Raw genomic sequence first — 99083 nt, 5'->3', positions numbered from 1 at the left:
GATGGTAGTGTGGCATTCGCCATGTGAGAGTAGGTCATCGCCAGACACTTAACACCAAAACCCCCTTGCCGGAAACAGCAAGGGGGTTTTGCTTTATGGAGTCGGAGGATAGGGCGCTTTTAGGGCAGGCGTTTTATAAATACTGGGGCACCTATCTATCGTCGTTTCGACTCAATGATGCGGCATATGATGAGCCTCGCGTGCATCGTGGCGGATCGTTTCCTCAATCTGGTGTAGAAGGCGCAGCGTTTCCTTCATGGCTTCGGTATCTGCTCCGGCGTCTTTCGACATTTGTTGCTGCATGGCTTCCAGTTGGGTAATTTGTCGGTGGATGGTGCGCGGATCGACATCGCGCAGAGTAATCGTGGTCATGTCGGACTCCCTGTGAGTCAAGCTGAAGGCTGTCATTATTGATATAGACCACGGAAGGGCAGGTCGCCAGATTACTTTTGCCAATCCTTGAAGTACTGCCGGAACTTGAGCACCTTCGGGGCTACGACGAACTGGCAATAACCCTGTTGCGGGTTACGGGCAAAGTAATGGTGGTGATAGGCCTCGGCAGGATAGAACACCGGATTGGCGGCGACTTCTGTGACAATCGGGGTGGGAAAGGCGTTTGCTTGAGTCAAGGCTTCAATGACGGCCACGGCCTCTTGGTGCTGACTGTCGGATTGGCAGAAGATTACCGAGCGGTACTGTGTGCCGATATCATTACCCTGGCGATTGAGGGTGGTCGGGTCATGGATGGCGAAAAAAACCTCCAGGATTTGCCGGAACGTGATGATGGTTGGGTCGAAGCAAATCTCGACGACTTCGGCATGACCGGTAACGCCGGCACAGACTTGTTCGTAGCTGGGATCGGGCCGATGCCCGCCGCAATAGCCCGGGGTAACCCGATCCACGCCCCTAACCTGTTCATAAACGGCTTCCAGACACCAGAAGCAACCTCCCCCCAGAACGGCGATTTCCATACAACACTCTCGTCAATTGGCGACCTGCGGTCTTAGTGCGTGCGCTCGTAGATGACAAACCGGTAATGAGTATCCGCAGGCTCGTAATAATGCGCCTCGCTGCCGATTTCTCGCCATTGAACAGAATCGATTGGCGGAAAAAAGGCATCGCCCTCCACGGTCTTTTGGACTTCCGTGAGATAAAGGCGGTTGGCGTGCGGCAGGGCCAGCGCATAAATTTGGGCGCCGCCGATCACGAACACATCTGCGTTACCATTGATTTCACTGATTTGTGCGGCTAAGGCCAGTGCGTTCTCCAAGGTGGCGACGACTTTCACGCCTTCGGCTTGATAGCCAGAGCTGCGGCTGATGACAATATTGGTGCGGTTCGGTAATGGCTTGCCGATGGACTCGTAGGTCTTGCGACCCATGATGACCACACCGCCGGTGGTCAGGCGTCGGAAGTACTTGAGATCTTCCGGTAGATACCAGGGCAGTTGGTTGTTGATGCCGATACAGCCGTTTTCAGCGACGGCGGCAATAAGTGCGAGACGGGGCATGAAGATGACCGATGGTTAAGATATTCGTGCATTCTAGTGAGTCGGCGGCCGCCAGTCATCTCCGGCTCTTATCCGGGTTTCCCCATGCCGTAGCAGGAAGAAGTCGTCCTCAGTGAGTCCGGCGGCCTGTCGGGCGCGTGCCAGCGCGCGCGGCGGCTCGTCCAGAGGTTCATCGGACAGTTCAAACGTTCCCCAATGCATGGCTACCGCGCGTCTGGCGCGCAAGCGTGACCTGGCGTCGACGGCTTCGGCCGGGTTGATATGGGCGGGCTTCATCATCCAGCGTGGTTCGTACGCACCAATCGGCAAGGCGGCCAGATCAAAGCCGCCGGTTCTGGCGCCAATGGTGTCCAGGTCGGTCGAGAGCGCAAAGTCCCCGCCGAAAAAGAAGCGCACCTGCGGGCTATGGACGGACCACGCTCCCCACAGGCGGTGGTTACGGTCGAGGATGCCGCGGGCGCACCAGTGCTGCACCGGTAACAGTTGCAGTTCCACGCCCGCCAAGCGTTGGCTGTCCCACCAGTCCAGCCCGTGTAGGTAACGGCTGTCGCCGTGCGTGACATGTCGTGCCAGCCAGTCGTTGATGCCCAGCGGTGCGTAGATTTCCGGCGGCCCGCCTTCCTGTTGATAGAGGCGGCGGATGCTGGGCAGGTCGAGGTGATCGTAGTGGTCATGGGAGATCAGCACGGCGTCGATATGCGGCAGCTTTTCCAGCGGCACGCCGGGCGGCTGATGTCGTTTCGGACCGAGGAAGGAGACCGGAAAGGCTCGATCGGAAAATACCGGGTCGGTGAGGATGTTCAGGCCGGCGGTTTGCACCAGCAAGGTGGCGTGGCCGATCCAGGTGATCGTGGTATCCGTCCTGTTGTGCGCGAGGTAGTCCACATCGGGGGCCTGTGTCGGAATCGGATCGGTCGGCGGCTTGGGCGGGAGACCTTGCCAGACACGTTGCCATTGCCATTTCAGGAAGGCCAGGTCGAGCTGCCGGGGCGGCTGGTGCAGATTGCGGAATCCTTCCGGCGTGTGATGGGGTTTGGCGGGATCGTAATAGGGGTTGTGCGCGGCGCATCCCGCCAGCCCCAGGGTGATCAACAGCATCAGGGGCGGCAGGAGGGCGCGCATCGGGTCAGACCGCGACCGGGGCCTTGATGGCCGGATGCGACTGATAATTTTCCAGTGTGAAGTCTTCGTAGCGGAAGCCGAAGATGTCCTTGACCGCCGGGTTGAGGCGCATGGTCGGCAGCGGCAGCGGTTCGCGGCTGAGTTGGAGCTCGGTCTGTTCCATGTGGTTGCTGTAGAGATGGCAGTCACCGCCGGTCCAGACTAAATCGCCCAGTCCCAGATCGCAAACCTGCGCCAGCATCATCGTCAGCAAGGCGTAGCTGGCAATGTTGAAGGGCACGCCGAGAAAGACGTCGGCGCTGCGCTGGTAGAGCTGGCAGGAGAGCTTGCCGTCGGCGACGTAGAACTGGAAGAAGGCATGGCAGGGGGGGAGGGCCATGTTTTCCACTTCACCGACATTCCAGGCGGAAACGATGATGCGGCGGCTGTCCGGATTGGTCTTCAGTTGCTGCACGACTTGGCTGATCTGGTCGATATGGCGGCCGTCGGCGGTGGGCCAGCTGCGCCACTGGTAGCCGTAGACCGGCCCGAGGTTGCCTTCCGCATCCGCCCATTCATCCCAGATGCTGACGCCGTTTTCCTTGAGGTAGCCGATGTTGGTGGATCCCTGCAGGAACCACAGCAGTTCGTGGATGATCGACTTCAGATGGACTTTCTTGGTAGTGACCAGCGGGAAGCCTTCGGCGAGATTGAAACGCATCTGGTGGCCGAAGACGGAGCGGGTGCCGGTGCCGGTGCGGTCTTCCTTGTAGGTGCCGTGGTCGCGGATATGCCGCATCAGGTCGAGATACTGTTTCATGACGGCTGGCTCGCGGTCGGGGTTTTCGGGAAGCGATAGGCCAGCACCAGCAGCAGGATGCCGACCAGGATCAGCGGGGTGGAGAGCAACTGGCCCATGGTCAGCCAGTTGAAGGCGATATAGCCTTTGTCGGCATCCGGTTCGCGGAAGAATTCGACAAAGAAGCGGGCGCAGCCGTAGCCCAGGGCGAAGATGCCCGCGACGGCTTTCTCGGGGCGCGGCCGGCTGGAGAACCACCAGGTCACGGCGAACAGCAGCAAGCCTTCCAGCGCACCTTCATAGAGTTGCGAGGGGTGACGCGGCAGGTGGTCGACATGGGGGAAGATCATCGCCAGCGGATAGTCCGGGTTGGTGACCGGGCGGCCCCACAGTTCGCCGCCGATAAAGTTGCCCATGCGGCCGAAGAAAATGCCCAGCGGCACCAGCGGCGCCACGAAATCCATGACATTCCAGAAAGTCATCTGGTACCGGCGGGCGTAGATGACCATCGCGGCCATGACTCCGAGGAAGCCGCCATGGAAACTCATGCCGCCTTTCCAGACCTGATAGATCCAGCGCGGGTCTTCCAGGAAATGATCGAAACTGTAGAAGAAGACGTAGCCGAGACGGCCGCCCAGTACGACGCCCATGGCGGCGTAGAAGATCAGGTCGGAAATCTGTTCGGGATTCTGCTGCCACAGCGGCTGGTTGCGGGCGCGGTACTTGCCCAAGGCGTAGGCGGCGGCGAAGGCGCACAGGTACATCAGGCCGTACCAGTGGACTTTCAGCGGGCCGAGGTGCACGGCAACCGGGTCGATTTGGGGATACACTAACATCAGCGGCGTTCTCCGGGACAAGGCCGACATTCTAATCGAAAACCGTTCTTACTCCATGTCGAGGTTCTGTTATGTGTCTGATTGTCTTTGCCTGGCGGCGGGTTCCGGGGCAGCCGCTGGTGCTGCTGGGCAACCGCGACGAATTCTACGCCCGTCCCGCCACTGCCGTCCGTTTCTGGGAAGACGCGCCGCACCTCCTGGCCGGGCGGGATGAACAGGAAGGCGGCACCTGGCTGGGTGTGACGCGCAGCGGCCGCTGGGCGGCATTGACCAATTACCGGGAGCCGGGCGGCATGCAGCCGGGTGAGTTATCGCGCGGCAAGCTGGTGGCGGATTTCCTGAAGGGGGATGACGATCCGCTGGCGTTCCTGACGGCGATTGCCGGTGAGGCCGGGCGCTACAACGGCTTCAACCTGCTGGTCGGAACCCGTGAGGAAGCGGCGGTCTTCAGTAATCGGGGCACAGCCCTCCGCTTGCTGGAGCCGGGGCTGTACGGGCTGAGCAACCACCTGCTGGACAGTCCCTGGCCGAAGACGCAACGCCTGAAGCAGGGGCTGGCCCAGGCGCTCCGGCAACCTTGGCAGGAAGATCCGGCGCAATTGATGACCTGGCTGGAGGACGTGACGCCGCCCGAAGACGACGAGTTGCCGGATACCGGCGTCGGTCTGGTCTGGGAGCGGTTGCTGGGTACGGCCTTCATCCGTTCCCCCATGTACGGGACGCGGGCCTCTTCCTGCCTGCTGCTGGGCGAAACGCGGGCGCGGCTGATGGAGCAGACCTGGGTGCAGGGCGAGCGAGGCGAGTGGGTGGATATCGGATTTGCGTATGAGGATTGAGACCGGAGGCGGGCGTCTTCTGCCCGCGTTCCGGTTGTTCCTGTTTCAGGCGGCCTTGAGCGCCGTGTCGCGGTAGGCCTCGGCTCCCGGAGAGTTGGCGAGGTAGGCCAGCGCTTCCTCGGTGGAGCCTTCGTGCAGCGGGTTGTACCACGGGCTGAAGAACGGCAGTTGCTGCCAGGCCAGCCATAACGGTGAGGGCAGCGCACCGCTGCGCGACACCCGGTGCCATTCCAGCCATACCCACGGTTTCCACACGGCCGGATTGCGGTCGGCGAAGCGCGGATCCTGACGCAGGATATGCGCCGCGCCGTCAACCCAGAGGCCGAAGACCATCGGCGTGGCGATACAGGCCAGATAGTAGCGGGAGAGATAACTGCCGCCGAGGTGGTTGTAAAGGTCGAAGGCCACGCAGCGGTGTTCGACTTCCTCGGCGCCATGCCAGCGAATCAGGTCCAGCAGCACCGGGTCGGCGTTGAGCGTGTCCCAAGTCTTGTTGCGCAGGGCGTAGTTGCCCAGCACGCAGGTCATGTGTTCCACTGCGGCGATGATGCCCAGCCGGAACACCAGCCAGTCCTTCTGCAGGAACTCCGGCGTCTTCAGGCCCAGCGGATTGTCCGCCAGCAGGTCTTCAAACAACCATTCCATGATGCGGGTGTTCCGCTCGGTATTGATGCCGCGTGCGTTCAGGTATTCCTGGATGGCGGAGCCGTGGGCGCGGGCGTGCATGGCCTCCTGGCGGATGAACATCTGCACGTCATCGCGCAGCTTTTCATCGGTGACCATGGGCAGCGCCTTGTTGTACAGGCGGCAGAACCAGAACTCGCCGGCCGGGAGAATCATGTTGATTTCATTAATGAAGTGGCTGGCATAGGGGTGGTTCGGCAGCCAGTCCAGCGGCGTGTTGGTCCAGTCGAAACGGACCTTGCGCGGCGTCAGCCGGTAATTGGTGGAGGAAGCGGCCTTGCGGGCGAGGCCGGTGAGACGGGACAGAAGGCTCATGGCGGATATCTCCGGAGTCAATGCGTGAGGTCAGGCGGGCCAGACGCCGCGGGCTTTCCAGCGGCGGACGTGCGGCACATCGTCGTCCAGCCACCAGGCGTCGTCTTCCGTCACGACCAGTAATTCTTCCCATTTCGCACCCACGCCTTTGAGGCCGAGATGCGGCTCGACGGCCCACAGGCCGGGCGTTGGCGGATGATTGGAGGCCTCGCTGCTGTTCCAGATCGGGCTCCAGCCTTCGCGACTGCCCTGAACGAAGTCCCGCACCAGTTCGCTGACATTGCGCACGCCGAAGCGGGCGATGGCGAGGTGGCTGGGGCGGCTGTCGTCGGGCAGCTTTTCGATGCGGTGCGCCAGCGTTTCAAAGGGGTATGCCTTGTGGCGCGGGTCGTAGCCGTGCTTCGCGCAAAGGGCGTCGACGGCGCGGCTGATCTCGGCCAGCGGCTTGCGCTGTTTGGCCATCGTCAGGATCAGCCGGCGGTATTGCAGCAGGTCGTCCATCAGCCGGTCGAGTTCGGGGCTTTCACCGAGGACGCCGCAGTAACCGATATCGGCGGTGCAGCCGCGCAGGGTAGGCGCGCAATCCAGAATGAACGGCATGTTTTCTTCGAGGCGGCGGAAGCCGGGATAGAACGCCGGGTTGAAGCCTTTCAGCTGCTTGAGGGCGATCAGGCCGCGAAAGGCCGTGCGGTCGCCGAACCAGGCAAAGGGCTGGTGGAAACAATCGTCCGCGCCGTGGTCAAGCAGGTAAGTCTTCATTCGGGCGGCGACCTGACGCTCGGTCATGCCGGGACGCATTTCCCCGGCAATGGTTTCGGCGCAGTCGTAGGCGAGACGCTGCGCTTGGCGGAAGCGGGCGAGCTCTTCCACGGTATGGTGCATGGAGGCGGTCATTTCGCGATGTGTCCTTATAAAATGTAACACTATACGATGTAATAATAATTCGCGTTCCTGTCAATAAAGGCTAGACGGAACGGGGTCGGATTGTCGGCTACCCGACAAACGGCGGTCTGCGGGGCATGATCGGAGGTCTGTCCGGGCGGCTGACTATTGACTGAAATCGTTGGAATGCTATTTTGAACGCTGTTCAAAATGGGTGTGGCCATGACGGCGTTGAAAAGCAAATGGGGAGATCGCGAGGCCCGCCGGGAAGACATTCTGGCCGCGGCGCGCACATGCCTGGCCGAGCAGGGGCTGCAGGCGCTGAATATCCGCGATATCGCGCGGATGGCGCAGCTGAGTCCCGGCACGGTTTACACCTATTTCGCCAGCAAGGAAGAGCTGTACGCCACCCTGTACGCCGAGCGGATGGAGGCCTTGCTGGAGGAGTTGCGTCCGGTATGCGCCGCCGCGCCGGATCTGGAGTCGCTGTTTATCGCCATCGCTGAGCTTTACTTGCCGATGTACCGGTTGTACGGACGTGAGCTGAATGTGTGGTCGCGACAGCGCGTGGCCGGCCGCGAGCCCACGGCGCTGGAGTTAAGGCTGTTGTCCGCGTCACGCAATCTGTTTGCGCCGGTATTCAGCGCCGCCTTGCGGCTGTCGGCGGACGAGCAACTGATTCGGGCGTATCAGGCGCGGCCCGGTGAGGTGATGGCCTTGTGCTGGATATGCCTGACCGGTTTGGCCGAGCATTACAGCGGCGATCGCGGGCAGATGCATGGTCAGACGTATGAAGCGGTGGCCAGGCTGACGATCCGCACGCTGCTTGCCGGACTGAAGAGCCTGACGCCCCCCGAAGACCCCACCAATACGAATCAAGGGTAGACATGAAGCGTTTAATGAAAGAGCGGCTGTTGCAGGGCGCGCAGGCGGGGGAGTACATGCTGATCGCCGGGGTCGGCCTGACCCGCGCGGGCATCCTGGCGCCGGTTCGTCCGGACCGTCTGGCGCGGCTGGCGTGGCGTTCGCTGCATGAAGGAGCGAATTTCGCCACCTTGTTGACCGCCGCCGCCGTCCGCTTCCCTGACCGCATCGTCATTGAAGATGACATGGGCGCCCTGAGCTATGCCGATCTCGACGCCCGTGTACAGGCGATCGCGGCGGCGCTGGCGGCGGACGGCATCGGCGCGGGCGATACCGTGGCGCTGATGTGTCGCAATCATCGCGGTTTTGTCGAAGGCCTGCTGGCGGTGTCGCGGCTGGGAGCGGATGTGGTGCTGCTGAACACCGAGTTCCCCGCGCCACAGCTGCGGCAGGTGCTGGACCGCCATGCATTGTCGCTGGTGATCCATGACGGCGAGTTCAACAGCGTCTTCGTCAAGGCCGGTTATGAAGGTCGCCGGGTGCTGGCGGACTCGCAGGGCGCGCCCGGCAGCCTCTGCAGCCTGGCGGCGCGTCACGAACCCGCGCCCGGTCCCCGCCGGCAGGGACAAATCATCATCCTCACCTCAGGCACCACCGGCGTGCCCAAGGGCGCGCCGCGCAAGACTCCTCCGCTGGCGGCCGTCGGACCGATCGCGACGCTGTTCAATACCCTGCCGTTGCGTTCCGGCGAGCCGGTGCTGATCGGACCGCCGCTGTTCCACGGTTTCGGCCTGGCCTTCCTGGCCGTGGCGCTGTCGCTGGGCTCGACGATGGTGCTGTGTCGCCGCTTCGAGGCCGACAAGGTGGCGCAGTTGCTGGTGATGCACCAGGTGAAAACCTTCGTGGCGGTGCCGGTGATGCTGCAACGCCTGCTGGATATTCCGGCGGTCGGCCGTTTCAGCTGGTCCTTCCGTCATCTCAGCACCGTCATTTCTGCCGGGGCACCGTTGGGGGCGTCGCTGGCGACGCGCTGGATGGACACCCACGGCGAGAACCTGTTCAACCTGTACGGCTCGACCGAAGCCGGAGTCGGCACGCTGGCGACGCCGCAGGACCTGCGCGCCGCGCCCGGCACCGTCGGACGGATGCCGCTGGGCACCGACCTGCGCATTCTCGACAGTGACGGCTGCGCCTTGCCCGCCGGGTTGCCCGGCCACATCTGCGTGCGCAGCGGCATGCTGTTTGAAGGCTATGTGGGCGGGGGCAGCAAGCCGATGCTGAACGGCTACATGAATACCGGCGATATCGGCCATGTCGATGCCGAAGGACGTCTGTTCGTGGAAGGGCGCGAGGACGACATGATCGTGTCTGGCGGTGAAAACGTGTTTCCGCTGGAAGTGGAGGAATGGTTGTCGGCGTACCCCGGCGTGGTGGAGGTGGCCGTGGTCGGCGTCAAGGACGAGGAGTTCGGCCAGCGCCTGAAGGCGTTCGTGGTAGCGGGCGCGGATGCGGATTTCGGGCCGGAAACGCTGAAGGGCTTCTTGCGGGAGCGCATTGCCCGCTACAAGGTGCCGCGCGACATCGTGTTGGTGGCGGAGTTACCGCGCAATGCGACCGGCAAGGTCTTGCGCGGGCAGTTGGCTTCCCGGTAGTCTGGTTGGCCCGGCCAAGCGATTGGTCGGGCAGGGCAGTCAATGACGATCCGGGTCGGGACTGCTAAACCGTTGCTATGCGCCCACGTCGCCTGAAGGAGCCTCCGCATGTCAGCCGCCCCAGACCAATACACCCCGCCTGCCTGGACCCGGCCGCTGGCCTGGTTCACCAATCCCCACGGCCTGAACGATGACCGCCGCCTGCGCGAAGCGGTGCAGGGCAAGACGGTCATGGTTACGGGGGCTTCGTTCGGCATTGGCGAGGCGACGGCGAAGAGACTGGCGTCGATGGGCGCGAAAGTGCTGCTGGTGGCGCGCACCCAGGACAAGCTGGAGGTGGTGGCGCAGGCGATCCGCGCCGCCGGTGGCGAGGCGGTGGTCTATGCCGTCGACCTGAGCAAGCCCCATGACGCCGCCGCTCTGGCCGAGCGGGTGCTGAAGGAACACGGTCATCTGGATATCCTGCTGAACAACGCCGGGCGTTCGATCCGCCGTTCCATCCACGAGTCTTATGACCGTTTCCACGATTTCGAACGGACGATGGCGATCAATTACCTGGGACCGGTACAGCTGGTGTTGGGCTTTATTCCGTCGATGCGCGCCCGCAAGCAGGGCCAGATCATCAATATTTCCACCTGGGGCGTGAAGATTCCGCCGGGCGCGAACTGGGCGGCCTATCAGGCGTCGAAGGCGGCGTTTGACGTGTGGCTGCGCAGCGTCTCCACCGAGATCAAGCCGGACGGCATCGACGTCACCTCGATTTATCCGGCGGTTGTCTATACGCGCATGAGCGCGCCGACCAAGGCCCTGCACCACATGCCGGGCATGTCGGTGGAAGAGGCCGCGCATGTCATCGAGCGCGCCATTGTCGAGCGGCCGGACGATATTTCGCCGCCGTGGCTGTGGGGCATGCAGGTGGCGTCGGTGACGCTGAGCAAGCCGGTGCGCTGGCTGATGCAGAAGACCTACCGGCCCGCCTTCACGAAGCGCTAGGAAACCGCGCCGCAAAGCGCTCCGCCAGCGCCGTGATCGTCAGGCTGGGGTTGACCCCGACATTGGCCGGAATCGCGGCGCCGTCCACCACGTACAACCCCGGATAGCCGAAGACCTCGTGATTGCGGTCGATGACGCCGTCTTCCGGGTGTGCCGCCATCACCGCCCCGCCGAGGATGTGCGCCGTCACCGACAGGTTCCCCACGCTTTCCATCAACGTATTCAAGGGTGTGCCCTGGCTGGCCTCGGCAAAGGCGCGCGCGGCGGCATTGGCTTGCGGCAGGTAGGACGGCGAGCGCCCGCCCTTGCTGATCCGCGACTTCAGGCCATGGCGGAAACCACGCAGGATCGTCCGGCCGTAGCCGAAGGCCAGTTCGTTGTCGGCCTGCTGCATCACCGTCAATACCGAGATGCGCTTGTACCAATTTCCGGCTCGGAAGGAGCGGGTGCTGGCCAGCGGCTGCGCCAGGAAACGCCACAGCGTGCGCAGCGCCCGTCGCAGCGGGTATTCCCCGTCCACCAGCGGCCCCATGTACCACTTCATGAAGCTGTAGCTTTGCGGAAAGCGGTTCTGGGTGATGTGCGTCTGCGCGTCCGCATAGAAATGGCTGGAAATGGTGGCACCGTGCGTGACATCGGTCGCCGGGTCGTCGGCGAGGATGCCGACGATGGCTTCGCTGTTGGTGCGAACGTGTTCGCCCAGCGACGTCGGGAGGTCGGGCAGGGTGCGGTAACGGTCGCGGCTGGCGAACAGCAATTCCTGCGTGCCCAGCGCACCGGCGGCAACGATGACCTTGTCCGCCCGCAGGGGCGGCAACCGCAGCGTGCGGTCCCAGGGATGACGCTGGTGCACCAGATAGCCGCCCCCGGCCAGCGGCTCGATATGCGTGACCTGCCGTTCGGGCTGGATCTGCACGCCGCGTTTTTCCGCCAGATACAGGTAGTTGCGGTCCAGCGAATTCTTCGCGCCGTAGGCGCAGCCGGTGATGCAGCGCCCGCACTGGTTGCAGCCGGTGCGGTCCGGGCCTTCGCCATCAAAGAACGGGTCCGCGACCGCCTTGGCCGGGTCGCCGAAGAAAATGCCCTGCGGCACCGGGCCGAAGCTGTCCGCCGCGCCCATTCGTTCGGCCACACCGCGCAGCCAGTCGTCCTGCACGCCGTGATAGGGATTGACGGCGACGCCCAGCATGTGGCGAGCGGTGGCGTAGTGCGGGGCGAGCTCGGCGCGCCAGTCGGGGCTGAGCGCCGCCCAAGCCGGGTCGCGGTAAAAGGCGTCACGCGGCTCCAGCAGCACGGCGGCGTAGACCAGGCTGCCGCCGCCGACGCCGATACCGCGCACGATGCCCGCATGACGGAAGACATCCTGCGCGAAAAAGCCCTTCAACCCGAGGGCGGGAGCCCAGGCCAGCGCCCTCGGATCGGTTCCGGCCTTGGCCATCGCGGCGTCATCCAGCCTTTGCCCCTGTTCCAGCACCGTGACGTGCCAGCCTTTTTCCGCCAGCCGCAGGGCGCTGACGCTGCCGCCGAATCCGGAACCGATGATGATGACGGTCTTGCCGCTCATGCGTCACGCTCCAGCAGGAAGGGGAAGGCGAAATGGCGAAGCAGCGGCAGGTTGATGACGGTCATGCCGAGCAGGGTGCGCTCGTCCAGCGCCCGCAGTTCATCGGTGACCCAGCGCCAGGGCACGGGGCCGTCCGCGCCGTAGCTGAGCGCGGCGACCTGGCCGCCGTCAATGCTGGACGGGCATTCCCGGCATTGCATGGACAGCGCTTCACCGCTGGTAAGTACGTTGGTGGCGCGGCCCGGGGTCAGGAAGCGCTTGCCCTGCCAGCCGCGCAGGCCCGACAGGGCGACGCCGGGGCGGCCGCCCAGCCGCAGCCACCACGGGCCGATAAAGCGGGCGCGCCAGAAACCGGCGCGCTGGGCGAGGGAAGGCAGGTCGGCCGTGGCGAAACGATGTTTCAGGGTGGCGAGCGAGGCGTGGGTCAGGGCAGGTTCGGACATGGTGTTCTCGGGATCAGTTCAGGGTAAGGCCAAAACGGGCGGCCCAGTGTTCGGCGGTTTGCCAGTCGTCATGGTCGCCCAGCAGGCCCAGCATCAGTCGCAGCATGAGACGCAGGGTTTCCCGCCAGCGTTCGGGGTGGTGTTCCGGCTGCAGCAGGAACTGGTACCCCAGGTATTCCACCCCCTGCAACAAGGTGTCGATCGCCAGCGCTGAAGGCGCGGGGCGTCCGGCATCGCGCAGCAGGGCATGCAACAGCTCGCCGACGATGGCCAACGTCCGCTGCCGGTGCCGCGAAGCCGGAGAGTGCGGGTTGTGCAGTTCGGCAAAGAGCGTCGGCAACAGCGGGGCAATATCCGCGCTTTCGCCCCATTGCCGCCACGCGTGCAGCGCCATGCCCATGCGCAGGAAGGGATCTTCCTCCGCCGGGGAGGCCGACAGCATGGCGTCGATCAGGCGGTCGTTCAGGGATTGCAGCAAAGCATCGGTAATGGCGGGGGCGTCGTCGAAGTATTTGTAGAGGGTGGGGCGGGACAGGCCCGCGGTCGCGGCCACCATATCCAGCGTCAGGCCATGAAATCCGGTACGGGCATAGACCTTGCCGGCACTGTCGAGGATGAGGCGCCGTGTTGCCTGTTGCCGGGCGGGATCAGCGGCGGGGCGGCCGCGCGGCCGTCCCGGTTCGGGTGGATTCATGACGTGCCGCACAAGTGAGGATTGCCAGGAATTTAATTTACACTGACGTAAGTGTAAATGTGATTTCCGGCCTCCTGACAGGCGGTATCAGCGGTGCTGGATCGAGGCCGGGAGAGGCAGGCGGACGGTAACGATCAGCCCGGTTCCCCGGGGCGGCGTTTCCAGAAGGATATCGCCGGCATGCTGGAGAACAATCTCGCGGACAATGGCCAGTCCCAGACCGCTGCCTTCCGAACCGGCCAGCGGCGAGCGGTAGAAACGTTCGAAGGCGCGCGCCTTTTCCGCGTCGGTCAGGCCGGGACCATTATCCTGGATCCGGATCACCGCCCGGTCTTGCTCGATGAAGAGGCTGGTGACGATGCGTCCGCCCTCGGGGGTATAGCGAATGGCGTTGTCGATCAGGTTGGCCAGCATTTCCCCCAGGAAAAAGGAGTTTCCCTGAACCGGTACGGGGCCGCTCGGAATTTCCACCCGAAGCTGCTGCGATTTCCGGAGAGTGGCGGGCGCCAGGGTGGCGAGCACCTCCTCCATCAATGCCCCCAGGTCAACCGGCTGCACCTCCATTTGCCGGTCCGGTCCCGGCTCGGTGCGGCTCAGGTTCAGCAACTGGTTGACCAGCCGTTCAAGCCGGCTGGCTCCCCCGACCAGACCGGTGACGCTGGCTTGCCAGTCCTGCTCGCTGCGGGCGCGTTGGGCCAGCTCCGCCTGCGCCTTGATGACGGTGACCGGCGTCCGCAGTTGGTGCGCCGCGTCGGCAATGAAGCGCTGGCGGATGTCCAGCGCCTGCTTCAGTCGCGCCATCAGGCTGTTGATGGCGCGGATTTCGTCGCGCACTTCCACCGGAATGTTCTCCGCTTCCAGCGGGCTGAGGTCCAGATGGGAGCGGCTGGCCAGCGCTTCGCTGATCTTGCGCAGCGGGATCAGGCTGTGTCCGATCCCCAGCCACAGCAACACGGCGACGCTGAGGACCAGCAGCGCCAGCGGCGCCATCATGAAGGCATAAACGGCGTTCGCCAGCATTTGCCGCTTAAGGGTGGTTTCGGCGACGGCAATGTGCACCATGACATTCTTGCCCGCCAAGGGTTGCGGGAACGACATTCCGGCCATGCGCACCGGCTGGCCGTCCAGCCGGTCGTCCTGGAAACGCATTTCTCCGGCTTTGGCGGGCACGGGCGGCAAGGCGCGGTTTCCGGCCAGCCGGCGGCCCTGGGCGTCGGTAACGCTGAAATAGACCCGGTCAATTTCGTCGTACTCGATGATTTTCTGTGCGGTTCGCGGCAGGTTGATGCTGACCTGTCCCGCGCCGGTGTCCAATTGGGAGGCGAGGGAGCGCACCATGTCGTCGAGCGACCGGTCGTAGACCATGTTGGCGACATAAATGACGGCGTAATACGTTGAGGCGCCCCAGAGGAACGCCAGCGCGGTGACCGGCAGCATGACCCAGAGGAGCAGCCGCTGGCGGACAGACACCCGTTCAGGCAGTTTCAACCGGAACCTCCAGCAGATAGCCGAGGCCATGGATGGTGCGGATGCGGACCCCGCCCGCATCCAGCTTCTTGCGCAGACGGTGAATATAGACTTCGATGGCGTTGGGACCGATTTCCGAGTCCCAGTCGCTCAGGCGGTTCGCCAAACGGCTTTTGATGACGACTTGCCCCAAACGCTGCATCAGCGCCTCCAGGATTTCCATTTCACGGACGGACAGCGGCAGGGGCTCGCCGCCCAGCGTGGCCTGACGATGAGTGGTGTCCAGCGTCAGCGGCCCGGCGCTGAGGAGTGCGGGGTTGTCGCCGGCCCGTCGCAGCAAGGCGCGCACGCGCGCTTCCAGCTCGGGCAGGGCGAACGGTTTGGTCAGGTAGTCGTCCGCGCCCAGATCCAGTCCGCGCACCCGGTGATCTATGTCATCCCGCGCGGTCAGGATCAGCACCGGCGTGCGATTGCCCCGCTGACGCAGCCGTTGCAGCACCTCCAGCCCGTCCATGTACGGCAGCCCCAGGTCCAGGATCGCCAGGTCGTAGGGGTCCGGCAGGTTGAGCGCGTGATCGGCCTGTCGTCCGTCGCGGGCGGTGTCGACGGCATGATGATTCTGCCGCATGGCTTCGACCAGCGTGGCCGCCAGCGCCGGATCGTCTTCCGCGATCAGTATCCGCATCTGAAATTCTCCTGAAAGGACTTTGTAAGCACTGGCCGCCTAGCCTTGCGTCCGCCGGTGACTGCAGGGCCGGAGCCTATCCCTTCGGCCGTTTCCCGCGTAGCCGTCGCCGCTGTTTTTCTTCCGTTGAATCGTCCTGAAGTACACGCATTATGTTCGGTCATTTTACAAAAGTCGCGCCCGGGATTTGCCTGGTTTTCGCCACGCTGGCCCGTGCCGGTGATGCGGGGGATTGCGGCGTCCTGCCGCCCCCGCCCTGGCAAATGACACAATTATTGCCTGTTGTGGCGCGTTGTAACCGGGATGTGGTCGCCGCGCAAGGGATGCTGATGGCGGCCGATGCCGAGGTCCGGGTGTCGTCACAGCGCCCGAATCCGACGCTGACCCTGGGCGTCAGCAATATCAATCCGCAGGCGGGCATTGGTCCGGGCAACCTGTTCGACAAGACGGTGGACACGGCGGTGCGCCTGGACCAGCCGATCGAGCGCGGCGGCAAGGCCGCCCTGCGCCAGGCGACGGCGACGGCCTCCCGGCAGGCTTCGCGGTCTGATCTGGAGATGGTGGTGCGCCAGCAGCAGGCGGAATTCATCAAGGACTGGCACACGGCCGTGGCGGCCGGCGAGCGGCGTGATCTGCTGGCGGAAATGCTGGCGCTGAGCCGCCAGTCGGAAGCGCTTGCGTCGAAGCGCGTGCAGGCCGGGGATTTGCCCGCCAACGACCTGACCCGCATTTCCCTGGAAACCCTGCGCGCCGAGACTGATCTCCATCAGGCCGAAGCCGAGGTGCGCGAATCCGGGCTGGCAGTGCTGCGGTTGCTGGGCGTCAACACGGCATCGGACAGCCTGACACTCAGTCCGGCCTGGCCGGAGACCGTGGCGCCGGTAACGCCGACAGAGACCGTCGCGATTGAAAACCGGCCCGATGTGGCGGCCCTGCGCGCCCGCCTCGAGTCCGCCCGATCGGCGCGCGATCTGGCCCGGGCGCTGACGCGGGAGGATATCTCCGTCGGCCTGCAGGTCGATCATTGGCCGATCTCGGCGGCCAACCAGCAGGGTACGGGCAACAGCCTGAGCCTGTCGGTGTCCCTGCCGTTGGCCATCCGTCACCAGCATCAGGGTGAAATCCAGCGTAGCGAAGCCGATTACCGGCTGGCGCAGGATGCGCTCGACAGTGCGCGCCAGACCGCCCTGAACGATCTGGCCGCCCGGCAGGCGGCTGTCGAGGCGGCCCGCCGTCGTCTGGACATCCTGCAATCCCGGATTATTCCCGCCAGCCGGCAGATTGCCGACCGGGCTGAAACCGCCTACGCCAAAGGCGCCGGTTCGGTGCTGGATTTGCTGGACAGCCGCCGCCAGCTGCGCCAGGTGTCGCTGGAAGGCGTGGCGGCGCGTCTGGACTATGCCCGTGCGCTGGTGGACTGGCGGCTGGCCGCCGGAACCACGCCCGATGCCAGCGAGGTTCCTTCTTCCCTTCCTGTTCCTGCTTCTGTCACGGAGTCCCGGCAATGAAGTCGTTCTTTTTCAAGCCCCTGACGTTTCCGGCCCGCGCCGTGTTCGGGCTGCTGCTGCTGACCGCGATATCCTGGCTGGCGGCGTGCTCCACGTCCACCGGCGACGAATCGGCGGCCAATTTTGATCCCGTCGCCCAGGGCGATACCGTGGTTTTCCCCAACGCCAAGGGCGATGTCGTCGGTATCGCCAGCCTGCAAATCCAGCCAAGCCGCCGTCAGGTCCAGTCTTTCCCGGGGCGTCTGGCTTGGGATGAGGACCGTACCGTGCGGGTGTTCCCCTCGGTGAATGGCCGGGTATTGAGCGTGATCGGAGATGTCGGCCAGCAGGTGACGGCCGGTCAGGCGCTGGCCGTCGTCAGTGCAGGTGATTTCGGCACCATCCAGGCGGACGCCCGCAAAGCGGAGGCGGATAGTCGCCTGGCAGCCCAGACCCTCTCGCGCCAGCGTGAACTGCTGGCCGATGGGATTGTCGCCCGTCGCGATGTCGAGCAGGCCGAGGCGGACGCCGCGCGGGCGGATGCCGAGAATCAGCGCGCGCGGATGCGTCTGGCCCAATACGGCGTCCCGGCGGGAGCGGTGGACCAGAAATACCGGTTGGCCAGCCCGCTGGCCGGTCGCATCGTGGAACGCAACATCAATCCCGGCATGGAAGTGCGCAGCGACGCCGCCGGTCAGCCGCTGTTCGTGATTTCCTCGCCGGATCAGCTGTGGCTGCAACTGGATGTGAATGAGGCGGATATCGCCCGTTTCACCCCGGGCTCCGATCTGACCGTCCGCGCCCAGTCGGTGCCGGGCGGCGCTTTTCCGGCGAAGGTCACGCATGTGGCCGATTTTATCGACCCGGTGACCCGGACCGTCAAAGTGCGGGCGTCGGTGCCGAATCCGCAGCGGCAATTGCGCGCCGAGATGTTTGTCACCGCCGAGCTGACCGGTCCGGCGGTGTCCGGACTGTATGTTCCCACCCGCGCAGTCTTCCTCAATGACAGCCGTTATTTCCTGTTCATCGACAAGGGGCGTAACCGTTTTGAACGCCGTGAAGTCACGGTTGGTCAGGATACGGGCGGCACCTTGCCGGTGCTGTCGGGCATCCAGGCGGGCGAACGGGTCGTCACCGACGGCTCGCTCTACCTGCAGCAAATCGTCCAGAACGCGGCCAATCAGCAAGCCGCCGACGCCAAGCACTGACCGGAGCCCCCATTCATGATCCGACGCCTGATTTCCTTTGCGCTGCACCAGAAGCTGTTCGTCTGGCTGGGGCTGGCGCTATTTGTGGCGGGCGGCCTGTCGGCTTTTGTCCGCCTGCCGGTGGAGGCCTTCCCGGACGTTTCCGACATGCAGGTGAACATTATCGGCCTGTATCCCGGCCACGCCGCCGAAGAAGTCGAGAAGCAGGTCACCCTGCCGATCGAGCGGGCGCTGTCGGGCACGCCGCATATGGTGCGCCTGTTCTCGCACACGCAACCGGGCCTGTCCTATACCGTGCTGACCTTTGATGACGCCCTGCCGGAAGCCGTGGTCCGCCAGCAGGTGAACGAACGTCTGCGCGATGCCGATCTGCCCGCCGGCGTGCAGGCCGATGTGCAACCGCCGTCCACCTCGATCGGTGAAATCTATCGTTTCCGGCTGCGCGGCGATTTTCTCAGCCCGCAGGAACTGCGGACGATCGAGGACTGGGATGTCGAGAAATACATCCGTCAGGTGCCTGGCGTGGCCGATCTGGTCACCATGGGCGGCGCGATCAAGCAATACGAGGTCAATCCGGACCTGGCCCGCATGCGCGATGCCAATGTCACGCTGAACCAGCTGTTCACGGCGCTGCAGCGCGCCAACGGCAATACCGGCGGCGGGGCGGTGACGCAGGGGCAGCAACAATACCTGATCCGCACGCTGGGAGCCTTCAAGACCTCGGCCGATATCGAGCGGGTGGTGGTGGCGGTCAACGCCGGAGTGCCGATCCTGGTGCGCGACATCGCCCGCGTCACGATCGGGGAAGCGCCGCGCCAGGGCATCGTCGGCCAGGACAACATGGATGATGTCATCCAGGGCATCGTGGTGATGCGCAAGGGGGAAAACCCTTCCCTGGTGCTGACGGCGCTGAAGGACAAGGTGGCCTATATCAATGCCCATGTCTTGCCCGCCGGGGTGCGCATCGAGCCGTTCTACGACCGCTCCTGGCTGATTGAAAAGACCCTGCACACGGTATTCCATAACCTGCTGGAAGGCGCGTCGCTGGTGCTGGCGGTCCTGCTGCTGTTCCTGGGCAACCTGCGGGCGGCGCTGATTGTGGTCACCGTTATCCCGCTGGCGTTGCTGGCGACGTTCCTTGGCCTCACCTTCATGGGCATTCCCGCCAACCTGCTGTCGTTGGGGGCGATGGACTTCGGGATCATTGTCGACGGGGCGGTGATCGTCATCGAAAACATCTTCCGTCGTCTGGGCGAACTGGACGAGGCGGAAATGGCGGACAGCCAGACCCGGCTGCGCACCATTCTTCACGCCGCCGCCGAAGTCGGCCGGCCGACGGTCTTTTCCATGGTCATCATCATTGCCGCGCACATCCCGATTTTTACCCTGCAACGTCATGAGGGGCGGATATTTTCCCCCATGGCCTACTCGGTCACGTCGGCGCTGATCGGCTCGCTGCTGATGTCGTTGACGCTGGTGCCGGTGCTGTCGCATCTGTTCTTGCGCAAGAACATCAGTCACGAGGAAAACCGGCTGGTGCGCTGGTGCAAAGCAGCCTACGAACCGGTGCTGCGCTGGGCGCTGGATCACAAGAAGGCGGTGCTGGGAACCGCCTTGGCGGCGTTGGCGGCCAGCATGGTGCTGGCCACCCGGCTGGGCACGGAATTCCTGCCGGAACTGAATGAAGGGGCGATCTGGGTCAACGTCTTCATTCCGTCCTCGGTATCGCCGCAGGAGGCGATGAAGGAAGCGCGGGCGATTCGTGAGGCGTTGCACAGCGTGCCGGAAGTCGGCATGGTGATCTCCAAGTTCGGCCGCCCGGATGACGGCACCGATCCCAAGATATTCAACAGCGGCGAATTCCTGGTTAACCTCAAGCCGGAAAGCCAGTGGCGCAAAGGCAAGACCAAGGAAGACCTGCTGGCGGAAATGGACAAGGCGGTGTCCCGCTTTCCCGGCACCGACACCTCCTTCTCGCAACCGATCCGCGATAATGTGCTGGAGTCCATCTCGCAGATTGACGGTCAGGTCGTGATCAAGCTGCGCGGCGAGGATCTGGATGAGCTCAAGCGTTCCGCGCACCATATCCTCGGCATCATCAGCGCCGTGCCCGGCGTTCAGCGCGCCTTTGTCGATCGGGACGGCGACCTGCCGCAATATGTCATGGACTTTGACCGCGATGCCGCCGCCCGTTACGGCGTGAATGTCAGCGACGTGGAAGACATGGTGGAAATGGCGCTGGCCGGCAAGGCAACCTCGGAACTCTGGGAAGGGGAAAAGCACTTCAGTGTGGCCGTGCGCCTCACCGAACCCGAGCGCTCCCTGGATAATGTCGCCAATCTGCTGGTGGCGACTCCGGACGGACGGCAGGTACCGCTGGGGCAGCTGGTGCACTTCCGGCAGGCCAGCGGCGCCATGAACATCGCCCGGGAAAACGGCAGCCGTGTTGTGGCCATCGGGGTGTTCATTCACGGCCGGGATATGGGCAGTGCGGTCAAGGACATGCAGGCGAAGGTGGCGGCCAACCTGAAGACCGCTCCTGGCGATGAAATCAGCTGGTCCGGCGAATTCGAGAACCAGCAACGGGCCATGGCGCGCCTGGCCATTGTGGTGCCGCTCTCGGTGGTCGTGATTTTCCTGCTGCTGTTCAATGCCTTCAATTCGTTCAAGAACGCGGTGCTGATCATTTCCAACATTCCGTTTGCCTTGATCGGCGGCATCGTGGCGTTGTTTGTGCTGGGGATTCCGCTGTCAGTCTCTGCCGCCATCGGTTTCATTGCGTTGTTCGGACAGGCGGTCCTGAACGGTGTGGTGATGGTGTCGCAGTTCAATCAACTGCATGTCGAGCAGGGGATGGCGTTGCGGGAGGCGGTGCTGTCCGGCGCGCTGGAGCGCTTGCGCACCGTCCTGATGACGGCCTTGCTGGCGATGCTGGGCTTGCTGCCGATGGCGCTTTCCCACGCCATCGGCTCGGAAACCCAGCGGCCGCTGGCGGTGGTGGTGATCGGGGGGCTGGTGACCGCGACATTACTGACGCTGGTGGTGTTGCCGACGCTGTACGAAGCCATCATTGATCGTTGGCAGGAAGACAGCGGCGGGGATGATTGAGCAAGCCGCCGCATTCCGGGCAGGATATGCCCGGAATGCGGCTGTTTCTATCGGTATTGTCGGCGGGCGGAAGTTTCTGATGGCCCTGAAAACACAAAACCCCGCATATGCGGGGTTTTGGAGTGGTTCCAACACGCTTTTAAAGCGTCTTGAAACCGGCGATTGGTGCCCAGGAGAGGACTTGAACCTCCACGGATCGCTCCACTAGTACCTGAAACTAGCGCGTCTACCAATTTCGCCACCTGGGCTTGATGGGTCGCTATTCTAGCGGGATTCCGGACCCTGTCAACGACTCACATGAACGATTTGAACAAATTAACGGCACTCAAGCCGGAAATGAGGATGCCGACCACCAAAAGCAGGGATTTTGTAGGCAAGTGACGGCACAGCCAAGCCGCAAAGGGGGCGGCGAACAGGCCCCCGACCACCAGTCCGGCGATGACCGGCCAGTGACCGAAACCGCCGAGCACGGCAAAGGCCGACGCCCCGGCGATCGACAGGAAGAATTCCGCCGCGTTCACCGAACCGATGGTGGTGCGCGGATCCTGACCGGTGCCGACCAGCGAGGTGGTGACCACCGGGCCCCAGCCGCCGCCGCCCACCGAGTCGACAAAGCCGCCGGTCAGCGCCAGCGGCGCGATGTGTTTGGGCGGTTCGTGGCGAACCTTGATGGCGCGGAACGCCTTGGACAGGATATAAAAGCCCATGCAGAGCAGATATGCGGAAATCCAGGGCTTCAGGGTTTTACCATCGAACTGGGTGACGACATAGGCCCCGACGACGCCGCCGATCATGCCGGGAATGACCAGACGCAGGAACAAGGGTTTATTGATGTTGCCCATGCGCCAGTGCGACAGCCCGGAAAAGCCGGTGGTGAACACTTCCGCCAGATGCACCGAGGCCGAAGCGGCGGCCGGAGGCACGCCAATGCCCAGCAGAAACGTGGTGGCGGTGATGCCGTAGGCCATGCCCAGCGCGCCATCGATAATCTGTGCGCCCAGGCCCACGGCCAGCGCCAGCCAGAAGAGGTTGCTGCGGAGTCCTTCCAGAATGACGCCCTGATCGTGGGTGGCGAAGGCGACGCCCGCCGCCAGCGCCAGCAGCACCAGCAACAGTCCGAAGGTATGCAGCAATGGTTTCAGGAAGCTTTGCGTATGGGTAACGTCGGCTTCCAGCGGCGGCAGGCCGCTGTTTTCGTGGGCGACGCTGAGGGTGTCATCAAGGTCAAGGCGACGTATTTTCATGAGGGCGGGCAGGGCTGTTGAAAAATCAACAGCACCTTAGCAGCCTTGGTTAATCGCATTAAATACTCGTTTTTCATGTGATTATTCTTTCTGGTTATAAAAATGCGACCCGGCGGATGCGTCTGGGTAAAAAATATCCGTCCGCATGGCGGACGCATGCTAGACTGGCGTGGCAACCGCGCCAAGGGGCGTCGGTGCCCTATTCAAGTTGAGAACACGCGTTAATGAGTAAACCAACAGCCTGGAATGACCCAGCTGCGGCCAGAGAGGCCGAAAACTACGAAAACCCCATCCCCAGCCGCGAACTGATCCTGTCCACCCTGACCCAGCATGACCGCGCCCTGACCGCCCAGCAATTGGCGGAGGCCTTTGACTTGCGGGATGAAGACCGGCAATTCGCCCTGCAAAAGCGCCTGGGCGCGATGGTGCGCGATGCGCAGCTGGAAATGGACCGCCGCGGCCTGTACCAGCCGCTCAATGAAGATCAATGCGTCGAAGGCCGCGTGCAGGGACACCCTGACGGCTTCGGCTTCCTGGTCACCGCCAAGGACCAGCCCGACATTCTGCTGACCTCGCGCCAGATGCGTCTGGTGTTTGATGGTGACACCGCCCAGGTGCGGGTGGTGGGCTATGACCACAAGGGCCGTCCGGAAGGACGCATCGTCAAGGTGCTGGAGCGCAAGACCAAGCGTCTGGTCGGCCGTTATTTTGAAGAAGGCGGCCTCCCGTACCTGCGTCCGGACAACCCCCGCATTACCCAGGAAATCGGGCTGCTTGGCGAGTTGAAGGGCGTCGGCATCGGCCAGTTCGTGGAAGTGGAAATTGTCGATCCGCCCAGCCATCGCAGCATCGCCACCGCCAAGGTCATTGCCGTCCTGGGTGACCATCTGGCTCCCGGTCTGGAAATCGACATCGCCGTGCGCAATTTCGACATTCCGCATGTGTGGCCGCGTGTGGTGGAAGCCATTACCTCGTGCATGACTGAGGAAGTGGACGAGCACGACAAGGAAGACCGCGTCGACCTGCGCGACCTGGCGCTGGTGACGATTGACGGCGAGGACGCCCGCGACTTTGACGATGCCGTCTATGCCGAGAAGCGTCCCGGCGGCGGCTTCCGGCTGGTGGTGGCGATTGCCGATGTCTCGCATTACGTGCGCCCGGACACGGCGCTGGATGACGAAGCGCGCAACCGCAGCACCTCGGTGTATTTCCCCGGCTCGGTGATTCCGATGCTGCCGGAAATCCTCTCCAACGGCCTGTGCTCGCTGAAGCCGAAGGTGGACCGCCTGTGCATGGTCTGCGACATGACCATTTCCCGGCAGGGCCGCGTCACCGGCAGCCGTTTCTATGAAGCGGTGATGCACTCCAAGGCACGCTTCACCTATACCCAGGTCAGCGACCTGCTGGAGCATCCGGAGAGCGAGGCGGGCCAGAAAGTGGCGGCGGAGCATCCGGAGCTGGTGAAGCCGTTGCAAACGCTGCAAAGCCTGTATCTGGTGCTGCGCGCCTGCCGCGAACAGCGCGGCGCGCTGGATTTCGACGGCCAGGAAACCTACATCATTTTCGATGCCGACAAGAAGATCGAAAAGATTGTGCCGCGCACCCGCAACCAGGCGCACATGCTGATTGAAGAATGCATGCTGGCGGCCAACGTCTGCGCGGCGGAATTCGTGCAGGAGCGGCATTTGCCCGCGCTGTACCGCAATCACGAAGGCCCGAAGGACGAGAAGCTGCTGAAGCTGAAAGGCTATCTGGGCATCCTGGGCGTGGAATTTCCCGCCAAGCCGAAATTGCTGCCCGCCGACTTCCAGCAAGTGCTGAAGAGTGTCGCCGAGCGCCCGGATGCCGCGATTGTCGAAACCATGCTGCTGCGCTCGATGATGCAGGCCGTCTACAGCCCGGAAAACCTGGGCCACTTCGGTCTGGCCTATCCGGCGTATGCGCACTTCACCTCGCCGATCCGCCGTTACCCCGACCTGCTGCTGCACCGCGTCATCCGTCATTACCTGCATCACCCGGAAGCCAATCCGCATGTGGACATGGCGACGATGGTGGCGCTGGGTGAACACTGCTCGATGGCCGAACGCCGCGCCGACGAAGCCACCCGCGACGTCACCGCCTGGCTGAAGTGCGAGTACATGCAGGACCACATCGGCGACACCTTCAAGGGCGTCATTACCGCCGTCACCAGCTTCGGCTTCTTCGTGGCGCTGGATGACATCTTTGTGGAAGGGCTGGTGCACATCCGCAACCTGGAAGGCGACTTCTACAATTTCGACCCGGTGATGCACACCCTGACCGGCTCGCGCACCGGCGTGGTCTACGCCATGGGCGACAAGGTGCAGATTCGTGTCGCCGGCGTGAATCTGGACGAGCGCAAGATGGACTTCGAGCTGGAAGGCCGCCTGCACGCGGCGCGCCGGACGAAGAAAGGCCCGGCGGCGGCCGAGGGCGAGTCCCGCCCCGAAGCCAAGCCCGCCGCCAAGCCGCGTCCGCAGCGCCAAAAGGCCAAGGCGGCAGCCCAGCCGGCCGCAGCGGTTGTCGCGGAAGGCGAGTCCAAGCCGAAGCCGAAGAAGCCCCGCAACCGCAACCGGGGCAAACCGAAGGCCAAAACCGAGAAGAAGGGGTAAGACATGGCCAAGCCCGAACTGGTTTATGGCATCCATACCGTGGAAGCCCTGCTGCACCAGCACCCCGAGTCGGTGCTGGAAGTCTTCATCCTGCTGACGCGGGATGACAACCGTCTGCATGTGATTGAGAACCTGGCCAAGCGCCACGGCATCTCGCTGCAGTCGACCAGCCGCGACAAGCTGGACCAGATGTCCGGCAGCCCGCAGCACCAAGGGGTGGCGGCGCGCACGCGGCCGCTGCCGGTGCAGGGTGACAGCGAGCTGATGACGCTGGTGGAAGGCCTGCAGGTGCCGCCGCTGCTGCTGGTGCTGGACAACATCACCGACCCGCACAACCTGGGCGCCTGCCTGCGCACCGCCGAGGCGGTGGGCGTGCACGGCGTGGTGGCGCCGAAGGATCGCGCCGCCGGCCTGACGCCGGTGGCGCGCAAGACCGCCTCCGGCGCGGCGGAAGTGCTGCCGTTCTTCCAGGTGACCAACCTGGCCCGCACGCTGGGCCAGCTGGCTGACGCGGGCGTGTGGCGCGTCGGCACCACGCTGACGCCCGAGGCCAAGTCGCTGTATGAAATCAAGCTGACCGGCCCGATGGCGATTGTGATGGGCGCGGAAGGCGCGGGCATGCGCCGTCTGACCCGCGAGAACTGCGACGAACTGGCCTTCATCCCGATGGTCGGCAGCGTGCAGAGCCTGAATGTCAGCGTCGCCACCGGCGTGGCGTTGTACGAAGCCTACCGGCAACGGACGCGCTAAAGCACCCCCTCTCCCCATGGGGAGAGGGCCGGGGAGAGGGGTGCGACGGTAGCACTTGAGTTGCCTATGTGGTGTGCAAGCCGCTTTCCGCACCCCTCTCCCTAACCCTCTCCCCCACGGGGAGAGGGGATTACCTCCCCGCTTTTCCGCTATACTCCCATGCTCCCTCCCTCCCCGAGTACCCTCCGTGTTCGCTTCGCAATCACGCGTAATGAGCTATGGCATCCTGTTGTTCACCCTCTGTGTCTGGACCAGTTTCATCCTGATATCCCGTCTGGGCGGCAAAAGCGAGCTGACGCCGTGGGACATTACCGCGCTGCGGTTCGGCACGGCGGCGCTGGTGCTGCTGCCGGTGGTGGTCGTGCGTGGCGTGCGCCATTACTTCACCGGTAAATTCCTGTTGCTGGCCTTGCTGGGCGGCATCGGTTATGCCGGACTGGCCTATGCCGGGTTCTCGCGGGCCCCGGCCTCGCACGGGGCGGTGCTGCTGTCGGGCATCCTGCCGTTCTGGACGGCGGTGGCCACGTATTTCGTGCTGGGTGAGAAAATGACCCGCGACCGCTGGATCACGCTGGTGTTCATCGCGGCGGGCATCGGTTCTATGGCCTGGGGGGAAATGCATCATGACGCCAAGCTGGGTTGGGGCGAGCTGTGCTTCATTGCCGCGTCGTGCTGCTGGGGCTTTTATGGCGCGTTGCTGAAGCGCTGGGCGGTGCCGCCGCTGGAGGCGACGATGGGCGTGGCGCTGCTGTCGGCGTTGCTGTTCATGCCGGTGTATGCGCTGTTCCTGCCGTCCGGGCTGGCCGCGGCCAGTTGGCCCACCATCATTACCCAGTCCCTGTTCCAGGGCATCCTGGTGGTGATCGTGGCGATGCTGAGCTTTATCGAGGCGCAGCGCCGCCTGGGGCCATTCACTACCGGCGCTTTCCTGGCGCTGGCCCCGGTGCTGGGGGCGACGCTGGCGGTGCCGCTGCTGGGTGAGCCGCTGACCCTGAGCGTGGTGCTGGGATTGATCGGTGTCAGTGTGGGGGCGATTCAGCCGTGGAAGTGGGGGAGGAAGAGGGCGTAGCCGGGTGATGTCATGTCGATAAAGAGGGCAAAAATCGACATGAGGCACTTGTCATGTTTATGAAATGCGGAAAAATCAACACGTTATGGCCTCATGTTTACGGCGTGTACATGTTTTTTGGGGATGAGTGGTGTTTGAGCGACGGTCTGTGTCGCTTAGGATCAGAGTGGTTATGGAGCGAATGAGAGGGATGTGCTTAGATCGGAGATAGCACAATTCCTGAACAGGGCAGGGAGGCGTGGTGGAAAAGAAAAATTATTTTGCGCATTCAACAACCAATCCAGACAAGTCTGACTGGCAGTTGCTGTCGGATCACCTGTCCGCCGTCGGTGAGTTGGCTTCGCAATTTGCTAAAGAGTTTGGCTGTGAGCCTTACGGAAAAGTAGCCGGCCTGTTACACGACCTTGGCAAATACACCCAAGGATTCCAGCAGCGGATTAACGGCGAAGGTGGCAAAGTTGACCATGCCACGGCGGGCGCTCAAGTCGCGGTTAAGCTGTGGGGACCATCTGCGTATCTCATTGCCTATGCCATAGCGGGCCATCATGCCGGGCTGGCCAATGGCTTTTTTTGTGACAACCAATCCATATCCGACCTTAAGGCCCGCCTGGCGCGAACGGGTTTAGAGCCTGATCCTCAATGGCAGCAAGAAGTTACACTGCCCGAGGTATTGCCCAATCCACCCATTCGGGTTGAAAAGAAACAACTTGGTTTTCAGTCGGCGTTTCTGATCCGGATGCTGTTTTCGTGTCTGGTTGATGCGGATTATCTGGATACGGAAGCCTTTTATCTGCAGCTCGAAGGAAAGGCATCCGGCAGAGGCAATCACCCGACATTGGCGCTGTTGCATCAACGTTTGCAGGCGCATTTACAAACCATGCCGTTGCAAGGTGCGATTAACGAGCAGCGAAGACATATCCTGTCGCAGGCCGGAGAGAAAGCGGCAGAGGCTCCCGGACTGTTTTCTCTGACAGTGCCGACAGGCGGCGGCAAGACGCTCACGTCTCTATCCTTTGCCTTGCAACACGCGCTGAGGCACGGCATGGAGCGCGTTATCTATGTCATTCCCTATACCAGCATTGTTGAACAGAATGCAGCCGTTTTCCGGCAGGTGCTGGGTGACGAAGCCGTTCTTGAGCATCACAGCGCATTCCATGATGACGGCGGCAAGCCTGAGTCCCGAGCCAAATTACGGCAGGCGATGGAAAACTGGGATGCGCCGTTGATCGTGACCACGGCGGTCCAGTTTTTTGAAAGCCTGTTCGCCAATCGTCCTTCCAAGTGCCGCAAGCTGCATCGTATTGCCAACAGCGTTGTAATTCTGGATGAAGCGCAGACGCTTCCGCTGAAATTCCTGAGACCCTGCATGGCGGCTATCGATGAATTGGCCCGCAACTATCGCAGCAGTCTGGTGCTGTGCACGGCGACTCAACCGGCTTTATCCGAGGGGGATTTTGAAAACGGTTTTGCGAATGTGCGCGAGATTGCCCCTGACCCCGAGCAGTTATACGAAGTGCTGGGCCGTGTCACGGTGAAGGAAAAGGGAGGGATGTCCAATGCGGAGGTTATTGACGTCTTGTGCAACCGTCCGCAGGTCTTATGCATCGTCAATAATCGGTTGCAAGCCCGTGAGCTGTTCGACGGGATGGCGGGTGAGCCCGGAGCCTATCATCTGACAACCTTGATGTGCGCCAAGCATCGCAGCCAGAAACTGGGCGAAATCCGCACGATGTTGAAGGCAGGGAAGCCCTGTCGTTTGGTCAGCACCAGTCTGATTGAAGCGGGGGTGGATGTGGACTTTCCATTCGTCCTTCGGGCCGAGGCCGGGTTGGATTCCATTGCCCAGGCGGCCGGGCGCTGTAATCGTGAGGGTAAGCGCCGCAAAGAGGATAGCGAGGTCTGGATATTCCAATCGGAGGTTGCGCCGCCGCAGGAAATGCGGGATTTCGTCAGTGCAACGCGAGAGGTACTGCGGCATGAGAGGTTCCGCCAAGACCCTTTGTCGCTGGCTGCCATCCGTGAGTATTTCGGGCTGGTTTATTGGCGGCGGGAAAGCGGCCGGGATTCACGCTTGGGTAAGAACATGCTGGATGAGATCAACAATGGCAGATTGCAGAATCAGCCTTTCGAAAAAATTGCCTCGGAATTCCGCCTAATTGATAGCCCGCTGGAAACGGTCATTATTCCGTTCGACGAGGCGGCCAGGAAGGCAATCCATGCGCTTAATTATGCCGATAAAGTCGGTGGAATAGCGCGTGAGTTGCAGTTATACACGGTGCAAATTCCCCCGAAGGTATTGGATGCGCTGGAAAAAGTCGGGGCGGTGCAATCAGTCCGGAAAGAGGTATGGGGTGACCAGTTCCGGGTGTTGATGAATGAGGGGCTGTATTCAGAGCATGTGGGACTGAGTTGGGATAACCCGGTATTTGTGGAAAGTAGCCGACTGGTTTGGTGAGTTTGCAGCATTAAGGAGTGTGGACATGAGCTATGGCGTGCGTCTGAGGATATGGGGTGACTATGCTTGTTTCACCCGGCCGGAAATGAAGGTTGAGCGGGTTTCCTACGATGTGATCACGCCCTCTGCGGCGCGCGGCATTCTGGAGGCGATTCACTGGAAGCCTGCCATCCGTTGGGTGATTGACCGGATTTATGTGTTGAAGCCGGTGCGGTTTGAGTCGATACGGCGGAATGAGGTGGGTGGGAAGCTTTCGGCTAGCAATGTGAAGTCCGCGATGAAAAGCGGCCAGCTAGCCGATTTGGTTACACATGTTGATGAGGATCGTCAACAGCGAGCGGCAACCGTATTGCGGCATGTGGATTATGTGATTGAAGCGCATTTCGAGATGACGGATAAGGCAGGTCCGCAGGACAACGAGGCCAAGCATGCCGAGATGTTCAAGCGGCGGGCGGAAAAGGGGCAGTGTTTCCACCAACCCTGTTTGGGCAATCGGGAGTTTCCGGCAAGTTTTGAATTGCTGATAGGGGACGAGTTGCCGAATCCGGATGCCAGCCTGCTGGGGACCAAGGATTTGGGTTGGATGCTGGGGGATATTGATTTTGCGAACGGGATGACGCCGATGTTTTTCAAGGCTGAGATGGTTGATGGCGTGATTGAGGTTCCGGATTATTCGGAGATGAAGTCATGATCTTGGCGGCGTTGGATCGGTATTATCAGAGGCTAGCTTTAAAGCCAAATAAAGTTCCGCCCTATGGTTTCACGGACGAAAATGTTGATTATGCAGTTGTGATTTCGAAGGATGGGAAGGTCGTTTCAGTCGATGATTTGAGAGTCATTGAGGGGAAAAAGATATTTTCCAGAAGGGTCGAGGTCCCAAGGCCTGAGAAATCAGCCTCTGCAATTCGGGCAAAATTCTTGTGGGATAAAACCGCATATCTGTTCGGGGTTGCAAAGGAGCCCACGGAGCGCACACAAAAAGAGCATGCTGAATTCGTCAGATTTCACCGTGAGGTACTCCACGAAGTGACAGATGATGGGCTGTTGGCTTTTCTGAGATTTCTTGAGTTTTGGAAAGTGGAGGATTTTGATAAGCCTCCTTTTGTTGCGGCTGATATGAAAGATGCGGTTTTTGCGATCAGGCTTGATGGTGATAAGGGGTATCTGCATGATCGTGAGCAGGCGCGTAGTATATGGATTGACATATTGAGTCGTGATTCAGGTCAAGTAGGAAGGTGCCTTGTAAGTGGTGAGATGGATGCAATCGAGAGAATTCATCCGCCGATCAAAGGAGTTTGGGACGCCCAATCTTCCGGTGCTGATATTGTTTCTTTCAACAAGGATGCATTCAAATCCTACGGAAAGGATCAGGGTAATAATGCTCCTGTTTCCAAGAAGGTTTCATTTCGCTATACAGCAGCCCTAAATTATTTGCTTAGGAAAACGGATGCATCCCATCAAAGATTAAGAGTTGGAGATACTTCCGTCGTATTTTGGGCGGAGGCAAAAGATGATTGGGCATCAGAGGCCGCAGAGTCATTTTTCTCTATGGCCATCAGCCCCACTGACGAGAGTGAGACTCAGGCTTTATATTCCACGATGCAGCAAATGGCCGCCGGGCGACCGCTACATGAGGTGCGCCCCGACCTGGATGAAAATACCCGATTCTACATTCTTGGGTTGTCCCCCAACGCAGCCAGAATCTCGGTGCGTTTCTGGTACGCGGACAACTTGGGCGTGCTGGCCGCCAGTCTGGCTTGGCATTACCGAGATCTGATGATCCTGCCGCTACCGTGGAAAACATCACCCGCTGTTTGGCGATTGCTTTACGAAACGGCTGCTTTGGGTAAGGTGGAGAATATTCCGCCGCAACTCGCCGGTGAGCTGACCCGGGCCATCCTCACGGGGGGAGCCTATCCCCAAACGCTATTGGCCTCCATTGTTACCCGAATTCGGGCCGACCATCAGATCAACGGCTTTCGTGCTGCCCTCTGCAAAGCCTGCATAAATCGCAAAATCCGAAAAACCCAAAGCCAGGACAAGGAGATACCCATGAGTCTGGATCTTGAAGAAACCAATACCGCCTATCGGCTGGGTCGCCTCTTCGCCTTGCTGGAGGAAATTCAGCAGGCGGCATTGGGCGACAAAATCAATGCCACGATCCGCGACCGATACTATGGCGCGGCGTCAGCAACACCTGCATCGGTCTTTCCGCTGCTGCTCAAAAACACCATGAATCACCTGAGCAAAGTCCGTAAGGACAAGCCCGGCCGGGCGGTCAATCTGGAAAAGACACTGGGGGAAATCATGAACGGCATGGGGACAACCTTCCCCCGCAATTTGCGACTTGAGGAACAGGGCCGGTTTGTCATCGGCTACTACCACCAGCATCAGCAACGCTTTGCCGGCAAACCGGATGCAACGGAAGCCAACGCCAACAACACCGAGGAGAACTGATCATGACCGCTATCAGCAACCGCTACGAATTCGTTTACCTGTTTGATGTCACCAACGGTAATCCCAACGGCGACCCTGATGCCGGTAACTTGCCCCGCCTTGACCCGGAAACCAATCAGGGACTGGTCACTGATGTGTGTTTGAAGCGCAAAATCCGGAATTTTGTGCAGTTGGCTAAGGAAGACAGCGCCGGGTATGCCATCTACATGCAGGAAAAAGCCGTCCTGAACAACCAGAACCTAGAGGCTTACAAAGCGCTTGGATTGAAGCACGAGTCCAAAAAACTGCCCAAGGACCAGGACAAAGCCAAAGCGATTACCGAATGGATGTGCCAGCATTTCTTTGATGTGCGGACCTTTGGCGCGGTGATGACGACGGACGTTAATTCCGGGCAAGTACGCGGGCCGATCCAAATTTCATTTGCCAAATCCATTGAGCCGGTACTGCCGCTGGAAATCTCCATTACGCGCATGGCCGTGACCACCGAGCGTGAGGCTGAAGCGCAAGGTGGTGATAACCGCACGATGGGGCGCAAGCACATCATTCCCTATGGCCTGTATCGCGCGCATGGCTTTATTTCCGCCAAACTGGCCGAACGCTCCGGATTCTCTGATGAGGATTTGCAGGTTGTGTGGCAAGCGCTGCAAATGATGTTTGAGCATGACCACTCCGCCGCGCGTGGCGAAATGTCGGCCCGTAAGCTGATTGTCTTCAAGCATCAGGATGCCTTGGGCAATGCACCGTCACACAAGCTTTTTGAAGCTGTAACCGTGGAGCGAGTGACGGATGCCTCCAGCCCGGCACGAGCATTCAGCGACTATCAGGTCACGATTGACCGTGAAGCCATCCCGGCCTCCGTCGAGGTTCTGGAACTGCTTTAATCACATGCAGGAGCGCCCTTCTTAGAAAGTTGAAAGGGCGTTTCCATCCTTCAAAAGATAACAAATTTGTTAATTCGCATGTCATGTCCTACACTATTGATTACTATTCGGACGATGTCCAAGCCGAAATTTTGAGCCTTCCTCCCGGTGTGCTGGCGGATTACTTGAGGTTGGCTGATTTGCTTGAGGAGCTGGGCCCTGCGATACGCTTGCCGTTTTCTCGGGCAATGGGCGATGGGCTTTTTGAGCTACGGCCACATGGACGAGAAGGAATAGGCCGTGTGTTTTACTGTTTTTTACTGGGCCAGCGGATTGTGATGTTGCACAGCTTCATCAAGAAAACGCAGGAAACGCCGCGTAAAGAGTTGCCGATAGCCCAGAGTCGATTGCAAGAGGTTAAAGATGCTGACGCACGCTGAACTCAAGGCCAAGGCCTTGCAAAATGCTGACGTAAAGCAGGCCTATGACGGCCTGGAAGAAAAATACGCCCTGTTGCGTGAAATGCTGCATGCCCGTAGCGCCGCCGGTTTGACTCAGGCCGAGGTTGCGGCGCGCATGGATACCCAAGCCCCGGCCATCGCCCGGCTGGAACGGCTTGGCAAGCATTCTCCGTCGATAGAGACATTGCGAAAATATGCACAAGCCGTAGGCTGCAAACTGGAAATCCGGCTGGTTCCGCAAGAGCCTTGAGCTCAATCTGATAGCAGCCAAGGAGGGCGGAAGATGAACGAAACCCTGTATTTATCCCGCCTTCAGCATTATTTGTATTGTCCCCGTCAGTTTGCCTTGATTGAGTTGGAGGGCGTCTGGGTCGAAAACCGGTTCACCGCCGAAGGTCAAGTGCTTCACCAGAAGGTCAACGAACGTGAGCAGGTGCGCCGGGGCAATATTCGCACCGTAAGCGCGTTACCGTTGGCATCCGAGAGCTTGGGCATCGAAGGCATAGCCGACGTAGTTGAATTCCACCGCGATGACGACGGCCCGGAGTCGGCGTTTCCAATTGAGTACAAGCGTGGCAAGCCGAAGTCTCACCGAGCCGATGAAGTCCAGTTGTGCGCCCAGGCCCTATGTTTGGAGGAAATGCTGGGGCAATCCATCTCGGCGGGTGCCTTGTTTTATGGAGAAACACGGCGTCGGCAGGATGTTACGTTCGATCAGGCATTGCGTGACCTGACGTTGCAAGCCATTGATGAATGCCGCGCCATTATCAGTACGGGTCAGACTCCGGCACCCATCTATGAGCCTCGTAAATGCCGGGGATGTTCCCTGATGGATATTTGCCAGCCGCAAAGTTTGGGGCGGCATGTCCATGTGGCGGACTGGCTTGCCCGGCAGGTTAAGGAGGATTAAGCATGCGCCCGTTACGCAATGTGCTGTATGTGCAGACGCAAGAGTCCTGGCTGCACAAGGACGGTGAAAATCTGGTGATGAACGTGGATGGCAAAGCGGTGGGCCGGGTTCCTGTTCATATGCTGCAAGGGCTGGTGTGTTTTGGCCAGGTGGCCGTTTCCCCTTATTTGATGGCGCATTGCGCGAAAAACGGCATCACTATTACCTTTCTGGATAGGCACGGCAAGTTTCTGGCTCGCGTTGAGGGTCCGGTAAGCGGCAATGTATTGCTTCGCCGAAAACAGCATTTGTTGTCTGCGGATGCGGAAGTCAGCGTAGGTATCGCCAAGTCGTTACTGACGGGAAAAGTCTATAACCAGAGAGCGGTCGTTCGGCGCTATCTGCGGGATTATGGCGATACGCTTCCCGTCGAGACATTGACCGCCTTGCAAACGGCGGACAAGCAATTGTCCCATCGGCTGGATGTGTTGCCACGAAGCCTTGGCATTGACGATTTGATGGGAAGGGAGGGCGATGCGGCCCGGCTGTATTTCGAGGTATTTCCCCTGCTTATCCGAAACCCGGATTTCACGTTTTCCACCCGTGAGCGCAGGCCTCCTCGTGATCCGGTCAATGCACTGTTGTCTTTGTTCTACACGTTGTTGACTCACGATTGTCGTTCCGCATTGGAGACAACCGGACTAGATCCGGCGTGCGGCTTCCTTCACCAGCTTCGGCCTGGTCGTCCCAGTCTTGCGCTGGATCTGGCGGAGGAGTTCCGGGCTATGGTGGACCGTTTTGTGTTGTCAGTGATTAATCGCCGTCAGGTGAGAGTTCAGGACTTTGAGTTCTGGCCGAACGGGGCTGTCTCGCTTAAGCATGACGCCCGGAAATCGTTATTGGCGGCTTGGCAGGATCGTAAACAGGAAGAAATCACGCACCCTTGGTTTGAGGAACGAGTTCCGGTGGGCCAGTTGCCTTGGTTGCAGGCGCAGTTGCTGGCGGGGCATCTGCGGGGTGATCTGGATGGTTATGCGCCTTTCCTGTGGAAGTAGCATGGAGGCTTCAGCATGATGGTTCTGGTGACTTATGATGTAAGCCTGCAGGATGAGGCGGGTGCCAGGCGCTTGCGACGTATTGCCAAGATATGTCGGGATTATGGACAGCGAGTGCAGTTTTCAGTTTTTGAGATTGAGGTTGACCCTGCCCAGTGGGTCATGATTCGGAATAAGTTGGTGGGTGAGATGCGGTTGGAAACGGACAGTTTACGTTTCTACTTCATGGGCAGTAACTGGGAGCGTCGGGTTGAGCATGTGGGGGCAAAACCGGCGTTGGATCTTAAAGGGCCGCTTATCTTTTAGCGCGCTTGTCACTTTGCGAACCTGTAGCGGACAGTGAAATCCTGTCATGTTCGCAGTCAGTATTTTTCCGTTAATGATTAGTCATGTGTCTAGAAAGCATCCGCATTAACCTGGCGAAAGGTCTTTTGCCGGTAATGGTTCTTCAAAACCTTGCAAATGATCTAGGGAAAACAGTGTGTTATAAGTAGGTGGTCGCGCCTTCACGGGCGCGTGGATTGAAACTCCTTGGAATGTTTTAAGACGTATCTGAAGTCGTCGCGCCTTCACGGGCGCGTGGATTGAAACACGTCACGGTCTTCGTGCTCATCCCAGACCTTGTAGTCGCGCCTTCACGGGCGCGTGGATTGAAACCGCATCGCCTACGTTCCGCAAAGCCTGGACGAGGTCGCGCCTTCACGGGCGCGTGGATTGAAACTGCAAGTGGGCATGGTTCGCGCTGGAATGCGGCCGTCGCGCCTTCACGGGCGCGTGGATTGAAACTGACCCGGCTGACGTGCGAGCTGGCCCGCTTCGTCGCGCCTTCACGGGCGCGTGGATTGAAACATTACCTGCTGAAGAGGTCGGTGGAAGTACAGGGTCGCGCCTTCACGGGCGCGTGGATTGAAACATAGGTGGTGCGCGGATTGGCCTCGACAAGCAGGTCGCGCCTTCACGGGCGCGTGGATTGAAACTACGCCGAATCCCACGATCTGGAAACCGGCCGCGTCGCGCCTTCACGGGCGCGTGGATTGAAACGCAGCATGTTGAACTGTTGGAAATCCTGCTGTCGTCGCGCCTTCACGGGCGCGTGGATTGAAACACGGCGTACATGGTGGCCAGAACGATAGCTGCGGTCGCGCCTTCACGGGCGCGTGGATTGAAACATCATGAACATGATGACTTCATCCAGCGCCAGAGGTCGCGCCTTCACGGGCGCGTGGATTGAAACCTGTCAAACCCGAAGACAGGCGGCCCGATGATGGTCGCGCCTTCACGGGCGCGTGGATTGAAACTTCTGGGTCGGGTAGACGAACATCATGCGCTCGGTCGCGCCTTCACGGGCGCGTGGATTGAAACATCCGCACCCAGCCGGATACCCCTTACAGTTACGTCGCGCCTTCACGGGCGCGTGGATTGAAACACAAGTACGTCAGCGACGAACTGTTGGCCGATGGTCGCGCCTTCACGGGCGCGTGGATTGAAACACCAGCGAAACGGATCAGCGGATCAAGATCGGTGTCGCGCCTTCACGGGCGCGTGGATTGAAACAGGTCGGTAAAGGTGGTGGTGGTGCCAGCAGCCTGTCGCGCCTTCACGGGCGCGTGGATTGAAACACACCCTTAACAGTCATGGTCGTCTTCCGGGTGTCGCGCCTTCACGGGCGCGTGGATTGAAACTGCTGCCGACCTGCAACAAATGCTGATCGGTCAGTCGCGCCTTCACGGGCGCGTGGATTGAAACAACCAGACCGTGCTGCTGTGGATCGACGACCAGGTCGCGCCTTCACGGGCGCGTGGATTGAAACGCCGCTATCTACGTTTCCAACAACGTCGACATGGGTCGCGCCTTCACGGGCGCGTGGATTGAAACGTCCGGCGTGCATGACGTTGAATTGCAGTTCGGGTCGCGCCTTCACGGGCGCGTGGATTGAAACCTCTCCAACGAGATCCAGCCGCTGCCGGTAGAGGTCGCGCCTTCACGGGCGCGTGGATTGAAACAATCACCTGCAGGACATCGGTGAAGCTCATCGGGTCGCGCCTTCACGGGCGCGTGGATTGAAACCGGCGCGCGGGGTGAAGAACTCCCATGCTGCGCCGGTCGCGCCTTCACGGGCGCGTGGATTGAAACAAACTCCAGCACAAATGCAGTCAAGTCCTGCGTGTCGCGCCTTCACGGGCGCGTGGATTGAAACAGGACAGACCGGCAGTTGCGCAGAGGCACAGCCGTCGCGCCTTCACGGGCGCGTGGATTGAAACTCTCTCGCCTTCGTCGAACAGCAACTTATCCGCGTCGCGCCTTCACGGGCGCGTGGATTGAAACTCGATGAAGGGGCTTAAACCCGCCACCGGAGCGTCGCGCCTTCACGGGCGCGTGGATTGAAACCAGTCGCTGTACTGACCCTCAAGCTGCAGCTGGTCGCGCCTTCACGGGCGCGTGGATTGAAACATCGATGGGGCCCGGCGGCGGAAAGTCGCCATGTCGCGCCTTCACGGGCGCGTGGATTGAAACTTCACGGTCACGGTCTGGGTGGTGTCGATCGGGTGTCGCGCCTTCACGGGCGCGTGGATTGAAACCCACCGGCAGCCGGATCATGTCATTGGTGCCGGGTCGCGCCTTCACGGGCGCGTGGATTGAAACAGGGTGACAAGCCATTGCCCCCGGTTGCTGATGTCGCGCCTTCACGGGCGCGTGGATTGAAACCCACACCGCACAGGTGAAGAAAAATGACCGATGTCGCGCCTTCACGGGCGCGTGGATTGAAACCGGCAGTCGCGGAACGTTTCCAACAACAAGCGGTCGCGCCTTCACGGGCGCGTGGATTGAAACCTGAACCGCTTTCTTGCCGCTCCACACGATGTGTCGCGCCTTCACGGGCGCGTGGATTGAAACTGGCTTCATGTTATTTGGCCTGTATGCAGTAGAGTCGCGCCTTCACGGGCGCGTGGATTGAAACTACAAGTTCAATCTGCGGCCATACCTGGAAAAGCGTCGCGCCTTCACGGGCGCGTGGATTGAAACACCGGATACTTCAGATTCCCCGCCCGCAGCTTGGTCGCGCCTTCACGGGCGCGTGGATTGAAACCTCGGCGGTTGGGAACTGGAAATCGCCCAGGCGTCGCGCCTTCACGGGCGCGTGGATTGAAACAGCCGTCCTGCCGTGCGTCACCTGATGTCAACCGTCGCGCCTTCACGGGCGCGTGGATTGAAACGGAAGACGGAGTTGGCGAGCCTGACGCCGCCTACAGTCGCGCCTTCACGGGCGCGTGGATTGAAACGTAAAAGTCAGGTTTGCCGGGTTGTAATAGCATGTCGCGCCTTCACGGGCGCGTGGATTGAAACATGGTCTACACCGAATCCGCCGAATCGGAAAACGTCGCGCCTTCACGGGCGCGTGGATTGAAACCTGTCTTTGCACTGATTTTCTTGTAGCTATACGTCGCGCCTTCACGGGCGCGTGGATTGAAACTGCTTGATCGCCTGAACGCCAGCATTGAAAAGCGCGTCGCGCCTTCACGGGCGCGTGGATTGAAACATGATGAACGGTTCCGGCACCGTCGCCACACAAGTCGCGCCTTCACGGGCGCGTGGATTGAAACTTGGCGTATCTCCGAATGCCATAGCACACCTGAGTCGCGCCTTCACGGGCGCGTGGATTGAAACCTTCGCCGTCTTGATCCGCCGCGCCCACCATTCGTCGCGCCTTCACGGGCGCGTGGATTGAAACTGGAATGGAGTTCCGGCATATTTCCTCGATAAAGTCGCGCCTTCACGGGCGCGTGGATTGAAACAGTCATATAGGCGGAACCACAAGATCGGAAAGGTCGCGCCTTCACGGGCGCGTGGATTGAAACACAGCATCTTGAGCCAGGAACACGCGCCCATCGGGTCGCGCCTTCACGGGCGCGTGGATTGAAACATGATGTTTTCCTCTCTCAGGATTTGCGCTGAAGTCGCGCCTTCACGGGCGCGTGGATTGAAACCAGCCCTCGCCCTTGTTGCGGTGATAGGTTGAGTCGCGCCTTCACGGGCGCGTGGATTGAAACTCGTCGTTGATGTGTTCAAGGCGCTGCATGAGGTCGCGCCTTCACGGGCGCGTGGATTGAAACCACGCATCGGCGCGTACCAAGCCCCCGCGAAAGTCGCGCCTTCACGGGCGCGTGGATTGAAACATGTCGGCTATGGCGTCGGCCAGAATGACGGGGGTCGCGCCTTCACGGGCGCGTGGATTGAAACACCTCTAACCCGAACATGGACCACCCGGAGCTGAGTCGCGCCTTCACGGGCGCGTGGATTGAAACTGGCGGCATCGCATGACGGAAAGCGGTTGCTGCGTCGCGCCTTCGCGGGTGCGTGGATTGAAACACCACGCTGGCGGGCGGGCTGTTCAATTGGGCGGTCGCGCCTTCACAGGCAAACTTTTAATTTAAACTCCGGAATACTTATGTCCCTTTTCATCGCCGGTAAACCCCTACCCAATCCCGCCCCCACCCTCGACCTCCCCCGTCCCGACCGCTTGGTCGACGGCAACCCAGCCCGCCAGACCTGGGACTGCTATAACCACGGCCCCATGAGCGCCGGGTTCTGGGAATGCGAGCCTGGCGCCTGGCGTATCGCCTTCGCCCCGGACAAGCAGGAATTCTTCCAGATCATCCATGGCCGCGTCCGCCTGCACGCCGATCATGGCCCCAGCCACACCATCGGCCCCGGCGAAGCCGCGATCATTCCGCCGGGATTTACCGGCGTATTTGAAGTGCTGGAAGCCGTGCGCAAGTATTACGTGATCGTGGAAGGCTGACGAAGCCGGGGGACAACCCGCTATAATCACCGGCTGCATTCACCCGGATACTTTCATGAAACGCAACAAGCCCCAGCCGCTGCCGCTTCCCACCGAGGAGCTGCAAGCCCTTCAGGACCACCTGCGCTCCGAGCACGCCCCCGCAGGCACCCTTACGTTCAACCAGTTGCGCGGCTTCCTGTTCGCGGTTGCCAGCAGCCCCACCGCGTTGGGGCCCAGCGACTGGCTGCCGGTCATCTGGGGCAGCGAGGATGACCTCAAGGCCGATAGCGGTGAGGGACCAGCAGACGATGCTCCCCAAGGTATGGCGCGCATTCCCGAACAGGCCAAGGATGTGTTGCAGGTGATCGTCTATCTGTATGGCCTGACTGACCGCGCGCTGAAGGATGAGGCGTTCAAGTTGCCCGCCGACTGTGTGTGGAGCGACGATGAGGAAACCGGCAAGCCGTTGCGCGAATGGTGTCAAGGCCTGCTGGTGGGTCATGGCTGGCTGGAGGATGTGTGGGACGAGGGGCTGGTGGACCTGAAGAAACGCGAAGACCTGACCCTGAAGCAGGAAGTGGAAGCGGCGCTGGCCATTCCCACCCTGTTTGCCGATGTGGAGGGCGCGCTGGCCAAGGCCCCCAACCCCGACGAGCTGCGCGGCCGCCTGCCGACCATCGCCGCTTCCATTTTGCCGAATTCGCTGGGTATCTACGCCCGTATCGGCCGCGAGCTGCTGCGGCTGGAACGTCTGCGCGCCCAGAATCCGGAAGAGCCGAAGGTCGGCCGCAACGACCCGTGCCCCTGCGGCAGCGGCAAGAAATTCAAGAAGTGCTGCGGCGCGTAATCCGCGCCCGGTCGACGGATTTCTTCGCCCAAGCCCGGCAAAAGGCGGCATAATAGCCGCCAGCTTTTTACCCTGATTGGAAAACCATCATGTCCCACCTGCCTTCCGCCCAGGAACTCATTGCCCTGGACGAATTCCTGCAATCCGACCGTTGCCCGCCCGACACCTTCAATCTGGCGGCGCTGCGCGGCTTCATCTGGGCGGTGCTGGCCAGCCCGGTGCCGCTGGCGCCGGACGAGTGGATGCCGCTGATCTGGGAAGGGGAAGAGGGCGAGGAAAATCCCCGCTTCCACAACGAGGAAGAGGCGGGCATGGTCATGGGCACCATCATTGCCTTGTACGACCACGCCGCGCAGCTGGTGGAAGACAATGCCAGCCCGATCCCCGCCGATTACGCCTTCAATGCCGACCCGGAGCTGATGGTCGACCTGATCGACTGGTGCCAGGGCTTCCTGGCTGGCCACGACTGGCTGCAACAGGTGTGGGACCAGGTGTGCGAGGCCTATGCCAAGGTGGCGGATGCCGAAATCAACCTGTCCGATGAAATCAACAACGTCATCAACGTGGTCGGCCTGTTCGCCGGTTATCCGGAAGTGCTGGACCATCTGGAAGATCCGCAAGCCGTGGCCGCCGACCTGCCGATGGTGGCCAAGGACGTGCTGCCGCAGGCGCTGCTGGCCTATGCCCGCACCGGCCTGGAATTCTGCGACGAGCAGATGGAAATGGAAGCGGCGGAAAACGAAGGCTGAGTTGCCGGAGCGGTGCGCCGCTCCCCCGGCCGGACCTGCGAAGGGCGCTTTTAGCGCCCTTTTTGCTGTCTGAATGCCTGAAAAGGCGGCAGGCCCGTTTATAAACGACAGCCTGTGTCGTATTGTCGGTTTCCCCCGGCTGCATTTCCGCTAAAGCCCCGCTAGGCTGGACGGTTGAAATAACCGAAAATCCTTTAATAATTCATGGCTTATCAGGAAAAGCGGCTGCGCCGGATTTATGAGCGCACGTCCGGGCGCTGTCATATCTGCCACAAGAAGGTGGTGTGGGCGAATTACGGGCGGCTGGACCTGCGCGGCGCGTGGGAAGTGGAGCATTCCATCCCGCGCGCCAAGGGCGGCAGCGATCATCTGACCAACCTGTATCCGGCCTGCATCGGTTGCAATCGCGCCAAGGGCAGCAAGAGCACGCGCAGCGCCCGGGCGAAACATGGCAAGGTGCGGGCGCCGCTGTCGCGCGGCGGTCGTCTGTGGGCGCGCATCGAGAACGCCGTGGCGGGCAGCCTGCTGGGTGTGGTGGCGGGCAGTTTTGTCAGCGCCGAGGGAGCGTTGGTCGGCAGTTGGATCGGCTGGACGCTGGGCTATCTGAAGCCGCCGGAATGAATCACGGGAACAAGAACAACGATGACGAAGACATTGCGCCTGCTGCACACCTCCGACTGGCACCTCGGCCGCTTGCTCTATGGCCGCAAGCGCTACGCTGAATTCGCAGCTTTCCTCGACTGGCTGCTGGACACCCTGCGCGCCGAAGGCATCGACGTGCTGCTGGTGGCCGGGGACATCTTCGACACCACCACGCCCTCCAATGCCGCCCAGACACTGTACTACCGTTTCCTGCGCCGCGTGGCGGAAACCGGCTGCCGTCATGTCGTCGTGATCGGCGGCAACCACGATTCCCCCACCTTCCTGAACGCCCCCGCCGAGTTGCTGAAAATGCTGGATGTGCATGTGGTGGGCGCGGCCACCGACAACCCGGCGGACGAGGTGATTACCCTGCGCGATGCTGAAGGCCGGGTGGAACTGCTGGTCTGCGCCGTGCCCTACCTGCGCGACCGCGACCTGCGCAGCGCCGAGGCCGGGGAAAGCCCGGAAGACAAGGAGCGCAAGCTGGCGGAGGGTATCCAGCGCCATTACGCGGCGGTGGTGGAAGCGGCGCTGCAACTGAACGCCGCCTTGCCGCAACCCGTGCCGGTGCTGGGCATGGGCCACCTGTTCACGGCGGGCGGGCAGACGGTGGACGGCGACGGCGTGCGCGAGCTGTACGTGGGCTCGCTGGCGCATGTGACGGCAGGCATCTTCCCCGAGGCGCTGGATTATGTGGCGCTGGGGCACCTGCATGTGCCGCAACCGGTGGGCGGGCGGGAATGCGTGCGCTACAGCGGTTCGCCGCTGGCGATGGGTTTTGGCGAGGCGGCGCAGGCCAAACAGGTGTGCATCGTGGAATTCGTGCCGGAGAAGACGGTGAGGTTGCTGCCAGTGCCGGTGTTCCAAAGGCTGGAACGGGTGACGGGCGACTGGCCGCAGATTGAGGCGCAGCTGACGGCCCTGAAAGCGGAAGGCGAGGCGGTGTGGCTGGAAGTGACGCACACCGGCCACGAGGTGATCGACGATCTGCGCGAGCGGCTGGATGGCCTGATTGCGGGGTCGACGCTGGAAGTGCTGAAGGCACGCGATGCCCGCAAGGCCTGGCAGGTGCTGAACCGGCAGGCGCAGGACGAGACGCTGGACGACCTGTCGCCGGACGAGGTGTTCGCCCGCTGCCTGGACGCGGGGCAGGTGCCGCCGGAGCAGCGCGGGGAACTGACACAAAGCTTCGGCGAGATCCTGCAAGCCTTGCAGGAAGCCGATCTTCAGGCGGAATAGGGGAACACCGGCATGCGCATCCTGACCATCCGCTTCAAGAACCTGAATTCCCTGGCCGGGGAGTGGTGCATCGACCTGACGCATCCGGCCTATGTGTCGGACGGCATCTTCGCCATTACCGGCCCCACCGGCGCGGGCAAGAGCACCATCCTCGACGCCATCTGCCTGGCGCTGTACGCGCAGACGCCGCGTCTGGGCCGGATCACCAAGAGCGGCAACGACATCCTCTCGCGCCGCACCGCCGACTGTCTGGCGGAAGTGGTGTTTGAAACCGGCAGCGGCCGCTACCGCTGCCAGTGGAGCCAGCGCCGCGCCCACGGCAAGGTTACCGGCGAGTTGCAGGCCGCCAAGCATGAAATCAGCGATGCCGTGACCGGGGAAATCCTTTCGTCGAAAGTGAGCGAGGTGCCGGAGCTGGTGACCGCGCGCACCGGCATGGGTTTCGAGCAATTCACCCGCGCCATGCTGCTGGCGCAGGGCGGATTTGCCGCCTTTTTGCAGTCCGGGGCCGGGGAGCGCGCACCGATCCTGGAGCAGATTACCGGCACGGCCATCTACAGCGAGATTTCCCGCCTGACCTACCAGCGTCATGCCGAGGAAAAGCAGAAGCTGGGGCTGTTGCAGGCTGAACTGTCCGGCCTGACCTTGCTGGGCGACGACGAACTGGCGGCGTTGGAAACGACGCTGGCCGCGCAACGTACTCAGGCAGAGGGGCTGGCGGCGGAAACCCGGACCCTGCGCGAGGCGCTGGCGTGGACGGAAACGCTGGCGACCCTGGAAAGCACGCTGGATGAAACCCGCCAGCAGCAAACGGCGCTGGCGGTGGAAGTGGAAGCATTCACCCTGGAGCAGGAACGGCTGGCGCTGGCGCAAAAGGCGCTGGAATTGACGGCCGACCATGCCGTGCTGGACGGCCTGCGCCGGGAACAGGAGCGCGACCGGCAACAGCAGCAACGCTGGCGGCAGGAATTGCCGGAGCGGGAAGCGCAGGTCAAGGCAGCGGCGGCGCAGTTGGCGACAGCGGAGCAGGCGCGTGACGCCGCGCAGCAGCAACTGACCGCGTTGCAGCCGGTGTTGAAGGCCGTGCGGGCGCTGGATGTGCAGCAGCGGGGGGCGCGGCAGAACCTCGATGCGGCGGGGGAGGAACTGGCGCGGCTGCAAAGTGACCAAGGGAAACATCAGGCCGCGCTGACCCGCATTCGTACTGAGCTGGATGAGGCATCGACGACACAGACCCGTCTGAATACTTGGTTGGCCGACCACGCCGCCGACGCCGAACTGGAACGCCGTCTGCCGGTACTGGAAACGGAATGGCGGCAACTGGCGGAGGCCGAACGCGGTCTGGCCGGGTTGAAGCAGCAGCTTCAGCAACAACAGCAAGCGTTGCCGGAACGCGAGACCGAACGGGCGCATTGCGTGGAGGCTGTCACCGCCGCCGGGGCGCGACGGCTGGAAGTGCAGGCCAGGCTGGACAAGGTGAAGGCCGACCGTGACGCGCGGCTGGCGGGACGCAGTCAGGAAGACTGGCGGGAAAGCCTGCTGGAACTTCACGGTCGTCAAAACCGGCTGGACGCTTTGCAGAAAGACCGCCAGCGCCTGCATCAGTCGCAGCGCGAGGGCGAGGTGCTGGCCGCAGAACAGGCGGTACATGCGAAGACGCTGGCGGACTGGCAACAGCAACGTTCCCTCGTACAGGCCCGTGTGGACGCCCTGACGACCCAGCGCGGCCTGCTGGAAACGCAGCTGGAATTGCTGGCGCGCATTCATGGTCTGGAAGAACAGCGGCAGCACCTGCGTGACGGGGAACCTTGTCCGCTGTGCGGCTCGGAGGAACATCCCTGGGCGCGGGGCAATGTCCCGGCGGCCAACGAAACCCGCGATTCACTGGCGCGGGCGCGTCGGGAAGAAAGCGACGCCCTGAAGCAACTGGCGGACGGCGACTCACGGCAGGACGTGGCCCGCGATGCATTGGAGCGGCTAGCGGCAAAGCAGGCGCGCTGGCAGGCCGATTTCGCCGCCGTGCAGGCGCAGGTCCATGCGGATCTGGCGGCGTTGTCGCTGGCGGACGACGGGGAAGTCATTGTTGCCGAACTGGAGCGGATCAAGGCGGAGATCGCGCAGTTCAGTGACCGGCTGACGGCGCTCGACCGGCTACAGCAGGCCTTGATGCGCGGCGAGGACGTCCTGCGGACGGCAGTGGCGCAAGCCGAGGCCGCCGCCCGGCAGCAGCTGGCGGCGGAAAGTCAGTTGACCCAGCTGCAGCGCGAGATCGAGCGCCTGCAAGGGGAGGCTGTTTCCCGGCAAGACGCCGTGAACCAGCAGCGGACACGCCTGCTGGGGCTGCTGACCGAATGCGGGCGAGGGGAGGAGTGCCTGGAGCGTCCTGCCGAAACCTTGGAAAGCCTGCGTCGGCAGAGCGAGGACTATCTCCGGCAATCCGCCGAGAGCCAGCGCCTGACCCGGCAGCGCGAGTTGCTGGCGGAAAGCCTGAAGCACTCCGAAACCACCCTGACTAACCTGCAAACGCAAAGCCGCGATGCCGCCGACAAGCATCAGCGCCTGCAGGCGGACGCGGAAGCGCTGGCTAATCAGCGCCGCGACCTGTTCGGCGACCGCGATGCCGATCTGGCCGAAACGCAGGCCACCCAAGCCCTGCAAGACGTCGACAGCCGTCACCGCGCCGCCAGCCTCGCCCACCAGCAGGCCGAACAGGCCGTCCGCGACCTGCACACCCGCCTGGGTGAACTGGACGCCATCCTCCGCCAACGCGAACCGGCGCTGGCCGCTGCGGACGCCACGTTCCGTCAACGCCTGACCGTAGCCGGACTGACCGATGAAGCCGCCTATCGCGCCGCCTGCCTGCCGGAAACGGAACGTCGCGCGCTGGCTAACCGCGCCGACGACCTCAACCGCCGTCAACTGCAACTGGAAACGCGCCTGCGCGAAACCGAAGCCCGACTGCAGACCGAACAGGCCCGCGCCCTGACCGACCGCCAGCCCAATGAGCTGAACGCCGCCCTGACGGCCGCCACGGACAGCCTGACCGCCTTGCAGCAGGCCATCGGCGCGGTGCAGCAGCAACTGCGCGACAACGCCGAGCTGCGACAAAGCCGCCAGTCGCTGGTGGACGCCATTGCCGCCCGCCAGCGCGACGTCACCCGCTGGGGCCGCCTCAACGACCTGATCGGCGCCGCCGACGGCAAGAAATTCCGCAACTTCGCCCAAGGCCTGACGTTCGACATCCTCATCCACCACGCTAACCGCCAGCTGCAAAAACTCAGCGACCGCTACCTGCTGGTCCGCGACGACAGCCAGCCGCTGGAACTGAACGTCATGGACAACTACCAGACCGGCGAAATCCGCCCCACCCGCAACCTCTCCGGCGGCGAAAGCTTCCTAGTCAGCCTCGCGCTGGCGCTGGGGCTATCGCATATGGCCAGCCGCAACGTCCGGGTGGATTCACTGTTTTTGGATGAGGGCTTTGGCACGCTGGATGAAGACGCGCTGGATACCGCCCTTAGTGCCCTGTCCGGCCTGCAACAGAGCGGCAAGTTGGTGGGCGTGATCTCGCATGTCTCGCAGCTGAAGGAACGGATTGGAACGCAGATCAAAGTGGAACCGGAACCGGGGGGGAGGAGTCGGATTGAGGGGCCGGGGTGTAGTGCTGGGGGAATATGACTTGCGGCGTGTTTGATGCACTTTCCGTGCCCCCTCTCCCTAGCCCTCTCCCCCAACGGGGAGAGGGAACACCTGAGCTGTCCGCAGCCAACTGTCTGAGCCAACATGTCCGGCAACGCAGTGACGGAAGCGGAGCGGCCGGACGGAGGCATCCTGGCGAGCGAGTTTTGGCGAAGGACACGGTTTTGCCTACTTTTCCCAAGAGAAAAGTAGGGCCCGCGGCAGGCGGAAGCCATTCGCCCAAAAAATCCGTCATGTCCGGGCGAAGAGGGCGCACGCAGTGCGCCCCTACAAAATTTGCGCGACAACCAAAGTCGCCAGCCAAACAGAACCCCCTTCCTGCCCAAGACACTTTCCAGTAAGGTTCCCCCCAGCCTAGGGAAAAAACAAATGCTCACCATCACCCAATCCCACGACCTGAACACCCTGTTCGACGCCCTCAGCCTGGCGTTGGGCGACCCGGTGAGCGACCCCCTGCAACCCCTGACCGTCCTCGTCCCCACCATCGCCCTGGGCCGCTGGCTGGAGCTGCGCTGGGCCGAACGCTTCGGCATCGCCGCCCACTTCGCCATCCAGTACCCCATCAGCTTCCGCTGGCAGTGCTACAAGCAGGTGCTGGACAGCAACGAACACACCCAGTCACTGCCCCGCGAACTGATGCAATGGCGGCTGTTCGAACGCCTCGGCCACCTGCCCGACGACGACCCCGACTTCCACCCCCTGCGCGCCTACCTGCAACGCACCCCCAACCCGGTGCTGGGGCGCTGGCAACTGGCGGGCCGCATCGCCCAGGCCTACGCCGACTACGTCAGCTACCGCCCCGACTGGCTGGAACGCTGGCGGCAGGACGGACGCCTGCCGCACGACTGGACGCATCAGGCCTGGCAGGCGCGGCTGTGGCAGGAACTGTTCGCCGAGACCTTCGCCGAGGGCGGACAGCTTTCCACCCGTTACCTGCACGCGCTGGCCGAACAACCGGCGCTGCGCCGCCACCTGCCGGAACGGCTGGCCGTGTTCACCACCGTGCGCCTGCCGCCGCCGGTGCTGCACTTCTTCCAGGCGTTGTCGCCCTATACCGAGCTGCACTGGCTGCACCTCAACCCCTCACGCGAATACTGGGCCGACGTGGTGGACCCGCGCTGGCTGGAAAAGATGCGGGTGCTGCAGCCGCACAAGGTGGCCTACCACAGCGCCGGGCATCCGCTGCTGGCGGCCTGGGGCAAGCAGGCCCGTGACAATTTCCGCCTGCTGGCCGACCTGTCCGGCGGCGAACACGACAACGACTGGCGCGACCTGTTCCCGCCGCTAGAGGGCGACAGCCTGCTGCGCCGTCTGCAACACAGCCTGCACACGCTGGAACACCAGCACGGTGATGACCTGCCGTTCTGGTCGCTGGCGGACAGCGATGTCTCGCTGCAAATCCACAGTTGCCACAGCCTGACCCGCCAGCTGGAGGCGCTGCATGATCGCTTGCTGCACCTGTTCGCCCTTCACCCCGACCTGAAACCGCAGGATGTGGCGGTAATGCTGCCCGATGTGGTCACCGCCGCCGGGGCTATCGAGTCGGTGTTCGGCACCGTGCCCGCCGCGCGCCGCATTCCCTGGCAACTGACCGGCGTGCCCAAGGCCGAGGAAAATACCCTCTGGCAGGCCTTCCACGGCCTGTACCAGCTGACGCAGACACGGTTGGCGCAGTCGGCGCTGCTGGATTGGCTGGCGCTGCCGCCGGTGGCCGCCTATTACGGGCTGGAAGCCGCCGATATCGAAAAGGCCGCCGGGCTGCTGCAACAGGCCGGGGTCTATCGCGGGCTAGACGGCCAACACCGCGCCCGCCAGAGCGGCGATGCCGAGGATCTGGACGACACCCACACCCTGCTGTTCGGGTTGGAACGGCTGCTGCTGGCCATTGCCCTGCCGCCGGAATTCGACGGACTGGCGGGCGGCCTGCAGCCGGTGGGCGGGGTGGAGGCGGGGCAGTTCGCGCTGATCGGCGTGCTGACCCGCGCCGTGACCGACCTGGCGCTGCGCCGCGACTGGTGGACACAGGCGCGGCCGGTGGAGGAATGGCTGGCGGTCCTGCGCGGCGACCTGCTGGGTTTCTTCGGCAGCCTGGCCGGGGAGTACGCCCTGCGCGGGCTGGAGCGGGCGCTGGACGACATTGAACGCCACGCCGGCAATGCCAAGGTCAGCGAGCCGGTGCCGCTGTTCCTGCTGCTGCGCGAGATCGACCAGCGGCTGGACAGCGAAGCGCCGGAGCCGCTGCCGGGCGGCTCGGTCACCTTCAGCCGTATCGGCGCGCTGCGCAACCTGCCGTACCGCGTCATCTGCCTGCTGGGGCTGGAAGACACCAGCTTCCCGCGTCGCGATCCCTTCAACGAATTTGACCTGCTGCGGCTGGACCCGCAGCCCCGGCCCGGCGACCGTTCCCGCCGCGACGATGACCGCGGTGCCTTCCTCGACGCGCTGATGGCCGCCCATGACCACTTCCTGCTGTTCTACAACGGCCACAGCAACAACCAGTCGGCGGAATTCCCGCCGTCGATCCTGATCGGTGAGTTGCTGGATTACCTGGGCACGCGGGTGGAGGGCGGCGCGAAAGCGCTGAAGGCGCAGTGCGTCTACGAGCATCGCCTGCAAGCCTTCAGCCCGCGCTATTTCGAGCCGGACAGCGCCCGCCTGTTCAGCCACGCCGCCGACTGGCTGCCCGCCGCCCGCGCCGTGCAGAAACCGGAAAGCGTGCTGCCGCCGTTCGTGAATGCCGAACTGCCGCCCGACAGCGACACCCCGCAACTGACGCTGGAATTGCTGCAACGCTTCTTCAAGCATCCCGCCGAATTCTTCCTGAAAGTCGGGCTGAAGCTGCGGCTGGAAAGCCTGGATGACTCCCTGCACGACGAGGAGCCGCTGCAACTGAACCACCTCGACAAGTGGCAGCTGCGGTCGAAGCTGTTCCACGCCCGGCATCAGGCCGAGCCGGTGCTGCGCGCCAGCGGGGCGTTGCCGGTGGGCACGGTGGGCAGCGTCTACTGGACGCAAGCGCAGCAAAGCTTGCACGACCTGCAAAGCGCGTGGGAGCGGGTCAAGCGCGAAGTGACGCCGGTGCGCCACGACCTGCAACTGCGCGGTTATCGCCTGTCGGTGGACCTGCCGCCGCTGGACGAGCCGTACCAGCCCGGTTATCAACTCTCGAAGCAGTCCGCCAAGTATCTGGTGCGGGCGTGGCTGGCGCACCTGCTGTGGCAGGTGGCGGGGGCGGGACGGCGCACGCTGTGGCTGTTCCTCGATGGCCCGGCGTGGTTTGAAGGCTTGGGTGCCGACGAGGCCGCCGAGCAGCTGGACCGCTGGATGGAGGCCTATGACCGGGGCCAGCGCACGCCGCTGCTGTTGCCGCCCGACGCCGCCTGGGAATACGCAAAGGGCGCGGTGAAGGACGAGGCCAAGGCCCGCGCCAAGCTGGAGAAGGCTTGGGAGGACGTGGTGGCCGACAGCCTGTGGAAGCGGGTGCTGAGCGCCGAAGATCAGGAGCGGCTGCCGGAGAGCGTGACCGGCGAGGCGCTGCGCCTGTTCGGGCCGTTGAAGGCGGCGTTGCAGGAAGGGACGTGGGAGGATGTGGGGGTGTTGGTGGGAGGGAATGAGGCATGAGCGAGCTGAAAAAAATCCCCGCGATAGACGCCCCCCTCTCCGGCGTGCAACTGATCCAGGCCTCGGCCGGCACCGGCAAGACCTGGACGCTGTCGGCGCTGTTTGCGCGACTGGTGCTGGAGCGCGGGCTGGAGCCGAAGCAGATTCTGGCCATCACCTTCACCAAGGCCGCCGCCGCCGAGCTGCGCGACCGCATCCGCAAGCGGCTGGTGGAAACGCTGGCCGCCGTGCAACGCGCCGAAGACGGCGAGGCGGTGGACGATCCGTTCTACACGCCGCTGCTGGCGCGGCTGACCGACCGCACCACCGCACGCATGCGGCTGAAGCAGGCGCTGGCCGATTTCGACCTGGCCACCATCACCACCATCCACGGTTTCTGTCAGGGCGTGCTGAGCGAGCAGGCGCTGGCCAGCGGCGCACCGCTGGACGTGGAAGTGATCACCGATACCTCGCCCTTGCTGCGCGAGATCATCCAGGATTTTTGCCGCCGGCAGTGGCGGCAGGCCGACCCGCTGCTGGTGAGCTATTACCTGAATACCGGCGCCTTCAGCCTGGGCGAGTTGCAGAAATTCGTGCAGGGCGTGTTGAACCAGGGCCAGGCGCAACTGTTCATCGGTGCGGATTCCGGCAACGACGCGGCGCTGACGCGCGGCAAGCAGCAGTTGGATGCGTTGCAAGTCTTGTGGCAGCAGGAACAGGCTGCCGTGCGCGCGCTGCTGGCCGAACACGGTCACATGCTCAGTCAGACCAGCTACAAGCCCGAGCTGATCCGCAAGGGGCTGGGCGCGCTCGACCGCTTCCTGCGCGACCCGTCGGCGGGGCTGGCGGAATTCATCGGCAGCGGCAGCACCGCCGCCAAGGCCTTCCTGAAGGTGATCGAAAATTTCAGCAGCGACAAGTTGCAGGAGAAGACCGCCAAGAAGTACGCCGGGCAATTCCCGCATCACGCCCTGTTCGACGCCCTGCACGATCTGCCAGAGCAACTGGAAGACTGCCGCGCCGCCATCCAGCGCCAGAGCCGCCTGTTCCGCCAGCAACTGGCCGTCTATTGCCAGGAAACCCTGACCCGCCGCCTGCAACAGCAGCAGGCGCAGAATTTTGACATGCAGATCAAGGGACTGGCGCAGGCGCTGGGCGATGCCGACACCGGCCCGGGGTTGGCCGAGGCCTTGCGCGCCCGCTATCCGGCGGCGCTGGTGGACGAATTCCAGGACACCGACGACGCCCAGTACCGCATCCTGCAGGCGGTGTACCTGAACGCCGACCCGGCCGACAGCGTGCTGTTCCTGGTGGGCGACCCGAAGCAGGCGATCTACCGTTTCCGGGGCGCGGACGTCTATACCTACCTGCGCGCCTACGACGACGTGCCCGACAGCGCCAAGCACGACCTGGCCGACAACCAGCGCTCGGTGAAACCGCTGATCGAGGCGCTGAACGCCTTCTTCGCCCAGAAAGACGATGCCTTCTGGCCCCGGCCGGAGCAGGGGGAAGATCAGGCAAAAATCACGTATACCCCGGTGGGCAAGGGCGCCAAACCCTGCGCGGCGCTGGTGGACCTCCGCGAAAGCGCAGGGACCGACCGGCAACCGCTGCGCTTCCTGACGCCTGACGGTGACTGCGGCAACAGCAAGGACGACGGCGTGCGCTGGGCGGTGCGCGCCACCGTCAACGAGATCGTGCGCTTGCTGCACGGCGCGCAAGAGGAAAAGCTGCTGCTGGACGGCAAGCCGGTACAGGGACGTGACATCGCCATCCTGGTGCGGGCGCATTATCAGGCCGACCAGTTGCGCCGCGAGCTGGCCCGCGCCGGGGTGAAGGCGGCGATGCAGTCGAACGAGAAGGTGTTCGCCAGTGCCGAGGCCGAGGACTTGTCGCAGCTGCTGGCGGCGATGGCCGAGCCGCACCACGAAGGCAAGGTGCGCGCCGCGCTGGCCACCCGCCTGTGCGGGGCGACGGTGGCCGATTTCCTGCGCTGGCAGACCGACACGGCGGGCTGGACCGAGCAGCTGCAACGCTTCCAGGACTACCAGCAGACCTGGCTGCGGCGCGGCTTCATGGTGGCCTGGCGGGAATTCCTGCAACGCGACAGTGTGGTGGCGCGGGTGGCGACGCTGCCCGGCGGCGAGCGCATTCTCACCAACCTGTTGCATCTGGCCGAACTGCTGCATGAAGAAGACCGCCAGCGCGACGGCCAGCACCACCTGTGCGAATGGCTGGCGCAGCAGCGCCGCCAGCCGCAGGACAGCGCCAACGCCGAACTGCGGCTGGAAAGCGACGAGAACCTGGTGAAGATCCTCACCATCCACGCCTCGAAGGGGCTGGAATATCCCATCGTCTTCGCGCCGGTGCTGTGGACGCCGCCCGACCCGAACCGGGGCACGCCGTTCTATCACAAGGACGGTGAAGCCATTTTTGACCTTCGGGATGACCTGGATCCCGGTGATCAGAAGCTGCTGGAAAGAGAAGTGCTGAGCGAAGACCTGCGCCTGGGCTACGTGGCGCTGACCCGCGCCGCCCAGCGCTGCTATGTCGCCTGGTTCCCGGTGGATACCGCCAAAACCACGGTGGACGATTCCTGCCTGGGCCACTGGCTGCCGCAGGGCGAGGGCAGCCTGCACGCCCTGAGCGAGCAGCATCCCGGCCTGATTGCCGTGCAGCCGGTGGCGTTCGACGCCGTGCAACGCCTGCCCGCGCGCGGCGACCGCCTGCCCGAACTGCGCGAAACCCCGGCCCCGGCCGTGCCCGGCGGCTGGCGCGTCACCAGTTTCAGCGACCTGAACAACAACAGCCAGCCGCAGACCATCACGCTACCCGCCGCGCCCGTGACCCCCGACGACACCGCCGCCGACCACGACCGCGACGCCCCGCAGCCGGTGCTGGACCCCGCGCCGCCGCTGGCCGAACTGCCGCTGCGCTTCCGCTTCCCGCATCCGGCGCGGTTGCCCGCCAGCGTCACCGGCAACTGCCTGCACGGCCTGTTCGAGCATCTGGACTTCACCCGGCCGGTGGCGCAGCAGAGCACCGAGCACGGCCACGCGCTGGTGGAACGGCAACTGCGCCGCTACGGCGTCCTGACCGGCGACGACACCGACACCCCGCTGCTGGTGCAGGACGTGGCCGACTGGCTGGACGAAGTGCTGGCCACGCCGCTGGCCCCCGGCCTGCGCCTGGCCGACATTCCCCGCGCCCACACCCTGCGCGAGCTGGACTTCCACCTGCCGCTGCCCGCGCTGCGCACCCGCGCGCTGGTGGACACCCTGCGCCAGGCCGGGCTGCCGGTGCCGGAACTGGGCGACCAGACCATTCGCGGCTTCCTGAAAGGCTCCATCGACCTGGTATTCCGCCATGAAGGCCGCTGGTACGTGGCCGACTACAAGAGCAACCGCCTGGGCCACGACTACGCCGCCTTCGGCCCGCACGGGCTGGCGCAGGCCATGGCGCACGGCGGCTATCACCTGCAGGCCGCGCTGTACGCCGTGGCGCTGCACCGCTGGCTGCGCAGCCGCCTGCGCGACTACGACCCCGCCGTGCATCTGGGCGGGGTCTATTACCTGTTCATCCGCGGCATGCACCCGGCGCAGGGCGCGCACGGCGTCCACGCCTGGCAGCCGTCCGTGGCGCTGCTGGACACCCTCAGCCAACTGCTGGCCGCCGAGGAGGCGACAACATGACCTTGCCCTTCACCGCCACGCTGTCCAGCCAACCCGGACAGACCGATGATGCCCCCGCCTGGAGCGCCGGACTGGCCGAACTGCTGGCCAGTCTGCACCAGCGTGACGGCGGCGACCCCGCGCAGGCCGGACGGATCCGCGACTGGGTGCGGAAACTGGCGGCAGGGCTGGCGCAGGGCCATGTCTGCCTGGTGGACGAACACGCGCCTTGGCGGAACCTGTCTTCGCCGGTGCTGGTGGACGCCGCCCGCGCCGCCGACACCGTGGCGCCGCTGGTGGCCGAAGACGAACGGCTGTACCTGTACCGGCACTGGCAGGCGGAAACGCAGCTGGCGCAAGCCCTGAGCGCGCTGGACGAAGCCGTGGGCGACGCCGCGCCGGTGGCCGCGCATCACCTGGACGGCCTGAACGAACGGCAGCGGCAGGCGGTGGCCATGGCCACGCAGCGCCGTTTCAGCCTGATTACCGGCGGCCCCGGCACCGGCAAGACCTACACGCTGGTGCGCATCCTGCTGGCGCTGCTGGAACAGAACCCGACGCTGCACGTGGCGCTGGCGGCCCCCACCGGCAAGGCCGCCGCGCGCATGTACGAAGCCCTCAGCGCCGCGCTGGCCAAAGCCACCGGCGTCACCGACGCCATGCGGGCAGCGCTGCCGACCTCGGCCAGCACCCTGCACCGGCTGCTGGGCATCCAGTACGACCGCCCGGCGCAATACCACGCCGCCAATCCCTTGCCCTTCGACCTGGTGATTGTGGACGAAGCCTCGATGATCGACCTGCGGCTGGCCTCGCAACTGCTGGCCGCCATCGACCCGCGCCGCACCCGGCTGATCCTGCTGGGCGATGCCAACCAGCTGGCGGCGGTGGAAGCGGGGGCGGTGCTGGAGGAAATGGGCCGCGCCCCGCGCTTGCAGGCGGCGCGGGTGGCACTGAACGAAAGCCAGCGTTTTGGCGCGGACAGCGGCATTGGCCGGCTGGCGGCGGCCATTTGCGCCGGCGACAGCGCGGCGGTGCTGGGCTTCCGGCGGCAGGGGCTGGACAAGGTGCGCTTTGAGGATTTGCCGGGCGCGGAGGCGCTGGCCGAGGCCTTGTTCCGGGGCTATGCGCCCTATGTGGACGCCTTGCGCGGCGGGGCGGACACCGAGGCGGTGCTGGCGGCCTTCGGGCGATTCCGGGTGTTGTGCGCGTTGCGCGAGGGCACCACGGGGGTGGCGGGCCTGAACGAGCGGCTGACGGCGCGGCTGCGGGCGGCGCTGGGCCAGGAGGCGGGGGCGGCGTTGTGGTTTCACGGACGGCCGGTGATGGTGATGCAGAACGATTATGCGTTGAATGTGTTCAATGGCGATATCGGGGTGGCGTTGCGGTCGGCGGCGGGGCTGGAGGTGTTTTTTCCGGGGCGGGAGCGGGGGATTTCGGTGGCGCGGCTGGCGCATGTGGAGACGGCGTTTGCGATGACGGTGCACAAGTCGCAGGGGTCGGAGTTTGAGGAGGTGGCGGTGGTGTTGCCGGGGGCGGATTCGCAGGTGGTGTCGCGGGAGTTGTTGTATACGGGGGTGACGCGGGCGAGGGTGCGGGTGCAGGTGTGGGCGGGGGAGAGGGGGCTCTCCGTCGCGGTGGGGAGGCGGACGGAGAGGAGGAGTGGGTTGGGGGGGAAGGTAATTATGTAAGGCTGCTCAACAAGTCATCCACTCCATTACTTTTGTCTTTTGAAATAGCTTCAAGTTCGGCCAGCGCTTGTTTGTAGGAAAAGTGTATTCCAACGATAAAAGAAAATATCGAGTTCAAAGTAGAGAGGCTTGTAGGGTCATGAATCATATATTCATCAAGGCAATTGCTGTACCACTTTACTCTTTGCAAGACACCCTCCTTTAGCCCTTTCATTATGATACCTTCCATTTCAGGGTAGTTTGGTGTCTTGCCAAAAAGAGTAGGTGTCTTTTCTCTTAAAATGCGCATGATTTTTCGGTTTTTACTGGTGCTAATATATGCGTGAATGGGTTGGTGCTCAAAAATCCATAAGCATTCCTCGAGAATTACATGGTGTTGCTTGAACTTCTCTTTTAGAAGTTTTATATCGTCATGGTTCTCCCATACAGTGTCTTCTTCGCGGGTTAGTATTTGGAATCCGGCGTGGCCGCTAAAGCAAATGCATATGGCCTGATATGTCTCTTCTGTTTCTTTGGCTGTTGCAATGGTTCTGTTGTTGACAGCAGACTCATAGTAGTTAACAAATTCACTAATTACTTGATGACCTACGCTTGCTCGGAAGCTAGGGAAATCAATATCGGCACAGAGGGTCAGGATGTTATCTTGACTCTGGGTGTTATCGCTATTAAAAATTTTCAGTAATGTTTGTTGCTGTTTTTCTTTGGTGTCGTGACAAATAAACATCGAAGCGAAGTATTCCATAAGAGATTTATGTGACCATCGGACTACCGGGCCGTCTTTGATGAATAATGGGACTGTAGATGTTAGGTCTTTAACAAACTCAGGGGATGTTGTTTTTATTTCTGATATTGACTTTAGTAGTTTTGATACAACGATCTCCAGTTCGTCTTTAGTGAATTCAATTTTGCTATTGCTCATACACCAGAAGCCAAGTCTTCTGAGCACAGTATGAAACTCAGCAGAGTCGAGTTTAGAGTGCTTATCGCGAATATATCCAATTTCTTTGCTAAGGTCGTGGGATTCAAAGAGTGCATCGTAAACCTGAGCATAGAATAAGTGTCTTTTTTGGGGGATGACTGTTTTATGCCTGTATGAGCAAAATAGCAAGGAAACATATAACGGGGTGGATAAAAATTCTGTGATATTATATTGAGGCGATTTGCGAATTCCTTCAATTAGTTTTTTGGCAATGTCGCCACTAGGATCGTATCGGAAGAGCAGTGCGTAAGCCGTTTCCTGGCTAAGCTTATTAATTGAGAATGACTCAAAAGAGTGGAATTCTGAGATATATGACTCACGGCGAGATGTAATGATTATTCTAGGCTGTTCGAGCATATTGATGAAGTTGTGTATATGAGCGACTACTCTTCGTTTTAAATCGTTGGCAATTTCGTCCATTCCATCAAAGACAAAAGCTAATGGGAGCTGGTTTATAAAGCTTGAGTCAGTGAGTGGGGGTATTCCAAAAATACTAAGTATTTGCTCTTCGATAGGCTTGTCTTTGAGTTGGCGAAGTTCAATGAAAACAGGAATGTACTTGCCTGTTCTTATGGTGTTAAGAATTATTTTTTTTGAGAGTGTTGATTTGCCCATTCCGGCGTTATCGTTAATTATTATTTTTGTGTGGGTTGCAAAAATATCTGCTGAATCATCAATGATTATTCGCTCGTTGGTGGTTTCGTTGATGATTGTTAATGCAATATAAAGATCTTCGAGCTTTTTTGGGGTGTTCTGAAAGGCAATGGTGTTTATGATTGAACATTGGCCGGCAAGCTTTGCAAGATATTTGATTGAGGAGCTCTCAAAATTATCAGCGGCTTTTTTATTGGCTAGGAGAGATGCAATTTTGGCCTCTGCATGAGGCTTAATAAGCGTGTAAAAGATGCTTTTTGCTACGGGTAATGCGGCTTTCGTGGCGGCCTCAAGTGTCATTGTTTCAAGCATGTTAATTGAGCTCTTTTTGTGCATAACAGTGAAATTGTAATAGAGGTGTAAGGTGAGATAATCGCCTTATCCGCAATTACCCCGGATAAACCCCAAAATCTCATCCCCCACCCACGGGCAATTTTCAAGCAAATCCGGTAACTGTACCTTACTCAACGCCAGACTCACCGCATCCCCCAAAACCGACTCATCCTGATACTTGACCGTCACGGCAATCTCAGGAAAAACAAGCCCGTTTCGTGGAAGGAATTGGACGAGTGTAGACGGGAATTGGACGGGGTTCAACGCCTAGCCGTAGGGGCGCACTGCGTGCGCCCTCTCAGCCAAACACGACGTTTTCCCCGAAAATACCATCCTGTTCTGCGAAGAAGGGCGCAGGCACTGCGCCCCTGCGAGGGCTCGACAATTATCATGGCAGCAACTTTCCAATCAGCCGAAAGCAATGTAGCTTAAAGGCAACAAGAGGAAATCGCCCATGACCACCCCGCAAACCCGTCCTCACGACGACGCCATGATCGACATGCTGCGTCAACAGCCCGATTTTGCTGCCGAATACCTGCGCGTCGCCTTCGAGGAACTGGATGAAGAAGGTGGCGAGGCGGCTTTCCTGATGGCCCTGCGCCATGTGGTTGAAGCGCGCGGCGGCATGGCCCAGATTGCCGAAAAGGCGCAGTTATCGCGCGAAACCCTTTACCGAACCCTCTCCGCCAATGGCAACCCCACCCTCAAAACTCTCAGTGCGGTCATCCACGCCGCCGGGCTGCGTTTCGCGGATATTGCGCACGCGGCGTGAGGGTGGCCGTAGGGGCGCACTGCGTGCGCCCTCTCAACTAAACACGCATTTTCCCCGAAAATCCCACCCTGTTCACCGAAGAAGGGCGCAGGCACTGCGCCCCTACGACCGTCAAGGCGATTATTTCGACGAGCTTGGTGAATCGACGCCAACCGTAACCCCTGCGCTTCTCGTCAGCCCCACTGTTCAGGTTATCCGGAACAGCACAGCGTCCCCACGCTGGGCGGCTTGCTGGTAAAAGGCGATCAGGGCGTTGGCAATCCGGACAACCTCCTCGGGGCCTTCACCCCACGTTAGCCCCTCGCACATTTGCCGCAATGTTTCGGGCGCAAGTCCGGCCAGCTCGGAAGCCGTCAGGCGCACATCGCCGGAATAGGAGACGCCGGCCCCTTCCGGAATCCGATCGGTTGAACGAACACCGCGGATGCTGATGTTGCCAAACCTTTCGGTCAGCTCATACCAGATGTATTCCGCATCCGAGAAGCAGCGCGCCGGGTCCTTGTCCAGGTCATCACGCAGATCATCAATGGACAGCGAACCGTCCAGCAGATTATCCATCTGGTCATCCGTAATTGCGTAAAAACAGCCGCACATGCTCATCAGTTGATCCTCAGTGGGCGCATCGATTGACTTAAAGCCCGGTGGGAAAGCAGCGATTCGTTGTCATCCGTGCCTTCGTTGTCGCGGATGGTGATGACAACGGATGCGCCCTCGTGGCTGACGGTAAGGCAGTAGATTCGCTGTTGCGCGTCCTTTTTCCGGATTTCACGCTCCATGCGCGTCACGCCGTCTTCTCCCCAGATCCGGGAGGCGATCACTTGCCAGTCGGTTTCATCGATGTTCAGGAATTTCTGGAAGGCGATCTTGGCCAGAATGGCGACTTTGACATCGGGGCTAAGACTGGTGTCGTGCAACCCCAATTCATGAACCCGGCATTCAATACCGCCGCCGGGCGAGGTAAAGACCGCTGCCTGATTCTCTGTATCCCGGCGGGCAGTCCAGTCGCCGGGGATGGCGAAGGTCCACTGGCCTGCAGTCAGGCGTAATTGGCGACCCCGGGAGTCCACCAGCTTGCGGACGGGCGGAGAAGGGGTGGCAGAGGTGGCAGGTTGCGGTTCGTCCGGGGGTGGCGAGGCCAACTCCGCGGCCAGCAGGGCGGCGTTATAGTCGCGGACCATAAGGCCTGTCAGCAAGGAGTCCAGGGTCCATACGACGAACATGCCTATGAATATGGCGGTATGCAGGGTGAGCCAGACTCCGTCCAGAGGGGCCAGGTAAGTTTCCATCAACAAGCACAGTGCTAACAGACCCACCCAGGTAAAGCCGGTGGGGTATCGCTTCAAATAAAGCCGGTGAGCCCCTGTCAATCCGAAAAAGAGCCAGATCAGGTACGCAGAGAGATAACTTTTTTTCCCGGCCAAAGTGTTGCCGGGGCGAAGCTTGGATAAAGGTTTCCGGTCTACCGTTACCTGAGGAACCGCGTCAGGATTCCGAAGGATTTCATCCACGGCCTTCTCGAAATCCTGATCCCGGCGGCAGCTGCGCCAGTTTACCCGTGATTTCTTTTCAATTTCGACGATGGCGGATAACCGCAGGGAAGGGGCATGGGATGGAGGGGCCATGTTCTCCATGACAAAAAGTCGCGGCTTATGTTTCTGGTCCCGGAAGAGGCCGACATGGGAGGCCTCATTGAATACATGCTGCTGCGGTAACGTGCAGATGACCGCCTGACCGCCTTCGTGGGCCGGCCGGTACTGGCAGGTCAGCCCGGTTGCCGGAATGCGGTCACGGGCAGGGAACTGTTCGCCGATTTGCCGCCAACAGTCTTGAACTACCTCCAAAAGTGCATTGCTGCGGGCGAGATCGAATATTTGGCCGGAATTTTCCCTGAAGGCGTCAGCCAGTTCATATTTGACCGTAATGGCGTGTGGTCGCTGCTTTTTGCTCATCCTTGGAGTCTCTTTGTCCGATCTGAGGGTAAGTCACTATCTTCGCAGAGCCGGCTTTGCGGCGCATCGACAACATGTGTGACAACTATCACGAAATTATTTCATGATCGATCTATCAACATCACCATTGCGCTGTCGTGTTGACGCCGCCATCTCCGCTCTTTATTTTCAACCCCAGACACCCGCTCTGAGCGCCTGCCATGTCATCAACCACCTTTCAGAACCGCCCCGGCCTAATGGCCTGCGCTCTGATCGCTGTCAGCCTGATCCTCACCGGCTGCGGCGGCCCGCTGAAAACCCCACCGTTCAACGCCCGCCAGCAACTCAAGGCTGGCGAGTCCACCCGCAAGGACGTCCTGCGCCTGCTGGGCAAACCGGAGCAGGAAGCCGACATCCCGCGCTTCATGCTGCCCGACGAAATCAAGGGCAAGTGCCTGGCGTGGAGCGAATACCGGCTGCATGCCCTGATCTACAAGAAATACGACTACCTGAACCCGTACATGCACACCACCCGACAGGAAACCCAGGTGTACCTCACCCCGGCGGGGAAGGTTTGCGCCAGCGGATCGTGGGTGTGGGAGAACAATCACGAAAAAGTCTGGAAGTTCACGCAGCGGCCGGAGTTCTAAGCGGATGAAAACCCTGACCATGAAGTCTCTCCTCCTGGCCGCCGCCTGCTCGGCCGGTGCCGCGCAAGCCTTCGACTGCGTCGACATCCGCGACAGCAACCAGCGCGAAGCCTGCTACAAGAACAGCGCCGACGACCACTGGCGCAACAGCAGCGACTACCAGCGCATTCAGGAATACAACGCGCAACAGCGCGAGGCCGAACGCCGGGCGGCGGAGCAACGCCGCCTGGAGCAGGACCCGGCGTATCAGGCCCGCCTGCGGGAAGAGGCAAAGGCTCGTGCCGAAGACGAGGCCAAGCGCGCGAAGGCGGCTGAGGCGGAAGCCTATCGGCAATGGTTTGAGCGGATGGATCGCGAGGAGGCCGACAAGCGTTACTGGGCCAAGGAGAAGGCGGCGCAGTCAGTTCGGCTGAAAAAAATCCGCCAGCGCGTCAACGACCGGCTGGAAGCGGAGGTTGCACGTATTTTTGCCCCCGGCGCAGCCCCGGTTACGGCGGACGACTACGACCGGCTGGTGACGCTGTCGCTGCCGGAGTGGGACCTGATGCGTTATTGGGCCGATCAGGGCCTGCAGCGCTTTCCCCGCGAGTTCGCCTTCCGGCATGCCGTGGTGCAGACCATTGGCTGCGCCGGGAAAACCTATGCCGAAAACAGCCTGAAGAATGATGTGCGCTGCCCGCTCCCGGATTTTCCCTTCGCGACGTTCATGCAAACCGGGGAGGCCAGTCCGCGTGTGCTGGATCGCGCCGTGGCCTGCGGCTTGCGTTATCTGAAGCTGGAGAATTTCAGTCCTCCCGGCAGCTATGGAACTTATCTGGGAGTGACGCCCGCCATGATGGCGCCCTGGCTGGCGGACGAGGCGAAGCTGATGCAGGCGGCGCGCGAGTGTGAGAAGGCCTTGCCCGCCGGGGTGCAGGCCAACCCCGAGCTGCTGAAAAGGATAGCCGGCAGCCAGCGGCAATTTATGGATGAACCCCACTCCTGGGATGCGTACCGGCGCTGGCTGCTGGTGTCGGCGGGGACGTGGAACGGTCTGGATCTGGGCAACCCCGAGCAGGTGGAGGAAGGCATGAAACGCCTGGAGGCCGCCTATCATCAGGGGGCTGAAGGGGAGTGGGGGTATTTCCGGGATTAGCGTCCCTGTTCCTTACGGAAATCCGCCAGCCCCTTCGCCGCCAGCTTGCGAATCTTGCCCTGCACCAGCGGCGACCAGCCCAGCGCATAGCCCGGCGCGCCCAGCGCCTGACGGCTCCATTTCCACAGGTCAAAGCTGTCCTGCTGCACGGCAATCTTGCCGTCGCGGAATTCAAAGCGCGAATGGATGTCGTTGACCACGGTGCGGCCGGTCTGGCTGAAGGTGTAGGTGGCGATCCAGTGCGCCTCGCCAGTGTGCTCGTCGGCGCGGATGCCGTCGAATTTCAGGCTGAAATCCTGGGCCTTGCCGGTCAGCATGCGCCACATGTCGCCGGGTTCGCTGCCGGTCAGGTTGGTGAAGACCGGGTCGCTGAAGCGGGCGTCGGCGGCATAGGCGGCGGCCATGGCTTCACCGTCGCGGCGCTGGAAGGCGCGGTAGAAGTTCTCGATCAGCCGGGCGTTGGCCTGCGCGGCGGGCGAGGCCGAGGCTTGCGGCGCAGGGATGACGGCGGTGTGGGTGGCGCAACCGGTCAGCAGGCCGGCAAAGGCAAAGGCGGGAATCAGGCGCATGAGGTTTATCTCGGGGTGGGGTGCCGGTCTCGGCGATGAAGCCATTCTGCGCGTCGGCCCCGTTTCTGGCGGCTGGCAATAATGACAACTTTGTGTCTAAAATGGACGAAAGCCCGTCCCCCGGATCACCGTCATGCCCGTCATTGCCGTTTATGTCTGTGCGCAGACCGTCATCTCCAGCCTGTCCACGGCGCTGGACTGCTTCGCGCTGGCCAACCGTTTTGCGGGCAAGTCCCTGTTCCGCGTGCGCAAAATCAGCGCCGACGGTCAGCCGGTGATCACCGGCTACGGCGCGCTGGCGGTGGATGGCGGGCTGGAACTGGCGGCAGCGGCCGATCTGCTGCTGGTGCCCGCCATCGGTCAGGACATTGACCCGGTGCTGGCGGCGAATTCGCCTTTGCTGCGCTGGCTGGAACAGCATCCCGAGAGGGCGGTGGCCAGCATCTGCACCGGCGCATTCCTGCTGGCGGCGGGCGGGGCGCTGGACGGTTGCCGCGCCACCACCCATTGGGCCATGGCCGAGCCCTTCCGGCAGCGCTTTCCCCGTGTGCGGCTGGAAATCGACCAGTTGTTGACCCAGGACGGCAGCCGCTTCTGTTCCGGCGGTGCGCTGGCGGGCATCGACCTGTGCCTGCATCTGGTCAAGCTGCACGGAGGCGACTGGCTGGCGCGGCAGGTGGCGGCGGTGCTGGTGGTGGATTATGGGCGGGGTCCGCAGTCGCGCTTCGTGCCGCGCCTGCCCATGCCGCAGGAGCAGGACCCGGCGGTGGCCAACCTGCAACGGTGGCTGGAGCAGCATCACGCGCAAACCGTGACGCTGGAGGCCATGGCGGCGCAGCTGCATTGCTCGCCGCGCACGCTGCTGCGCCGCTTCAAGGAGGCCACCGGCCTGACGCCGAACGATTACCTGCAACGGGTGCGCATCAGCGCGGCGGAGTCGCTGCTGGCTTCCGGACGCCTGCCGGTGGAGCAAGTGGCGCTGCGCGTGGGCTATGAAAACCGGGCGGCCTTCGCCAAGCTGTTCAAGACGCTGACCGGGGAGACCCCGGCGGGCTACCGGCGGCGGTGTTTGCAGACCTGAAGGCATCCCCGGCCGCGCCTGAAATCCCTATAATCCCTGCATTGTTCACCGACCCAGGAATTCCCCATGTTGCCCGACCAGCAAGAATATGTCCGCCAGCTCTTCGAGCTGCTGATCTGGGACCAGCCCGCCAGGGCCGAAGCCGCCGTGGCCGATGTGCTGACCGAGGAGGCCCCCGATTTGCCCACCGCCCTGCGCCACGCCATGGGCGACCTGGCACCGTTCGCCGATTACAACCAGCTGGGCTTCCTGCTGGAGTACCTGAAGGAAATGGCGGCGGGGCGCGGCATCCTCAGCGATCTGGACGACGCCGACGAGGACAATTTCGATCTGGATGAGCCGGATGATTTCTTCGCCAAGATCCAGGCGATGCTGGTGGATTACGGCTATGACATCTGGCAATGGGAAACCGGCGACGATACCTTCTGCGCGGTGATCACCCGTACCGACGACCGCGCCGCGTTGGAGGTGCTGACCCGCAAGCTGGGGCTCACCGCCGGTCACGGCGCGCTGGTTTGTGCGGCGTATCTCTGAGCCGGGTCAACGTCCCCCTTTGGTCACGATGCCGTTTCTGGCGGCCCATTCCCCCACATCCTGCCGGTTCAGCACTGCCGCCATCAGCTCCGGGAACAGGTCGGGCGTGCAGGCAAAGGCCGGTGAGCCCAGCTGGCCGAACTGCGCCGCATGTTGCGGGTCATAGCAGGGTGCGCCTTCATCCGACAGCGCCAGCAGGGTCACCATGGTGACGCCGCTGGCGATGAGGCTGCCCACGCGCTTCAGCATGGCCTCGCTGTTGCCGCCTTCGATCAGGTCGCTGATCAGCACCAGGATTGTGTCTTCTGGCCGCCGCACCAGCCCCTGGCAGTAACTGAGCGCCTTGGTGATGTCGGTGCCGCCGCCCAGTTGGGTGGCGAACAGCACATCCACCGGGTCGGCCAGTTGCGGGGTCAGGTCCACCACGCTGGTGTCGAACACCACCAGCTGCGTGCTAACGGCGCGGAGGGAGGCCATGACCGCGCCGAAGATGCTGGCGTAGACCACCGAGCTGGCCATGGAGCCGCTCTGGTCGATGCAGAGGATGATGTCCTTCAGCGACTGCCGGTGCCGTCCGTAGCCGATCAGCTGCTGCGGGATGATGGTGTGGTACTCGGCCTGGTAATGCTGCATGTTGGCGCGCAGGGTGCGGCCCCAATCGACATCGCTGACCCGGCGCGGGCGACGGGTACGGCTGGCCCGGTTGAGGCTGCCGGTTATGGCCTGCTGCATCTTCTGCCCCAGCCGCCGCTCCAGGTCATCCACCACTTTCCGCACCACCAGCCGGGCGGTTTCCTTGGTCTTGGCGGGCATCAGGTGGTTCAGCGAGATCAGCGTGCCCACCAGGTGCACATCCGGTTCCACCGCCTGCAGCATTTCCGGCTCCATCAGCATGCGCTGCAGGTTCAGGCGTTCGTAGGCATCCTTTTGCAGCAGTCGCACCACGCTGGAGGGAAAGTACTGGCGGATGTCGCCCAGCCAGCGGGTTACCTTGGGGGCGGAAGCGCCCAGGCCGCCGTTGCGCGAGCCGTTGCGGTCGGGGGTGTGGCCGTCCTCGCCGTAGAGCGCGGCCAGGGCGGCGTCCATGCCCTGGTCGTGCTTGTCCAGCGCGAGGTCGTCGGGGCCGGTGCGGCCCAGCAGCAGGCGCCAGCGGCGGGCGCGCTGGCTTTCGGGGGACAGGGGTTGGCTCATGCCGCATCTCCGGTGGTGGGTTCGGGGAGGGAGGGGGCCGACAGCCCCAGCATGGCCGCCAGCACCGGCGCCACGCGGGCGGCGCGGCGGTTGTCCACCGGCGCGGCGGCGCTTGCGCCCGCCCCGGTGGCGCTCCCTTGCGCCTTGCCGGCCAGTTGCGTCCGTTCCGGCGCGGTGAAGGTGGCGACGGTGCGCCGCAGCAGCGGCAGGATCTGCACGAAATGTTCCTCGGCCAGCGTCAGCAGCCACTGGTCCACCAGCGCCCACAGCGACTGGTCGTGGATCAGGCTCAAGCCCTGTCCGGCCAGGAAGCCTTCGAACCAGGCAGCGGTGTGCTCGACGGGCCAGGACGCCGACAAGGCCCGCGAGAAGCGTTGCGCGGCTGCCTCCGCCGTCAGCAGTTCGTGCCCGGCCGACACCCGGCAGCACCAGCCCGCCAAAAGACCGTGCAGGCCGTTCTGGTCCGTCAGCCGCAGCAGCACCTTGTGCCACTCCGCCAGCAGTTCCGTTTCGTCCAGTCGTGTCAGCACGCGGTCCAGGGTTTTCAGGTGACCCAGCCACAGCTGCGCCGCTTCGTCGTTGAGGCTGCTGACGGCGGCGGGCAGGCCGATACAGATGCGCAGCACGAAGCTGGCCGTGACGGCGGCCAGGGCGTCGCTGCGGGTCTGGCGCACGTTGCTGTAACGCCAGGCGTTGGCCAGCGGTTCCAGCGCGGCAATCAGGTGGCTGATGTCGGCGGTGTGCGTGGACAGCGCCATGATGCGGTCGATCAGCAGCGGCAGCGCCGCGCCCAGATCGGCCACCAGCACCTGTTCCACCAGCCGCGCCAGCGCCGGGATGTCGGTGTTCTGCGCGGTATGGTGCTGCACATAGCGCGCCGCCGCTTCGTCCAGGGTCTGGCCCCAGATGGCGCTCTCCACCAGCTTCAGGCTGAAATCGGGTTGCCATTGCAGGCGCCACGCTTCCTTGAAGGTGCCCTTGCCGGAAACGTCAAGCGGTTGTCCCCAGGGAATGCCCAGCAGGCGCAGGCGGTGCAGGAAACGGCTCTTGGCCAGGCCCTGTTCCTCGCGCAGGTCCAGCTGCAGGTCGCGGCTGTCGGCTTCCACCTTCAGGCGCAGGCTCTTGCACTGTTTCTGGAAGTCGCTCTGCAAGGGCAGCGCGGGCATGTCGTCCGGGACTTCCCCCAGTTTTTCGCCCACCAGCAGCCGCTGGCTCAGCACCGAGGGCAGGGCGTCGCCGTGATGCAGCACGCTGACGATGGCTTCCTGCAGATCGTCCAGATCGGGCAAGTGCCGCCCGCGCAGCACGGCCAGGGCGCTGATGAGGCGACAGGCGTCGATCAGCTGGGCGCTGCTGGCATCCAGCCCCTCGGCGCGCAGGGCTTGCGCGAACTTGGCCAGCCAGCCGCTGCTGATGGCTTCGGGGTCGATGGCTTCCTTCCGGTAGTGTTCCCACAAGTGGCTGTACCAGCCCGGTGACTCGATGCCCGCGCCATAACCCTGGCGGCTTTGCAGACGGCCGTGCGTCCAGGGAATCCAGGCGGCCTGCACTTTCAGCTTGGCCAGTCCTTTCAGGCGGGCGGCGTCCTCCTTGCGGGTGGACTTGAGGTCCTGCAAGGCCGGGACATGCCAGGCGCCGCAGACCACGGCAATGCGCTGGAAACCGTCTTTCTGCGCCTGCCGCAAGCACTGGCGCATCTGCGCCTCGCGGCAGGTTTCGCGCTCGGCGTGGGGACCGCTGTCTTCCGGGAGGGCGGCGCGCACGGCCGTCATCGCCTCGGCGACGGCGGCGAAAACGCCGTCGGCGTGCGGCTGCTGCTCCACCAGGTGTTCCCAGAAGCGTTCGCTGTCATGGTAACCGGCCGCCTGCGCCAGCAGACCGATGGGGTCGTGGCGCACCGGACCGGGGGCTTCGCCGGTTTCCGGCCCGGAGGTTTCGGTGTCAGGATCGGCATCACAGCCGGTGTCGGCCGGTTCCGCCGGTTCGGCGTCCGGCGCTGCGGGCAGCCAGTTGTCGGCCAGGCTGATGGCCTGCGGCAGGTCGATCAGCCGCACCGGCACGGCGTGTTCGCGGGCATGGGCCAGCGCCTGCCATTCCGGGGAGAATTCGGCAAAGGGGAAGAAGGCGGCGCGCGGGCTGCTTTCGCCCTCGACGCTGCCGTACATCAGCATCGCCACCGGCGGCTTCATCTGCGCATGGCCCGCCAGCGGCAGGATGGCCTCGGCTTCCGGCGGGCCTTCCATCAGCAGCAGGTCGGGCTGCAGGCGGCGCAGGGCGGCCAGCAGGCTCCGCGCCGAGCCGGGGCCGTGATGGCGGATGCCGAAAAAGTGGAACGGGGAATTCGGGTCGTTCATGGTGATCCTTCCGGAGCCGCCCTCAGTCCAGCGCCCGGCAGGCGCGATACAGGTCCTTCCAGCCGTCGCGTTCCTTGACCACGGTTTCCAGGTATTCCTGCCACGGCGCGCGGTCCTGCACCGGGTCCTTCAGCACGGCGCCCAGCAGTCCGGCGGCAATGTCCCCGGCCGTGACCGTGCCGTCGCCGAAGTGCGAGGCCAGCGCCCAGCCGTTGCTCATCACCGAGATGGCCTCGGCGGTGCTGAGGGTGCCGCTGGGGCTCTTCAACTGGGTCTTGCGGTCTTCGGTGACGCCGTTGCGCAGTTCGCGGAAGATGGTCACCACGCGGCGGATCTGCTCGTCGGCGGGCGGCAGGTCGGGCAGTTCCAGCACCTTGCCCAGCGAGTCGACGCGGCTGCGGACAATGCGCATTTCCTCGTCCAGCGAATCCGGCACCGGCAGGATCACGGTGTTGAAGCGGCGCTTCAGGGCCGAGGACAGGTCGTTGACGCCCTTGTCGCGGTTGTTGGCGGTAGCGATGACGTTGAAGCCCTTCACCGCCTGGAAGTCAATGCCCAGTTCCGGCACCGGCAGGGTCTTTTCCGACAGCAGGGTGATCAGGGTGTCCTGCACGTCGGCGGGAATGCGGGTCAGTTCCTCGATGCGGGCCAGGCGGCCGTTGCGCATGGCGTTCAGCATCGGGCTGGGCACCAGCGCCTCGGGGCTGGGGCCCTTGGCCAGCAGCAGGGCGTAGTTCCAGCCGTAGCGCAGGGCTTCCTCGCTGGTGCCGGCGGTGCCCTGCACCAGCAGGCTGCTGTCGCCGCTGATGGCGGCGGCCAGGTGTTCCGACACCCAGGACTTGGCGGTGCCCGGCACGCCCAGCAGCAGCAGGGCGCGGTCGGTGGCCAGGGTGGCGACGGCGATTTCCATCAGGCGGCGGTTGCCGATGTACTTGGGGGTGATCTCGACGCCGTTGGGCAGCGTGCCGCCGATCAAGTAGGTGACCACCGCCTGCGGCGACAGTTGCCATTGCGGCGGGCGGGGCAGACGGTCGCTGTCGGCCAGGGCGGCGAGTTCGGCGGCAAACTGGCGTTCGGCGCGTTCACGGAGGACGTGGGTCATGTCGGGCATTCCTTTTTTGATGCAATAAGCGGGTTCGTTGTTGTCGGTCGGAAAGCGGGGAGTCAGCCGGCTTCCAGCGCGGTCAGGAAGGCGTGCCTGCCCTGCCAGGCGGCGGCCATGTCGGGCGGCGTGCCGGGAGGCGGGTCGGCGGCCACGCGGCGGTGGCCGTGTGCGGCCAGCTGGCGGCCCATTCCCTGCAGCAGCATCCGTTGGGCCTCGTGGGACGGGTGCTCCAGCCAGGGCCGCAGCAGGCCCAGCAGGGTGCGGGTGAACGCTTCCGACCATTCCCAGCCGGTCAGGCGGGCCAGCAGCTGGTTCAATTCCTGCAATCCGGCTCCGGGTTTCGTCTCATGGCGCACCCGGTCCAGCAGGGCCTGCTCGCGGTCGGCGGCGCCCAGGGCGTCCAGCAGCGGTGCGTCGTCGGCGCGGTGCTTGCGGCCGGCCGGGCTCAGCAGCGCCAGCAGCATCGGCGCATGACCTTCCGTCAGGGCGGCGGCGGCCAGACCCTGTTGCAGGGGGCTGGCCCAATCGGTCTTGGCGACGGCGGCCAGCAGGTTTTCCGGATCCAGACCGGTATGCGCCAGCAGCCAGCCGCAACCGGCGCCGGCCACGATGGTTCGCAGCCACACCGCCTTCTCGCCCAGCCCCTGCGCGCCGCCCGTGACCGGCTCCAGGCCGTCCCGTTGCAGGGCCGGGTCGAGGGCGTCCGGCGGCGTTACCTCCAGCGCCTTGCGCAGCAGGCCGCGCTTCACGTTGACCAGCATTGCACAGCGCTCGCGCAGACGTTGCCGCCAGGGAGAGTCGTCCAGCCGGGCCAGCAGGCCCAGCGCGGCTTCGCGCACCTGCTTGCTGCGGTCGTCCAGCAGGCTTTCCAGCCAGATGGCGTCGTCGGCCTGAAGACCGTGACGGCACAATTCCAGCCATTGCGCGCGCTGGGTGGCGGATTCGTCCGGCCACCGTTGTTGCAGCCAGTCGCGGGCGGCGGCGGGATCCTGTTGCCGCCAGCGGATCAGGTATAACTCCCGGGCGGCAGGTGCAGTGTCTTGCCAGAAACGGTCACGGATGCCGGGGTCGGCATCCAGCGGGAAGGTCGCGCCTTCCAGCCAACGCCACTCCGGGTTCTGTGCCGCCAGCCAGACACCGCGTGCGCCGGCGACCTGCCCCAATGGCAGGCGCCAGCCCTTGCGCGACTCTCCCAGCCGCAGCAGGTCGGGCAATAGGGTGGCGGCAGGATGGAAGCCGTGTTCGGCCATGGCCCGCAAGCATTCGGGCAGAAAGCTTTGCTGGTCGTTGGCGAGGGCGTTTTGCAGCCAGGGCCGGGCGGCGGCGGGCAGCGGTCGCAGGTGGGTTTCCGGGGCGGCGCTGTCCGGCGCGGCGGATTGCGGCAGGGTTTGCCCGGCGCGCTGCCAGACCATGGCCAGCGCCAGTTGCGCCAACAGGGCGCGTGGACCGTCGCGGTCGGGCAGGGAGTCCACGGCGCCGCGCAAGGCGTCCGGCCAGTCGGATACGGCGGTGGCGCGCGCCGACCCCAGCAGGGTATTCACTTCCAGTTGTTGCCAGAGGGTGTCCGTCACAGGAATTCCTCCCCGTTCCATGCATTCAGCAGCCGCAGTTCGCGGCCATCCCATTCGCCGAAGACCTGCAGCGGGTGCCCGCCGGACAGCGCCAGCAGCGCCCAGCCGTCGTGCACGCGCAGGGGTACGGTGCGGCCGTCGCGATCGCGCAGCCGCCAGTCGTGGCCGTCACGCAACACGGTGACGCCCGCCAGCAGCCAGGGCATTTCGGTCAGCAGCGGATTGAGCGCCAGTTGCGCGGCCTGGGCATCCAGCGCTTCGTCCAGGCTGTGATAACCGATCGCCCCGGTTAGCGGGCGCATGGCCGGGATGTCGGTGTCGCGCACCAGCGCCCGTTGCGGAGTGGCGGAAGGGTAGAAGCAGAGCCGGGCGGGCAGGGTCATGCCGGCCGGGTAAGGCGGGATCAGGTTCTGGTTGCCGAAGGCGAAGGACAATAGCAGCGCCCCCCGGCCGGATGTCCGACCCCAGAGCCACTGGCGGCGGTAGCGGCCGTTGCCGGTCTCCAGGTCTTCGTCCCGGTGCGCCAGCACCAGCCAGTCGTCCGCCAGCGGCGGTGCGGCCAGCACCTCTTCCTGAGCCACCGGCCAGCCGGTCAGGGCGCGGATGTCGGCTTTCAAGCCATCGGGCAGGGAGTCCTGGCGACCATAGCTTTCCGCCAGCAAGGCCAGGCGACCCAGAGCCATCGTCGCGGCCTGTTGCCAGTGCGCCACCCGCAGGGCGGAGGACAGTTCCTGCACCGCGGCGGCCAGGCCGGGGGCCTGCGCGTCCACCAGCCGTCCGGCCATGTGGTCGAAGTGGCTGCGCGCCAGCGTGCGGGCATGGGCAAGGCCGCCGCGCGCCAGATCGTCCAGCCACAGTTGCAGTTCCTGCAGGCCGCCCGCGACTTTCTTTTCGCGGGCGGCCACGCGCTTGGCCTGGGCGGCGGCATCCACCGTCTTTGCGGGGTCCTCGGCCCTGGCCTGCTTCTTGTCGGCGGCGGCCTGGCGTTTCTCCAGCCATTCCGCCACCCAGCCGGAGGGTTCGGCGGGCTCGAACAGGGCAAAGCTCTGGGCATAGCTCAGCACCAGCGCCAGCCCGTGCTTGCAGGGCTGCTTGCGGCTGGGGCAGGAGCACTTGAAGCTCAGGGCGTCCAGATCAAAGGCGGCGCGATAGACGGCGCTGCCCTGGATCTCGCCCCAGAGAACGGTCTGGTTGATGCGGAGGTGCTGCCACTGGCCGGGTTTGGCCAGCTTGCGGGCATTCTGGGCGGCGCTGTCGTCGGGAGCGAATTGCAGCGCTTGCTCGGGGGTCAGTCGGGGGTGGGTTGCGTCCATTTCTGCTTCAGGTCCGGGGGACCGGGAGTCCGGTCCGGTTCGAGCCAGACGATAGCACGGAAGGAACCGGGATTTGCAGCCGGGCGCCCGCTATTCGGTCAGTCAGATGACACAGCTTGTCGTGCTGATGCCGTCACCGGACGGTTGGCGCCGCTACTCCGAGGGCGGCCAGAAGAAATCACGCGAGCGGCACACCAGCCGTTGCCACAGCAGCCGCGCCAGCGCGCCCCACTCGCGGAAGCGCACGCCGCGTGCGCGCATGGCCACCAGCAACGCCAGGCTGAAACTGACCAGCACGTTGACAATGCCGATCAGCCCCACCCCCAGCAGACAGGTCAGGAACACCGGTAACGGCACGCTCAGGTCCGGTGTTAACGCGGCAAAGGCCAGGTTGGCGGTGGAGAAGGTGACATGGCGGATATCCACCGGCAGCCCGAAAATGATGCCCAGCGTGCCGATGCTGCCCAGCATCAGGCCGAAGTAGAAGTTGCCCGCCAGCGCGCCCAGATTCTGTTCCAGATAGCGCCCCAGCCGTTGCCGTCGCTGGCCCGACAGCCATTGCAGGCCGGGGTGTTGCTCAATGCGCGCCGCCAGTTGCCGGTACACGGCGCGATTGTCGTAATAACCGGAAATCAGCCCGGCCAGGAACAGGCAGGCCCCGGCAATGGCGGCGTGGAACAGCGCCAGGCTGCGGAAGGGGTCCAGGTCAGCCAGCAGCGCCTGCGCCTTGGCGGGCGTGGCCAGCGGCTCCCCACCCTGCAGCCACCACCAGGCCAGCGCCGCCGCCACGGGGAAGGCCACCAGCACGTTGCCCGCCACGGCAATGAACTGGGTGCGGAAAATGTTCACCGTCAGTTCGGCCAGTTCGTGCAGGTTGTGGCGGCCCTTGACCGGGCGGTCGAGCGTGGCGGCCAGGCGGGCGGCGGTCATGGCCGGTTGCTTGGTGGCAATGGTGAAGTGCAGCAGGTGGATCAGCATGAAGCCAAGCGCGTAGTTGAGGCTGTATAGCAGGGCGTGGCCGAACAGCGAGCCGTTGACGCCGGTCGCCAGCACCTTCAGCAGCGCCATGAAGCCCACGATCAGCCCCGCGCCCATCGCCGAGCGCAGCATGCGGAAAAAACCGTGGCGGTCGGTGGTCACGTAATGGTCGCCGGTTTCCCCGGCGTGTTCGGTAACCCGCAGCGCCAGCAGGCGGGTATTGGCCGCCGCCAGCGCCCGCACGCTGCCTCGCCGCGCTTCGGCCTGCACCCAGTGGGGCAACAGGTTGCCCAGCGCGGCCCCGGCGGCGGCGCGGTCGCCGGTCAGCAGGGCCAGCACCTCGTCCAGCCGTTGCAGGTGCTGTTCCAGCCGTTCCAGCAGATAGGTCAGGCTGATGCTGACGCCGCTGCGGCCGATGTTGCGCCGCACGCTGAGCAGGACGTCCCGGCATTGCTGCACCAGTACCGGCAAGTGCTTTTCGTCGGTGGGCGGTACGCCGGGCTGGTCCGGGGTGGCGTGATGGCTGCGCACATAGTCGGCGACTTCCCGGTTCAGGGCCAGGAACGGCGAGTCGTGTTCCTCGATGGCGGGGTGCACCTGCACCAGTTCCGGCTCCAGGCCCATGGCGGCAATCCGGCAGGCCAGCACCGCCAGCGCGTCCAGCAGCGGCATCTGCACCGCTTCGCGCAAGTCCTGTCCCGGCGGGGCCAGCCAATCAAACAGCGCCTGCCAGTTTTCGGGGCTGACCTGCAACAGCCAGTCGGGGTCGTGCGCTTGCGGGAAGAAGGTGATCAGCTGGTCCTTCAGGTCATGCGGTCGGCGCGCGGGCGGCAACAGCTTCCAGCCCAGACGTTGACCCAGCGCGGTGAAGAAACCTTCGCTGCCAGGCAAGCCGCTGTCGGTGTACAGCGGCACCTGCTTGACGCTGTCCAGATGCCGTTGCAGGGCGTCGCGGGCCATGGCGGCCAGCGACGGTTCAGCCTGCAACCGTGTCAGGGTTTGCTGCCAGTGGGCGTTGACGCCGGGGGCGTCGGTGCGGCGGGCGGCGGGGCGGAAGGCGTCCGCCAGCAGCCGCAGGATGTCTTTGGGGGGAAGGTCGCGCCAGGCGTCCGGAAGGAAGGGCGGCATCGGGCGTCTCCGGGGTGCGGTGGGACGGGACACTGTGCCCGGTGCATCCGCCGCCGGCCAGCCCGGGCCTGTTGCAAAAACGCTGGCTTTTCGTAAATCCCGCGTTCCGCCGGTTCCGGGTCAGGACATCTGGAGCCGGGCCGCTATCTTGTCCGTGAGCCGCCGTCGTGAGCCGGCCCCCGCCCGCCGGTAGGCCGTCTTGATTTCCTTCAGCCGCCCGCCCAGCTCCCGCGCTGCCTTGAAGATGCCCTTCAGGGCGCGGATGCGCGCTTCCGCCACCAGCGGGTGGCCCCGGTCGAAGGCGATCAGCCGCTGCACTTCCGGCGGCTGCAGTTCCAGGATGGCCCACTGGAACATGTCGGGAATGATGCGCCGCAGCCGGTCGTGCTCCACGCCCTGGATGATCGCCACCTGGTAGGTTTCCAGATGGTCCGGGGTTTTCAGCCGGGGAAATTCCGCGCGCAGGCAGTCCCACACTCCCTGTTTCGTGGCGGGCAGGTCGCTGCCGCCCAGCGCTTCGCCGATGCGGACGAATTCGCGGTAGAAACGGTCGATGCCGCGCGCATCCAGCGGCTCGGGATGGTATTTGGCGTGGGTCGTGGCGAAGGCCCAGGCCAGCGAGGCATAGTTCCAGCGGAAGATCTGCGGATGATCGGCGTCGTAGACCAGTCCGCCCGCACTCGCGCCTTTCACCCGACCGTGCATGGCGCGCACCGTGCGGCACAATTTCTCCGCCACCTCGGTGGGGCCGAACACGCAGCCGAGGAAGAAGCTCATGGTATGGCCGCGCCGCACCAGGTTGCCGCTGACGCTGAGCCGTCCGGTGGACTGGCCCTGCGCGTCGCGTTTCCAGACGCGGGAATGGTCGTTGTTGGCGGCCTCGGTTTCCGGATAGGTGGACTCGATGGCCGCCGCCACGCCCAGCGCCAGCAAGGTCACCTGCTGATGGTCGAAGACCCGCCAGATGGCGCTGTCCGGCCCGAACCAGCCGCGGTCGCCGGGCGGGCTGTCGAACTGCACGCCGGGGAAGTAGGTGCGGCGGACATCGCGCTCATAGAGTTCGTCAAAGAACCAGTCCAGCGGGTGGCGCGGGTTGATCATGGCGGGGCCGCTCATTAATTACATTTTGTAAGTTTCTGTCTGTAAGTTACTCTCGGCCAAGCCGTCTCGCAAGGGTTGATGATGAAAAAAGATACCGTACCGGTCCGCCAGCGCATGAGCGCCGCCGACCGCCGCGCGCAATTGCTGGACGCCGCCCGGCGGGTGGCGGATGCCGAGGGTTTCGGCGCGGTCAGCATCGAGCGCATCGCCGCCGAGTGCGGGGTGACGCGGACGCTGATCTACCAGCAGTTCACCAGTCTGGCCGGTTTGCTGGAAGCGCTGGTGGACCGGGAATTCGCGCGCGCCAGCCATGCCTTCCTCAAGGCGGTGATGCCGTCGTCGCCGGACCAGCAGGACCGATTCCTGGCGGCGATGGCGGGGGTGTTGCGGGCAGTGGACGAGGACCCGGCCACCTGGCGGATGTTCCTGATGCCCTCGGAGGGCGGGCCGCCGGAGCTGTACGAGAAGCTGGCGCAGGGCCAGGCGCTGACCCGGCAGTATTTCACGGCGCTGTTCGCCTCGCTCAGCCCGGATACGCGGCTGCACGCCAGCCCGGACCCGGAGCTGACCATCCACCTGATGCACGTGATGGGCGACGAACTGGTGAAGCTGCGGCTGCGCGATCCGGCGGTCTATACCGTCGAGCGCCTGCTGGCGCAGTTCAGATGGATTGCCGGGGAGGCGCTGGGGCGACGCTGACAACGGTGCGTCCATCCGAATGTGCCCCGGATCAGGTTTTCGGATTCCGGGCATTGCGGGCCGCGGTCGATTCGCGTAATTTCCCTTACAACCCGCGCGTGAAATGCGCTCCCGATTTCTCATTTTCAAGGAAAGGAATACCCACGTGTCCACGGCCAATACCCCTCCCAGCAAAAGCACCGCCTATCTGCTCTGGTTCTTTTTGGGCGGTTTGGGGGCGCACCGTTTTTATACCGGCCGCAAGGGGTCGGGTATCGCCATGATGTTGCTGGGGCTGTCGTCCGCAGGGGCGCAGGGCAAGATCATCCTGATCAGCCTGCCCTTGGCTCTCTGGTGGTTTGTGGATGCCTTTCTTATTCCGGGGATGGTCCGCGACGCGGCCGCCAACGTGGAAGAGGTCGACCCCGGCATCAATCCCGATGATGTCGCCGAGATCCAGCGCCTGCGCGATCAGTATCAGGGAGCGGCCGAGCATGGGGACACGTCCGGCGCGCTCATGGCCTCCCTGAAGTTGCTGGGCTTGCTGGAACAGGTCTATGGCCAGGAGTCCGTGGACGTGGCCGAGGTCTTGTTTGACCGCGCCGAACTGTTGCGGCGTCAGGGCCGGCTCTCCGAGGCGCTCTCGACGGCGGAACGAACCCTGGCCATTCTCCGCAACGCCGGCAACCGTCTGGGTGAGGCCGCCTGCCTGAACATGTTGGGGGAGCTGCATGCCGGGTTGAAGCATCAGGTCGAGGCGCTGGCGTGCCACGAAGCGGGTCTGGCCTTGCTGGCCGGCGATCCGGCGGCGAAGGGCAGTGCGCTTTATGTGCACCTGCTGAACAATCTGGCGGTGTTGCATGATCGCGATGACCGGCCCGATCAGGCGCTGGGCTTGCTGGAGCAGGCGTCGGCGTTGCTGGGCAAGCTGCCGGCGGACGAAGCAGGACTCAAGGCCACCGTGTTGTGCACCCATGCCAATGTGTTGCGCGACCTGAAACGTTTCGAACAGGCGGATGGGTATTACGAGCGTGCGTTGCTGCTGGCCAGGAAGGCGCCGGCGAATGCCGTTGCCCTGGAAGCGGATTTCCGGGATGAACGCGCGCAGATGTACCGGATGATGGGGCGGATGGACGAGGCGGAGCAGGAGCTGGCGCAGGCAAAGTCGCTGCGCGGCGGCCTGCACGTGGTGCGCGAGGATGACGCCGCGCCAACGCCGGCGGTTGCCCCTGGTCCGGTGCTGAACGAGTCCGGGATGATCGAATTTTCCGGGAGCGCCGCCAAGAAGACGGCGGACTGACGGCGCCGCCCCCGCTCAGCGGTTGGGTTTCAACGCGCTGTAAGGCACGCGCGACATTTCAAAGCGATCGCCGGTGCGGCAGTACCAGGCCGGTGATCCCATCCTGCCCACCGGCGTGAAGCCGGGAACATCCAGCCCGGCGGCCAGGAATTCATCCGCTACATTCATCATCACTACTTCCCCGATCAGCAAGGTGGAATTACCCAACGGCTGTGAACTGTGCAGTCGGCACTCCAGGCTGGCCCTGGCTTCCGCCACCACGGGCGCGCCCAGGCATTGCGACGGGGCGGCGTGCAGTCCGGCGGCGGCCAGTTCGCTTTCATTGGCGGGAAAGTCGGTGGCGGAAATGTTCATGGCGCGGATCAGGTCTTCGGTGACCAGATTGACCACGAATTCCCCGGTTTCCAGGATGTTGCGGGCGGTGTCCTTCGGGCTGCCGTCCTCGCGCTGGCCGACGCTGATCAGCACGTACAGCGGGTCGCTGCTGACGATGTTGAAAAAGCTGTACGGAGCCAGGTTGATAATGCCGTCACGGCCCAGGGTGGACACCCAGGCGATGGGGCGGGGCACCACCAGGCTGGCGGCGAGGCGGTAGTTGTCGCCGTGGCTGTAGTCGCGGGGGTTGAAGTGCTTCATGGTGATGGCTTTGGTCTCGGGGACGGCACTATAGTGCAGGAGAGGGCCTGTTGTCAGGATGGGGTTTTGACGCCGACCGGCGTGCGGCGGAGCTTTTCAACCGGGAAGCCCTGGCGCGCGGCGCGTTGGATAATCTGCCGGTACACCTCGTCGCTCATGACCGGTTGCCGCGACAGTATCCACAGGTAGTCCGTTCCGGCCATGGAAACGGCGGCGTGGCTGTAATCGTCCGCCAGATCCACAATCCAGTAATCCGCCTTGAACATCGGCACCCAGCTGAGCCAGCGGCTGTCCGGGCGCACGCGCCACCGGGATCCGGAGGCATCCTGCAACTCGCCGCGCGCCTTCAGGCTGAAGGCTTCGCCGCTGCTCTTGCGGCACCAGTTGGTGATGAGGACCCCGTCCTTCCCCAAGCTGCGATATTCGGCGCGAACATCGCCCGCACAGGCTTTCTGGAACGTATTGGGAATTCGCGCGATTTCAAACCACTGCCCGCTGTAGCGTTGCAGATCGACCGCCGCCACCGGCCGGGGCAGGGCGGCGGCGGGCAGTGACAGCAGCAGTAGCAGCATCAGCGGACGGATAAAGGCCATGACAGGCGCTCCGGAAAAGCTCATGCCGCTACTGTAGACCCGAACGCGCCCAGGTCAACTGTACAGGACAAAGGGGCTTTTCAGCGCCGGAGCGTCAGAGCACCACCGCCACGTCCGGCAGTTCGTTGGGGCGCGGGCCGGAGGCGGGAAAGTGCCGTTGCAACAGCGCATTGACGGCGCGGATGCCGCCGGTGACCGCCGCTTCCACATCCCCGGCGCGGAATCCGGCTTCCATGTCCCGACAGATGGCGGCCCAGCCGTCATCGCCGACACGGGCATGTATGCCCCGGTCGGCAAGGATCTCCACCGCCTGATCGGCCAGCAGCACATAAATCAGCACGCCGTTGCGGTCGTTGGTGTCCCAGATGCGCAGCAGCGAGAACACGTCCAGCGCCCGCTGGCGCGGACTGAGGTCGCGGCGCAGCGCGTGGTTGTCCAGCGCGCCCTCCACGGCGAAGCGCACTTCACCGCCGTGTACCGCCTCGCCGGCGCGGATGGCCTGCTCGATGGCGTCCAGCCGGGCGCGGGGAAAGGCATGTTGCAGATGCAGGCGGCCCAGCCGCCGATGACGGAACCAGCGTCCCCAGTTCATGATTACCATCTCCCCGAAGCGCCGCCGCCGCCGAAGCCGCCGCCGCCTCCGCTGAATCCACCCCCGCCGCCGCTGCCAAAGCCGCCACCGCCGCCCCAACCGCCGGAACGCAGGCTGTCGCCGAACAGGGCGAAGAACGCGGCGGCCAGTCCGGCGATGACCGCCATCGGGAACGCGCCGGTGACAAGCCACGCCAGTCCGCCGACCAGCCCGCCCGCCACCAGGGCGCCGGTCAGGTTGCCGAGCAGGGCGCGGAAGAAGCCGCCCGCCACCATGGCGATGGCGAAGACAACGAGAAAGCCTTGATCATGCGCGCGGCCTGATGAACCTGACGGCGGGGGCGGCAGCGGCTCGCCGTCCGTCACCCGCATCATGCGGTCCAGTCCGGCGCTGATGCCGCCGTAAAAATCCCCTTGCCGGAACAAGGGGGTAATCACCTCGCTGATGATGCGCTTGCTGACCGCGTCGTTCAGCGCGCCTTCCAGCCCGTAGCCGACCTCAATGCGCAGCGTGCGGTCGTTCTTGGCTACGATCAGCAGTGCGCCGTCGTCCACGTTCTTGCGCCCCAGCTTCCATTGCTCCACCACCCGCAGGCTGAATTGCTCGATGGTTTCCGGTTCGGTGGTCGGGACGATCAGCACGGCCAGCTGGCTGCCCTTGCGTTGCTCGAAGGCTTGCAGCGACTGTTCCAGCGTTTGTTGTTGCTCGGCGCTTAACGTGCCGGTGAGGTCGGTGACGCGCGCGGTCAGCGCCGGCACGGCCACCTCGGCGGATGCCGCCCACGACCAGCAGGCCAGCCACAGCAGCAGCCAGACCCGCAGCGGCGCGGCGATGCTGCTCACTGGGCGGCTCCGGCGGGCGCGGGCGGAGTGCTGAAGTCCACTTTCGGCGCAACGCTGATCGCCTTCTCGTTTTCCACGCTGAAGTTGGGTTTGGTCTGGAAGCCGAAGGCCTTGGCGGTCAGGTTGGACGGGAAGGAGCGCACGGTGACGTTATACATTTCCACCGCCTTGATGTAGCGGTTGCGCGCCACGGTGATGCGGTTTTCGGTGCCTTCCAGCTGCGCCTGCAGGTCGCGGAAATTGGCGTCGGACTTCAGCTGCGGGTAGTTTTCGGACACCACCATCAGCCGCGACAGCGCGCCCGACAGCTCGCCCTGCGCCGCCTGGTATTTGGCAAAGGCTTGCGGGTCGTTGACCAGCTCCGGCGTGACCTGGATGGAACCGACCTTGGCGCGCGCCTCGGTGACGCGGATCAGGACGTCCTTTTCCTGGGCGGCGTAGCCCTTGACCGCGCCGACCAGGTTGGGGATCAGGTCGGCGCGGCGCTGGTACTGGTTGACCACTTCCGACCAGGAGGATTTGATCTGTTCGTCTTCGGCCTGAAGGGTGTTGTAGCCGCAGCCGCTCAATTGCAGGCCGAGCAGCAGCACAATCAGGATTCGCCAGGATTTCATGCGGGTTTCTCCGTCAACATGGGGGTTCACGGATGAACACTAGCACAAATCACGGTCAGAGCGTGGTGGCGGCGCCTTTCGCACCACTGGAATCGACACTGGCGCGCCGGTTGCCGGAAACCGAGGCCTGGCGCGGCATCGAGGCCTTGCCGACCATGACATCGACGGTCTTCTTCAGGCGCTTCCACACCGATTCCTGCACATAGGGAATGCCGTATTTTTCGCACAGGGCCTTCACCTGCGGTTGCAGGCGCTGGTACTCGCTCATCGGCAGGTCGGGCCAGATATGGTGCTCGATCTGGTAGTTCAGCCAGCCGTGCAGGAAATCGTTGAGGTCGCCGCCGGTGCGGAAATTGGCCGAGCCGGTGATCTGGCGCAGGTAGAACTCGCTTTTGCTGTTGGCCTGCGATTCGAACAGGATCAGGTCGTCGCCGGTATGGTTGGGCGCAATCACGATGAAGCTGTGGATATTGGTGAAGATTTCCGCCAGCAGCGTGTTCAGCCAGACATTGACCGCGCCGATCGGTCCCAGCGGCGACAGCGTGAACAGCAGCGGGATGGCCCCGAAGCGCAGCGTCAGGTAGGGCAGGAAGCAGCGCGTCCACAACTCGCGCGCTTCCGGGGTCAGCGGGTTCCAGTATTTCAGCTGCGCCAGCGTGCCCGGCTGCCGCACTTCACCCGGCGCCAGCGTCCGCGCCAGACCCATCGACTTCAGCGTGTTCGGCGCGTAATAGAACGGTTTCCACGACACCGCGAACAGCCCGACCACGGCATAGCGTAGCGGCATCGGCAGCTTCGAGTCGCGCAGCCATTCCAGGTTCAGTTCCACTTGATCGGGATCGGCGGCTTCGCCCAGGTTGTAGTGGTGCAGGCGGTTGTGCTCGTGATCCCAGGCGGCGGGGTCCATCCAGTCGGCCCAGTCCAGCCAGCGGCGGAAACCCTTGGCGAAACCCTTCGAGGTGTAGCGCGCGGGAATGCCGGGAATCTTGTCATAGCCGCGGTGCAGCACCGGGTGGGCGATGTTGGTCCAGCGGTTGACGTTGCCCAGGCTGATCAGCAGGGCGGATACCGGATTGGGGATGATCCACGCCGTACCGTAACCGGCGGCGGTGCACAACCGGCCCCAGCGCTCGATCTTTTTCAGGTGCTTGAAGTCCTTGTCGCCCAGACGTTCGTTCGCGGCGCGGCGCAGCGCCATCAATTCCTGGGTGAATAGTTCCACGTCCACATCGTGGAGCTGAAAGGGGGTATGCATGCGGCGGTACCTGATCGAGACGGCGAAGGGTGAGGAATGCTCACAAAAGAGTCGCCAGGCAGGACCGGCACGCGAGGGTGAGAAATTCGGGCGCGATTGTAATGGAACCGGGCCGCCGTGCGCTGGCCCGATCCGACTATTTTTTGTGTCCGGCGCGGGGCGCTCAGCCCGCCATCGCCATGACGCCGGTGCCAAGACGCCCGACGCCGTTCACCAGCGCCTTCAACGACGCGGTGATGATATTGCCGTCAGTGCCCACCCCGTAGACCGCGCCGGTCGCGCCCGGCCGCACGATCTCCAGGAAAGCGCAGGCCCGCGCATCGCCGCCCTCGGCGCTGGCTCCCATCGACCGCTCCTCATAACTGCGCACCTGCACGGGAATGCCCGCAGCCTGCAGGGCATGCACCGCCGCGTCAATCGGGCCGTTGCCGTGGCCGGTCAGCACCCGCGTCATGCCGTCGATTTCCGCCACCAGCCGGATGCCCTGGCCGCTGTCATGCTCGAAGAGATGGTGCTCGCGGTAGACCACCGGCCCCGCCGGTTGCAGATACGTCCGGCTGAACAGGTCCCAGATATCCGCCGCGCTGACCTCGCCGCCGTGGGCGTCGGTATGCGCCTGCACCACCGCCGAGAATTCCACCTGCACCCGGCGCGGCATCACCACGCCATAGCCGGTTTCGAGCAACCAGGCCACGCCGCCCTTGCCGGACTGGCTGTTGACCCGGATCACCGACTCGTAGCTGCGGCCAAGATCGGCGGGATCGACCGGCAGGTAAGGCACATTCCAGACCCCGTCCGCCGCCTGCGCCGCGAAACCCTTCTTGATGGCATCCTGGTGCGAACCCGAAAAGGCCGTGAACACCAGATCGCCCGCATAGGGATGACGCGGATGCACCGGCAACTGCGTGCAGTGCTCCACCGTGCGGATGACGCTGTCCATGTCCGAAAAATCGAGACTCGGCGACACGCCCTGCGTGTAGAGATTCATCGCCAGCGTCACCAGATCGACATTGCCGGTGCGCTCGCCGTGCCCGAACAGGCAGCCTTCCACCCGGTCCGCGCCCGCCATCACCCCGAACTCCGCCGCCGCCACCGCCGTGCCGCGATCGTTGTGCGGATGCAGGCTGAGCACCACGCTGTCACGCCGGGCCAGGTTACGGTGCATCCACTCGATCTGGTCGGCATAGACATTCGGCGACGCCACCTCCACGGTGGCGGGCAGGTTGAGGATCACCTTGTCTTCCGGCGTCGCCCCCCAGGCCGCCGTCACCGCATCACAGACCTCCTTCGCGAAGTCCAATTCCGTCGCCGTAAAGGTTTCCGGGCTGTATTCCAGTTGCCACTGCGTCTCCGGCTGCGCGGCGGTCAACTGCTTGATCAGCGTCACCGCCTCCACCGCCATCCGCACCACCTCCGGCCGGCTCATGCCGAACACCACCTCGCGGAACGTCGGCGACGTCGCGTTATAGACATGGACCACTGCCCGTTTCGCCCCGCGCAAGGACTCCACCGTCCGCCGGATCAAATGTTCCCGCGCCTGCGTCAGCACAATGATCGTCACATCCTCCGGAATATGGCCCTCCTCGATCAACGACCGCACGAAATCGAAATCCGTCTGCGACGCCGACGGAAACGCCACCTCGATCTCCTTGAACCCTATCGCGCACAGCATCTGGAACATCCGCAACTTCCGCTCCGCATTCATCGGCTCGAACAGCGACTGATTGCCATCGCGCAAATCCGTACTCATCCAGATCGGCGCACGATCGATAACCTTGTTCGGCCAGGAACGGTCAGGAAGATTCACCGGCGCAAACGGGCGGTACTTGACGGAAGGATTCGACAACATGGCGGCAACTCCGGGAAAACGGTTTCAATGAAGGCAGAATACGGCACAAGAAAGGGCAGGGGATTGCGAAGTGAAGGGATAAAGACAACAATAAAGGCAGAAAATTGCCATAAATGATAAATATTGGCAATATTTAAAGAAGTGGCGGTCCGCAGCCAACTGTTTGAGCCACCATGCAGGGAACGAAGGGATGGAAGCTGGGCGGTGGGACGGAGAGCTCCCGGTGAGCGAGTTTTGGCGAAGGACGCGGTTTTTGCCTTCTTTTTGCCAAGACAAAAAGAAGGGCCCGCGGCAGGCGGGATGAAAGCATTAACTTAACCGAAGAAGTGTTCTGCCCCGAACCCCCCACCCCTCCGGGGAGCCCCCCTGTTCCACAGGAGGGCGTAACAGCAGGAGCCAAGCATGAATCTGGACCGCTACGACCGCCTCATCCTCCAAACCCTCCAGGAAGATGGCCACCTCAGCAACCAGGACCTTGCCGACCGCATCGGCCTCACTCCGTCCCCCTGCCTGCGCCGCGTCAAGGCGCTGGAAGAGTCAGGCCTCATCACCGGCTACCGCGCCCTGGTCGACGCCCGCAAGCTCGGCCTCACCCTGATGGCGCTGATCCATATCTCCATGGACCAGCACACCCCCGAACGCTTCAACCACTTCGAAGCCCGCATCGCCGATATCCCGGAAGTGCTGGAATGCCTGCTGATCACCGGCCAGTCCGCCGACTACCAGTTGAAGGTGGTGGTGAAGGACATGGACGCCTACCAGGAACTGCTGCTGAACCGCATCACCCGCATTCCCGGCGTTACCGGCGTCCATTCCAGCTTCGTGCTGCGCCACGTCGTTGACCGCACGGCGCTGCCGGTGGGCTGAACGCTACACGCTCAGGTATTCGGCAATGATCCCCTCGTTAAGGTCGGCAATCGGCCCTTCCGCCACCAGCCGCCCCTTGTCCATCAGGTAGAAATCGCTGGCCACCTGCCGGGCGAAGGGCAGCTTCTGTTCCACCAGCAGCACCGTCAGGCCGTGCTCGCGGTTCAGGCGCTTGATCACCTCACCGATCTCGCGGACGATGTTCGGCTGGATGCCTTCGGTCGGTTCATCGAGGATCAGCAGCTTCGGGTCGAGGATCAGCGCGCGGGCAATGGCCAGTTGTTGCTGCTGGCCACCTGAAAGATCGCCGCCGCGCCGGTGGCGCATCTCCTTCAGCACCGGGAACATCTGGTAGATGTGCGCGGGAATGCCCTTGGCCTTGTCCGGCCGCGCGCCCAGCGAGATCTGCAGGTTTTCCTCCACCGACAGCAGCGAGAAGATTTCCCGGCCCTGCGGCACGTAGCCGATGCCGGAACGCGCCCGGTTCTCGGTGGCCAGCTTGTGGATGGGCAGGCCGTTGAACTGGATCTCGCCGGTCTTGACCGGTAGCAGCCCCAGCAGGCATTTCAGCAGCGTGGTCTTGCCGACGCCGTTGCGCCCCATCAGGCAGGCGCAGGAGCCTTCGCGGATGTTGAGGCTCAGGTCCCAGAGAATATGGCTCTGGCCGTAGAACTGGTTCAGGTGTCGTACCGACAGCATCGCGTTTCTCCCTCTTATTCGCCCAAATAGACTTCAATGACCTTCGGGTCTTGTTGGATCTGGTCCATCGTGCCTTCCGCCAGCACCGAACCCTGGTGCAGCACCGTCACCTTGCGTGCGATGGAACGCACGAAGGCCATGTCGTGTTCCACGACAATCACCGAATGCCTGCCCGCCAGCGACACCAGCAGCTCGGCGGTGCGTTCGGTTTCCTCGCCGGTCATGCCCGCCACCGGCTCGTCCACCAGCAGCACGCGCGGGTCCTGCATCAGCAGCATGCCGATTTCCAGCCACTGCTTCTGCCCGTGCGACAGGCTGCCCGCCAGCCGCTCGCGGTGGCCGCTCAGGCGGATCAGTTCCAGGATTTCGGCAATGCGGTCGCGCTGTTCGCCGCTGATCTTGAAGAACAGGTTCTTCCAGGCGCGCTTGTCGCTGGCCATGGCCAGTTCCAGGTTGTCGTAGACGCTCAGCTGCTCGAAAACGGTAGGCTTCTGGAATTTGCGGCCGATGCCGCCCTGGGCGATCTGGTGCTCGTCCAGTTCCAGCAGGTTGATCAGCTGGCCGAACCAGACCTCGCCGCTGTCGGGGCGGGTCTTGCCGGTAATCACATCCATCATGGTGGTCTTGCCCGCGCCGTTGGGGCCGATGATGCAGCGCAGCTCGCCCTCGTCGATGTACAGGTTCAGCTTGTTCAGCGCCTTGAATCCGTCAAAGCTGACGCTGACATCTTCCAGATAGAGCACCGGGCCCTTGCCGGTATCCAGCGGCAGCTCGCCGCCCTGCGTCATCAGGCGGGTGGGCAGGCGCGTCTTCAGCGCCGGGAATTTCTCAAGCACCTTCATGCCTTTTCCTCCGGAGTGGCGACAGGGGCGGGGGCGGTCGAAACGGCGGGAGCCTTGGCGAATCGCTGCGGACGGCGCAGGCCGACCAGACCCTTGGGCAGGAACAGGGTGACGAGCACGAACAGTGCCCCCAGCGCGAACAGCCAGGCATCGGGATAGGCCGAGGTGAACCAGCTTTTGGTGTAGTTGACGCTGAGCGCGCCCAGCACCGCGCCGTAGAGCGTGCCGCGTCCGCCCACCGCCACCCACACCACCTGCTCGATGGAATTCAGCGGCGCGAACTCGCCCGGATTGATGATGCCGACCTGCGGCACGTACAGCGCCCCGGCCACGCCCGCCAGCATGGCGGCGAAGACATAGACCCAGACCTTGTAGCGTTCCACCTGATAGCCGCAGAAGCGGGCGCGGCTTTCGGCATCACGGATGGCCACCACCACCCGGCCCAGCCGCGAGGTGACGATGAAGCGGCAGGCCAGATAACCCAGCCCCAGCGCGAGGGCGGAGGCGAGGAACAGCCCGACGCGGGTGCTGTCCTGACTCAGCGAAAAGCCGAGCAGGTCCTTGAAGTCGGTGAGGCCGTTGTTGCCGCCGAAGCCCATTTCATTGCGGAAGAAGGCCAGCATCAGCGCATAGGTCAGCGCCTGGGTGATGATGGACAGGTAGACGCCGGTGACGCGCGAGCGGAAGGCCAGCCAGCCGAAGACAAAGGCCAGCAGCCCCGGCACCGCCAGCACCATCAGCATGGCGAACCAGAACATGTCGAAACCGTGCCAGTACCACGGCAGCGACTCCCAGTTCAGGAAGACCATGAAGTCGGGCAGGTCGGCATTGCCATAGACGCCGCGCGTGCCGATCTGCCGCATCAGGTACATGCCCATGCAGTAGCCGCCCAGCGCGAAGAAAGCGCCGTGGCCCAGCGACAGGATGCCGCAATAACCCCAGATCAGGTCCAGCGACAGCGCCAGCAGGGCGAAGCAGAGGAATTTCCCCAGTTGTGTCACGGTAAAGGTGGACAGGTGGAACACCGAACCGGCGGGCACCAGCAGGTTCAGCACCGGCACCAGCACGATGGTCAGGGCCAGCAGGCCCATAAGCCAGCGGCTGCCGGTATCGGCGAGGATGAGGCGTTGGGTCAGCATGATCAGGCCTCCGCCGCGCGGCCTTTTTGCGGGAACAATCCGCGCGGCCGTTTCTGGATGAACAGGATGATGAAGCCGAGGATGAGGATCTTGGCCAGCACCGCCCCGGCGAAGGGCTCCAGGAACTTGTTGGCCACACCCAGGCTGAACGCCGCCACCAGCGTGCCCCACAAATTGCCGACGCCGCCGAACACCACCACCATGAACGAGTCGATGATGTAGGCCTGACCGAGATTCGGCCCGACATTGGTCAGCTGCGACAGCGCCACCCCCGCCACCCCGGCAATGCCGGAGCCGAGGCCGAAGGTGAGGGCGTCCACCCGGTCGGCGCGTACCCCGACCGCCCGCGCCATGGCGCGGTTCTGGGCCACGGCGCGCAGCTTCAGGCCCAGCGTGGTGCGCTTGATCGCCACCAGCAAAATGAAGAACACCAGCAGCGCGAAGCCGACGATGAACAGCCGGTTGTAGGTAATGGCCAGCGCCGGGTTGATCACCAGCGAACCGCTCATCCACTCCGGCGAGGCCACCTGCCGGTTCAGCGGCGAGAACACCGAGCGCACCGCCTGCTGCAAAATCAGGCTGATGCCGAAGGTGGCCAGCAGCGTTTCCAGCGGCCGTCCGTACAGGTGGCGGATGATGCCGCGCTCGATGGCGATGCCGACCAGCCCCGACACCAGGAAGGCGGCGGGAATGGAGAGCAGCAGCCCCGCGCCGATGTGGTTCGGCATCAGCTGCTGGATGACGTAGGTGGTGTACGCCCCCAGCATCATCAGCTCGCCGTGCGCCATGTTGATCACGCCCATCACGCCAAAGGTGATCGCCAGCCCGATGGCCGACAGCAGCAACACCGAGCCGAGGCTGAGGCCGAAGAAGACATTCTCGGCGGCATGGTTCAGCGCCAGCTTCTCATCAATCGCCACCAGCGTCGCCTTGGCGGTGTTTTTTACGCCGTCATCGGCATCGTTTTCCGCCAGGTTCTGCAACTTGGCGCGCACCTCCGGGTACAACGAATTTTCCAGGGCATGGATAGCGGCGCGGCGGGCGTCCGCTGACTCACTGCCCAGCGCCGCCACGGCGGCCACACTGGTCAGCAGGTCCTTCACCGCGCTGTCCTGTTCCTTCCCCAGTTGCGCCTGCACCAGCGTCAGCTGCTCCGGACTGATCTCGTCCGAGGCGATCAGGCGCTGGGCGGCGGCCAGCCGGTTGGCTTTGTCGGGCGAGGCCAGTTGCAGCCCGGCGATCAGGTCGCGCAATGCCCCGCGCAGGGCGTTGTTCACCGGGATCATGTCCAGGCTGAGGGCAGAGGACGGCCCCAGCGCCTTCCCTGTCAACGCGTCGCTGGCGACCGGGTCATCGCCCTCCGCCGCGACGATGACGATCTTGCGCGGCTCGTCCATGGTCACGTTCAGTTGGCCTTCCACCAGCGCTTCCAGCACCGGCAGCAGGCGCGGGTGGGCGATGGCGGGCAGGCGGCGGATGATCTCGGCGCGCACGTCGAAGTCGGCGTCCGGCAGCGCCAGCAGCAGGCCTTCGAAAGTGGCGGGCAGGGGGGCGGCGGCCTCTGCCACCACGGTTTCCGCGCCGGTCAGGCTGCCGTCGGCGGCGGGCGGGTCTTCCGCCCACGCGGGGGCGGTCAGCTGGAACAGCGCCAGCAAGGCCAGGGCGCGCAGCAGCGGCGTCCGGCCGGAAGGAGAGTGGGGTTTACGCATGGCGATCCTGCGGGTCTGTAAACTTGTATCCAAGTTGAGGGCAGGAATCGTGCCAGATTGAGCGAATGCCATTTATTTCTGGAAAAACAGCGGATTAGCCTTGTTTGGCGGGATGTCGGGATGGCATCGGGCCTTGAGCGTGCCTTGTTGCGGGGCGCTGATGGCGCAGGTGTGCCTCGGGATGGCGTCCGGGTGTCGGGACGGGACGTACCACATCGTGACAGCTGGGGTGTGGGGTTTGTGGGTGAATATCGTCCACTCAATGGATGAAAATCATCCGTTGCGTGGACGATTTTCATCCGCTAACATGCGGTCATGTACCCCAGACACATCATGCCTCACATGGAGGCCGCCTTGCAGGATACCCCGGTGATCCTGTTGAACGGCGCTCGTCAAACCGGCAAGAGCACGCTGGCGCAATCGTTGCTGGCGAATCCGGATTATCGCTACCTGACGCTGGATGACGCCGTGGTGCTGGCGGCTGCGCGTCGCGACCCCGCCGGATTTGTGGCCGGACTCGGCGGCCCGGTGATCCTGGATGAGGTTCAGCGCGCGCCGGAACTTTTCCTGGCGATCAAGGCGCAGGTGGACCGGCAACGCATCCCCGGCCGTTTCCTGCTGACGGGGTCGGCTAATGTCCTGTTACTGCCGCAAGTCGCGGATTCGCTGGCCGGACGCATGGAAATCCTGTCGCTGTGGCCCTTGTCGCAGGCCGAGATGGCGGGTGATGCCGGGTTCAACCGCGTGGACTGGTTGTTCGAGGGCGACATTGGCGGCCGTCGCCTGCCGCCGTGTGAGCGGGGCGATCTGGCGGAGCGCTTGCTGAGAGGCGGCTTTCCGGAGGCGGCGGCCCGGTCGACGGAGGCGCGGCGCACGGCTTGGTTCGACAGTTATTTTCAGGCCATCCTGCAACGCGATGTCCGTGATCTGGCGCATCTGGAACAGTTGGCGGAGTTGCCGCATTTGTTGCAGCTGCTGGCGGTCCGGTCGGGAAGCCTGCTGAATTTCGCGGAGCTGTCGCGCGCTTGCGCCTTGCCGCAAACCACGCTGAAACGGTATTTCACGCTGCTGGAGACCTTGTTTCTGGTGGCGCGCTTGCCGTCCTGGGAAAAGAATCCCGGCAAGCGTCTGGTGAAAGCCCCCAAGGTGTTTTTGCCGGATTCGGGGTTGTTGGCCCATCTGGCGGGGTGGACGGCCGAGGGTCTGGCACGGCAGCCGGGTTTGCCGGGTGGGTTGGTGGAGACGTTTGTGTTGTCGGAGTTGTCGAAGCATCTGGCGTTTTCGCGGCTGCGTCCGGGGTTGTGGCATTACCGGACGCAGGGAAATCAGGAGGTGGATTTTGTGCTGGAGGGCCGCGACGGCGGGTTGGTCGGGGTGGAGGTAAAGGCCAGCGCGTCGGTGGATGGCAAGGATTTCAAGGGGTTGCTGCATTTGCGCGAGACGGAGCCGGGGCGGTTCCGGCGCGGGGTGGTGTTGTATGCGGGGCGGGAGGTGGTGCCGTTCGGGGGGGATTTGTGGGCGGTGCCGTTGTCGATGTGGTGGGGGTGAGGGGAGGAAATTGAGCTACGTCCCCGATTTTCCCGCTGCTTGGCACATGCAGCTTGGTTTCATGGCGCATCTGACGACTGAAATTGAGCTACGTCCACATTTTTCCCCTACTTTGTAGTACCTTCTAACGCTTCTTGCACGGCTAAGCCAGCTTCAACTTTTTTCGTTTCTTCTTTTAAGATGTCCTCAGTTCTAGTGGCAAGCTTCTTTGCAATAGTTGAAAATCCTGGCAACTTAGCAAGAGCATCTACTGAGTCCGATAGTTTTGCACTGTTTTCTAGTGCCTCCATTAAGGGGTGATCAGATTTATTATAGTTTGTAATAAGCTTGCCAGGATTCTCAGAGCTTACCTGCAGCAAATTGAATAGCAAACGTGTTCGTAACTCTTCTTTAATGGCGCTTTCTCTTGGTAAAGTCTCAATTTGATTTGATAATCCTGAGAATGTTTTTCCTAGGACGGCCTTGTGCGTATACTCTTCAATTAGTCGTTTAGATAAATTCGATTTTTTGTTTGTTGAGAATGCAAGCCACAATACGGGAAAGTACAGTGGTAATATTGCCACAATCAGGCTAGGGGTGTCTTTGATGACTTGAACAAGATTCGCGCCTTTCCATGCGAGCAAATAGATATCAACACAAAATGGGATCAGTGAAACGAAAACCATGCCAATTATTGCTGTCTGGAAGTTATTCTCAAATTTAGCTAATGATTTGATTTCATCATCTTTTTTCTTCTCATAAGCAGCACTCAACCCCTCAGCCATAGCCCCGGGCAACAAGCCAGTTAGTTGATCATTAATGGCTGATATCCTGCTTTTGGAGTCGTTAACCAATGTTTCAAATGCGCTGAGCTGACCTTCAAGTTCTGACCTGTGTTTGTCAGTTATTGTTCCAGTAAGGTTTTGAATTTTTGTATCTAACTCTGTTGTGTTTTTTGAAATGGCTTCGTATGATCTTTGAAGTTCATCACGTAGCCCGTCAATATGGCTAACATCTCCATCGCTACCCTTTACCTCGTATCCGTATATTTTGTTATATAAATCATCAATTTCAGATTTTTTCTTTAGCGAGTGATCAAGCAAGTTTTGCATATTGTCACTTAGCGTTCGCGTGCTCTCTAAAAGTTCATTAATACCAGCCACACTTTCAGGAAGTTTTTGATTTTCACTAAGTAGCAGCTTAACCTTATCTACATTTTTAGAAGCCTCAGTCACTGCGTTTTCAACAGCATCTTTTGCATCAATAATTTGGCTTTGAAGAGCCTGATTTTCCTCAAAAACTAATTTAATGCTTTTATGGGCCTCCTCGGCTCCCTCTCTCTCGGTCTTTATTTTCAATAACTCTTTACTTGCTTCATCTCTATAACTTTCTAACTTCTCAATTGCATCACGGACTTTAGACTCCGTATCCATGATTCTTTTTTCGCTGTTCACTGCATTATTTGCAGCAGTACTGGCTACTTCCTCTGAGTCAGTAACTTTCAGATCTATATTTTCCTGTAGGATCTTAAGTTGATCTAGAACTTGCGCTTTGAATGAGTCGAGGTTATTTGTTTCAGAGTCAAGACTCCTTCTCACTTCAGATTTGTGATTTTCAAGATCACTATGATCAGCGGTCTTGCTAAAAATACCCATATACTTCTCCTGCATAAATCTTCAGTTAAAATAGTCTCAGATGAGCAACATCAAAGTGATGTGGAAAATTCATCCGCAAAGAGCTGTTGTCGCCTTCCCTCTGATCTGTAGCAGAAGAATAGGGGAAACCGCCAAGCTATGTGTGGTGGACGATGTGCTGCATAGTGAATTTCCAAAAAGTGTCACGTTATGTTTTTTGATTTTCATAATCATCCCAGCTTGCGAAACCAATCGGTCTTTTGGGTTGACTAATATTTTTTCGTTTCATTGCGACTAACAGAATACTGATTTGACTTACATGTTGAACCAGTTCAACTGGGTCGCCATGTTCATTTTTCCCGATAAAAGAAATAAGTGAAGGGTTCCAATAACTAATTTCTTCAATATGAAATGTCACTGATTGACCAAAATTAACTAGTCTTGCCCCAACCTCATGCTCATCATCCAGTGCTTTATGGAAATCATTTATCCAGTTAATAAGGCGATGATGAAACTCACTTGCTAAATTTGGGTTGGTAGGAACATGGATTTTATGCATGTCGAGTAAACGGTTGGTATCCATGACCTCTCCTTTAATTTGTATTCGACTTGAAATTTTACTACTAGAGTTCCGAGTCAAGATGCCGTACCGTGACGGCTAATCGTCAACTTATCAATTTCCATAGGTTAGAAGTTATCAGTAAACAGCAACTTCGACAATCCCGTCATTGATCGCTGCCGACAAACATCCAAACGCAAAAAGCCCGCCTTCCGGCGGGCTCCTCTTACCCTCTTTTGTTCACCCCACCCACGCTCAGAACACCTGTCCCGAGCACTTCTTGGTGACCGTATTGTAGTTGCCGCACTTCAGCTTCACCCAATCCGCCACAATATCCTTGCTGCCCGGCAGGAAGTCAGACCAGGCATCGCCCGGAACCAGACCCTTGGTCTTCCACACCGTCGAAATCTGACCGTTGGCCTGGATCTCGCCGATCAGCACCGGCTTGGTAATGTGGTGGTTCGGCAACATCTCGGCCATGCCGCCGGTCAGGTTCGGCGTCTTCAGACCGATGATGGCGGCCGCCACCTTGTCGGTATCCGTCGACTTCGCCTTCTGCACCGCCTGCACCCACAGGTTGAAACCGATCACGTGCGCTTCCATCGGATCGTTGGTCACGCGCTTCGGATTCTTGGTGAAAGCCTTCCACTTCTTGATGAACTCGGCGTTGGCCGGGGACTTCTCGCTCATGAAGTAGTTCCAGGCAGCCAGGTGGCCGACCAGCGGCTTGGTGTCGATGCCGGACAGTTCTTCCTCACCCACCGAGAAAGCGACGACCGGAATCTTTTCAGCGGTAATGCCCTGGTTGCCCAGTTCCTTGTAGAACGGCACGTTGGCGTCGCCGTTGATGGTGGAAACCACGGCGGTCTTCTTGCCCGCCGAGCCGAACTTCTTGATGTCAGCCACGATCGACTGCCAGTCGGAATGACCGAACGGTGTGTAGTTGATCATGATGTCGCCCTGCGCCACGCCCTTGGCCTTCAGGTAGGCTTCCAGGATCTTGTTGGTGGTGCGCGGGTAGACATAGTCGGTACCGGCCAGCACCCAGCGCTTCACGCCCTGCTTCATCAGGTAATCCACGGCGGGAATGGCCTGCTGGTTGGGGGCGGCGCCGGTGTAGAACACGTTCTTCGACGATTCTTCACCTTCGTACTGCACCGGGTAGAACAGCAGTCCGTTCAGTTCTTCCACCACCGGCAGCACCGACTTGCGCGACACCGAGGTCCAGCAGCCGAAGATGGCGGCGACGTGGTCCTTCTGGATCAGCTCGCGGGTCTTCTCGGCAAACAGCGGCCAGTTGGAGGCGGGGTCGACCACCACCGGTTCCAGCTTTTTGCCCAGCAGGCCACCCTTCTTGTTCTGCTCGTCAATCAGCATCAGCATGGTGTCCTTTAGCGTGGTTTCGGAAATGGCCATGGTGCCGGACAGCGAGTGCAGGATGCCGACCTTGATGGTGTCGGCGGCCTGCGCGGTCATGGCGCTCATGGCCAGACCCGCCGCCATGACACCGGCGGACAGGTTCTTCAGCAGCGATTTCATTTTCATGATGCGTGTCTCCATACTTGCTTGGTCAGGGGTGGTTCGGATTACAGGGTCATCAGCTGGACGCCGAGGCCGATCTGGGTGAAGTCTTCCTTGCCGGCGGCCGCAGCGGCGGCGTCATTGCCGTACTTGTTGCTCTTCATGAACAGGCTGGCGCGGGCGTTGAAGGACTTCATGATGTAGTTCAGGTTGAGCTCGGTGGTGTCCTGGGTGTAGTCGGCGGTCAGGCCTTTCTCGTAGTTGGTGGTGCCGAACTTGCCGAGCACCTGGAACTTGCCCATACCGACCGGTTGGCCGAACAGGTAGGAGCCGGTCAGGAAGTAGCTGTCGCCTTCGGTGAAATTGGCGTCGTAGCCGCCCAGCTTGTCGTACTTGATGTATTCGCCTTCCACGGTCGCGGCACCGCCGTCGCCGGTTTTCTTTTCCAGCAGGAAGTCGACGTTGGAGGTGCTCTTGCCGTCCACCATGTTCGTGGCGAAGGCGACGGCGAGGATGTCCTTGTCGCCCAGGTAGGTGCCGTTCAGGTAATAGCCCGGCTCGGCATCCCAGAAGTCATATTGCACCCGGGCGGCGGCCATGGTGTCGTTCTTGCCGAGGGTGGAGGGAATGTCGAACATCCCGGCGGAGACCTTCAGCTTGGTTTCGGCGAAGTCGCCCCAGTAGGCCACCCCGTCGGCGCGGCCGCCGTAGATGAAGGGATAGCCGTCCTGGGTGCCGTCAGCGGCGAAGTTCCAGTTATTGGCGTAGTAGGGGCCGTAGCTGTTGGCGCGGTCGGTCGGCGGCAGGAAGCGGCCGGCCCAGATGTTCATGGTCGGGCTGAATTCGAACTGCGCGATGGCGTCCTGCACCTGCACGTTCGGCGTGGCCGGGGTGCCGGCCTGGAATTCGCTGGAGAAGCTGAACTTGATCTTGTCGGTGATCTTGCTGTTCAGGTAGATGTTGAAGCTGTTCAGCGCAAAGTCAGAGGTTGACGCGCTCTTGTCGAAATCGGTGTAGGTGTAGCTGGAGCGCAGGCTGGCGGTGATGGTGGTGTCCGGAATCTTCACTTCCGTTGCCTGGGCCGCGCTGCCCAGACCGGCCAGCACCACGGCGGCCATCAAGTTCATCTTACCCCGGTTAAGCGTAAAAGGTGCAAACATGGTGAATCTCCGTTGATGACCATGGAAACACGGGGCGGTGGTCAGCCGGTCCCCGATCGCGGCGCTAAGGGCCGTTTACGGTGTCCGCCGCCAGCGCCTCGCGGGCGCTGTGCAGCATGTGCAGCGTGATCTTCCGCACCTCGGCCTTGCTTTCGCCGATGTGCGATTTCAGCAATCGCTGCGCCTGGTCGGTGCGTCGTTCCAGCACCGACCGCAAGATCTTGCCGTGTTCTTCATAGGTCGCTTCAATGCGCGGCCCCTTGGTGAAGTCCAGGCGGCGGATGATGCGGATGCGTTCCGTGATGTCGTGGTGCATCCGCGCCATCTCGCGGTTGCCGGTGGCTTCCACCAGCATTTCGTGAAAACGTTCGTCCAGCATCGAGACGGTGTGGCCGTCCTGCAGGCGTTCTTCCGGTGTCACCAGCCAGATGCGTTTCAGGTCGTCCAGGATCGGCGACTGTATTTCCTGCTCGCACAGCTTCTTCACCGCCGCCAGTTCCAGCACGATGCGCACATCGTAGATTTCCTCGAAGAACCGGAAATCGAAGGGCTTCACCTGCCAGCCGCTGCGGTACAGCACATCCACATAACCTTCACGCTGCAGCCGGTAGAGCGCCTCGCGCACCGGCGTGCGGCTGGCGGCCATCCGCTCCGCCACTTCGTTCTCGCTGAACCGGTCGCCCGGCAGCAGGTGGAAGTTGAAAATCTCTTCCTTCAGCCGTCCGTAGATGCGTTCGGCCAGGTTTTCCGGGGTCTCCTTGCGGCTGCCGCCGCGTACTACGTTCAGCTGGACCTTGGGGTCGTTCATGGGGTCACCGTGTCTGTCACGCCGGTTCGATCACCAGCAGGGCTTCACCCGCGCCAATCTGCTTGCCGGGGCGGCAGTGCAGGGCGCGGACCGTGCCGGTGACGGGCGCGTGGACAGGGAATTCCATCTTCATGGCTTCCAGGATGACCAGGGGTTCACCGGCCTCGACAGCATGACCGACTTCCACCAGCAGTTTCCAGACGTTGCCGCTGATATCGGCCGAGACCAGGTGCATGTCCTCGGCAATCGACAGCGCGATTTCCTCTTCAATGGCCGCCATCAGGTCCTGCGTGCTTTCGGCCTGCCACAGCGCCACTTCGGTGTCGAAGGCAGCCTTCTGCTTCGCCCGGAATTCGGCGATGGAGGCGGCGTTTTCGTGCAGGAAGGCGTCGTAGCTCTTCAGGTCGAAGGTTTCTTCCTCGATGCGGATGGCGGCGCGGCCTTCGCGGAAGTCTTCGCGCAGCTGCGTCAGTTCAGCCTCGGTGACGGGGTAGAACTGCACCTGGTCGAAGAACTTCAGCAGCCAGGGTTCGCCGTCGGTGAACTGTTCGTTCTTCAGGAACTTGTTCCAGATCGGCAAGGTGCGGCCCACCAGCTGGTAGCCGCCGGGCGAGTCCATGCCGTAGATGCACATGTAGACGCCGCCGATGCCCACCGTGCCTTCGGCGGTGAAGGTGCGGGCGGGGTTGTACTTGGAGGTCATCAGCCGGTGGCGCGGGTCCACCGGCACCGCGCAGGGCGCACCCAGGTAGACGTCGCCCAGACCGAGGATCATGTAGCGGGCGCTGTAGACGATGTCGCTGACTTCTTCCCGCGTGGCCAGGCCGTTGATGCGCTGGATGAAGTCGACGTTGTTCGGCAGCCAGGGCGCTTCGGCGCGCACGGTTTCGCGGTAGCGGTCCACCGCGCCCAGCGTGGCGGCGTCCTCGAAGGCCAGCGGCATGTACACCACGCGGCTGCGGATGGTCATGGTTTCCACGTCCGGCAGCGTGTTTTCCAGCGCCAGCAGGGTGTTGACCAGCGCGTGCTGCGAAATCACGCGGCTGTCGTACTGTATCTGCAGCGAACGTACGCCGGGAGCCAGTTCCCGCACGCCGTTGATCGGGGCGGCCTTCAGCGCTTCCATCAGCGCATGCACGCGGAAGCGGAAGCGCAAGTCGAGGATGTTCGGGCCGTATTCCACCAGGATGTACTTGTCGCCCGCCTGCCGGTAGGTGACGCCGGGATGGTGTTCATAGGCGGCCAGCATGGCGACGATGCAGGAGGCTTTTTCGCACTCGGCATCCGGCGCAGGCCACACTTCTCCTTCCCCCTCGATGGGGGAAGGCCGGGATGGGGGTAAACCGGCGGTCGCCAAGGCACTGATCCCGGCATCCTGAGCTGTCTCCAGCGCCAGCGCCTCTTCAAAGGTCATGCGCTTGAAGCGGATGCGGTCGCCCGGCTTCACCTGGCCCACCTTCCACAATTCACCCTTGGCGATGGTGGCGGCGCAGACAAAGCCGCCCAGGCTGGGGCCGTCGCGGGTCAGGATCACCGGCATGTCACCGGTGAAGTTGATGGAGCCGATGGCGTATTCGCAGTCGTGGATGTTGGAGGGGTGCAGCCCGGCCTCGCCGCCGTCGGAGCGGGTCCAGGTCGGCTTCGGGCCGGTCAGGCGCACGCCCAGCCGGTTGGAGTTGTAGTGCACCTGCCACGGGCTGGCGAAGAATTCGTCGATGGCCTCGGTGGTGAAGAAATCGGGGGCGCCGTGCGGGCCGTAGAGCACGCCGATGTCCCAATCCGTGCCGTAGGCGGGAATGAGCGCCGCCGGGGCCGGGGCGGGGTCGAACAGCGGCGCGGGCGTGTTGCAGGCGCTGATGTTCGGCTGGCTGATGGCCAGCATGTCGCCGTTGCGCAGCGTGCGTCCGGCATGGCCGCCGAACTGGCCGAGGGCGAAGGTGGATTTGCTGCCCAGATAGTCCGGCACGTCAATGCCCTGACGCACCGCGAGATAGGCGCGGCAGCCGCTGACGGCGCGGCCGGTCTTCAGGATTTGTCCGCTCTTGACAGGAACAGGCGTCCAGCAGGCCACCGGCTCGCCATCCAGCGTCGCACCCAGATCCGCGCCGGTCAGCGCGATGACGGTGTCACCGTGGAAGCGCAGCGTCGGACCCTGGATGGTGAATTCCAGCCCGGCGGCTGCGGCGTCGTTGCCGACAATGCGGTTGGCAAGGCGGAAGGCATAGTCGTCCATGGGGCCGGACGGCGGTACGCCGATGTCCCAGTAGCCGGTGCGGCCGGGGTAGTCCTGCACCGAGCTGTAGGTGCCCGGCTCCAGCACTTCGATCAGGCGCGGCTGGTAAGTGAAGCGTTCCAGGAAGCGGGTGGACAGCGTCGCCTCTCGGAAGGCTGTGCTGGCGACGATCTGGCGCAGGTAATCGAGATTGGTGCTGATGCCGTAGAGACGGGTGCTGTCCAGCGCGGCCTGCAGCTTGGCCAGCGCCTCGGCGCGGTTGGCGCCGTGCACGATCAGCTTGGCCAGCATCGGGTCGTAATAGGGCGAGACTTCGGTGCCGGTGGCCACCCAGCCGTCCAGGCGGATGCCGTCCGGGAAGGATACGTCGGTGAGCACGCCGGGCGAGGGCTGGAAGTTCTTCACCGGGTCTTCGGCGTAGATGCGCACTTCAATGGCCGCGCCTTGCGGCACCGGCAGGTTGTCCAGTGACGGCGGTTCGCCGGCGGCGGTCATCACCATCCATTGCACCAGATCCAGGCCGGTGACCATTTCGGTGATCGGGTGTTCCACCTGCAGGCGGGTGTTCACTTCCAGGAAATAGAATTCGTCGCGCAGGCCGTCGTAGATGAATTCGACGGTCCCGGCGGAGGCGTAGCCCACGGATTCGCCCAGACGCACGGCGGCGTCCAGCAGCTTGGCGCGGGTGGCGGCGGGCAGGCCGGGGGCGGGGGTTTCTTCCATCACCTTCTGGT

Annotated in this window: 78 protein-coding genes, 1 tRNA gene, 1 pseudogene and 1 CRISPR repeat array (1 of these 81 only partly in view); of the genes and pseudogenes, 37 read left to right on the top strand and 43 right to left on the bottom strand. The window is 62.8% G+C overall.

Annotation, left to right across the window (positions count from 1 at the left end):
- Nucleotides 1-171: 171 nt before the first annotated feature.
- The 6 genes from EV700_RS14185 to lgt all read right to left on the bottom strand — a co-directional run bounded on the left by EV700_RS14185 (nt 172) and on the right by lgt (nt 4246).
- A complete protein-coding gene (locus EV700_RS14185) occupies nt 172-372 on the bottom strand; it encodes a hypothetical protein (RefSeq protein WP_130414945.1) in 201 nt (66 codons plus the stop codon).
- A gap of 71 nt (nt 373-443) precedes the next feature.
- On the bottom strand, nt 444-971 hold the full coding sequence (gene msrA / locus EV700_RS14180; RefSeq protein ID WP_130414943.1) for a peptide-methionine (S)-S-oxide reductase MsrA: 528 nt from the start codon (nt 969-971) through the stop codon (nt 444-446).
- A 32-nt stretch (nt 972-1003) separates the two neighbouring features.
- Complete coding sequence (locus EV700_RS14175) at nt 1004-1510, bottom strand: dihydrofolate reductase (protein ID WP_130414941.1); 507 nt, start codon at nt 1508-1510, stop codon at nt 1004-1006.
- 33 nt (nt 1511-1543) lie between these two features.
- Nucleotides 1544-2632: an MBL fold metallo-hydrolase gene (locus EV700_RS14170; RefSeq protein WP_130414939.1), complete on the bottom strand. Its 1089-nt coding sequence runs from the start codon at nt 2630-2632 to the stop codon at nt 1544-1546.
- 4 nt (nt 2633-2636) lie between these two features.
- A complete protein-coding gene (locus EV700_RS14165; RefSeq protein ID WP_130414937.1) occupies nt 2637-3431 on the bottom strand; it encodes a thymidylate synthase in 795 nt (264 codons plus the stop codon).
- A complete protein-coding gene (gene lgt, locus EV700_RS14160; RefSeq protein WP_130414935.1) occupies nt 3428-4246 on the bottom strand; it encodes a prolipoprotein diacylglyceryl transferase in 819 nt (272 codons plus the stop codon). Before lgt ends, EV700_RS14165 begins: the two co-directional genes overlap by 4 nt.
- A gap of 71 nt (nt 4247-4317) precedes the next feature.
- Between lgt and EV700_RS14155 the strand changes: the two genes are divergently transcribed.
- Entirely contained in the window at nt 4318-5082 is a 765-nt protein-coding gene (locus tag EV700_RS14155) for an NRDE family protein (protein WP_130414933.1), read from the top strand.
- A gap of 45 nt (nt 5083-5127) precedes the next feature.
- Here the strand turns inward: EV700_RS14155 and EV700_RS14150 are convergent, their stop codons facing one another.
- Entirely contained in the window at nt 5128-6081 is a 954-nt protein-coding gene (locus EV700_RS14150; RefSeq protein WP_130414931.1) for a metal-dependent hydrolase, read from the bottom strand.
- Between the two features lie 30 nt (nt 6082-6111).
- Nucleotides 6112-6975 carry a M24 family metallopeptidase gene (locus EV700_RS14145; RefSeq protein WP_130414929.1) on the bottom strand — a complete coding sequence of 288 codons (864 nt, stop codon included), beginning with the start codon at nt 6973-6975 and terminating at the stop codon, nt 6112-6114.
- A gap of 210 nt (nt 6976-7185) precedes the next feature.
- Between EV700_RS14145 and EV700_RS14140 the strand changes: the two genes are divergently transcribed.
- The 3 genes from EV700_RS14140 (at nt 7186) to EV700_RS14130 (ending at nt 10472) form a co-directional block, all read left to right on the top strand.
- Entirely contained in the window at nt 7186-7848 is a 663-nt protein-coding gene (locus EV700_RS14140) for a TetR/AcrR family transcriptional regulator (RefSeq protein ID WP_165391491.1), read from the top strand.
- 14 nt (nt 7849-7862) lie between these two features.
- On the top strand, nt 7863-9479 hold the full coding sequence (locus EV700_RS14135) for an AMP-binding protein (protein WP_130414967.1): 1617 nt from the start codon (nt 7863-7865) through the stop codon (nt 9477-9479).
- A 108-nt stretch (nt 9480-9587) separates the two neighbouring features.
- Nucleotides 9588-10472, top strand: coding sequence for an SDR family NAD(P)-dependent oxidoreductase (locus tag EV700_RS14130; protein WP_130414925.1), 885 nt, complete (start codon nt 9588-9590; stop codon nt 10470-10472).
- Here EV700_RS14130 and EV700_RS14125 read toward each other — a convergent pair.
- The 5 genes from EV700_RS14125 to EV700_RS14105 all read right to left on the bottom strand — a co-directional run bounded on the left by EV700_RS14125 (nt 10459) and on the right by EV700_RS14105 (nt 15325).
- Nucleotides 10459-12036, bottom strand: coding sequence for an FAD-dependent oxidoreductase (locus EV700_RS14125; protein ID WP_130414923.1), 1578 nt, complete (start codon nt 12034-12036; stop codon nt 10459-10461). The two genes, EV700_RS14130 and EV700_RS14125, sit on opposite strands and share 14 nt — an antisense overlap.
- On the bottom strand, nt 12033-12479 hold the full coding sequence (locus EV700_RS14120) for a hypothetical protein (RefSeq protein ID WP_130414921.1): 447 nt from the start codon (nt 12477-12479) through the stop codon (nt 12033-12035). The genes EV700_RS14125 and EV700_RS14120 overlap by 4 nt, the downstream gene beginning before the upstream one ends.
- A 13-nt stretch (nt 12480-12492) precedes the next feature.
- Nucleotides 12493-13173, bottom strand: coding sequence for a TetR/AcrR family transcriptional regulator (locus EV700_RS14115; protein WP_130414919.1), 681 nt, complete (start codon nt 13171-13173; stop codon nt 12493-12495).
- Nucleotides 13174-13260: 87 nt separating this feature from the next.
- Nucleotides 13261-14661, bottom strand: coding sequence for a sensor histidine kinase (locus tag EV700_RS14110; protein WP_165391490.1), 1401 nt, complete (start codon nt 14659-14661; stop codon nt 13261-13263).
- Nucleotides 14648-15325, bottom strand: a complete 678-nt coding sequence (locus EV700_RS14105) for a response regulator (protein ID WP_130414915.1) — start codon at nt 15323-15325, stop codon at nt 14648-14650. Before EV700_RS14105 ends, EV700_RS14110 begins: the two co-directional genes overlap by 14 nt.
- 263 nt (nt 15326-15588) lie before the next feature.
- On the opposite strand from EV700_RS14105, the gene EV700_RS14100 reads away from it, so the two are divergent.
- The 3 genes from EV700_RS14100 to EV700_RS14090 are packed head-to-tail and all read left to right on the top strand — an operon-like array spanning nt 15589 to nt 21128.
- Nucleotides 15589-16833: a TolC family protein gene (locus tag EV700_RS14100; RefSeq protein WP_165391489.1), complete on the top strand. Its 1245-nt coding sequence runs from the start codon at nt 15589-15591 to the stop codon at nt 16831-16833.
- Nucleotides 16830-18020, top strand: a complete 1191-nt coding sequence (locus tag EV700_RS14095; protein ID WP_130414911.1) for an efflux RND transporter periplasmic adaptor subunit — start codon at nt 16830-16832, stop codon at nt 18018-18020. The genes EV700_RS14100 and EV700_RS14095 overlap by 4 nt, the downstream gene beginning before the upstream one ends.
- Nucleotides 18021-18035: 15 nt before the next feature.
- On the top strand, nt 18036-21128 hold the full coding sequence (locus tag EV700_RS14090; protein WP_130414909.1) for an efflux RND transporter permease subunit: 3093 nt from the start codon (nt 18036-18038) through the stop codon (nt 21126-21128).
- Between the two features lie 163 nt (nt 21129-21291).
- On the opposite strand, the gene EV700_RS14085 is transcribed toward EV700_RS14090, so the two are convergent.
- Nucleotides 21292-21376, bottom strand: a tRNA-Leu gene (locus EV700_RS14085).
- Nucleotides 21377-21421: 45 nt separating this feature from the next.
- A complete protein-coding gene (locus tag EV700_RS14080) occupies nt 21422-22372 on the bottom strand; it encodes a sulfite exporter TauE/SafE family protein (RefSeq protein ID WP_130414907.1) in 951 nt (316 codons plus the stop codon).
- A 224-nt stretch (nt 22373-22596) separates the two neighbouring features.
- Between EV700_RS14080 and rnr the strand changes: the two genes are divergently transcribed.
- From rnr to recD, 21 genes are all read left to right on the top strand, one after another.
- On the top strand, nt 22597-25002 hold the full coding sequence (rnr, locus tag EV700_RS14075; protein ID WP_130414905.1) for a ribonuclease R: 2406 nt from the start codon (nt 22597-22599) through the stop codon (nt 25000-25002).
- 3 nt (nt 25003-25005) lie between these two features.
- On the top strand, nt 25006-25752 hold the full coding sequence (gene rlmB, locus EV700_RS14070) for a 23S rRNA (guanosine(2251)-2'-O)-methyltransferase RlmB (RefSeq protein WP_130414903.1): 747 nt from the start codon (nt 25006-25008) through the stop codon (nt 25750-25752).
- Between the two features lie 211 nt (nt 25753-25963).
- Nucleotides 25964-26821 carry a DMT family transporter gene (locus EV700_RS14065; RefSeq protein ID WP_130414901.1) on the top strand — a complete coding sequence of 286 codons (858 nt, stop codon included), beginning with the start codon at nt 25964-25966 and terminating at the stop codon, nt 26819-26821.
- 241 nt (nt 26822-27062) lie between these two features.
- Nucleotides 27063-29276: a CRISPR-associated helicase Cas3' gene (cas3, locus tag EV700_RS14060; RefSeq protein WP_242610276.1), complete on the top strand. Its 2214-nt coding sequence runs from the start codon at nt 27063-27065 to the stop codon at nt 29274-29276.
- Nucleotides 29277-29301: 25 nt separating this feature from the next.
- The gene (gene cas5c / locus EV700_RS14055; RefSeq protein ID WP_130414897.1) at nt 29302-29967 is read left to right on the top strand and encodes a type I-C CRISPR-associated protein Cas5c; all 666 of its coding nucleotides are present in this window, start codon (nt 29302-29304) and stop codon (nt 29965-29967) included.
- Nucleotides 29964-31733 carry a type I-C CRISPR-associated protein Cas8c/Csd1 gene (cas8c, locus tag EV700_RS14050; protein ID WP_130414895.1) on the top strand — a complete coding sequence of 590 codons (1770 nt, stop codon included), beginning with the start codon at nt 29964-29966 and terminating at the stop codon, nt 31731-31733. Before cas5c ends, cas8c begins: the two co-directional genes overlap by 4 nt.
- Nucleotides 31734-31735: 2 nt before the next feature.
- Nucleotides 31736-32614, top strand: coding sequence for a type I-C CRISPR-associated protein Cas7/Csd2 (gene cas7c, locus EV700_RS14045; protein ID WP_130414893.1), 879 nt, complete (start codon nt 31736-31738; stop codon nt 32612-32614).
- A gap of 83 nt (nt 32615-32697) precedes the next feature.
- Nucleotides 32698-33033 carry a type II toxin-antitoxin system RelE/ParE family toxin gene (locus EV700_RS14040; protein WP_130414891.1) on the top strand — a complete coding sequence of 112 codons (336 nt, stop codon included), beginning with the start codon at nt 32698-32700 and terminating at the stop codon, nt 33031-33033.
- Nucleotides 33017-33304, top strand: coding sequence for a helix-turn-helix transcriptional regulator (locus EV700_RS14035; protein ID WP_130414889.1), 288 nt, complete (start codon nt 33017-33019; stop codon nt 33302-33304). Before EV700_RS14040 ends, EV700_RS14035 begins: the two co-directional genes overlap by 17 nt.
- A gap of 33 nt (nt 33305-33337) precedes the next feature.
- Nucleotides 33338-33964 (top strand): CRISPR-associated protein Cas4, encoded by a 627-nt coding sequence (cas4, locus tag EV700_RS14030; protein ID WP_130414887.1) that lies wholly within the window; start codon nt 33338-33340, stop codon nt 33962-33964.
- A 2-nt stretch (nt 33965-33966) separates the two neighbouring features.
- Nucleotides 33967-34998 carry a type I-C CRISPR-associated endonuclease Cas1c gene (cas1c, locus tag EV700_RS14025; protein ID WP_130414885.1) on the top strand — a complete coding sequence of 344 codons (1032 nt, stop codon included), beginning with the start codon at nt 33967-33969 and terminating at the stop codon, nt 34996-34998.
- Between the two features lie 15 nt (nt 34999-35013).
- Entirely contained in the window at nt 35014-35304 is a 291-nt protein-coding gene (gene cas2, locus EV700_RS14020; protein ID WP_130414883.1) for a CRISPR-associated endonuclease Cas2, read from the top strand.
- Between the two features lie 191 nt (nt 35305-35495).
- Nucleotides 35496-39366: direct repeats of the CRISPR family, unit length 31 nt; unit sequence GTCGCGCCTTCACGGGCGCGTGGATTGAAAC.
- Nucleotides 39367-39445: 79 nt separating this feature from the next.
- On the top strand, nt 39446-39799 hold the full coding sequence (locus EV700_RS14015; RefSeq protein WP_130414881.1) for a cupin domain-containing protein: 354 nt from the start codon (nt 39446-39448) through the stop codon (nt 39797-39799).
- Between the two features lie 55 nt (nt 39800-39854).
- On the top strand, nt 39855-40628 hold the full coding sequence (locus tag EV700_RS17110) for a UPF0149 family protein (protein ID WP_130414965.1): 774 nt from the start codon (nt 39855-39857) through the stop codon (nt 40626-40628).
- Between the two features lie 89 nt (nt 40629-40717).
- A complete protein-coding gene (locus EV700_RS14005; RefSeq protein WP_130414879.1) occupies nt 40718-41377 on the top strand; it encodes a YecA/YgfB family protein in 660 nt (219 codons plus the stop codon).
- Between the two features lie 204 nt (nt 41378-41581).
- Nucleotides 41582-41998, top strand: coding sequence for an HNH endonuclease (locus EV700_RS14000; RefSeq protein WP_130414877.1), 417 nt, complete (start codon nt 41582-41584; stop codon nt 41996-41998).
- A gap of 21 nt (nt 41999-42019) precedes the next feature.
- A complete protein-coding gene (locus tag EV700_RS13995; RefSeq protein ID WP_207224691.1) occupies nt 42020-43258 on the top strand; it encodes an exonuclease SbcCD subunit D C-terminal domain-containing protein in 1239 nt (412 codons plus the stop codon).
- Between the two features lie 12 nt (nt 43259-43270).
- Nucleotides 43271-46936: an AAA family ATPase gene (locus tag EV700_RS13990; protein ID WP_130414875.1), complete on the top strand. Its 3666-nt coding sequence runs from the start codon at nt 43271-43273 to the stop codon at nt 46934-46936.
- Nucleotides 46937-47326: 390 nt separating this feature from the next.
- Entirely contained in the window at nt 47327-50578 is a 3252-nt protein-coding gene (gene recC / locus EV700_RS13985) for an exodeoxyribonuclease V subunit gamma (RefSeq protein ID WP_130414873.1), read from the top strand.
- Nucleotides 50575-54249, top strand: coding sequence for an exodeoxyribonuclease V subunit beta (gene recB / locus EV700_RS13980; RefSeq protein ID WP_130414871.1), 3675 nt, complete (start codon nt 50575-50577; stop codon nt 54247-54249). The genes recC and recB overlap by 4 nt, the downstream gene beginning before the upstream one ends.
- Nucleotides 54246-55916, top strand: a complete 1671-nt coding sequence (gene recD, locus EV700_RS13975) for an exodeoxyribonuclease V subunit alpha (RefSeq protein ID WP_130414869.1) — start codon at nt 54246-54248, stop codon at nt 55914-55916. The genes recB and recD overlap by 4 nt, the downstream gene beginning before the upstream one ends.
- On the opposite strand, the gene EV700_RS13970 is transcribed toward recD, so the two are convergent.
- On the bottom strand, nt 55909-57861 hold the full coding sequence (locus EV700_RS13970; protein WP_130414867.1) for an NACHT domain-containing protein: 1953 nt from the start codon (nt 57859-57861) through the stop codon (nt 55909-55911). The two genes, recD and EV700_RS13970, sit on opposite strands and share 8 nt — an antisense overlap.
- A gap of 475 nt (nt 57862-58336) precedes the next feature.
- Between EV700_RS13970 and EV700_RS13965 the strand changes: the two genes are divergently transcribed.
- Nucleotides 58337-58654 carry an addiction module antidote protein gene (locus EV700_RS13965; protein ID WP_130414865.1) on the top strand — a complete coding sequence of 106 codons (318 nt, stop codon included), beginning with the start codon at nt 58337-58339 and terminating at the stop codon, nt 58652-58654.
- A gap of 186 nt (nt 58655-58840) precedes the next feature.
- On the opposite strand, the gene EV700_RS13960 is transcribed toward EV700_RS13965, so the two are convergent.
- The gene (locus tag EV700_RS13960) at nt 58841-59248 is read right to left on the bottom strand and encodes a hypothetical protein (protein ID WP_341272946.1); all 408 of its coding nucleotides are present in this window, start codon (nt 59246-59248) and stop codon (nt 58841-58843) included.
- A gap of 5 nt (nt 59249-59253) precedes the next feature.
- Complete coding sequence (locus tag EV700_RS13955) at nt 59254-60603, bottom strand: TM2 domain-containing protein (RefSeq protein WP_130414861.1); 1350 nt, start codon at nt 60601-60603, stop codon at nt 59254-59256.
- A 200-nt stretch (nt 60604-60803) separates the two neighbouring features.
- Between EV700_RS13955 and EV700_RS13950 the strand changes: the two genes are divergently transcribed.
- Entirely contained in the window at nt 60804-61232 is a 429-nt protein-coding gene (locus EV700_RS13950; RefSeq protein ID WP_130414859.1) for a hypothetical protein, read from the top strand.
- Between the two features lie 19 nt (nt 61233-61251).
- Nucleotides 61252-62367 carry a heme-binding protein gene (locus EV700_RS13945; protein ID WP_165391488.1) on the top strand — a complete coding sequence of 372 codons (1116 nt, stop codon included), beginning with the start codon at nt 61252-61254 and terminating at the stop codon, nt 62365-62367.
- Here EV700_RS13945 and EV700_RS13940 read toward each other — a convergent pair.
- On the bottom strand, nt 62364-62936 hold the full coding sequence (locus EV700_RS13940; protein WP_130414855.1) for a nuclear transport factor 2 family protein: 573 nt from the start codon (nt 62934-62936) through the stop codon (nt 62364-62366). The genes EV700_RS13945 and EV700_RS13940 overlap by 4 nt on opposite strands.
- 133 nt (nt 62937-63069) lie before the next feature.
- Between EV700_RS13940 and EV700_RS13935 the strand changes: the two genes are divergently transcribed.
- Entirely contained in the window at nt 63070-64017 is a 948-nt protein-coding gene (locus EV700_RS13935; protein WP_130414853.1) for a GlxA family transcriptional regulator, read from the top strand.
- A 66-nt stretch (nt 64018-64083) separates the two neighbouring features.
- Nucleotides 64084-64551, top strand: coding sequence for a DUF6630 family protein (locus EV700_RS13930; RefSeq protein WP_130414851.1), 468 nt, complete (start codon nt 64084-64086; stop codon nt 64549-64551).
- Between the two features lie 6 nt (nt 64552-64557).
- Here the strand turns inward: EV700_RS13930 and EV700_RS13925 are convergent, their stop codons facing one another.
- The 7 genes from EV700_RS13925 to EV700_RS13895 form a co-directional block, all read right to left on the bottom strand.
- On the bottom strand, nt 64558-65742 hold the full coding sequence (locus EV700_RS13925; RefSeq protein ID WP_130414849.1) for a vWA domain-containing protein: 1185 nt from the start codon (nt 65740-65742) through the stop codon (nt 64558-64560).
- Nucleotides 65739-68096 (bottom strand): DUF5682 family protein, encoded by a 2358-nt coding sequence (locus EV700_RS13920; protein WP_130414847.1) that lies wholly within the window; start codon nt 68094-68096, stop codon nt 65739-65741. Before EV700_RS13920 ends, EV700_RS13925 begins: the two co-directional genes overlap by 4 nt.
- Before the next feature lie 22 nt (nt 68097-68118).
- The gene (locus EV700_RS13915; RefSeq protein WP_130414845.1) at nt 68119-69198 is read right to left on the bottom strand and encodes an ATP-binding protein; all 1080 of its coding nucleotides are present in this window, start codon (nt 69196-69198) and stop codon (nt 68119-68121) included.
- 62 nt (nt 69199-69260) lie between these two features.
- Nucleotides 69261-70772: a DUF5691 domain-containing protein gene (locus EV700_RS13910; RefSeq protein ID WP_130414843.1), complete on the bottom strand. Its 1512-nt coding sequence runs from the start codon at nt 70770-70772 to the stop codon at nt 69261-69263.
- Complete coding sequence (locus EV700_RS13905; RefSeq protein WP_130414841.1) at nt 70769-72085, bottom strand: SWIM zinc finger family protein; 1317 nt, start codon at nt 72083-72085, stop codon at nt 70769-70771. The genes EV700_RS13910 and EV700_RS13905 overlap by 4 nt, the downstream gene beginning before the upstream one ends.
- Nucleotides 72086-72238: 153 nt before the next feature.
- The gene (locus tag EV700_RS13900; RefSeq protein WP_130414839.1) at nt 72239-74191 is read right to left on the bottom strand and encodes a site-specific recombinase; all 1953 of its coding nucleotides are present in this window, start codon (nt 74189-74191) and stop codon (nt 72239-72241) included.
- A gap of 120 nt (nt 74192-74311) precedes the next feature.
- Entirely contained in the window at nt 74312-75292 is a 981-nt protein-coding gene (locus EV700_RS13895) for an oxygenase MpaB family protein (RefSeq protein WP_165391487.1), read from the bottom strand.
- Between the two features lie 78 nt (nt 75293-75370).
- Between EV700_RS13895 and EV700_RS13890 the strand changes: the two genes are divergently transcribed.
- Both EV700_RS13890 and EV700_RS13885 read left to right on the top strand, forming a co-directional pair.
- A complete protein-coding gene (locus EV700_RS13890) occupies nt 75371-75991 on the top strand; it encodes a TetR/AcrR family transcriptional regulator (protein ID WP_207224690.1) in 621 nt (206 codons plus the stop codon).
- 145 nt (nt 75992-76136) lie between these two features.
- Nucleotides 76137-77270, top strand: a complete 1134-nt coding sequence (locus EV700_RS13885; protein WP_242610275.1) for a tetratricopeptide repeat protein — start codon at nt 76137-76139, stop codon at nt 77268-77270.
- 15 nt (nt 77271-77285) lie between these two features.
- On the opposite strand, the gene EV700_RS13880 is transcribed toward EV700_RS13885, so the two are convergent.
- The 7 genes from EV700_RS13880 to leuA all read right to left on the bottom strand — a co-directional run bounded on the left by EV700_RS13880 (nt 77286) and on the right by leuA (nt 83651).
- On the bottom strand, nt 77286-77906 hold the full coding sequence (locus EV700_RS13880) for a flavin reductase family protein (protein WP_130414833.1): 621 nt from the start codon (nt 77904-77906) through the stop codon (nt 77286-77288).
- A 53-nt stretch (nt 77907-77959) separates the two neighbouring features.
- The gene (locus EV700_RS13875; RefSeq protein WP_165391486.1) at nt 77960-78499 is read right to left on the bottom strand and encodes a lipocalin family protein; all 540 of its coding nucleotides are present in this window, start codon (nt 78497-78499) and stop codon (nt 77960-77962) included.
- 94 nt (nt 78500-78593) lie between these two features.
- Complete coding sequence (locus EV700_RS13870) at nt 78594-79091, bottom strand: TPM domain-containing protein (protein WP_130414828.1); 498 nt, start codon at nt 79089-79091, stop codon at nt 78594-78596.
- Between the two features lie 2 nt (nt 79092-79093).
- Nucleotides 79094-79933: a TPM domain-containing protein gene (locus EV700_RS13865; RefSeq protein ID WP_207224689.1), complete on the bottom strand. Its 840-nt coding sequence runs from the start codon at nt 79931-79933 to the stop codon at nt 79094-79096.
- A complete protein-coding gene (locus EV700_RS13860) occupies nt 79930-80547 on the bottom strand; it encodes a LemA family protein (protein WP_130414825.1) in 618 nt (205 codons plus the stop codon). The genes EV700_RS13865 and EV700_RS13860 overlap by 4 nt, the downstream gene beginning before the upstream one ends.
- Nucleotides 80548-80602: 55 nt before the next feature.
- Nucleotides 80603-81802, bottom strand: a complete 1200-nt coding sequence (locus tag EV700_RS13855; RefSeq protein WP_130414823.1) for a fatty acid desaturase family protein — start codon at nt 81800-81802, stop codon at nt 80603-80605.
- 163 nt (nt 81803-81965) lie between these two features.
- The gene (gene leuA / locus EV700_RS13850) at nt 81966-83651 is read right to left on the bottom strand and encodes a 2-isopropylmalate synthase (protein ID WP_130414821.1); all 1686 of its coding nucleotides are present in this window, start codon (nt 83649-83651) and stop codon (nt 81966-81968) included.
- A gap of 402 nt (nt 83652-84053) precedes the next feature.
- Between leuA and EV700_RS13845 the strand changes: the two genes are divergently transcribed.
- Nucleotides 84054-84518, top strand: coding sequence for an Lrp/AsnC family transcriptional regulator (locus EV700_RS13845; RefSeq protein ID WP_130414819.1), 465 nt, complete (start codon nt 84054-84056; stop codon nt 84516-84518).
- 3 nt (nt 84519-84521) lie between these two features.
- Here EV700_RS13845 and urtE read toward each other — a convergent pair whose 3' ends face one another.
- From urtE to urtB, 4 genes are read right to left on the bottom strand one after another with little or no spacing between them, the layout of a single operon-like run.
- Nucleotides 84522-85217, bottom strand: coding sequence for an urea ABC transporter ATP-binding subunit UrtE (urtE, locus tag EV700_RS13840; protein WP_130414817.1), 696 nt, complete (start codon nt 85215-85217; stop codon nt 84522-84524).
- Between the two features lie 14 nt (nt 85218-85231).
- Nucleotides 85232-86005 carry an urea ABC transporter ATP-binding protein UrtD gene (urtD, locus tag EV700_RS13835; RefSeq protein ID WP_130414957.1) on the bottom strand — a complete coding sequence of 258 codons (774 nt, stop codon included), beginning with the start codon at nt 86003-86005 and terminating at the stop codon, nt 85232-85234.
- Nucleotides 86006-86055: 50 nt separating this feature from the next.
- On the bottom strand, nt 86056-87201 hold the full coding sequence (gene urtC, locus EV700_RS13830; protein WP_479724184.1) for an urea ABC transporter permease subunit UrtC: 1146 nt from the start codon (nt 87199-87201) through the stop codon (nt 86056-86058).
- Entirely contained in the window at nt 87201-88907 is a 1707-nt protein-coding gene (gene urtB / locus EV700_RS13825; protein ID WP_130414812.1) for an urea ABC transporter permease subunit UrtB, read from the bottom strand. The genes urtC and urtB overlap by 1 nt, the downstream gene beginning before the upstream one ends.
- 333 nt (nt 88908-89240) lie before the next feature.
- Here urtB and EV700_RS13820 point away from each other — a divergent pair, with 333 nt between their 5' ends.
- Nucleotides 89241-90455 carry an ATP-binding protein gene (locus tag EV700_RS13820; RefSeq protein ID WP_242610274.1) on the top strand — a complete coding sequence of 405 codons (1215 nt, stop codon included), beginning with the start codon at nt 89241-89243 and terminating at the stop codon, nt 90453-90455.
- A gap of 107 nt (nt 90456-90562) precedes the next feature.
- Here the strand turns inward: EV700_RS13820 and EV700_RS13815 are convergent, their stop codons facing one another.
- The 6 genes and pseudogenes from EV700_RS13815 to uca all read right to left on the bottom strand — a co-directional run.
- Nucleotides 90563-92089, bottom strand: a complete 1527-nt coding sequence (locus EV700_RS13815) for a coiled-coil domain-containing protein (protein WP_130414808.1) — start codon at nt 92087-92089, stop codon at nt 90563-90565.
- Between the two features lie 187 nt (nt 92090-92276).
- On the bottom strand, nt 92277-92651 hold the full coding sequence (locus tag EV700_RS13810; protein ID WP_130414806.1) for a DUF6173 family protein: 375 nt from the start codon (nt 92649-92651) through the stop codon (nt 92277-92279).
- 318 nt (nt 92652-92969) lie between these two features.
- Nucleotides 92970-94187 (bottom strand): annotated as a pseudogene (gene urtA, locus EV700_RS13805) (urea ABC transporter substrate-binding protein); the annotation flags it as partial.
- 26 nt (nt 94188-94213) lie between these two features.
- Nucleotides 94214-95308, bottom strand: coding sequence for a hypothetical protein (locus tag EV700_RS13800; RefSeq protein WP_130414804.1), 1095 nt, complete (start codon nt 95306-95308; stop codon nt 94214-94216).
- Between the two features lie 64 nt (nt 95309-95372).
- A complete protein-coding gene (locus EV700_RS13795; protein ID WP_130414802.1) occupies nt 95373-96116 on the bottom strand; it encodes a GntR family transcriptional regulator in 744 nt (247 codons plus the stop codon).
- Nucleotides 96117-96132: 16 nt separating this feature from the next.
- Nucleotides 96133-99083, bottom strand: partial view of an urea carboxylase gene (uca, locus tag EV700_RS13790; protein ID WP_130414800.1) — the 3' portion only. It continues 700 nt past the right edge of the window; only the last 2951 of its 3651 coding nucleotides appear in the window; the start codon falls outside the window, past its right edge; the stop codon is at nt 96133-96135.

The sequence above is a fragment of the Fluviicoccus keumensis genome (assembly GCF_004217445.1).
Classification (GTDB): Bacteria; Pseudomonadota; Gammaproteobacteria; order Pseudomonadales; family Moraxellaceae; genus Fluviicoccus; species Fluviicoccus keumensis.
The sequence above is the reverse complement of the archived record's forward strand: the minus strand, read 5'-3'. Positions and strand labels throughout refer to the sequence as shown.

Coding starts and splice junctions, on each gene's coding strand:
- EV700_RS14035 (WP_130414889.1), top strand. CDS start 33,017: ATGCTGACGCACGCTGAACTCAAGGCCAAGGCCTTGCAAAATGCTGAC.
- EV700_RS13970 (WP_130414867.1), bottom strand. CDS start 57,861: ATGCTTGAAACAATGACACTTGAGGCCGCCACGAAAGCCGCATTACCC.
- EV700_RS14065 (WP_130414901.1), top strand. CDS start 25,964: ATGAGCTATGGCATCCTGTTGTTCACCCTCTGTGTCTGGACCAGTTTC.
- EV700_RS13930 (WP_130414851.1), top strand. CDS start 64,084: ATGTTGCCCGACCAGCAAGAATATGTCCGCCAGCTCTTCGAGCTGCTG.
- rnr (WP_130414905.1), top strand. CDS start 22,597: ATGAGTAAACCAACAGCCTGGAATGACCCAGCTGCGGCCAGAGAGGCC.
- cas2 (WP_130414883.1), top strand. CDS start 35,014: ATGATGGTTCTGGTGACTTATGATGTAAGCCTGCAGGATGAGGCGGGT.
- EV700_RS14135 (WP_130414967.1), top strand. CDS start 7,863: ATGAAAGAGCGGCTGTTGCAGGGCGCGCAGGCGGGGGAGTACATGCTG.
- EV700_RS14040 (WP_130414891.1), top strand. CDS start 32,698: ATGTCCTACACTATTGATTACTATTCGGACGATGTCCAAGCCGAAATT.
- EV700_RS14170 (WP_130414939.1), bottom strand. CDS start 2,632: ATGCGCGCCCTCCTGCCGCCCCTGATGCTGTTGATCACCCTGGGGCTG.
- EV700_RS14185 (WP_130414945.1), bottom strand. CDS start 372: ATGACCACGATTACTCTGCGCGATGTCGATCCGCGCACCATCCACCGA.
- EV700_RS13990 (WP_130414875.1), top strand. CDS start 43,271: ATGCGCATCCTGACCATCCGCTTCAAGAACCTGAATTCCCTGGCCGGG.
- EV700_RS14115 (WP_130414919.1), bottom strand. CDS start 13,173: ATGAATCCACCCGAACCGGGACGGCCGCGCGGCCGCCCCGCCGCTGAT.
- cas4 (WP_130414887.1), top strand. CDS start 33,338: ATGAACGAAACCCTGTATTTATCCCGCCTTCAGCATTATTTGTATTGT.
- urtB (WP_130414812.1), bottom strand. CDS start 88,907: ATGCGTAAACCCCACTCTCCTTCCGGCCGGACGCCGCTGCTGCGCGCC.
- EV700_RS14095 (WP_130414911.1), top strand. CDS start 16,830: ATGAAGTCGTTCTTTTTCAAGCCCCTGACGTTTCCGGCCCGCGCCGTG.
- EV700_RS13940 (WP_130414855.1), bottom strand. CDS start 62,936: ATGCGCCTGATTCCCGCCTTTGCCTTTGCCGGCCTGCTGACCGGTTGC.
- EV700_RS14120 (WP_130414921.1), bottom strand. CDS start 12,479: ATGTCCGAACCTGCCCTGACCCACGCCTCGCTCGCCACCCTGAAACAT.
- EV700_RS14130 (WP_130414925.1), top strand. CDS start 9,588: ATGTCAGCCGCCCCAGACCAATACACCCCGCCTGCCTGGACCCGGCCG.
- EV700_RS14145 (WP_130414929.1), bottom strand. CDS start 6,975: ATGACCGCCTCCATGCACCATACCGTGGAAGAGCTCGCCCGCTTCCGC.
- EV700_RS13945 (WP_165391488.1), top strand. CDS start 61,252: ATGAAGTCTCTCCTCCTGGCCGCCGCCTGCTCGGCCGGTGCCGCGCAA.
- EV700_RS13895 (WP_165391487.1), bottom strand. CDS start 75,292: ATGATCAACCCGCGCCACCCGCTGGACTGGTTCTTTGACGAACTCTAT.
- urtE (WP_130414817.1), bottom strand. CDS start 85,217: ATGCTGTCGGTACGACACCTGAACCAGTTCTACGGCCAGAGCCATATT.
- EV700_RS14105 (WP_130414915.1), bottom strand. CDS start 15,325: ATGCGGATACTGATCGCGGAAGACGATCCGGCGCTGGCGGCCACGCTG.
- rlmB (WP_130414903.1), top strand. CDS start 25,006: ATGGCCAAGCCCGAACTGGTTTATGGCATCCATACCGTGGAAGCCCTG.
- EV700_RS13925 (WP_130414849.1), bottom strand. CDS start 65,742: ATGAGCCAACCCCTGTCCCCCGAAAGCCAGCGCGCCCGCCGCTGGCGC.
- EV700_RS13955 (WP_130414861.1), bottom strand. CDS start 60,603: ATGAGCAAAAAGCAGCGACCACACGCCATTACGGTCAAATATGAACTG.
- recD (WP_130414869.1), top strand. CDS start 54,246: ATGACCTTGCCCTTCACCGCCACGCTGTCCAGCCAACCCGGACAGACC.
- EV700_RS13965 (WP_130414865.1), top strand. CDS start 58,337: ATGACCACCCCGCAAACCCGTCCTCACGACGACGCCATGATCGACATG.
- EV700_RS13950 (WP_130414859.1), top strand. CDS start 60,804: ATGTCATCAACCACCTTTCAGAACCGCCCCGGCCTAATGGCCTGCGCT.
- EV700_RS13845 (WP_130414819.1), top strand. CDS start 84,054: ATGAATCTGGACCGCTACGACCGCCTCATCCTCCAAACCCTCCAGGAA.
- EV700_RS14000 (WP_130414877.1), top strand. CDS start 41,582: ATGGCTTATCAGGAAAAGCGGCTGCGCCGGATTTATGAGCGCACGTCC.
- EV700_RS13860 (WP_130414825.1), bottom strand. CDS start 80,547: ATGAAATCCTGGCGAATCCTGATTGTGCTGCTGCTCGGCCTGCAATTG.
- recB (WP_130414871.1), top strand. CDS start 50,575: ATGAGCGAGCTGAAAAAAATCCCCGCGATAGACGCCCCCCTCTCCGGC.
- EV700_RS13890 (WP_207224690.1), top strand. CDS start 75,371: ATGATGAAAAAAGATACCGTACCGGTCCGCCAGCGCATGAGCGCCGCC.
- leuA (WP_130414821.1), bottom strand. CDS start 83,651: ATGTTGTCGAATCCTTCCGTCAAGTACCGCCCGTTTGCGCCGGTGAAT.
- EV700_RS14175 (WP_130414941.1), bottom strand. CDS start 1,510: ATGCCCCGTCTCGCACTTATTGCCGCCGTCGCTGAAAACGGCTGTATC.
- EV700_RS17110 (WP_130414965.1), top strand. CDS start 39,855: ATGAAACGCAACAAGCCCCAGCCGCTGCCGCTTCCCACCGAGGAGCTG.
- EV700_RS14125 (WP_130414923.1), bottom strand. CDS start 12,036: ATGAGCGGCAAGACCGTCATCATCATCGGTTCCGGATTCGGCGGCAGC.
- EV700_RS13880 (WP_130414833.1), bottom strand. CDS start 77,906: ATGAAGCACTTCAACCCCCGCGACTACAGCCACGGCGACAACTACCGC.
- EV700_RS14080 (WP_130414907.1), bottom strand. CDS start 22,372: ATGAAAATACGTCGCCTTGACCTTGATGACACCCTCAGCGTCGCCCAC.
- EV700_RS13795 (WP_130414802.1), bottom strand. CDS start 96,116: ATGAACGACCCCAAGGTCCAGCTGAACGTAGTACGCGGCGGCAGCCGC.
- EV700_RS14165 (WP_130414937.1), bottom strand. CDS start 3,431: ATGAAACAGTATCTCGACCTGATGCGGCATATCCGCGACCACGGCACC.
- EV700_RS13915 (WP_130414845.1), bottom strand. CDS start 69,198: ATGACCCACGTCCTCCGTGAACGCGCCGAACGCCAGTTTGCCGCCGAA.
- cas5c (WP_130414897.1), top strand. CDS start 29,302: ATGAGCTATGGCGTGCGTCTGAGGATATGGGGTGACTATGCTTGTTTC.
- lgt (WP_130414935.1), bottom strand. CDS start 4,246: ATGTTAGTGTATCCCCAAATCGACCCGGTTGCCGTGCACCTCGGCCCG.
- EV700_RS14140 (WP_165391491.1), top strand. CDS start 7,186: ATGACGGCGTTGAAAAGCAAATGGGGAGATCGCGAGGCCCGCCGGGAA.
- EV700_RS14100 (WP_165391489.1), top strand. CDS start 15,589: ATGACACAATTATTGCCTGTTGTGGCGCGTTGTAACCGGGATGTGGTC.
- cas7c (WP_130414893.1), top strand. CDS start 31,736: ATGACCGCTATCAGCAACCGCTACGAATTCGTTTACCTGTTTGATGTC.
- cas8c (WP_130414895.1), top strand. CDS start 29,964: ATGATCTTGGCGGCGTTGGATCGGTATTATCAGAGGCTAGCTTTAAAG.
- EV700_RS13855 (WP_130414823.1), bottom strand. CDS start 81,802: ATGCATACCCCCTTTCAGCTCCACGATGTGGACGTGGAACTATTCACC.
- EV700_RS13995 (WP_207224691.1), top strand. CDS start 42,020: ATGACGAAGACATTGCGCCTGCTGCACACCTCCGACTGGCACCTCGGC.
- EV700_RS13905 (WP_130414841.1), bottom strand. CDS start 72,085: ATGGACGCAACCCACCCCCGACTGACCCCCGAGCAAGCGCTGCAATTC.
- EV700_RS13810 (WP_130414806.1), bottom strand. CDS start 92,651: ATGGATACCAACCGTTTACTCGACATGCATAAAATCCATGTTCCTACC.
- msrA (WP_130414943.1), bottom strand. CDS start 971: ATGGAAATCGCCGTTCTGGGGGGAGGTTGCTTCTGGTGTCTGGAAGCC.
- EV700_RS14150 (WP_130414931.1), bottom strand. CDS start 6,081: ATGAGCCTTCTGTCCCGTCTCACCGGCCTCGCCCGCAAGGCCGCTTCC.
- EV700_RS13815 (WP_130414808.1), bottom strand. CDS start 92,089: ATGGGTATTTTTAGCAAGACCGCTGATCATAGTGATCTTGAAAATCAC.
- cas1c (WP_130414885.1), top strand. CDS start 33,967: ATGCGCCCGTTACGCAATGTGCTGTATGTGCAGACGCAAGAGTCCTGG.
- EV700_RS13900 (WP_130414839.1), bottom strand. CDS start 74,191: ATGCCGCCCTTCCTTCCGGACGCCTGGCGCGACCTTCCCCCCAAAGAC.
- urtD (WP_130414957.1), bottom strand. CDS start 86,005: ATGACGCAGGGCGGCGAGCTGCCGCTGGATACCGGCAAGGGCCCGGTG.
- EV700_RS14090 (WP_130414909.1), top strand. CDS start 18,036: ATGATCCGACGCCTGATTTCCTTTGCGCTGCACCAGAAGCTGTTCGTC.
- EV700_RS14005 (WP_130414879.1), top strand. CDS start 40,718: ATGTCCCACCTGCCTTCCGCCCAGGAACTCATTGCCCTGGACGAATTC.
- EV700_RS13960 (WP_341272946.1), bottom strand. CDS start 59,248: ATGTGCGGCTGTTTTTACGCAATTACGGATGACCAGATGGATAATCTG.
- EV700_RS13820 (WP_242610274.1), top strand. CDS start 89,241: ATGCCTCACATGGAGGCCGCCTTGCAGGATACCCCGGTGATCCTGTTG.
- EV700_RS14155 (WP_130414933.1), top strand. CDS start 4,318: ATGTGTCTGATTGTCTTTGCCTGGCGGCGGGTTCCGGGGCAGCCGCTG.
- EV700_RS13920 (WP_130414847.1), bottom strand. CDS start 68,096: ATGAACGACCCGAATTCCCCGTTCCACTTTTTCGGCATCCGCCATCAC.
- EV700_RS14015 (WP_130414881.1), top strand. CDS start 39,446: ATGTCCCTTTTCATCGCCGGTAAACCCCTACCCAATCCCGCCCCCACC.
- EV700_RS13800 (WP_130414804.1), bottom strand. CDS start 95,308: ATGTTTGCACCTTTTACGCTTAACCGGGGTAAGATGAACTTGATGGCC.
- EV700_RS13935 (WP_130414853.1), top strand. CDS start 63,070: ATGCCCGTCATTGCCGTTTATGTCTGTGCGCAGACCGTCATCTCCAGC.
- EV700_RS13870 (WP_130414828.1), bottom strand. CDS start 79,091: ATGAACTGGGGACGCTGGTTCCGTCATCGGCGGCTGGGCCGCCTGCAT.
- EV700_RS13875 (WP_165391486.1), bottom strand. CDS start 78,499: ATGGCCTTTATCCGTCCGCTGATGCTGCTACTGCTGCTGTCACTGCCC.
- recC (WP_130414873.1), top strand. CDS start 47,327: ATGCTCACCATCACCCAATCCCACGACCTGAACACCCTGTTCGACGCC.